The sequence below is a fragment of the Chloroflexota bacterium genome (assembly GCA_016219275.1).
Classification (GTDB): Bacteria; Chloroflexota; Anaerolineae; order UBA4142; family UBA4142; genus JACRBM01.
The window spans coordinates 1-115,343 of record JACRBM010000058.1; the positions used below are offsets into that span (position 1 = coordinate 1).

The following is a 115,343-nucleotide window of genomic DNA, read 5'->3' on the forward strand; positions in this document are numbered from 1 at the left end:
ACGGGTGCGCACGCATCGCCGTCGGTTTCGGATGCACACACGCTCCGTCAAACAATCCAACGCTCAACTCAAGGATTTGGTGCGTCGTTGGAAAATGCTCCCGGCGGACAACGCGCCCAAGTGAGTTTTGCGGTATTGCGTTTTTTCCCTTTTTCATTTCTGTGTCTGCCACGCTGCGCCCCCATTATTTTTTGGCGCGCGCGATTTTCTCGCCCTTTGGCTGAGTAAATGGAACCTTTTGTCTCATTTATTTACCTTTTCTTGCAGATACAATCAACATCATAGGACGCCTAAGTTCGTTTTTCATACGTGCATCTTCTTCGAGCATTTTCTTGGTTGGTTGGGGTTCAACAACTCCTGTTATTTTAAAACCTTTTTGTATCAGTGTATTAAGGTAAGTCGTTAGTGTCCTGTGATATTTTAGAACTTTTTCTCCAAGGAAGATAGCTTCTCGCTTTCCTTCATTAAAATAATTATCGACAGGGAAATGCAGAATTTCTCCGTTTGCATTGTAATACCAGTCCTGGGTACCGTAGGATGTAAAGATGGGATGCTCAACTGAAAACACAAACTCGCCACCTTTTGCGAGCCAATTGAAAACATTTTGAATTATCTTTTCACAAGATTCTAAATAGTGAAATGCAAGAGAGCTGATAACTACATCAAAAGAAGCTTTAGGGAATTGTGCATCGTCAATAGATTGACAGATATACCTAATCTTTTTGGAGGTCTTATCTTTCGCAACCGCTAACATTTTCTCCGAGATATCAATACCAATAACTGATGCTGCACCGTGTTCTATCGCATATTGACAGTGCCAACCAAAACCACAACCTAAATCAAGAACGCGCTTTCTCTTGAAATTAGGCAACATCTTTTCGAGTGTCTTCCATTCACCCGCGCCTTCAAGACCCATAACCGACCGCTTCATTTGGCTGTATTTTTCGAAAAACGTTTTATCGTTGTATATGTTCTGTTTCATATGCTTGTATTTTATCTAAAACTTTTGGCGAGATGTGCCGCCGCTGTTCAAACGAGATGTCACAAAACACTATCTTCCCGCATGGGTGCGGGAAGCATGCCAATTTGGGTGGTTTCCCGCACTCCGGGTGCGGGTATCCAGACTTTCAACTGTCCACGTCCCACTGCTCACCACTCACTGCCCACTATGTCTTCTGCAACCCAGCCCTGCGTCCGCTGATGATCCACACGCTCACAACCACAACCACCGCCATCCCAATCACCGACACGGTGAACGCGGTTGCGCCGCCCCAATTGAAATCGTTCACGAGTTGGAAAATCGTAATCGTCGCGACGGTTGTGCCGGGTGTGAACAGGAAAATGATCACCGAGAGCGTCGTCACCGCGCGCACGAACGCGGTCACAAAGCCGGTTAACAGCGAACTGCCGAGCAGCGGAAATAAAATGTCGCGAAAACCGCGCAGCGTGCTCGCGCCCAAACTCGTCGCGGCTTCGTCGAGCGAGCGATCAATCTGTTGCAAGCCCGCGACCGCCGCTTGAAAACCAACCGGGATGTTCCAAAAAATCATCGAGATCATAATCAGCGTGCCGCGATCCAACCAATCGAGCCAGCGATAGTTGAACGCAGTCGCGTAGCCGATGCCAAAGAAAATTCCTGGGACTGCCGCCGGCATGATCGCGATGAAATCCACGATGCGCCGACCGGGCCACTCGTGCCGCTGAACGAGAAAGCCGAGCACCATCGCGTACAACGCGCACACACTCGCGGCGATGCCGCCGTAAACAAACGTGTTGCGGAGCGAGAGCGAGTTCGCACCCAGGTACGCAAAGTGCTTCGTCGTGAACGTCCAATTCGCCGGGAACGCCTCGACGAGCGCGCTGACGAGGAGTACGCCGTACACCATCAAGACAAGTCCAGCGAGGATTAAGCACGCGACAAAGCAAGCCATGTTGAGCACGCGCGGTACTGGCGGATGCGGAATCGAAGAGGACTTGCCGCTGATCGTAACGAACGATTGCCGACCTTCCAAACGCAACTTGGTGAGGTACATCGAGAGCGCAATCAAAAGGAGAATTGTGCTCACGACTGCCGCGCCGACGACATCGCCAAAACCGGAGATGAGTCCGTACGCTTGCGTCGGCAAAACGGTGAATCGTCCGGCGATGAGCGCGGGGTTGCCGAAATCTTCGAGGATGTAAATCGCGGTCGTCAAAATCGCGGCGGCGAGACCAGGGCGCGCCATCGGCAGCGTGATCGTGCGAAACACGTCCCAGTAACTTGCACCGAGATTGCGCGCGGCTTGCTCCATTCGCGCGTCACTGCGCGCAAGCACATCGGCGATGAGTTGGTACGCGAACGGAAAGAACGCAATCGTTTGCACGCCCCACAAGCCACCCAGACCCAGGATGTTCGGTGTCTGTCCAAAGACGTAATACGAAATAATGCCGCGCGGACCGAAGAGCAAAATGTAACTCGCCGCGACGACGAACGGCGGCGAGAGCAAAGGCAAGATGCCGATGAGTCGAAAGAACGGCTTCCACGGCATCTTGCTGTACACCATCGCGTACGCGTAGATGAAACCGAGTGTGACCGCGGTCGTCGTCGAGAGGAGCATCGTGAGGAACGAATTCTGAAGCGGAATGAGCCACATGCCTTCGCTCAGAAATTCAACGTACCCTTTGAAACCGGGGACGAGGACGACTTGAACTTGCGGGTAGATGATGAACAGCAACATCAACCCGACGAGGACGCTCAATGTAACGACGACCGATGGCTCACGCAGGATGCTACGCATAAAGCTCTGTTTGTTAGTTGAATCGTTGAATCGTTGGTTCGTTGAAAAGTTGGTTTGTAACCAAACCATCCAACTATGTAACGATCCAACCAATCAACGATTCAACGATTTAACGATCTAGACTCCAACCGTCGCTTGCCACTTTTTCAGCAGACGGTCTTTGTTGTCGGTTGCCCATTGACGATCGTACTGCACGAGTTTCACTTTGTCGAGCGTTGGCGCACCGGGCGCAGGCGGGACATCCGTACGCACCGAGCCGCGGTTCGAAAGTTTCACGTTGAGTTCGCCGGCTTCTTTCGTCAACACCCAGTCCACGAACGCTTTCGCGGCGGTTGTGTTCGGTCCACCCTTGACGATGCTCACGCCGCCCACTTCAAAGCCAGTGTTTTCCGGCACGACGAGGTCAATCGGATTGCCTTGCGATTTCGCGGTGAGGATGTCGTGCGCCCAATTCACCGCGCCGACGAATTGCCCTTGTCCGACGAGTTGAATCGCTTGCGGTGAAGTGCCGGTGTATTGTCCAATGTTCGCGTGGAGTTTCTTCATAAACTCCATCGCCTTGTCTTCGTCTTTGTTGAAACGGAAAACCTGGGTCGCGATAAAAATGTAGCCGCCGCCGGTCTTGATCGGATCGGGATAGGCAAGTTTGCCTTTCCATACCGGATCGAGCAAATCATCCCAGGTCGTCGGCTTTTTGACGTTCGCCATTTCTTTGGCGTAGCGATCGGTGTTGTAGAGGAAACTGAAAACGCCGATATACCAACCCGTCCACAGTCCGCTTGCTTCTTTGAATTGCGCGTCGAGCGCGGCGGCGTTCGGCGATTTGTACGCTTCGAGCAAACCTTCTTTGCCAAGTGGGTCGTGAAACTCGCTGGACCCGCCGACAAAGACGTCGCATTTGGGGGAATTCTTTTCGGTGCGAATGCGCGTTTGCAGTTCGCCCGCCGCGGCAAGGGGCAACAATTCAACCGTGACGCCGGGGTACGCGGCTTGGAACGCTTTGACGAATTCGTTGTTCGTCGTTTCGTTCAGCGCGGAGTACACGGAGAGTTTGCCGGTCGGTTTCGACATCGCCGCCGGTTGGGCAGGGGTCGTGCACGCTTCAAGCAATCCGCCGGTTGCCGTGAGCGCGATGCCTGCGCCGAGCACGCGCAGAAACTCGCGGCGATTCATCGTCGGTGACCATTTCTTTTCGTCCATCATCATTCCTCCTCCTCGAGAATCATGGATAGCCGATTCGAAATTACCGATGCAAGATTATTTTATTTCCAGTCCTCCTTTCTGTTCGCATCAAACCAAGTATAGCACAAATTCCGGAAAAAAGAATCGCCCGCCATTTTGTGAATCGAATGACCAAGCGATTGTAAATCGAGTGTTCAGTATTCAGTATTCAGCGAACCCAAACTGAATACTGAATACTGTTTACTGAAAACTGAAACTTACGGCTTGACCGTGATCTTGCCGTGGAAGCGTTCGCCCGATGCGGCAATCGCTTCGACCGTCTTGGGCAAATCGTAACGTGCGGTGATCATCTGCGTCATGTCGAGTCGTCCCGATGCCATCATGCGAATGACACTAGGGAAGACCGCGTCGCCGCTGTGCCCTTGCGCGCCGTACACTTGACCGCGTCGCACTTGCAACGTTTCGAGATACATCGGCACGCGCTCTGCCGCGCGACCAATCTGTACGATCTTGCCGTTGATCGCGAGCGCCTTTTCCATTTCGGGAATCGTCTTTGTCGGTGCACCCGCGGCTTCGACGCAAAAGTCTACGCCTTCGCCCTTGGTCAGCTCCATCAAAACCTGGGACGGCACAACCTCGCGCGGATCGTACGCGTAATCCGCGCCGAGTTTCTTGGCGATCTCGCGGCGATTCGGCGAGACCTCGAACGCGACGACCAAGCCCGCGCCGGATGCGCGGCACAACGCGATGGACGCGAGACCGATCGGACCCGCGCCGAAAACTGCCGTGAATGAACCGGGTGCGAAACCGCCCGCGCGCGGGAAGATGCCGTTGTACGCGACGCTCGTCGGCTCGACGACCGAGCCGGCTTCGAACGCTTTTTCCTTCGAGCCGTAGCGGTCTGCAATCGCGTCCAACTTCCAGCAGTATTTCGCGCCGATGGAAAGATACTCTGCGAACGCGCCGGGAATCGTAAAGCCGATCTCTTCCAAGTTCTCGCAGTGATTCGGAAAACCATTGCGGCACGGTGTGCAGTAACCGCACCAGATCATTTCTTCCGCCGTCACCATGTCGCCGACCTTGAGACTCTTGACATTCTTGCCGACCTCGACGACTTCGCCGGAAAATTCGTGACCGGTCGTCGTCGGGAATTTGGTCAACCCAGGATAGAGAATGTAATCGTCCTTGTCGTGTTCGTAGAAATGGATGTCGGAGCCGCAAACGCCGCAGGCTTTGATCTTGAGCAGCACGTCATCCGGACCCGGCGTCGGGTCGGGAACGGTCTGCACTTCTAGTTTGGGATGCCGCCAAATGCTTGAACCGGTCACGGCTTTACCGGTTTGCTTTTCCCAGTCCGAGACCTTATAGTCCGGACGGGGTTCCCACTTGGCATCTAGCACTAACGCTTTCATTCTTCACCTCTCTGAATTTGCGATTTGCGATTTTTCCAACCGCAAATCAAGAATCGAAAATCGAAAATCATATCGCGCGCGTAGATTCGCGCACGATCAACTCGACGGCAAGTTTGATGTTCTCGACCGGCGCGCCGCTCAGCAATTGCATGAGCATCTGCATCGCTTTGCCGCCGAGTTCGTCTTTCGGTTGACAGATCGTCGTCAGCGGCGGATCGGTGTACGCGGCGAGCGCAATGTCGTCGTAGCCGACGAGCGACACCTCGCGCGGCACCGCGACGCCGGCGCGTTTGAGCGCGCGCAACGCGCCTAGCGCGGTCATATCGTTGTAACAAAAAATCGCGGTTGGTTTGAGATCGAGCAAGCGCGTCACTTGTTCGCCGCTTTCGACGCGCCCCGTCCCCGTGAGCGTAAGCGCCGGATCGAACGCGATTTTTGCGCGGGTGAGCGCGCGGCGATAGCCCTTCAAGCGTTCGCGATGCGAAAGCCGATCCGGCGGACCGCCCAGGTACGCGATGACACGATGCCCTCGCGCGATCAAATGCTGGGTTGCCAACTCGCCGCCGAGCATGTCGTCTACGGCAATCGAGTGAATCGCATGTCCGCCCTCGGCGTTCTGGTTGTTGATGAGCACGATGGGCGCGCCGATTTCTTCGAGGAGCGGTTGATACTGCCCACCCATCCGCGACGAGGCAACGATCACGCCATCCACGCGCCACTCGCGCAATGCTTTGACGAGACTGACCTCCCGCGTTGGCTCATCGTGCGACGTGCCCAAAAACACGCGATATTCTTGCTCGAGCGCCACGCGTTCGATGCCGCGCACCACGTCGGCGATGAACGGATCGGCGATGGAGGTGACGACGACCCCGATCGCGCGCGTTTGTTGTGTGACCAAGCCACGCGCAATCGCGTTAGGGGCGTAACCGCGTTTTTGCGCGATGCGGTGGATCCGCGCGCGGGTGCGTTCGGCGATGAGCGGACTGTCCGCCAGCGCGCGCGACACGGTCGAGTGCGAAACGCCGGCGGACTTGGCGATGTCCTTGATCGAAACGCGCATGAGGGACTCCTTTTTATGCACACGTGTGCATTGATATTCTATCAAAAACGGGTTGGGCTGTCAATTTGTCATCCCGCCGCGCAAGATGGAATCTTGCGTTACACGCGTTTGACTTTTTTATTCGCGCGGATATACTTTGTCCGTAAGTGACATCGCCCTGATCTCGTCGAGGTCAGGGCACTCTTTTGACGGCGGGACGATGCAGGTCTTGGTGGTGAGCGATCACGTCAGCGGCTATTTGCACACGCGCGCGGTCACGGAATACGCGCGCGGCGTGGATTTGATCTTGTCGTGCGGCGATCTCCCCGCCGATTATCTCGAATACATCACGACCATGCTCAACGTGCCGCTGTATTACGTGATGGGCAATCACGGCGGCGCGGGCGGGGACCGCACGTTTCCCGAAGGCGGCGAAAACCTGGACGGTCGCGTCGTCGAGTACAAAGGATTGTTGCTCGCGGGACTCGAAGGTTCGATGCGCTACAACGACCGACCGCAATTTCAATACACCGACAATGAAATGCGCGCCAAGGTCGCGTTGCTGACGCCGGCGCTCGTGATGAATCGCGCGCGGTACGGACGCTACCTCGACGTGCTAGTCACGCACGCGCCGCCGTTTGGCATTCACGACGCGAGCGATCTGCCGCATCGCGGTTTCAAGGCGTTCGGATGGTTGATTGAACACTACCAGCCGCGTTATGTGTTGCATGGTCACAAGCACGTGTACGACACGCGCGAGGAAACGATCACCCAGCGCGGCGCGACGACGATCATCAACACGTACGGCTATCGCCTGCTTGTCATCGAACCGCTCAAGACCCGCGCGGCGAGATGAGTTTTGGGTAGCAACTCTGGCGTCATTTCGAGGAGCGCAGTTCCCTGGCACTTGCCGATGGTATGTCAATAACTCGATGCCTTGCATCGAATCAAGGACATGCCATTGCCGCCAGGACAAGTGTGCGACGAGAAATCTCATTCCGCGTGAGGAAAAAATTTCTCCCTTCGGTCGAAATGACAATGGGCTGAGTAGAGACAATTCTGGACTGGATCAATGAGAAATTTGTTTTCGCCTCAAACCGAATCGGATTTCAACCGCGCGCGTATGAAAGCGTTCTGGAACGAATTGCTCGCGATGATCGCGCGGCGTCCCAACGAAATGCTCTCGTTCGAGCAAGTCAAGCGCACCGTCAAAACGTTCGGCGAAAGTTTTCGCGGCGTGCAAACCGTGTCCGTCGCCAAAATCGTCGGCAGCGCGACGTTGCGGTACAACGATTTCGACCGCGCGTTTCTGCCAACGCAAAACACAACCAAGTCGCGCTGGCGGCGCGTGGACGAAGCGTACTACAATGACGTGGATTTGCCGCCGGTGCAGTTGTATCAGGTCGGCGAAGTGTACTTTGTGCGCGATGGACATCATCGTATCAGCGTCGCGCGCGAACGCGGTCAAGAATTCATCGAAGCCGAAGTGATCGAAGTGAAAACGCGCGTGCCGCTGACACCCGACTTGACCGCGCGCGATTTGGAAATCGTCGGCGAGTACGAACACTTTATCGAAAAGACGCAGCTCGATAAATTACGCCCCGGACAAAAAATCGTTTTCTCGGAACCCGGCGGGTACGCGCGCTTGATCGAACACATCGCGGTGCATCGTTATTTTCTCGGCGTGGAAGCGCAACACAAGATCAAATGGCAAGACGCCGTCACGAGTTGGTACGATCATTTGTACACGCCGGTCATTCAAATCATTCGCGAACACAAAATCCTGCAAGATTTTCCGCATCGCACCGAAGCGGATTTGTACTTGTGGGTGATGGATCACCATTACTTTTTGCACGAACAAGGCGAAGACGTAGATTTCGAACAAGCCGCGGTGGATTTAGCGGAACGCTACAGCGAACGCGTGGACAAGAAATTGTTGCGCGGCGTGCGCCAAGCCGTGCTTGAATTGTTGGAAGGTACCGACGATTTGCAACCGGTCGAAGGCACGATGGCAAGCGAACCACAACATCCGAACAAGGAGACGAACGATGCAGAATCATCATGAACGCGTGATCGCCGTCTTTGGCGGCTCACGCCCGGCAAGGCACACGCCCGAGTATACCGAAGCGTATACCGTCGGCAAGTTGCTCGCGCGCGCCGGGTTCGTCGTGTTGAACGGCGGCTTCGCGGGGACGATGGAGGCATCGGCGCGCGGCGCACGCGAAAATGGCGGTCGCACGATTGGCGTGATCTCCGGTGAATTTTCCTGGCTCACGCCGAATCCATTTCTCGACGAAGTTGTGATGCGCGACGATTTGTTCGCGCGCATTCGCGAGATGCACACGCGCGCGGACGGGTTTGTCGTGCTCAAGGGCAGTATGGGCACGCTCGCCGAACTTGCAATTGTGTGGAATCTGGCTAAGATAAACGGCGACGCGTCCAAGCCGATTGTGTTGTTGGGCGAGTGGTGGAATTCGATCCTGGGTTCGTGGCGCGAGCATCTCGCCGTGACCGAAGAGGAAACCAAGTTGTTGCAAGTCGTTGCGCGACCTGAGCAAGCGATAGAACAAATAACGCGCGTGTTGCGCCAGGAACATGCGCCTTCGCCGCGCGCCCCCTCTTCTGCAACCTGACACTGGAACGGGAGAGGGGGAACAGACGAATGAATACGCGTTCCCTTGCCGCGTCGCGCAGCGACTCTCCCGAATGACCGTCGTGTTCGGTCAATCGCATATTGTCGAGTTGCCCGTCGCGCTGCGGCGGGCGTTTTCTTTCCCTCAGTTCCTTTCTTACCTTCAGTTCCCTTTGGACTTTCGGGAACGGAGGGAAAGAAGGGAAATAAAGGAACTCGAAATTTGGAGTTTTCACCATGCGAATGACTAAACAATTCAGCCAGACCTTGCGCGACACACCATCCGAGGCGGAGGTCGCGAGCCATCAATTGCTTTTGCGCGCGGGCTATGTTCGACAACTCGGCGCGGGTATTTTCAGCGCGTTGCCATTCGCGCGCCGGTCGCTCACCAAAATCGAAAACATTATGCGCGATGAAATCAACGCGATGGGCGGTCAAGAGCTGACGATGCCGGTGATTCATCCCGCTGATTTGTGGAAAGAGACCGGGCGCTGGTACGCGATTGGCGACGAGATGGGGCGCTTTACCGACCGCGGCGGACGCGAGATGGCGCTCGCGATGACGCACGAAGAAGTCGTCGCCGATCTCGCACGCAAAGAGATTCGCTCGTACAAACAATTGCCCCAACTCATCTACCACATTCAAACGAAATGGCGCGACGACCCGCGCCCGCGCGCGGGGCTGATTCGCGTGCGCGAGTTTACGATGCTCGACTCGTACTCGCTCGATGCGGACGACGCTGGGTTGGACGCGCAGTACCGCGCGCACTATCAAGCGTACTTTAACATTTTCAATCGCTGTGCGCTCGACGCGATTGCAGTCAAAGCCGATGTCGGAATGATGGGTGGATCGCTGTCGCACGAGTACATGTATCTCACACCGATTGGCGAGGACACGTTGATGTTGTGCGACGCGTGCGGCTCTACCGCGAATCGCCAGGTCGCGCGTTTTCACAAACCGCCCGCCGCGTCCGAAGCATCGTTGCCGCTCGAAAAAATCGCGACGCCGGATTGCAAAACGATTGACGCGCTCGCGCAACTGCTCAATATTCCAAAATCGAAAACCGCCAAAGCCGTGTTCTTGCTGGCGACAATCACGGAACAAGATCACGATGTCGAAAAATTTGTGTTCGCGGTTGTGCGCGGCGATATGGACGTGAACGAAACGAAACTCGCGAACGCGGTGCGAGCCAAAGATTTGCGTCCCGCGCGCGAAGACGAAATCCGCGCGACCGGCGCGACGCCGGGGTACGCCTCGCCCATTGGTTTACGCGATGTCATCGTCATCGTGGACGACGCGATTCCTGGGTCGCCGAATCTCGTCGCCGGCGCGAACGACGCGGGCTATCACTTGCTCAACACGAATGTTCCGCGCGATTACGCGGCGAACCTCGTCACCGATATCGCGATTGCGAACGAGGGCGACGCGTGTCCGAATTGCGGCAACGCGTTGCGCGCCGCGCGCGGCGTCGAAGTCGGCAACATTTTCAAACTCGGCACACGTTACACGGAGGTGCTCGGCGCGCGTTATCTCGCGGCAGACAAACAACTCAAGCCGATTTGGATGGGCTCGTACGGTATCGGCAGCGGGCGCTTGCTCGCGTGCATCGCGGAAGAACATCACGACGAGTACGGCTTGTGCTTGCCGATCACCGTCGCGCCGTATCAAGTTCATCTCGTCGCGCTCGGCAATGTCACCGCGCAAACCGAATCGGTGTACGCGCAACTGCGCGATGCCGGCATCGAGGTCTTGTTCGACGACCGCGACGCGACGCCCGGCGTCAAGTTCAACGACGCGGATTTGATTGGCGTGCCCTTGCGTGTTACAATCAGCGAGCGTTCGCTGAAACAGAACAGCGCCGAGTTCAAGCGACGTACAAGCAAGGATCGCGTCAGCGTTCCGCTCGACGAAACCGTTGCACGCGTGCGCGCAGAAATCGCGGCGATGTTCGACGAGATTCGCGCGCGCGTCGTACCAGTCGCATTCAAAGATTAATCTCACCACCGAGACACGGAGAGCACAGAGTTGTTTATTTTTTATCCGCGTCCTCTGTGTCTCTGTGGTGTAAAATTATTTTCGAGGAGATATAACGTGGCAGACAAACTCACACCCCGCAGCCAGGATTTTTCCGAGTGGTACAATCAACTGGTTTTACGCGCGGAACTCGCGGATTACGGTCCGTCGCGCGGCTCGATGATCGTGCGCCCGTACGGATACGCGCTGTGGGAAAACATTCAACAGACGCTTGATCGCGGTTTCAAAAAGAACAGCGTTCGCAACGCATACTTTCCGCTCTTTATTCCGGAATCGTTCATTCACAAAGAAGCCGAGCACGTCGAAGGATTCGCGCCGCACCTCGCAGTTGTAACGATGGCGGGCGGACAAGAACTCGAAGAGAAACTCATCGTGCGTCCAACTTCGGAAACGATTGTCAACGACTCGGTGAAAAAGTGGGTGCGCTCGTACCGCGATTTGCCGATTCTGTTGAACTTGTGGAACAGCGTTGTGCGCTGGGAAATGCGGACAAAATTATTTTTGCGAACTTCGGAATTTCTCTGGCAGGAAGGGCACACTTCGCACGCGACGTTTGAAGAAGCGGACGAATTCGCGCTCAAGATGCTCGGCGTCTATCGCGATCTGGCGGAAAACTACGCCGCGCTCGCGCCGATTCCCGGTCGCAAAAGTGAATCGGAAAAATTTGCGGGCGCGCACACGACCTTCACGCTCGAAGCGATGATGGGCGATACGCGCGCGTTGCAATCCTGCACGTCGCACAACTTGGGCGACAATTTCGCGCGCGGGTTTGGTATCCAGTACCTCGCGCCGGACAATTCGCTCAAGTACGTGTGGCAGACCTCGTTCGGCTTGTCCACGCGCTTTATTGGCGCGATCATCATGACGCACGGCGACGATCAAGGTCTCGTGATGCCGCCGCGCATCGCGCCAACCCAGGTTGTCATCGTGCCGATTTGGCGCAAGGACGAGGAGAAAGCGCGCGTGTTGCAAGTCGCGAACAATCTGTGCGCCGCGCTCGGCGATTGCCGCGTCGAGGTGGACGCGCGCGAAGGCATGACGCCGGGGTTCAAGTTCAACGAGTGGGAACTGCGCGGCGTGCCGCTTCGCATCGAGGTCGGACCGAAAGACATTGAGAAGAATCAAGTCGTGTTTGCGCGGCGCGACACGGGCGAAAAATCGTTCGTGCCGCAAAACGAACTCGTCGCGCGCGTCGGCGCAATGCTCGAAACGATTCAAGCAAACCTGCATGACCGCGCGATAAAATTCCGCGCGGCGAATACGTTCCGCGTGGATACCTGGGATGAGTTCAAATCGCGCACGGCAGGCGAAGGCGGCGCTGGGTTCATGTTGGCGCACTGGTGTGGACAAGCCGCGTGCGAAAAACAAATCCAGGAAGAAACCAAAGCGACGATTCGGTGTATTCCGTTCGACCGCGAAAAAGAAGCCGGCAAATGTGTTCGTTGCGGCAACGCGTCCGATGGTCGCGTGGTGTTCGCTAAATCGTATTAACTGGTAGGGGCGGGGTAACCCCGCCCCTACGAATTTGGAGCCGCCCATAACGCGTTGACGCAAAAATGGTGAACACGTTGGGAGAATTCGCGAATCAAAAAGCGCGGAATGAAAATTCTGCGGCGGTCGGCGGTCGGTTGTCGGCGGTCGCAGCGGTGAGGAGAGTACGATGCCGATAGAGTCAAATCGTCGCGGTGATGCCGCGCCGGACATCTACTATCGCGAAAAAGAGTCCGCGATCTACGATCTGGAGTACGCGTGGAAAACGGACGACGTGGAATTCTGGCAGACGATGGCGCGCGAGTACGCGACGGATGGGCGCGCACTCGAACTTGCGTGTGGCACACTGCGGATCGCGTTGCCGCTTGCCGAGTCCGGCATGCGCGTGACCGGCGTGGACATTTCGCCGTTCATGCTCGAACACGCGCGCAAAAAACTCGGGCGGTTTGCGCCGGACATTCAGACGCGGATCACCTTGCACGAAGGCGATATGCGCGCGGTGCGGCTCGGCGAGCGATTCAATTTTGTTTATCTTCCGTTCAACACGTTTCTCGTTTTGCTCACCACGCAAGATCAGCTCGCGCTGTTCGAAACAGTGCGCGCACATCTCGCGCCGGGCGGCGTGTTCGTGTTCGATATTTTCATGCCCGACATCAACCGGCTCAAGGTCGAGCACAACCCCGCGTGGTCGCTCGAAGTGGATCAGACCATCAAGGACATTGGTTTTCGTTTCCAGCGCGATCATGCGCGCGAGTTGGATCCGCTTCGCCAGACGATGGTCATTCATTTTCGGATGCGCGAGTTCAAAGACAATGTGCTGCTGCGCGAGTGGTTGAGCGATCTCCACATCGCGTACATTTTTCCGCGCGAACTGGAGCATCTCATCGCGCGCGCGGGGTTCGAGATCGTTCATTTCTGGGGCGATTACGCGCGACACGATTTCTATTCGCTCACGGATCCGCAAAAGCAAATCGTCGTGGCGCGTGCGATGCGCTAGGACGAGGCATGGCGCGCGCCGGCGCTTTCGCTGCTCACGCTGCGCTTACTTTGACTCGCGTACACGCGTGATGTATAATTCCAATAAAGGGAACGAAAGAGACGGTTATGGCAAACGATACCAAACCCAATTCACCAACTATCAGTGTGATCGCACGCGTGCGCGGTGTTCTGCACGGTCCGGTGCTCGTTGGCGTGATTGCCGCCTTGATCGCGATTGCGCTTTCAGTGTTCGGAATGATTCGCAATGCCGATCCCGAACTCAACCTGCGCTCGCTGCTCCTCGTCGTCGTGCTCGCCGGCGGCAGTTGGGGATTGATCGCGTGGGCGATTGCGACTGCCGCGGTCGAAGCCGGCAAGGACTAGTCATCTAGTCGCATCGTCAAATGGTCGAGTAGTCTGGTAGTCTATCCAACGACGCGACCATGCGCCCATTCGACCATGCGACAAGGCAACGAGGTCAACATGCAAGCCGTTGTGATGGCAGGTGGCGAAGGTTCGCGCCTGCGTCCATTGACGCTTCACCGCCCCAAACCGATGGTGCCCCTGGTCAATCGTCCTGTGATGGGGCACATCATCGAATTGCTCAAATGGCACAAGATCACCGACATTGTGGCGACGCTCCAGTATCGCGCGGACGACATTCGCGATTATTTTGGCGACGGTTCGCATCTCGGCGCGACGATCAATTACTCGGTCGAGACGCATCCGCTCGGCACGGCTGGCTCGGTGAAACTCGCGGAAAAATTTCTGACGCGCGACGAGCCGTTTATCATCATCAGCGGTGATGCGGTGACCGATATCAACCTTGGTGAGATTGTCGCGTTTCACAAACGTATGGGCGCGGCGGCGACGCTCACGCTGTACCACGTTCCGAATCCACTCGAGTACGGCGTCATCATGGTGGACGCGAACGGACGCATCGAACGCTTTCTCGAAAAACCGTCGTGGGGCGATGTGATTTCGGACACGGTCAACACCGGCATTTACGTGATTTCGCCCGACGTGCTCGACGAGATCGAGCCGGGCACGCCGTGCGATTTCGGCAGAGACGTGTTTCCGCTCTTGATGAAAAAAGGCGCGCCGCTGTACGGTTACATCGCGGACGGGTATTGGTGTGACATCGGCACCATTGCCGAGTACGCGCGCGCGACCGGCGATTTACTGAGCGGCAAAGTAAAACTGGGCGAAACCGGCAAACACATCGGCGGCGGCATTTACATCGAGGACGATGTGCAGATCGCGCCGGACGCGCAACTGTTCGGACCGATTTTCCTGGGTGAAGGGACGCGGATCAAGGGCGGCGTCGTGATTCACGGTCCGACCGCGATTCGCCCGTACACCGTGGTGGACAATCGCTCGCATATCGAACGCAGTATCATTTGGCGCAACACGTACATTGGCGAAGGCGTGGAATTGCGAGGCGCGATGATCGGTCGGCAGTGCAGTTTGAAATCGCGCGCGGTTGTGTTTGAAGGCGCGGTGATCGGCGATGAGTGTACGATTGGCGAAGGCGCGGTCGTGCATCCCAACGTCAAACTGTGGCCCAACAAACAGGTCGAAGCCGGCGCGACGGTGAAATCTTCGATCATTTGGGGCGCGCAAGCGCGTCGGTCGTTGTTCGGACGATACGGCGTGACCGGGTTGGTGAATGTGGACATTACGCCGGAATTCGCCGCGCGTCTCTCCGCTGCATTTGGCGCGACCTTGCCCAAAGGCGCGCGCGTCATCATCAATCGCGATATGAATCGCGGCGCGCGCATGGTCAAACGCGCGATGGTGAGCGGTCTGCCCTCCGCCGGCATCACCGTGCAAGACGTGGATTCCGTCCCGATCCCGGTCGCGCGCTATTACACGGCGGTCACCGGCGCGGCGGGCGGCGTGCACGTGCGCGTCTCGCCGTACGATCAGCGCACCGTGGATATTCGCTTTCTCGAAAAAGATGGACAGAACCTCAACAAGACCACGGAACGCAGTATCGAAAACATTTTCTTCCGCGAAGATTTTCGCCGGGTTGCCTTCGACGAATTGGGTATTATCGAAGAGATCAACGGCGCGGCGGAAAGTCGTTACATCGAGGACGCGCTGCAAGTGGTTGAGGCGGACGTGATTCGTGACGCGCATTTTACGCTCGTCGTGGATTATGCGAACGCGCCGACCTCGCTCGTGTTGCCGGCGATTTTGAACGAACTGGGTTGCACGGTCATCGCGATCAACGAACGCGTGGAAGAATCCAAGATGTCCGTTTCGTCCGAGGAGTTCCAGCGCGGCATTGACCAACTCACTTCGATCACGTCGGCGATGAAAGCCGACCTGGGTGTGCGGCTCGATGTGGCGGGCGAACGCGTGTGGATGGTGGACGGCGCGGGGCGCAAACTTTCCGGCACGACGACCGCGGCGGCATTTATGGAACTGACTCTGCGGACGCAACCCGGCGCGGTTGCCGTGATGGCGAACCAACCGATGATCTTCGAGCAGATCGCGGAACGGCACGGCGCGCACGTGCGGCGCGTCAAGATTGATCCGCAAGCGATGATGTCCGCCGCCGCGTCGAACGACTTGGTGCTGGCGTTGAGCGGCGCGGGCGAATTCATCGTCCCCGCGTTCCATCGCTTGGTGGACGCGATGTTTCCGGTCGTCAAGTTGCTCGAATACCTCGCCGCGCAAAAAACGACGCTTGCCGATGTGGTCAACGCGCTGCCGCCGTACCACGTGGTCGTAAAACGCGTCGCGTGCCCCTGGGATCAAAAAGGCACGTTGATGCGGATGTTGAGCGAGCAGTACAAAGATCGCATCACCGATCAAGTGGACGGTTTGCGGATTCAATTGGATGAACGCGAGTGGGCGTTGGTCGTGCCCGAAGCGGACGCGCCGATGTTTTACATTTTCGCCGAAGGCACCTCGGACGAAAACGCGGCGATGCTCGTAGATCGGTACGTGCGCGTGGTCGAGGGCTTGCGCGGATAATGCACCCCACTGTTGACTTGTTCTTTTTCGAGTTACCCTCTTACACCGCGCTTGTGATGCTGGGTTGCGCGGCAGGGTTGATCACGGCGTACCTTTACCTGCGTTGGCGTCGCGTTGCCGGACGACGCCGGTTCCTCGATGCTGCGCTCGTCGTGTTCGTTGCCGCGTGGCTCGGCGGGCGCGCGTATCATGTCGCGTTGAACTGGGACTATTACGCGGCGCGACCGGATGAAATCGCGCAGTTCGGTCTGGGCGGGCTGGCGCTGCGCGGCGCGTTCATCGCCGGCGCGCTGGCGCTCGTCGCGTATGCGCGCGTGCGGGGTGTCTCGTTCACCTCTTTCGCCGATGCGAGCGCGCTCGGCTTGTGTAGCGGTCAAGCCATTGGTTGGTACGGCGCGCTCGTCCATGGCGCGAATTACGGCGTCGTCAGCGAGAATCGTTTTGCGCTCGATCTGGCAGATTTGTATGGCTTGATCCAACCGCGTTTTCCATTGCAACATATTGAAATCGTTTTGTTTATCACTCTGTTTATTGGACTGTTGATGTTGGCGTCGCGCAAACCGCGCGCGGGCGTGTTGTGCGTCGTTTATCTACTCGGCGCGTCCAGCGCGCAATTCATCCTGGGTTTTCAACGCGGCGACGCGACCGTGCGCCTGGGCGCATGGCGCGTGGATCAACTGGTGGATGTGGGGTTGATCCTCCTTGCGCTCGTGCTCGGCGCGCGTCAAACTCTCACAACTCGTTCGGAACTCATCGCTCATGTCGAAACACACTGACCCATTACCTGATCTTTGTCTCGCGCCGCCGTCATCGCTCGCGACCGTGTGCGAAGCGTTGCGCGCTGAATCCATCATCGCGGTGGATACGGAATCGGACAGTTTGTTCTCGTACTTTGAGAAAACCTGTCTCTTGCAATTTTCTACGCGCGCGCGCGATTACATCGTAGACCCGCTTGGCGTTCATGCCGCGCCGCTCGCGGCGGTGTTTGCCGACCCCGGCATCGAAAAAGTTTTCCACGCCGCCGAGTACGACATCTTTTGCATGAAACGCGATTACCAGTTTGAATTCGTCCATCTCTTCGACACGATGATCGCGGCGCGCATTCTCGGTTGGAAAAATGTCGGGCTGGGCACGATCTTGCAAGACCGCTTTGGCATCGCGCTGAACAAAAAAATGCAACGCGCCGATTGGGGGCATCGTCCGTTGACGCAAGAGCACCTGGACTACGCGCGCGAGGATACGCACTATTTGCTAGCGCTGCGCGATATCCAAATCGTCGAGCTAGAAAAACTAGAACGCCTCGAAGAAGCGCGCGAGGAATTTGAGCGTTTAGCGCGCGTCGAGCCGACGCCGCGCCGCTTCGACCCCGACGGCTACTGGAACATCAACGGCGCGCGCGATCTCGATCCGGTGGGCTTGGGGATTCTACGGGAGTTATATCGCTGGCGCGACGGGGAAGCGCGACGCCAGGATCGTCCCGCCTTCAAAATCGCGGGCGATCATACGCTGATGCGGCTGGCGACGGATCGCCCCAGTTCGGTGCGCGCGCTCGCGCACATCGGCGGTCTGACCAATTACACCGTGCATCGCTACGGCGACGCGTTGCTCGAAGCGTTGGAACGCGGACGCCATTCGCCGCAAACCGCGCCTCCGCGCCCGCACGCGCGCCGCGATGGACAACTCGATCCGGCGGCGCGCAATCGGTTGGGTCGGCTGAAGGAATGGCGCAAAGAACGCGCGGCGGAACGCGGCGTCGAGACCGATGTGATCGCGCCGAACGACGCGCTCATCGCGATTGCGCTCAAGAATCCGCGCACGCTCGACGCGTTGATCGAAGTGAGCGGGCTGGGCGCGTGGAAAGCGAACGCGTATGGCGAGGATTTGTTCGACGCGTTGCGGGGGAAAAAGAAAAAGTAGGGACGTTCGATTGAACGTCCCTACCCTCGCTCACTTGTTGATGTGCATCGGCATGATAACATGCGTAAAGTCATCGCGTCCGACGGCGCGGATGACGCCAGGACTGGATGAGCCAGCCGTTTCTAACGCGACTTGCGCCGAATGCAGCACGCCCAGCACATCGCTCAAATAGCGCGCGTTGAACGCGATCTCGACCGCGTCGCCGTCCACTTGCGCGTCAATCTCGCCGAGGTTGTCGCCGGATTCCGCGCTCGTCGCGGTGATGGTCATTTTGCCGACGCCCCCGTCGGTGCCCGACGCGATTTGCAAGCGGATCGTATTCATCGCCTCGCGCGCGAACACCGACGATGCTTTGACCGCGCTTTGCCATTCCGCCGTCGAGACCGTAGTGCGTGTCGTGGATTTGTCGGGAATGATCCGCGTGAAATCGGGAAAGACTCCTTCGACGAGTTGCGACACGATCTCGATGTTCGTGAGATGAAAGAGCGCCTGCGATTGATTTTCCGTCACTGCGATGACGATCGGTTCGTCTTGATCGCCGCTGACGCGTCCCACTTCTTGCAGAGCTTTTGCCGGGACGATCACGCTGACGGGCTGTTCGACCGGTTTGCTCAACGCGGCGGAGCGCACCGATAAACGAAAGCCATCTGCCGCGGCGAAGGTCGCGCGATCGTTTTCAAATTTGGTGAGGACGCCGGTCAACACCGGGCGCGATTCGTCGGTGGCGGCGGCGAACGTGACCTGCTCGATCATTTCGCGCAGCGTGTCGGGTTCGAGTTCGATCTTTTTGCCATCGCCAATGGTGGGGATGATGGGGAACTCGGCGGCGTCAATGCCCTTGATGTTCGCATCGTAGCGCGCGCACTTGATATGTAACGTTTGCGTCCGCACGTTGAGCGACATATCCACCCGTTCGCCCGGGAGCGAATTGACGAAATCAATCAGCGTGCGCGCAGGCACCGTGGTCGCGCCATCTTCTTCGACCTTTGCGCCGATCCAGCAGGATACCGCCAGTTCCAAATTCGTCGCCGCGATTTTTAGCCGTCCCTGATCGGTCGCGAGCAACACGTTGCCGAGCACGGGCAGCGTCGAACGCGACGCGACGGCGCGACTGACGACCGAAAGACCTTTGGCAAGATTTTCTTGCAAGCACGAGACCTTCATTGATGGACCTCCGTGAAAATGTGCGGCACTAGTATACTACAAATGACACGCGGATGCAACGAGGATGAACCCAACGACCACACGCGCGCGAAAAAATCTGGGTGATGCCGGCGAACGCCTCGCCGCGCGGTTTCTCGAACAGCGCGGTTACGCGATTCTCGCGCGCAACTATCGTACGCGCGCCGGCGAGATTGACCTCATCGCGCAGGACGCCGGCGGACTCGCGTTCGTCGAAGTCCGTACGCGCCGCGGCGACGCGATGGGCGCGCCGGAAGAATCGCTGACGCCGCGCAAACGCGCGCACTTGCTCGCGACCGCGCAAGCATTTCTCGCGAGTCACGTCGAGCACGCCGACTGCGCGTGGCGGATTGATCTCGTCGCGATCGAGTTGGATCGCGTCGGGCGCATCGCGCGGATGAATCTGATTCAAGGCGCGGTCGAGGAATGACCTCGATGGCACGCTCGACACCTCTCATTGCCATCCTGGGTCCGACGGCGGTGGGCAAAACCGCGTTGGCGGTGAACCTTGCGCGTGAATGGCGCGGCGAAATCGTTTCCGCTGATTCGCGCCAAGTGTATCGTCGGATGGACATCGGCACCGCCAAGCCAATGCACGCCGAGCGCGGCGGCGTGCCGCACCACTTGATTGATGTGGTCAATCCGGACGAAGCGTTTTCGCTCGCCGAGTACCAACATCGCGCGTACGAGACGATTGCCGCGATTCACGCGCGCGGCAACGTGCCGCTCTTCGTTGGTGGCAGCGGGTTGTACGTGCGCGCGGTGCTCGAAGGGTTGACGATTCCACGCGTCGCGCCGAATCACGCGCGCCGCGCCGAACTGGAACAAACGGACGCGCACGCGTTGTACGCGCGGCTACAACAACTTGATGCGTTGGCGGCGGAACGGATTGATCCGCGCAACAAACGGCGCGTGATTCGCGCGATTGAAGTGTGCGAAGCGGGGGGCAAACCGGTCAGCGCGTTGCAATCGCGCGCCGCGCCGGATTATCGCGTGCTGCGCATCGGCTTGACGATGCCGCGCGAGCAATTGTACGAACGCATCAACGCGCGCGTGGACGCGATGTTGAACGCGGGGCTGGTCGAAGAAGTGCGCGGGTTGATCGCGCAGGGATACTCGGTGGACTTGCCGGCGATGAGCGGTCTGGGTTATCGGCAGATCGCGCTGTACATCAATGGCGCGGCGCCGCTCGCGGAAGCCGTGCGCTTACTCAAACGCGATACGCGGCGGTTCGTGCATCATCAGTACAGTTGGTTTCGCCTCGACGATGAACGCATTCATTGGTTCGACGTCTCGTCGCCGCGCGACACGGAGATTCACAGTCTCGTCGCGCAACATCTGCGCGCGTGTGAAACTGCGGAAACGTAGTACAAGTTTCCAACTTCCAATCGCAAATTGGAAATTTGTGCCACGTTTTTTTGAGGAGTATGATGTCGAGTACGACATTTGATCGCAAGCGAATCTTGATTCTTGCCGGCGGCGCGGGATGCGTGTTGGCATTCCTGGCAGTGCTGGTGATCGGGGGAGGATTTTTTGCGTGGAACGCTATTTTCGTCGCGGCGACGCCGACCGCGCGCGCGGTAGCGATATCCACGCCGACGCGTGTGGCAATCGTTGCGACCACACCTACCGCGCTCCCCACGCGCACGCCCATCGTCGAGTATCAAATTTATGCGAGCAAGGTCGCGTTCTTTTCGGTGCAATATCCGCGCGGTTGGACGGTGAACGATCAAGAGCAAGCCAAAGCGATGGTCACGTTCACTGCGCCCGATCGCTCGGCGCAACAAAGCGTGTCGTTTGGCGCGGCAGGTTCGCAGACTGCGGAGCAAGCGCTCAATGTGTTTCTCACCGATCGGTTTCGCGCGCAAGCGCCGGATGTGCGCGTGCTTTCGCAACGCGCCGCGTCCGACGGCAGCGCGCTCGCGGACATTGAGTACACGAGCGCCGACCTGGGTGGGCGCGTGCGCGGCGTGTTGCGCGTCGTCGTCGTGTCCGGCGGTTTTTACTACGCGGTGCTCTTTAGCGCCAAAGGCGATCAGTTAGATCGCGCGACCGCGGAAAAATTCGTGGATGGGTTGAGTATCGGGAAATAGAGGGCAGAGCATGTCCGTTGACCCGCAAATGATTCAACGCGCGATTGCCGGCATGTACGACGAATTGTCCGCGCGCTATGAACGCGTCGTCGCGCCGGTCTATCGCCCGATGGCGAAACGATTGGTGCAGTTGATTGACTTGCGCCCCGGTTGGGTCGCGCTTGATGCCGGCGCCGGAACGGGGTTGGTCGCGTTGCTCGCCGCGCCGCGCGTCGGCAAGACCGGCAGAATCATCGGCGTGGACGCGTCGGAGCAGATGCTCGCGTTCGCGCGCGTACACGCCGCGCAGTTCGGTTTTTCGCAGTGTGAGTTTCGGATTGGCGATCTCAATGCGCTCGATCTGCCGGAGGCGTCGTGCGACGCGGTGTTGTCACAATTCGCGTTGCATTACACCGATCCCGCGCGCAGTCTCGCCGAATTCTATCGCGTGCTCAAGCCGGACGGCATCCTCGCGCTGCAAATCTGGGCGATGGATTCGTCTGCGCCGCACAAGACGATGTACGACGTGCTGACGCCGTATCGTGCGAAAGAAGAAACGGACGTGTTGGCGCACTTGCGCGCGCAATCCACGCGCGCGTATTTGTTTCGTCAAACGTTTGGGGCGGTAGATCAAATCACGCGCGCGGTTGAATTGGCGGGGTTTGAAAATGTAGACGCGCGCCAGGAACACTATCCGGCGCGCGTGGCTGATCGCGAGGCGTTTCTGGAGTTTGCGGATGCTTCGCCGTTATTGCACGCGGAGATCGCGGCTTTGCCGGCGGACGTGCGGACGCGTTATCTCGACGCGGCGCGCGTGGCGCTTGAACGTTTTCAAGCGGCGAGCGGTTTCGCGTGGACGTTCCACACGCTTGCGCTCATCGCGCGCAAGTAAGCTTAGTTGGGCCAGGCGCTCGTGACCTGACTGAATAAATTACCTACTTGCCCACCAAAGACCGTGACCAGAATGACCAGCACAATAATGACGAGCAATAAAATCAAGGCGTACTCAACTAATCCTTGTCCGCATTCTATTCCCCCCCGATCCATACGCGTTCCTCCCGAGCCGGTCAGTCTTCGCTGACCGCACCGCCCCAGACACGATTTGGAAAAAAAGTTTGTCGTGTTTATAATACTCTTTGTGAAAGCGTTCGTCAATCGAACAAGAGTACTCATGGGCTATCGTGACCGCTGGGTCTACGCACTATTGGCGGCAAGCGCCTTTGCGTTGTATTTTCGCACGATGTCGCCGACCGTGCTGGATGGCGATAGCGGCGAATACCAGCACATGGCGTACTACCTGGGCGTGCCGCATTCAACCGGCTATCCGCTGTATATTCTCCTCGCTAAACTTTTCACTTGGCTCCCGGTTGGCGACGTCGCGTATCGCGTCAACCTGTTTTCGGTTGTCGCCGCCGCGCTCGTTCCCCCCGTCGTCTACGCGATCGCGCGCCGGCTGATTCGTCAACGCGTCCCGGCATTGCTTGCCGCGTTCGCGTTGATCGTCACGCCTTCGCTGTGGGGCGCGGCGGCGCAAGCCGAAGTGTACGCGTTGCATTTGCTGATCGGCGCGCTCGCGCTGTTCTGTGCGTTGCGGTGGTATCAAGACGGCGCGCCGCGCGATTTTTACGCGCTTGCACTAACGTGCGGATTCGGCTTGACACACCATCGCGTCTTTGTGTTTCTTGCGCCCGCGCTCGCGCTGATAGTGTGGTTCAATCGCGCGCGCGTCACGCGCGCGATGTTTGGACGTGGCGCGTTGCTCGTTCTGTTGCCGCTCATCTTGTACGCGTACATTCCGATTCGCGCGAATCAGTTGATCGCGCAACAAAGCCCGGTGAACTGGGATTTGTACCCGCGCGAAGACGCGATGGTCAAGGGTACCGTGAGCGCGTACTATAACAACACGCTGTACGGATTTTTCAACCTCGTCACCGGTTTCGACAATCGCAACAAACTTGGCTTCAAGTCGCCGCTCGACGAAGCCGACCGGCTCAATCTCGCGACGACGTTGTTGCTCGATCAGTTCACGCTTGTCGGCATTGTGATCGCCGCGCTCGGTGCATGGCAATCGTTCAAACGGAATCGCCGCGAATTTCTGTTTCTGCTCGTTGCCGGTGCGGGCGTTGGTTTCATCGCGATATATTTGCGTGGAACATCCACGGTTTACTATTTTTCGCTCGCGTATCTAGTGGTGGCATTGTGGATTGGTTTTGGCGCGGATGCGATAATCCGGTTCGCCGCGCGCGTGCCGATCAAACATTTCACGCGCGCGCCCGCGCTCGCGCTATCGCTCGTGCCGTTGACGGTTCTCGTTCTGCATTTCTCCGAAATGGACCAGAGTCAGTACTATCTCGCGCGCGACAACGCGCAAGCCGTGTTGCGCGACAACCTCGCGCCGAACGCAGTCGTCATCGCGCCCTGGGAAGTGTCCGAGCCGATGCGCTATTATCAGTTTGTCGAAAACCAGCGTCCCGATTTGCTCGTCGTCAACATCAGCCCCATCTGGCCCCAGTTCGAGCGCCTCATGAAGCGCGCGCGCGAGTTGAATCGTCCGTTTTATTTTGTCGAGTTCAATCCCGAACTGCGCTCCACGCCCGGACCGCGTTCCGTCCAAGCCGTGCCGCTGCCGCTGTTGAACGCGCCGCAACCGCGTTACGCGTTGCACGACGCGCGCATCGTTCCCGAAGTGGACATCCTGGGTTACGATCTCGATCCCGATCCGCCACAGCCGGGCAAGCCGACGCGCGTCCTGGTTTACTATCGCGCGAATGCACGGATGTATCCGATGTACTCGTCGCTATTGGGCGTGAATGATCTCACCGGCAAACCCTGGAGCGATTACCCTGGTTTTCCCGCGTCGTTCTATTTTCCGACGTATCGCTGGCAAGCCGGCGATTATTATCGCGACGCGTTCACGGTGAATTTGCCGGCGGACGCGCCCGCCGGTTTGTACAATCTCGATTTGTATTGGTACGTGTACGATCTCGACACGCGCAAGCCGGATTACAACCGCGAGTCGCGCGTCGCGCTCGGCGAAATTCGCGTTGGCGATTTCACCACGGCGAACATATCCCACGCGAATATCATGCGCGTGGGTCCGGCGATTGCATTCCTGGGTTGGAGCAGCGCGCCCGCGACAAACTCGAACACGCTCGACCTCGCGCGCGGACAATCGCTCGCGCTCGATCTGTACTGGCGCGCGGTTCGCGAGCCAAACGAAGCGTACACCGTGTTCGTCCATCTTGTCGACGCGAACGGACGCGTAGTCGCGGACGCGGACGCGCCGCCGCTGAGCGGCTTGTATCCGACGAATCGTTGGCGCACGGGCGAGCCACTCCGCGACCGGCACACGCTCAAAATTCCGGCGGACCTTGCGCCAGGCAATTACACGATTGCGATTGGCATGTATCTTCCCGCGACCGGCGCGCGGTTGCCAATAGGTATAACGAACGTCGCCGACAGTCTTGGATTGACCCAGGTCGTCGTCCGATGACGCGCCGCGTGTGGTTCGCGTTCCTCGCGTTCGTCCCGCTTCCCGCCGCGTGGTTTCTTTTGCAAGACGGTTACTTTCAATCGTCCGATGGAATGATTCACCTCTATCGGTTGTTCGAACTTGACCGCGCACTTCACCAGAGCATTTTGTTTCCGCGTTGGTTTCCACTTTCGGGTTATGGCTATGGCTTGCCCGTGTTCAATTACTATCCGCCATTGGCGTACTATCTCGCAGAATTGTTTCACTTGCTGGGCGCAGGTTACATCGGTGCGATCAAATTGCTGATCGTGCTCTGTTTTTTCCTCGCTGCTTTCTCCATGTTCTTGTTCGCGCGCGATCTGCTGGGCGACGCGCCCGCATTCATCGCCGCAATCGCGTTTGCGTACTTGCCCTATGTGCTCTCGGATGCGTACGTGCGCGGCAATTTTCCGGAACTGCTCGCGCTGTCGCTCATCCCGCTCGCGCTCTACGCGTTCCGCCGCGTGTTCCAGTCCGGCGCGATGCGCGACGCGATCCTAGCCGCGCTCGCGTTTGCCGCCATTGTGCTCGCGCATCACTTGACCGCGATGCAGTTCGCCGCGCTGTTGCTCGCATACCTGGGCTGGTTGTTTCTCTTCGCGCGACGAACGACCACCGACCGCCGACCACTGACCGCGCTTGTCGCGATTCTCGCCGGTCTCGCGCTCAGTGCGTTCTACTGGCTCCCCGCGCTCGCTGAGTTGAATCTCGTGCTCGTCGGACCTGGGTCACTCCCGCGTTTTCTCGTCAGCCGCCTCGTTACGCTCGCGGATTTTTTCGCGCCATCGCTCGCGTACGAGTACGTACCGCAAACCGAGGTGCTCAAACACAGCGCCGGTTTTCCGCAAACCATTCTTGCCTTGCTTTCGCTTCTCTTGTTGATCGCCATCCGCCATTCGCCATCCGCTATCCGCAATTCGCATCACATTTTTTTCCTCCTCCTCCTCCTCGCCTCCCTCGCGATGACGCTTGATTTTTCCGCGCCGCTGTGGTATGCCATTCCCGCGTTGCGCTTTATGCAATTCCCGTGGCGATTTCAGATTCTTGCTGGGATTAGCATCGCGTTCCTGATTGGCGTGTGGGCGAACTGGCTCGCGCGATTTCGCATCGCGCGCGTCGCGTACCCCTTTGCGATTCTCGCGCTCGTCGCGTTGAGTCTCGCGAATTTGCCGGTGCGCGCATTTCCACTGACCGACGCACAAGTGGATTTGACGCGCGCCAACGATTCGGATTACGTCATCGCGCAGATGGGCTGGGGCTGGACGCGCGAGTTTGTGCCGAGCACGGTGAGCGACATCGAAAATGTTTACACGCCGATGGCAAAATCGAACGTTGCCACGCGCGAGTGGCGCACGTTGCCAACGATTGTGGTTACACAAGACGATTCGCAGACGCACGCCTTCCGCATTGCGACATCCGAACCGTTCGAGTTGTCGCTTGCCGCATTTTACTTTCCACGCTGGCAGGCGTATATTGACGACATGCCCGCGCCGACTTTTCCACGCGGTGGACTCGGCATAGCCACGATCAATGTGCCGCCGGGCGATCACGCGGTCACATTTCGTTTCGAGAACACGCTTCTGCGCGATGTGGCGAGCGGCGTAACATTGATCGCGCTTGGCGCGGGCTTGACCTGGTTGCTGATTACGCGACGACGCGTCGCGCTCGCGCTGCTCGTGTGCATCGTTTCGCTCGGCGCGGTGTGGGCATGGCATTCGCGCGACGATGCGCCCCGTCAAGCGCCGGTTGCGGTTGCCGCGAATCTCGATAACCAGGCGATGCTCGTCGGATACACGCGCGAACGCGCGCGCGACACGCTAACCGTCACGCTCCATTGGTTCGCGCTGAACGAGATGAATCACGATTACACCAGTTTCGTTCATCTGCTCGACGCAAGCGGGGCGGTGATCGCGCAACACGACGGCGTACCAAACCAGGGTCTCACGCCGACGACGCGTTGGCTTGCCGGCGAAATCATCGCCGACCGGCATAACATTGCGCTGGACGGCATCGCGCCGGGCGAGTATCGGCTCGCGGCGGGAATGTACCTCGCGCAGGAGAATGGTTTTCAACCGGTCGGACGAGCGATTGACCTGGGACACATCAGCATATCACGTTGAGTTTTTTTATAGTGCAGCACCGTGACCGATGATTCGAGAATATTACCGCAGAAGCGTAGAGTGCGCAGAGAGCGCAGAGAAAACGCAGATTGGAAAACTCTGTGTTCAGCGTGCTCCGCGTCTCGGCGGTACAAATTTCGTGAGCTTGCGAGTTTAGTTTGATCAAGATGTTGCGCTTTCGCAATTGGATACCTTTTCTGCTCATCGCGTCCTTCGCGATTTTTTCGCGCGTGTACGCGATAGATCGGATTCCGCCCGGCTTGTTCGGCGACGAAGCGGTGGAAGGACTCGACGCGCTCGACGTGATGGCGGGCAATTTCTTCATCTGGTTTCACGCGCACCTGGGGCGCGAGCCGATCTACGTGTACCTCACCGCGCTCTCCTACCAGCTCTTTGGCGTCACCGCACTCGCAACGCGCTTGCCCGCGCTGATCGCCGGATTGCTTACGCTGCCTGCCGCGTTCTTATTCACCCGCGAGTGGGCGAGCGCGATTTTCTCGCGCGAGCGCGCAACGCGGCTGGCATGGCTTGCGACCGCGCTCGTCGCGATTTCGTTCTGGCACATCGAGATGACGCGCAACGCGCATCGCGACACGCTCTTGCCGCTCGTCGAGGCGCTGGGCTACTGGCTGTTGTGGCGCGCGTTTCGCACGCGCGACTGGAAGCCGTTCGCCGCGTCTGGCGCGATCCTGGGTCTCGCGGTATACACGTACTCGCCCGGGCGATTCGTCGGCGTGTTCGTCGCGCTCTTCGTCGCGGTCGAGTTCATCATTGCGCGTGTGTCCGCCAACCGCCGACCACCGGCGACAGACGATTACACCCGGTCAGCAGTCGGCGGTCGGCGGTCGGTCATCGGTATCTTCGTCGCGGGAATCGCGGCGCTCGTCGTTATGCTTCCGCTCGCGATCTATTTCGCGCAGAATCCGGCGCAATTCGTGCGACGCTTCGACAGCACGTCGGTTTTCGATCAAGGTGCGCCTGTGCTCGCGTTGGCGACGAGTGTCGTCGGTAACCTCGCGCAATTCGTCATTCCCGGCGCGGGCTATCAGAGCTGGCACTATAATTTGCCCGGCAAACCGGTTTTCGATTTGCTCCTCGCACCCTGGTTTCTCGCGGGACTTGTCCTCGCGGTTGCGCGCGCGCGGCAATCCCAGTATCGTTTTTTGCTCTTGTGGTTCGTGGTGATGCTCGCGCCCGCGTTTCTCACCGACGATATGATTCCGAAAGGCGTGCGCGTCCTGGGTGTCGCGCCCGGCGTGTTCATTATTCCCGCGCTCGCGATGGATTGGCTGTGGGAACGCGCGCTCGACCGATCGTTGCTTGGCGCGATTCAGACCAAGAATCAAGCGCGTTTCAATCGGATGGAACCGGTGTCGCCGCAACCGTTCGCCATCGTCATCGTGTTCGCGCTCATCGCGATCTCGTTCGTCGGCAGTGCGGCGTGGACGGCGTACGATTATTTTGTCGCGTGGGCGAACGCGGAACCCGTGCCGCTCAGGTTCGACGCGGACTATGCCGAGTTGGCGCAATTCGTTTTGCGCGCGCCCACCGATCAACCGATTTACATTTCGGCGGAAACGTATCGCCACCCGACTTACATGCTTCTCGGCAGGCACATCTCCACGTCGAACTATTTGCAGCGTGCGACGCGCATCCGCGAATTCGACGCGCGCACGTTGCTCGTCACGCGCGCGCACGATGCGAACGCGCTCTACGTGATCGTGCGCGAAAACAAACCGCCGTTCGATTGGCTCACGCGCGTCGCGTCCCAGGTCGAGTCGGTGAGTGAAGGTACATACCTTGCGGCGTATCGCTATGGAAATTTCGGATCGCCGCCGCGCGCGCTCGACATCGCGTTCAATCCGTTTTTGAAACTGACGGGCGTCGCACGGTTCGACGACGAGCCGGCCGGCATCGTGTTGTACTGGCAAGTCACCGCGCTGCCGGATAATCGCGATGACATTCAAACAACGCTCACGCTCGCCGACACGAACGGCAAAACTCTCGCGCAAAAGAATCAGCGTTTCGGCTATCCGCCGCTCGAATGGCAAATCGGCGACGTGATTGCCGAATGGTACGAGTTTGAATCGCTCGACAACGCAACCCAGTTTTCACTCGAAATGACACGCGGCAAATCCAAATGGCAATCGCCTCTCCTTTCCGCAAAATGAATCACACATCACGCAACACGCAATACGCAACACGCAATACGCAACACGCACTTGTCCTTGTGTGTTATCTCGCGCTTGCACTCGTGATGACGTACCCACTCGTCACGCAGTTTGGCGATCACGTGCCCGGCACGACGACTTGGTCTATGGACGAGTACGGTTACGTGTGGAACAACTGGTGGTTCAAGCACGCGGTTTTCGATCGCGCGCAGAATCCATTCGAAACGAATTTCATTCTCTATCCGATTGGCGCGTCGCTCGTGCTCTATGCGTTCACGCTGTTGCACGTTCTAGTCGGCTTGCCAATTCAATTCGCGTTCGGCTTGATTCCGGCGAGCAACGCGGAATTGTTGTTCTCGTTCGTCGTCGGCGGCTATGGAATGTTTTTGCTCTCACGCTATTTGCTTCGCACGACACGAATTACGAATTACCAATTACCAATTTCGCACTACGCCGCGTTCATCGCCGGCGCGCTCTTTGCGTTCTCCTCGAATCGTTTTGTCTACGCGTCGCTGGGACATTACAATGTCGTCGCGACCGAGTGGATTCCGTTCTACATTTTGTTTCTCATCAAGACGGTGCGCGAGCCGCGTTGGAAAAATGCGTGGCTTGCCGGACTGTTCGCCGCGTTCGCGCTGTACGTCGAGACGACGACCGGCGTGTTGATGCTCTTGTTCACGTTGCTGTATCTGTTGGTCGCGGGGCGCGCCGCGTGGCAACGCGCCACGCTCGCGCGGCTCGCCGTGCTCGGCGCGACGGCGACGGTGTTGTTCGCGCCCTTGCTTGTTCCGACGATCAACGAAATCGTGAACAGTACGTACGCCTTGCCCGGCTGGGGGCACGCGGAAAAATTGCTCGTTGACTTACTCGGCTTTTTTTCGCCGACGAGTTTGCATCCATTGAATCGCGGCTGGGTGCAGGAACTCGATCACGTGCGGCAGGGCAACGCGCGATTCGTGGACGTAAACACCGCGTTCCTGGGTTACGCGACGCTCGCGCTCGCGCTCGTCGCGGCGCTGCGTTTCTGGAAAACGTTGCGCGTGTGGGCGATCAGCGCGCTTGCGTTTGCGATCCTGAGTCTCGGTCCGCTGTTGAACATCGCCGGTCAATCGCGTTTCAATTTCGACGGGTTGGACGTGACGTTCCCGATGCCGTTCTTGTTGTTGCACTATATTCCGATCATCAAAGAAAATCGCGTGCCGAATCGGTTTAGCATTCTCGTCATGCTCTCGCTTGCGATCCTCGTCGCGTTCGCCGTCGCGTGGATTCTTGCACGAGTTTCAAGTTCCAAGTTTCAGGTTACTCGATGGCGTCTGTTGGCTGTTCGCTGTTTACTGTTGACTGTCCTACTGTTCGAGCACTCCGCTATCCCGCTCCCGCTCACCGATGCGCGCGTGCCGGAAGTGTACGCGCAGATCGCGCGCGAGCCGGGCGATTTTGCCGTGCTCACTCTGCCGCTCGGGTGGCGCAACTCGTTCGGACAACTTGGCGCGGAGGACGCGCGCGTGCAGTACTATCAAAACGCGCATCGCAAATTTATTTTCCCGGCGAACATCCAGCGCAATCCGCCGTACTTGTTCGAGTACTTTGATCGCGCGCCGATTTTTCACTCGCTCACCGAGATCGAATTCTATCGCGAGGTGTTGCCCGAAACGCGCGCGCGCGATAAGGCGATTGCGCCGGCATTGATGGCGTTCTTCGACGTGCGGTACGTGGTGATTCACCCGGCGATTCCGGGGCGTCCGCCGTACAGCGACACGCGCGGCGCGGTCGTCGAATACATCGAGAATGTGTTGCCGCTCGGCGAAAAAATCTTCGAGCGCGATGGTGTGCTCGCGTATCGCGTGAAGCAAGCCGCGTTGCCGGCGCGCCAAGAGATTCGCTTTGGCGCGGATGCCGCGCAGCTCTATCAAGCCGAGGGCTGGGATCGCGATGAAGTGCTCGCGGGCGAGCCGGCGAATTGGGCAACTCAGCGTCAAGCGCGCGTGGTGTTTCCCTTGCGCGAGGTGAGCGATTATCAGTTGACCGTGCGCGCATTGCCGTTCGCGACCGCGCAAACGATGGAACTCGTCATTAACGATCAGCCGATTCAAAAGTTTGGAATGAGAACGGGCTGGGAGAATTATACGGTCACACTTCCCGCGCGTGCGTTGCATTCCGGCGTCAACACACTCGCCTTGCGTTTTGCGAATCTCGCGCGACCGCGCGACGTGACGCCGCCGAATTTCGCGATAGGCGCGACCGGCGTGACGAGTCCGGTCGAGATCGTCGCGCGCGCGGAAGAACGCGCGTCCATCCGCGTGAATGGCAAAGAAATCGCGCCGCAGAAAACCGGCTATAACGTCGTCGTGCTTGATCCGCGCACCGGCGCGGTGGACGACGCGCGCGCGTTTGACACGATCAACGACCGCGTTGGCTCGCGCGCGTTCACCGATTTCATCGCGCAGATTCCGAACGGGCAGATCGTCGCGGTTGTGTCGCAGGACGCGGTTGCCGCGAACCTGGGTGATCGCGCCGCGGCGGCGTTTCAGTTGATCGGCGGGCAGGTGGACATTCGCGCGAATCCCACGCGCACGCACGCGCTCATCGGCGTGAAAGGCGCGCCGCCCGGTTCCGCGCTCGAACAATCGCAAGACGGTGCGTCGTTCGTTTCCGTCGGACGCAATCCAGACACGCGCACACTTGCCGCGGCGGTGAGCGTGATGGTGATTGAGAAGAAATGAAATTCGTAATTCGTAATTCGGAATTCACAATTCACAATTCAAATTACAAATTACAAATTACGCTTGCTCTCGCGTTCGCCGCGTTTGTACTCTATCTTCGCACGCTTGCGCCGGATGTGTTGGACGCGGACAGCGGTGAGTTTCAGTTTGCCGCGTGGAATTTTGGTTTTGTGCACCCGACCGGCTACCCGCTCTTTTTGATTTTGGGCGGCGCGTTCCAACATCTCGTCCCGCTGGGCAATCCCGCGTTTCGCCTCAATCTGTTCAACGCGATTCTCGCCGCGTTGACGATTGGCGTGCTTTACCTGGCGATGTACGCGATCACGAAGCAACGCGTTGCGTCGGTCATCGCCGCCGCGTCGTTCGCCGTGACGCGCACGTTTTGGTACGACGCGAGCGCGGTCGAGGTGTACGCACTGAACGCGTTGTTCATCACAATTCTCGTTTGCATCGCGTTGCAATGTCAAGCCAAACTCTCCGCACGCAAATTCGCTTTCTTCTGTTTCACCTTCGGACTCGCGCTCACGCACCATCGTTCGATGCTCTTGTGGATTCCGGCATTCGCGTTGTTCTTTGCCATTGTCGCGGATCAGTTCCGCATCCCAACGAAAAATCTCGTCCGACCGGCGCTACGCTTTGGAGTGTATTTCCTGGTTCCCTTTTTGCTCTATTTGTACATTCCGCTGCGCGCACCGGCATCGCCGTACGCGACGCTTGCGCTTGCGCCTGGACGTGATCTCGTCTTGTTCGACAACTCGTTCAGCGGATTCGTCAACTATTTCCTGGGTCGCACGTTTCAAGGCGAGTTGCGCTGGGATGCGACGAGCATCGTGCGCCTTGCCGCGTTGCCGCAATTATTTCTCGATCAGTTCGGCGCGCTCGGCGTCGCGTTGGGCATCCTGGGATTTATCGCGCTGTTGGCGCGTCGCGCGTGGGCGCTTGTTGCGTTGACGTTGACCGCGTTCGCCGCGACGATTTTATTCGCGTCGTTCTATCACATCGGCGACATCGCGCACTATTACATTCCGGCGTACCTCGTGTGGACGATTTGGTTCGGTGCCGGACTCGCCGTCATCCCAGATTTAATTTCACGCACACTTGCACCGCACGCAAATGCAGGTGTCACGCATCCCGCATCCCGCATCCCGCAATACGCAATATACTTCGCGTACCTTCTCGCCGCCGCCTGCCTCCTCTACCAACTCACGCTCAACCTGCCGCTCGCCGACCGAAGCCGCGAAACGCAACCGCGCGAACAATGGACGCGCCTGGTCGCCGCGCCGATTCCGGCGAACGCGATTTTGATTTCGAACGACCGCGATGAAATGATGCCGCTCTGGTACATGCAATACGTAGAAGGCGCGCGGCGCGATGTGCTCGGACTGTTTCCGCTAATCACGCCCGACCGCGCGAACATCGCGCAGTTGACCGACAGCGTGCTCGACGCGAACCGTCCGATCTATTTCATCAAGCCGATGCCGGGAATGGAAATCAAGTACGATTTGCAGAGATTTGATTATTCACTCGTCCAAGTTCTCGGCGCGGCAAATCACACACCGCGAGTCGCAAGCAACGCGGTGATCGGCGAGCGCGTGCGTGTGCTCGGTTACGATCTCGCGCGCGAGGGGAACATGTTGCGCGTCACGCTGTACTTGCAATCGCGCGTGAAACTCGCGAGTAATTACACGGCGTTCGCGCAATTGGACGGCTCACGCGGCGGCAAGATCGCGCAAGGCAACGATCATCAAGTCGGCGGCGAATTTTATCCGAGTTCGATGTGGGCGGTCGGCGAAATTCTGCGCGACGCACACACGATCGAGTTGCCGCCCGACGCGATGCCCGGCACCTATCGTTTGTTCGTCGGCATGTATCGCCAACCGGATTTCGATCCACTCGGCGATCCCGTCGAAGTCGGCTGGGTGGATTTGCAGTAGAAACGGCATGACCTCACCCTGCCCTCCCCTTTGCAAGGGGAGGGTTAGGGAGGGGTGATTTCAAGTGAGTGTTTGATGTCCGCCCCTATCGTAGCCACAAAAAAAATCATCGAAGGAATTTTTGATCGCGCGGCGGTGCAGTACGATCACACCGGTCCGCGCGTGTTCGAACAACTCGGCGCGCGGCTCGTCGAGTTGATGCCGCTCGCGCCCGGCGCGCAAGTCCTCGATGTTGCGACGGGACGCGGCGCGGTGCTCGTCCCAGCCGCGCAACGCGTCGGCGCGACCGGGCATGTCGTCGGGATTGACTTGGCGCAAGGGATGCTCGACGCGACCGCGCGCGACATCGCGCGACACAACGTCGAACTGCGAAAGATGGATGCCGAGCAACTCGAATTTGCGGACGCGTCGTTCGACGCGGTCACCTGCGCGTTCGCGCTTTTTTTCTTTCCCGCGATGGATGTGGCTTTGCGCGAAATGATTCGCGTGTGCAGGTCCCGCGGATGCTTGGGCGTTTCGTTGTTCGGCGACTCGCCCGCGCCGTTTCGTCCCGCGTGGAGCATTCTCGCCGAACAGATTCAGGCGTATGGCGTCGCGATGCGAATGCCGCAATGCGTCGTCTACAATTCGGAGATCGTGCGCGGGTTGTTGACCGAGGCGGGCTGGACGCGCGTCGAAATGGCAAGCGAGACGCACGAATTCGTTTACGCGACCGAAGAAGATTGGTGGCAGTTTCAATTCACGCTTGGAACGCGCGCCGCGCTCGAGCAATTGGACGACGCAACGCGCGTGCGTTTTCGCGACGAGTATCTCGCAAAACTACGACCGCTGTATCGCGCTGACGGATTGCATTTGCCGGTGTCGGTGATTTACGCGCGCGCGTTCAAGTGAAAAACCTTGCGAAGGCGCGGAGCGTAAACCTTCGCAAGGTTGGTTATGGAATTGACAATCTCGACAAGGCGCGTTAATATGTTGCAAGAGAATGGTGATCGCGCGACCTGTCTTGCTTCCGCATCCCATTCCGCTTCCCCTCACATCGTGACGCAGGCGATGGTTGCGCGACATCATCCATTTATTTCCAAAGGAGGAAAAATGGCGGTAGGTGGTTTTGCAAATCGGATCGCGCACGTGGACTTGACGGCAGGCAAGGTCGAGTTCAAACCCATTCCGGAAGAATGGGCACGCAAGTACGTCGGCGCACGTGGCTTGGGTGTCAAGTACGTGTTAGAGAATGGTCCCCAGGTGGACCCTCTCAGCCCCGACAACATCCTCTGCTTTTTGAATGGTCCCCTCACCGGCACCGAAGCCAACATGAGCGGTCGTCTCGCGGTCGTCACCAAATCCCCACTCACCGGCACGGTAACCGATAGCCATCACGGCGGTTGGTCTGCCGCGCGTCTGCGCTGGGCGGGCTTGGACGGCTTAGTCTTCAAAGGCAAAGCGAGCAAACCTGTGTACGCGTACATCCACGACGGTCAAGTCGAGGTCCTTGACGCCGCGCCAGTCTGGGGCAAGGGTGTGCACGATACAGTCAAGTTCTTCCAGAACAAGTACGGTGAGAAAGATTTGTCCGTTATCGCGATCGGGCAGGGCGGCGAAAAACTCTCGCGCTTTGCGTGCTGGATCAATGAGAATGATCGCGCGAGCGGACGCGGCGGCACAGGTTGCGTCGGCGGCAGCAAGAACTTGAAAGCGGTCGTCATCAAGCAGGAAAAGAATATTCCGCGCGCCCAGAATCAACCGCTGTGGCAAGAGGCGCACAAAAAGATGCTCGCGGAAATCATGGACGAACGCGTCGTGACCGCGCCGCGCAAAGGCGGCTTGTCGGTGTACGGCACGAACGTTTTGATGAACCTCACCAACCCCATCGGCGCGATGCCGACGCGCAATTCGCAGACGACGTACTTTGGCGGACACGAAAAGATCAGCGGCGAGTACGTCAAGCAGAACATTCTCGTCGAAGATCCAACGTGCCACGCGTGCCCGGTCGCGTGCAAGAAGGAAGTCGAAGTCAAGAGCGGACCGTACAAAGGTTTGCGGATGGAAAGCGTCGAGTACGAATCGGCATGGGCGTTCGGCGCGAATTGCGGCAACGACAACGTCGAGAGTGTCGCCAAGTTGATTGACCAGTGCAACGATTACGGCTTCGACACGATCGAAATGGGCAACGTGCTCTCGGCGTTTCAAGAAGCCACGCAGAACGGTTACATCCAGGGCGATGAAGTTCTCCAATTTGGCGATTGGGTCGCGATGGTCGAAACAGTTGACAAGGTTGCCCAGCGCCAAGGCATTGGCAATTTGTTGGCGGAAGGGACGCTGCGCGCGGCGGAACAATGGGGACATCCGGAAATCGCGATGGTGTGCAAAGGTCAAGCGATTCCGGCGTACGATCCGCGCGGCATCAAGGGCATGGGCATCGGATACGCGACGAGCAATCGCGGCGCGTGCCACCTGCGCGGTTACACACCCGCGGCGGAAGTCGTCGGCAACGTGCTGGGTCCCGCATCCGTCGCCGATCCGCTCGCGTGGAAGGGCAAGGGCGAGATGGCGGTGATCTTCCAAAACGTGCACGCCGTCACCGATTGTCTCGACGTATGCAAGTTCGGCACGTTCGCGATTTCATTGGCGTCGTATGCCGCGGTGTACACGGCGTACACCGGCATCGAGACGACCGGCGATGATCTGGTCAAGGCGGGCGAGCGCGTTTACAATCTCGAACGCTATTACAACAACCTTGCCGGTTTGGGCGCTGGTTCCGACCAACTCCCCGAGCGCTTTACCAAAGAACCTTCGACGATGAAAGGTTCCAAGGGGCAAGTGTGCGAGCTAGATTTGATGCTCGACGAGTACTACAAAGCGCGCGGTTGGGTCAACGGCGTAGTGCCGGAAACCAAGTTGAAGGAACTGGGAATTCTGTAAGCACGAAGAATGGGGCGACTGCCTGCGCGGTCGCCCCATTAACGTTTGGGACCAGGTAGCGCGCAATTTTTTCGCGCGTTTTTGTCTAGTCGCGTAGACTGGCGAGGAAGCAGACGATGATTCGGTCCACCTCAGATTTCATCGCGTACTTGGCGAGCATCCGTAAACGCACGCTCAACTACGCGCGGCTTGTGCCGGCGGCTCGCCTCGACTGGTCGCCGCAGGCGGGCGAGTTCACCTGCGCGGATATTTTGCGTCACATTGCTGCGGGCGAAAGGATGTTTGTTGGCGTCGTGACGCAGAACCGGTGGAAGTACGACGGACATCGCGGCGAGCAGAAAAGTGTGGAAGAACTCATCGCGTATCTCGAGCATATTCACGGCGAAGCGATGGAGGCGTTGCGCGCGCTGCCCGATGGGGAACTCGATCAAATGCGCGCGCCGCTGGAGGGCAACGCGCAGGTGAAAGCCTGGCGTTGGCTTATGGCAATGACCGAACACGAGATCCATCATCGCAGTCAGTTGGCAATGTATTTATTATTGATGGGCATTACCCCGCCGCACATCTATGGCTTGGGTGTGGAAGATTTACTTGCCAGGGCGACAGAGTGAAGGCGCGGAACAGAGCAGAGCAAGTTACCAATTTGCCTCACGCGTCGGATGTCCCTGCGAAGCGGAAGCAGACAGAAACTGGTTCAACCAATGGTTAAGGAAAAAATACCTATCCAAAATTGACACCTGCTAAAGAGACGATATAATCAAATTGTAGAGCACTCTGCGAAGGACTTGGGTTTTCCAAACACGCGCCGAGTTCGATTGTGCGCGTGTCTTTTTAGTTTCGTCGAAATAAATTCCTCCGTCGGAGTAGTACCCTTCCAAGCGCGACAGAGTTTTGAAATTCGCGCCCAACCCCGAAAGAATTCGGCTGGCAAACGCATCAACCCAATTAGGTTCCCGGCTGTTTTGAAGAATGGACAGGTCCGGATCGGTAAAGCGCCGTGCGCGTGACCGCGTATCGCGCCATCCACTCCGTTCATGATGAGGGCATTAATGCAACAGGGCACGCCAGAAAATAATGGCGAGCGAATCACGGCGCTTCCGGTAGTCTCATCGCGCGACGCGCTCTATCGCGATGTGTTCGATGCCGCGCCGTTCGGCTATGTCCTGACCAACCTGGCTGGGATCATCCAGGAGACGAATCGCGCCGCGGCATTGATGCTGGGTGTGCGTCAAGACGCATTGACGGGTAAACCGCTGGTGGATTTCGTCGCGGAGGAGGGGACCGAACGTCTAACGTTTAACGCATGTTTGGCGCGGTTACAAGCCGGGCAAACCAACGAAGCGTGGGCGGTACGGTTGCGGTCTGCCGAGGGCGGGTCGTTCTACGCGGCGGCGAATGTGTCCACGTTGCCCGACGCGCGCGCGACCGATGGAACGCCAAGGTTGTGCTGGGTTCTGCGCGACATTACGCGACCCAAACGAACCGAGGGTATGCTGTGGCAAAGCGAGCAACAACTGCGCGGCATCTTCGAGAACTCGGCGGATGGAATTAGTTTGGTGGACGCGCGCGGCGAGGTCGTCGAGTGGAACCACAGCATGGAACGCATCACTGGATTGACGCGCGAAAATGTTCTCGGCAGGTTCTACGGCGACGTCGCCGCCCAGTTGATCGCCGATCCTGAGCTAGCGGAACGCACCCGCGCGCGCAAGCGCACCCGGTTGACGGATCCCTCGCCCTGGCAGAGCAAAACGGTCGAAGTCGAAATTCGCCGATCGGATCGTACGCGTTGTGTCGTCCAACAAACCGTGTTCCCGATCCATACGGAAGACGGTCCGATGTTCGGCAGTATCGTGCGCGATGTGACCGAGCGCCGGGAAATGGAAAATACGCTCCGTCGCGCGAACGAGCAGTTGGATGCGCGGGTGCAAGAGCGCACCATCGCGCTGACGCAAGCCGTCCAGCGGTTACAAGACGAAATCGCGCATCGCCGCGCGATGGAATCGTCGTTACGCGATCGGGTGCGGATCGAAAAGATCATCAGCGCGATCTCGAATCGCTTTGTCACCTTGGCGACGGATCAGGTCGAGCGCGAAATCCACGCGGCGTTGCGGCTCGTCGGCGAGTTCAGCGGCGTAGACCGCGCGCACGTCTCGTTATTGTCCGATACGGGCACCGTGTTTGCCGAGTCCTACGAATGGTGCGCGGAGGGAATCGAAGCGCACGCCGTGGACGCGTTGCGCGTCTCGCCCGAACTGGTCGCGCTCTGTCTGCAAGCGATGCGGCAGGACGCGAAAATACACGTTCCGCGCGTGGCGGATATGTCAGACCTGCCCGGCGAAGCGGGCGACCTCTTGCGTCAGCGCGGCGTGCAATCGTTCATCCTGGTGCCGATGCTCCATCAAGGCAAGTTGATCGGCGTGCTCGGTTTCGACGCGGTGCGCGCGGAAAAAACCTGGCTCGCCGAAGACATCACCTTGCTCCAAGTGGTCGCGGAGATTTTTGCGAACGCGCTCGAACACCACCGCGCCGAACGCGTGCTCCGGGAAAGCGAGAGCCGGCAAGCCGTCATCTTGAATACGGTGCCGGTGATTCTCTACGCGTTCCGCATGAACGACGGCGTGTCTACGATGACCTGGATCAGCCCGAACGCGAAACAGATCACCGGCTTTCCTCCCAACCGTTTCGTGGACGATCCCCGGTTTTGGTTCGCGCGGATCCACCCGGACGATCAAGCCCAGGTTATGGAACAATTGCGCGACCTGGCTTTTGTGTCCCGGTCGGTCGAATATCGCTGGCAATGCGCGGATGGTTCGTATCACTGGTTCCTCGACCGGGTGGATGGAGTGACCCAGGACAATGCCACCGAATACGTCGGCACGTGGCTGGACATCACCAAGCGCAAACGCGCCGAAGAAGCGGAACACGCGCAACGCGTCCTCGCCGAAGTCTTGCGCGATACCGCCGAGTCGTTCAGCAACATGCTCGACGCCGACCAGGTGCTCACCAGTTTGCTCGCCAATGTCGAGCGCATCGTGCCGTGCGACGGCGCGAACGTGATGTTGGTAAAGGACGGTCTGCTGCGCGTGATGGCGTGGCACGGGTACGCGGACTTGCCAAAGCCGAACCTGGAACAGGGACTACTTGATCTGGAAATGCTGCCGAGTTTGCAAAAGATGTTTGCAAACGGTCAGCCCCAGCTCGTCCCCGACACCGCCACCGACGAGCATTGGGTCACGTGGACGGGGATGTCCTGGATTCGTTCGTACATCGGGATGCCGATTCGCGCGCTCAGCAAGACAATCGGGTTTTTGAATGTGGATAGCGCGACGCCGCACTTTTTCAATCCGACGCACGTCGAACGCTTGAAAGCGATCACGGGTCAGGCGTCGGTCGCGCTTTCCAACGCGCACTTGTTCGCGGAAACGCGCCAAAAAGCGGATCGCCTCCGCGTGCTGTCCCAGCGATTGGTCGAAGCGCAAGAGATCGAGCGCGCGCGCATCGCGCGTGAACTGCACGACGAGATCGGACAAATTCTGACCGCGTTGATGGTAGATTTGCACTATGTCGAGCGACATGCCCAGGAACCGGATTCGATTCGGGCGCGCGCGGCGGACGCCAAACGACTGACGAACAACGCGTTGGAAGGTTTGCATCAACTCGTCGTGGATTTGCATCCGACGAGTTTGGAGTACCGCGGTCTAGTGCCCGCGCTGCGCCAGTACATTGACGGCTTTGTCCAGCAGTTCCAGGTGCCCGTCGAATTCGACGATATGGGTTTGGGGGATGTGCGTCTGCCCGATGAAGTTGAAACCGCGTTGTATCGCATCGTCCAGGAGGCGCTGACGAACGTCGCGCGCCACGCGCACGCGCAGAGCGCCCAGGTTCTGTTCACGCAACGCGAAGGTTGGTTGAGTCTGCTCATTTGGGACGATGGGGTCGGCTTCGATCCGAACGGTCCGGCGTTGAGCAATCGGCTGGGCTTGGTCGGCATGCGCGAACGCGCGGAAATGCTCGGCGGACGATTCTCGGTGGAGAGCGATACCGGTATCGGCACAACATTACGCGTGGAGGTTCCTTATGTCCGTGCGAATTCTAATCGTTGACGATCACGCGGTGGTGCGCGCGGGATTGCGCGTGTTGCTCGGCGCGGAACCGGATTTTCAGCTGGTGGGCGAAGCTGCCGACGGGCAAGCGGCGTTGCGTTTGGCGGATGAACTAGCGCCCGATGTGGTTCTGCTCGATATGAACATGCCGCGCTTGAACGGCATCGAGACCACGAAACAGATCACGCAAAAACTGCCGCACGCGCGCGTGCTGATCCTGACGCTCCACGCGGACATTAGTTATTTGCGTCAAGCGATGGAGAGCGGCGCGGCTGGCTATATTCTCAAATCCGCCATCGAACCGCAGATCATCCACGCGATCCGCGCGGTGGTTAAAGGCGAAATGTTCATTGACCCGGCGATGACGATGACGGTCGTGCGCAGTCTTGAATCGGCGGACGCGTCCAAGAAAAGCGCAGCGGACAATCTGTCCGCGCGCGAAACGGAAATCTTGAGTCTGGTTGCGCGCGGACATACGAATCGCGAGATCGCGGAAAAAATGCACCTCAGCATTCGCACGGTCGAAGGGCATCGCTCCAGCATCTTCGCCAAACTGGGTTTATCCACGCCGATTCAAATCGTGCGGTACGCGATGCAACACGGTTTGCTCGAAGAATGCTAGTGCAGTTTGACAGACGCCGCTGGGAACGCTCCGGCGAGCGTTCCCTACGCCGATTGCATCAATCTCCCGCTGGGCACCGCCCAGCCGGGAGATTTTTGTTGTTTCGCGATGTCCGCGAGGCACACGGGCGATTTCGCACCGAGAATTTTCCAGTGGTTGAGGGCGTTGCGTAATCGGTGATAATTTCGTGATGGCGCAGATGTATATTAGACATCGTCGGGAATAAGACCTCTCTCGCCCAGCCGCCAAGAACGCCAAGTTTTTTCAAGATGATTCTTTGCGTGCTTTGCGTCTTGGCAAGAGGTAAAAGTTGTTTCCGATAAAGTCTATTCTGGTTGAACTTTGAGCCGTGCATAATTTGCCAGTGTCAGGTTAGCCGCACACTTGGCTCCGCGCACGCTTCGCGGCACGCGGAACATTTCTTTGTAGCCGTTCAGCCCATTCTGTCACACCTACACTCCCGAAGGGGTATGGTGCAAGTGTTACGAGGGCGGTTTTCGCGTGCTGAGCGAAGCCGAAGCAAGCAATCCCCAAAATATGGTCTGCCCGGCAAATTGCCCGGGGATTGCTCACTTGTCCTGGCGGGAACGCAAGCGCCAGGGTCGTCGCAAACAACGCTCCTCCATTAGACTTCGCAATGACACCATTCCCCGCGTGCACCGATTGCGGACACTACGCGCGTAGTCCCCGTTACGCGACTACGCTATTTTACCGTAGGAACTCGGTACTAGATACGTAATTATCCGCTTCACAGAATGGCTCATTCGAGAGTAAAGTGCTAGTGTTTGCCGGGTGATTGGCAACGCGCGATTTGAACGCGCCGATCTTGGATTCGCGAGGTACTTTTGGTGGAAATGCGTTTGGAGCAAAATGACGCGTCAGAGGATTGGCGTTATGTCGTGACCTTTGACTTGGATCAACAAACGTATGCGGTGCCCATCGAATCCGTCGTCAAGATCAGCGAAATCACCGCGCTGACACCCGCGTCCGGCGCGGACAGTAGTATCGCAGGGATGATCGAGATCGCGGGACGACAAATCCCGGCGGTCAATCTGCGCCGACAGAATGGTTCGGCGGAGAATCGAATTGATCCGCACACGCCGGTGCTCACCGTTCAGATCGGCGAGGTGGTTGTGGCGATGATCGTAGACAAAATCGCCGGCGTGTGGCGATTGCCGGCGACCCAGGTCGAGCGCTCGGCGAAGATGTTACCGGGAACGATGATGAACACGCCGCGTGGCAACGCCTTGTTGTTGAGTCTAGCATCCTTGTTCACCGCGGACCAGATCAACGTGCTGGCGCAGTGCGCGCCCGCGCTGCCCGGCGAAGAGCGTCCTAATTAGCGATACCTGTTTTGCCGATGTTCGATCAGCCACTGAGCGCACGGAGAGATAATAATCCGAAACGTTGAACAACACCTTCGCCAAAATCATAAATTGATCCGCGAATAACGCGAATCACGCGAATAAAAAAATTAGCGAAGATTCGCGAGATTCGCGGATGAAGGAATAAATTGGCGATGGTATTGCTGAACCGCCGTGGTTGAAATGTAGCGGCGCTGATTCTAGCCCCGCGCGGTGATAACGCCAGCGCTTTCGATTCGACGATTCGGGCAGGCGAACGATGCTTGCCGGAACGGCGGAGCGCGCCCAGAGTTCAGATCATTATGACAATTCTCTCCTGGACAAAAAACGACGACGCGAATTGGACGTTGATCATTCGCGCGCAACGCAATTGGCTCGATTTGCGGCTCGGCGAATTGTGGAGTTATCGCGATCTCGTGATGCTCTTCGTCTGGCGCGATTTTGTCTCGGTGTACAAGCAGACGATCCTGGGTCCGGTATGGTATCTCATCCAGCCGCTGTTGACGACGCTGACGTTCACCGTGATCTTTGGCAACATCGCGCGCTTGCCGACGGACGGCTTGCCGCAATTTCTGTTCTACATGTCTGGCACCGTCATTTGGAATTATTTCGCCGACGGCTTGACGAAAACCTCGAACACGTTTGTCAACAATTCGAATCTTTTTGGCAAGGTCTATTTTCCCCGGCTTGCCGTGCCGGTCTCGATTCTGATCTCGAACCTGGTCACGTTCGCGATTCAACTCGCGCTGTTCATTGGCTTCATGGTCTATTTTGGATTGTCGGGCGTAGCGATTCGTCCGAACGTCTGGATTGCGCTCGCGCCGATCCTGGTCTTGATGATGGCAGGGTTGGGACTCGGTTTTGGGATCATCGTCTCGTCGCTCACGACGCGTTATCGCGATCTGCGCTTCCTCGTGACGTTCGGCGTGCAACTGTTGATGTACGCGACGCCGGTCATTTACCCGGTCTCATCCATCCCCGAACAATTCCGCTGGCTCATCCTGGCAAATCCATTGACGCCGATCATCGAGGGCTTTCGATTCGCGTTCCTGGGCGCGGGCGCGTTCGACGCGGGGCAACTGCTGTACAGTTTCGGCTTTACGGTCGCGGTTTTGCTGATCGGGGTTTTGCTGTTCAACCAGGTCGAGCGGACGTTTATGGATACGGTGTAGGGGAGAGTTGGATAGTGCGATAGTGGGGAGTAGTAGCAAGAAACCCGTGTTCCACAAACCCCGGAAGCGAATTGGAGCGGGAGTGTCGTTAGCAGATTTGAACTGGTGGGGCGGATCGAATAGCAAGGATGTAAGAAGGATGTAAGAAGGATGAAGGTAGGATGCCCGAGGGATGCTTAATGCGGCAAGATAAAACAAGATGACAATAAAATTAGCCATTGAGGGCGGCAAGCCCGTCCGCGAAAAAATGTTATTGTTCGGCGCGCCAAATTTCGGCGACGAAGAGATCGCCGAGATAGTGGACACGATCAAGTCGGGCTGGGTCGGCACTGGACCCAAGACAAAAAGATTTGAAGAAGAATTTGCGACGTACGTCGGCGCGAAATACGCGGTCGCGCTCAATTCCTGCACGGCGGGTTTGCATCTCTCGCTTGTTGTGCTGGGCATCGGTCGCGGCGACGAGGTAATCGTTCCATCGCTGACGTTCGGCGCGACGGCAAACGTCGTTGAACACGTTGGCGCGCGCCCGGTGCTCGTTGACATTGACCCGGTATCGTTGTGCATCGCGCCGCGCGAAATCGAGAAGGCGATCACGCCGCGCACAAAAGCGATTATCCCAGTCCACTACGGCGGGATGCCATGCGCGATGAATGAAATCCGCGCGATTGCTGCCGCGCACAACATCACCGTCATTGAGGATGCAGCGCATGCGATTGGCGCGAAATACCAGGGCAAGAAAATCGGCGCGATCAGCCCGCTCACCAATTTCAGTTTTTACGCGAACAAGAATCTTTCGACCGTTGAAGGCGGGATGGTGACGACGGATGATCCCGCGCTCGAAGGAAAATTGCGCGTGTATCACTTGCACGGACTGAGCCGTGACGCGTGGAAGCGCTATCATACGAAAGAGTTTTCGGTCAGCGAGGTTGTCGTGCCGGGCTACAAGTACAACATGACGGACTTGCAGGCGTCGCTCGGCTTGCATCAACTCCGCAAGCAGGAGCAGTTCATCGCGCGGCGCGAAGAGATTGCGGCGTTCTACGACGAGGCGTTTAGCGAACTCGATGGCATGGTGCGAACCCAGCCGCGCCCGCATGACGGCGCAAGCCGCCACGTCTTGCACTTGTACGTGTTGATGCTCAACCTCGCGCGGTTGAAAGCAGATCGCAACCATGTGATTAGCGCATTGCTCGCGGAAAATATCGGCGCGGCGATGCACTTTATGCCTTTGCACATGCACCCGTACTATCGCGACACGTATGGCTATCAGCCAAACGATTTCCCAGTGTCGCGTTACGTAGGCGAATCGGTCTTGTCGCTTCCGCTCGTGCCGCAGATGTCGCGGCGGGACGCGCAAGATGTGGTGGACGCGGTGGAGAAGGTTTTGGGGGCATACAGAAATTAAATGGGATGCAAACAAGCGCAAATTGTTTTTGTCCGCGTTCATCCGCGCGCGAAGCGATCCGCGTCCCACTCTATTGAATCATGACAACAGTTATCTCCGTTGAAAACCTCAGCAAATATTACAACCTCGGCACCATCGGCACCGGCACGCTCTCGCATGACCTGAACCGCTGGTGGGCGCGAATGTGCGGCAAGCCAGACCCGTTGCTCAAGATCGGACAGCAAGATCACGGCAACCGCAACGGCGAGGCGATTTGGGCGTTGCGCGATGTGAGTTTCGAGGTCAAGCAAGGTGAGGTGCTTGGTATCATTGGACGCAACGGCGCAGGCAAAAGCACACTGCTGAAAATCTTGTCGCGCGTGACAGCGCCAACTTCAGGAGAGGTCAAGGTCAAGGGGCGCATTGCAAGTTTGCTTGAAGTCGGCACCGGGTTTCATCCCGAACTGACCGGGCGCGAGAACATTTTTCTGAACGGCGCGATCCTGGGAATGAGCAAGCGCGAAGTTTCACGAAAGTTTGACGAGATTGTGGCGTTCGCCGAAGTGGAAAAATTTATTGACACGCCGGTGAAACGTTATTCAAGCGGGATGTACGTGCGCTTGGCATTTGCAGTTGCCGCGCACTTGGAGCCGGAGATTTTGTTGGTGGATGAAGTGCTGGCGGTAGGCGATGCCGCGTTTCAGAAAAAGTGCCTAGGCAAGATGGGTGATGTGGCGAAGGAGGGGCGGACGGTGTTGTTTGTGAGCCATAGTATGGGCTCCGTTATGAGTTTGTCGAAGAAGGGAATGTTGTTGGACCAAGGGAAGATTAAGATCTTTGGTGACATTGATGCTGTAGTTGATGCCTATTCCGGTGAAGCGACTCGGGATACTTTTGTTGAAGGGCGAAAAGTGGACACGCTTGCTTATATCGAGTCAGTTCGTTTTGTTGGGTCAAGGACAATTCGATCAGGACAAATTCTTACAATCGAAGTTTGCGTTTTTTCCAATTCTCTCAAGGCGCTAAACATTAGTTTGGACTGGCGGATAAAAGATAGCCGAGGTGCGCCACTTATCGGAGGTATTCCTCATGTTCAATTTGGACAGACTAATGCTTTGGCTTTCGGGCTCAACCGATTTTTGATCAAGATTGGTCCGCTTCCGTTAGCAGAAGGAGATTACAAACTAAGTTTTGATGTTGATTTACCTTGGGCAGAGTATTTGGATCGTCTTGAGGACTGTTTAGAATTCTCAATCAGCAGTTGCGTGCTCGGGGCCGCTGGACAGTCCTTCAAGAATTCTTGGGGGCATGGGAGTTTGATCGTTCCTTTTCAGATCGACCGCTCAATGGGAATGAGAGCAGAACCAAATGAATGAATCGCAATATGCCGAGTTTGGGAAGGGGCGATTTGATACAGTTAGTGGAAGCAAGTTGGCGCAAATCAAGGATGACGCAGGAAAGTCTATTCTCGACGTGGGATGCGGTCCTGGCGCATATCTGAAAGAACTTGCAATCCTCGGCTATGAGATTGCGGGAGTGGACAGGAATAAATTGTTTATCGAACAGGCGCTTCATGTTACAGACAAAGTCTACCTGGTTGATCTAGATACGGAAGCACTATCGAGGTTCAGTGATGCAAGTTTTGATACTGTCTTGATATTGGACGTCCTCGAACATATCCAAGACGACGCCAGATTGCTTCAAGAAGCAAAAAGGGTCTGTCGCCGAAACGTAATTCTTACAGTGCCAGCACGAATACCTAATGGTATGTCCGAAATGCATTTCGTGTTTAGTTCTTATTTGGACCCATCGCATCTGCGTTACTATTCATTCTCAGACATGGTCAACATTATGGACAAGGTAGCTTTCGACCACTACAACATCAAGTCGGTGATGCGTTTTGATCCTATTCTATATCGGATATTTCCTGGCTATCTTCGTATTGCGCTCGCTCTAATCAATAGGGTGCTCTTGAAAATATCTGACCCTAGGTTGCTCACTTCTATATGGTATGCTGTGGGATGGAAATCCTAGCATTGATGAAGCCTCAAAAGTTTGATTATTCTATTTGCATGGATATGGAGTTCGATGATTGCTCGATTTTCAAATCTTTGGTTTAGGTTTCAGCAGTCGTTGACCACGTGGTATTATGCTCAACAGCTCGGTATATCCAAGAAGAGCGTAATTATCGGTGGGGCCTGCGTTATTCACGGTGGGGGTAATTTCGTTGTGGGTAAAAATGTTGCCATTCGCTCGACTCCGCGTTTGCCAGTTGAATTGTATTGCTCGAGCGGTGCGGCATTGACGCTTGCCGATGGTTGTTTCCTAAACCAGGGTGTTCATATCGCATGTTGCAAAGAAATTTATATCGGAGAGCAGTGTTTGATCGCCGATCAGGCATTGATTATGGACAGCGATTTTCACGGCGTGGTGATGTGCTTCCGCAGTCTACTCCGGTTCGTATTGAGCGTGGTGCATGGATCGGCGCACGAGCGATTATTCTCAAAGGCGTAACGATTGGTGAAGGTGCGGTCGTGGGTGCAGGCGCGGTAGTCACACATTCTGTACCACCTAGGTCGCTTGCCGTTGGTAATCCAGCGCAAATAGTACGGCAGTGGTAGTATGAGAATTGTCTACGTTGCGCCCTTCCTGGGGGTGCCGCCGGACAATGGGGGCGCAATTCGCGCCTATAACCTCGTTCGTTATCTAGCACAGAGTCATCAAGTCACTGTAGTGACTTGGGCTTCCGATCAACAAGAGGCGTTGTCTGTATGGGCTAGCAAATATCTCGATCGCCTAATAATATTGCCCTCTCTGCGCCGAGATTCTTCTTCCCAAGATAGGGCTACCACATTGCGGCGTATGTTGGCTTTTCCATCTGAATCGTTTCGGCATTTTCCAAGCAAGCTACTAGTGTCAGCAGTTGAGCAGGAGTTCCAAAGAGAGACACAACCAGACATTATCATTTTTGATACGCTCTACACCGGGCAGGCGATTCGTTTGCGTCGGTGGCTTGTGCCGACAATACTTTCGCTTTACGATGTTGAATCAAACTACTCACACCAAATGTACGCTAAATCGGGTTGGCGACCGTACAAATTTGTTTACGGACTCGAATGGCTCAAGACATGGCTCTATGAGCGACAGATTGTACGTTCATTTCAAACCATAGCGGTTGTATCGCCGCAAGATGCGGTGGCGATTCAGAAAATGCATCCTGCCGCGCAAGTGCTATATGTGCCCAACGGAGTTGACACACACATAAGGGTTCCGCTTTCCGAAATGTGCGGTGATGCAATTCTTTTTGTCGGCAACTTTGACTATGCGCCGAATGTAGAAGGGCTATGGTACTTTTACGAGGAGATTTGGCAGAAAATCAGAGCACACGTTGACGCGCGGTTTCTTCTAGTAGGTCGTAATCCACCGCGTCAGTTTTTCGAAATATCACAAAGTGATCCATCGGTAGAGATAGCTGCGAATGTACCTGACGTGCGCCCCTATTATGCACAGGCGCGTGTGTGTGTAGTGCCGCTTCAAAGCGGCGAAGGGACGAGATTGAAAATACTCGAAGCATTCAATCTAGGGATTCCAGTTGTTTCAACTTCAATAGGTTGTGAGGGATTGGATGTGGTGGATGGCGAGTCCTTGATGATCGCTAATGATTCCGATACCTTTGCTCGCAATGTCATCGGATTATTCCAAAATCGCACTCAGGCGGAAGCAATGGTTGCGAAAGCGCGGATGCTGGTCGAGAATCGCTACGACTGGAATACTATCGGGTGTAATTACCAAGCGGAGTTGGAACGGTTGGTGAACTGACCGCAAATGAAAGTTTTGTTAGTCGTTTCGAGTTATCTACCCAACCTCGGTGGCTTGCAAAGAGTTACATCGAATCTCGTCCACGAATTACAACAGCGTGGTCACTCAATCACAGTACTAACCCAGCGTTACCCACGCACGCTCCCGACCGTAGAAGAAATAGATGGCGTGTGTGTGCGGCGATCACTTTTCCTCACGCCCCGTTTGCGCGATTTGCAGAAAAGACGACTGGATTTATTTCTCGCGAGTCTCTTCTATTTTCCAACGACATTGATGCCCTTGATCTGGCGCATTGCGTGCGACAAGCCGAAGGCGGTGAACCTACATTTTGTTGGCGCTCCAGCATTATTCTTGGTCATCGCGCATGCATTGCTCCATTTTCGATTCGTCGTCTCTTTGCATGGTGATGATGTGGAAGGGCTAGCTCGCGGAACTTGGTTTGACCGTTGGGTATTCCGCACCACGCTGCGAAAAGCAGATGCGGTGACGGCTTGCTCACGCTATTTGCTTGATAAGGCAATCGCGGTCGAGCCTAACATAGCGAGCAAAGCGCGCGTGGCTTATAACGGTATGCAAATCGAGAATACGCTGTCGGCTGCAGGCGGCGATGACATCTTTGCGGCTGGGCGCATGGTGCCTAAAAAAGGGTTCGACGTTTTACTGCGCGCAATTGCTCAATGTCGGAACGAAAAACAAACCGTTTGCTTGAATCTTGTTGGTGATGGAGCAGAGCGATGTGCGCTAGAATCACTTGCGTATGAATTGGGATTGGCAGATAACGTGACGTTTCTCGGTGGCAAGGATCACGCATCGGTTGTGCTTGCGATGCGAGCAAGTCGGTGTGTCGTCGTGCCTTCGCGCGAAGAGCCGTTCGGCTTGGTTGCGCTTGAAGCGATGGCGGCAGGCAAACCTGTGATTGCGACGCGCGTAGGTGGATTGCCCGAAGTGTTGGACGGAGCAGATGCGATCCTGGTTAAGCCAGACGACCCCGATGCACTCGCCCAAGCCATTCGCCAAATATCAGATCGCTTGGAGAGCGAGCCTCAGTTCGGAGTACGCAACCGTGAGGTCGCCGCGCGATTTTCTGTTGAGCGAATGACTGACATGTATCTTGCGACGTATACGTAGAATTGAATGTTATGCGTGTCGCTTGTATCCATCCCTTTCTCTTTCGTCTCCCGCGTGGTATCGAGCGATACACTTTTAATTTGGCAAACACCTTGACACGGCGCGACATCCAAGTTGATCTGCTCACTTGGCGCTGGCAAACGCCAATACGGATTAATGGGCTTGATTCGCGTGTGCGGGTATCCGAGTTTCCTACCTCGCGCTATTACGCGGCACAAGCAATTGTTCCGTTTTATGTTTGGGATTTGCTAACACACAGGTATGATTTTGTCTGGATTTTCTTTGCCGGGTTCGGTGAAGTGGAAGCATTGACTTTGGTTCGGCAGCAAAAGTTTGGGATTGTTTTCCATTATCCATACTCCCAGGTACCTCACCGCTATCGTGAGTTTCAACGGTTTGGGTTGGCGCAACGCGCTGAAAAAATAGTGTCAGTCAGCCGTTTTGTTGCCGAAGGTGTGCGCGAAGCATTGGGGCGGGACAGTGTAGTGATTCATCACGGTGTGGATGCAGAACGCTTTGCGCCCAATCTGAAAATGCGAAAACAAGTTCGGCAATCATTGAATTTGCCGCCAGATGAAAATTTGCTCGTTACCGCGGCAGCGTTGGAAGAACGTAAGGGTGTGCAATGGGTGATTCGCGCAATACCGCATGTTCTGCGCGAGTTCCCCTTGACAACCTACCTTGTATTGGGTGATGGAGCATACCGCGCGGAGTTAGAGCTACTAGCGCGCGAATTGGGTGTGTCGGAACGCGTGCGTTTTCTCGGAGTACAGTCGGAGGTTGCCCCGTTCTTTCAAGCAGCCGATCTTTCCCTGATTTTGTCGCGCGGAGAAGCGTCGTCGCTGACCGCGCTCGAATCATTAGGATGCGGTACGCCGGTGATTGCGGCACAACGCCCCCCGTTCGACGAATTGCTTAGTCCAGAGTATGGTTTGATGGTGAATGAAGAAGACAATCGCCAAGTCGCAGCGATGATTGCTAGCTTGTTGAACGATCCGACGCGGCGGCAGAAGATGGGCGGGGCAGGGCGCGCGCGGATTCTGACTGATTTTACCTGGGAGCGAGTAGGCGAGCAATATCTACAATTGATGGCACCGGGGTAAACACAAATGAGTTTGTATCCACTTAATCGCCAGCATTTATATATCGCAATTGGAATTGGGCTAGTTGCATTATCTGTTCGATTCGCTATTGTCGCGTTTTACCCCGCATCATCTTTGGCGGGCGGTGATCCGGTTGCCTTTTGGAGTTTTGCGCAGGGTATCGCTTCGGGGCAAGGATTCCACTCGACTGTCGAACCTTGGTTGGCAGATCGTCCGCCACTCTATTCGTATTTCGTGGCGGGAGTCGTTTTGGTATTTGGAGAAAACCGCTTGATGGTCTTTGTTTTGCAAGCCATCATCGGAGCGATAGCAGCGTCTTGCTTTTACCTTGTCACTGTGCGAATTATGGGAACATGGCGTGGTTATTTTGCTGGAATCTTGTTCGCGCTTTTTCCCCACTTTTTGCTTTTTACGAAACAAATTCTGACAGAGACGATCTATATTCCTTTGATTGTATTTCTCTTGGCATCCTTGATCTTGCCTAACTCGTTCCGTTCACTTTTCGTCTGGTTAAGCGCCGGTATTCTGATTGGATTGCTTGCGCTTGTTCGTCGCGAGGCGATGCTTCCCGTACTAGTCATATTCGTTTGCGTCGCCTGGTTGCGCTTGGGTGTAGATCGCCAGCGATTTACAATTGCCATGCTGGTTACGGTCTTGATAGCTGGCTTGACCGTATTGCCCTGGCTCATACGTAACCAGATTGTTTTGGGTTCTCCTGTGCTCAGTAGCAGTAGCGGATACAATTTTCTTGTAGGTAATAATCCGAACGCACATGGTTCCTATACGCCGGTTCCTTCTAATTGGGCGAGCGAGTTTATCGGTTTGGGTGAATTGGAACGTGATCGCAAGGCATGGGAGTTGTCTACCGGTTGGATCAGAAACAGTCCAATTGCCTTTCTTCAATTATTGCCTGCGAAGGTAGGTGCACTCTGGGGACCAGCGTACAACCCGGTGCTTGACGGGAGCGACCTTATCTTAATCCCGTTCTACATGCTCGGATTCATTCGCTTGTTCAAACATCGCGCGGGGTGGCGAATAGTTGTCTCAATTGCCGTGCCGCTCATTCTCTGCAATCTATTGATCGGTTTGGTTTTTGTCGGTGGTTGGCGTTACCGATTGGCTATCTATCCTGGGCTTTTGATGTTAGCCGCGTATGGAATACCTGAGCGATGGCTTGCCGAAGCCAAATTGGTCTTGTCCGCGTTTGTTGGCGTTCGGCGATCAGCCAAGATTGCCTGATGGGGTATTCTCCCTTGTGGTCGTGGCTTGCGCGTCGTCGCCTTCGCATCTTGATGTACCACAGTATCTCCGATGCCCCGCGCGACCGCTGGGCGGTTTGTCCCGAAATGTTTGCGGCGCAGATGCAGTATCTATCCGAATCGCGGTACCATGTCATTCCATTGGCAGAAGCGGTTCGTTTGTTACGGACGAACGGCGATTTACACCGCAAGATTGTGCTGACCTTCGATGATGGCTTGCGCGATTTTCTCACGAACGCCGCGCCGATTCTACGCAATCACAATTACCCCGCAACGCTTTTTATCGTGACGGGCTACTCGGGAAAAACGGCGCAGTGGAGTTCGGTGGACAAGACACAGCGTCTGTTGTCGGCGGATGAATTGTGCGCAATCAAGGCTATGGGTTTTGTGCTGGGTAGCCATACCGTGACGCATCCCGATCTCACTTCGCTTGATGACACGGGTTTGGAGCGTGAACTGTTTGAATCGCGCGACCAAATCGCATCCTTCGGTGAAACCTTTATCCCGTTTGCGTATCCCGGTGGCGCATTTACACGTCGTGAGCGTGATGCCGTTGAACGCGCGGGGTATGATTGTGCAGTGATCGTTGGTGGGCGATGGGGCAACGGTTCTGAAACGGATTGCTATTTGCTTAGACGCGAACCAATGATGGCATCGGATACGTTAAGTTGGTTCACCAGGCGTGTGTGTGGGTTTTACGAATGGTATTATCTTTGGGCGCAAGTGCGGGGAATCCAAACGCGATGACGACTTGTTCGGTCTTGATCTGTACTTATAATCGCCCAGAGATGTTGGCGCGATGTCTGACCGCGTTGATTGAACGTACGGATGAAAAGCCTGACCAAATTGTTGTGGTGAATGGCGGCGACAGGCGTTCTGATATTGTTGTGGAAAATTATATAGGTAAACAGGGCGCACAAGTAGAACTAGTAAAGGCGGAAAACAAAAATCTTGCCGCCAATCGAAATGTTGGATTGCCATACTGCATAGGTGACATCATTGCCATGACTGATGATGATGCCGAAGTATTTCCTGACTGGGTGACTCGAATAAAGCAAGTTCATTGTGAACATCCTGAAGCAGGGGCTGTGGGCGGACCGGTAATTGGAGTAAATTCAGAATCAATTATTGGACGCATTTCGGACCGTGTGACTTTTTCTTCTTCTCCGAAGGCAAGCATAGTTCGCACATTACCTGGTGTGAATGTATCATACAAAAAGAAAGTGATCGCATTAGTTGGGCTGCAAGATGAAATGTTTTATCTCAATTGTGGTGAAGATGTGGATTACAATTGGCGCGTCAAAAAACTTGGATACGAGGTCTATTATGACCCTACGATCCGTGTCTTTCACCAGCACCGCGCAACTCTGAAAGCATTCCTCAGACAACATTACAACTATGGACGCTCCTATTATCTGGTGCGTAACAAATGGCCCGAAATGTATTGCGTCTATCCGCACAAGCTTCAGCGTCCCAAGGATTTTCTCAAGGCAATCAATTTTGTTGTGGCAATGTTCTACGAGCCATTTCAGTACGCGGTGAAGATGGAGCGCGTGGCGGATAAGGTGTTGGCGATGCCAGTTCTTTTGCTCAATGGTCTAGGTTGGCGCGGGGGAATGATAAGACAAAAACTGAGTACTCGAAAGGTTGAGCAAGCAAACTAATGATGAAGAAACGATTTACCGAAGAGGTCGAAACCTATACTGTTCTTATTTTGCAACTGGACGAATACAAAGGATCGGCGCGTAATCTTCCTAATGGATTTGAGATACTCTCTTTTGAAAAACATGATTTGGTACGAGCGCAAGAAAAAAGAATTCTCCAGGAACTCTTTGATGACTGGGCGATCCCTTATTGCGGCAAGTTGCGTGGCTGGCGCGTGGACTCGCCGGTTTTTGTGGTGCAGGGCAATCGCCTAGTCGGTGGGGTGTATCTTTGTGTCGGCAATGAGTTTGATGAGGACTCGCAACAGGGTCAGTTGCATTATGCCTTTATGGATCCCGCTTTCCGTGGGCAAGGTATTTACAGCGTGATTTTTGGCGGGGCGGTGAAGTGCGCTCGGGTGTGGGGATTGCGAACGCTGTACCTCAATTCCGATAGATATATGCTACCAGAAGTTTATCTGCGCTGGGGTGCTAAACCCTACAAGGTGATCTCAAAAACATCGCGTTGGTCTCAGAATCGAATTTTGAGGCCGGTTCGCCCATACCTGCGAGCGTTAGGGCGTCAACTTCGTCTAGTGGCACAGTGGATCAAACCACCCTGTGCATGAGTGTTGAATTTGCGACCGCAACGTAAATGAGAAATGAATGTCTTCTTTGATTGATTCTCTTCGCCCTACGGCATGGTCGAGATTTTTGCTCGTTGGTTTTGCTTTGATCATTGCTGTTATGCTTGGTGCCCTGGTGGCGATCTGGGGTATAGGTACGCGCGAGTTAGTTATCTTTACCTTGGTCGTGCTTACCGTAATTGTTGTCGCAATTCCCAGTGACCGTATCTTGCGTTTGGGATTTGCGCTCTGGATATTCACTTTTGGGTTTGGTTGGCGGACAATATACCTCGCCCCTAATTTAACGATTCATCCTTCTGAGGTCCTTGCTGTTCTCTTGTTCTTTGCGATTGCCCTTCAGTCTCTTGTCTACCACCAGAAGGTGGATTTTTCTATCCCACCGGTCATGTTGCTCCTTGTCGCATGGAGTGTTATCGGAATTGTCGTTGGGGTGATGCGGGGTAATCCGATAGATGTCGTGCTCCACGAGTTCAAGATCTTTTTTGTTGCGATCCCGTCTTATTATGTGGTCAAGCATCTCATTGCCAGCCGTCGCGATTGGGAGCGTGCTATCCTTTTAAGCATCCTGGTGGCTGTGTATATCAGCGGCTTAGGGTTGATGGACGTGTTCGCCCCAGACTTGACTAAACGTCTTCAAGGTGAATCCGTAGAGACGATTCGCACTACCATCACTGGGTTTGATCGCGCGGGTTTCCTTTTCTACGGGCATGTCGCAGCGGGACTTGTCGTGTTTACTTTCTTCGGTGTGACTGTGCGTCAGTTGGTGGCGGTGCGCTCTAATGGATGGATACGATTGATTTGGGGGAGCGCCCTGATGGCTGATCTTTTCGCAATGTATCTTAGCGGGTTTCGCGGGTTGTGGTACGCTATGGTTGTTTTCCTTATAGCGTATGCCTTTGTTCAAAAACGTTCGTGGGTTTTATTGGTGCTTGCCGCATTGGCGATTCCTTTTCTTCCCTCTGCGTTTATGCAGCGGTTTGAATCTCTTTATAACCTGCAATATGCGGATTCCAGTCAGTTCAAGCGAATTGATCGTGTGACCGCGGCTTTCGATCTGCTGAAAGAGAATCCCCTTTTAGGTGTAGGATGGGGTGGAAGTGGCTATGTCCACAGTGACCTGATTCAGATTGGCGCAAACCTGGGTATCTTGGGGCTAGGACTGTTTTCGTTGTGGATAGTGCATCTCATCTGGCGAATGTTCCAATTGACCCGCCAGTCTGGGTGGATTGGAGAATCTGCGAGTGGGTTGTTTGCGACATTTTGTGGGTTAGCCGTAATTTTCGCCGGAGAAGGAGTGATTGTATGGGCGCAGTTGACAGTGCCGATATGGTTCTTGTTTGCGATGGGCTACAAGTTGGATGAATTGGCGCGCAGTTCTGTCACGCCGAATTTTGGTGGTACCCTTGTTGCGAAACAGGTAAATCTTTGAGCGAGATTCCCGTGTCGCTTTCCGTCTTGCTTCCAACATACAACAATGAAGCGATCATCCGCAATTGCCTCGAATCGGTGAGATGGGCAGACGAAATCCTGGTTGTAGATTCTTTCAGCACGGACCGCACGTTGGAAATCTGTCGTGAGTACGGCGCACGCATCATTCAACACGAGTACCTTCAATCGGCGAAACAAAAAAATTGGGCGATTCCGCAATGCGCGCACGAATGGGTCTTGCAAGTGGATACCGACGAGCAATTTGAAGAAGGAGCGCAGGCAGAGATTCACCAGGTCATTGCGAATGTCAAGCCGGATGTCCATGCTTTTCAGTTTCCGCGCAAGAATTTTATCATGGGGCAATGGCTTCAAATTTCAAATCTGTATCCTGACTATCAGATTCGGTTGTTTCGGCGTGACATAGGACGATTTGAAGACAAAGAAGTGCATGCCCATGTCCAAGTGCCAGGACGAGTTGGGATGTTGCGGTGCCACATCCTTCATTTTGGTATGCCGACCATTAGTAAGCAATTGGGAAACATTGATCGTTATAGTCGCTACCAAGCGGACGAACTCAAAAAGCGCGGCAAACGATTTCACTGGTATCATTTGCTCTTGCGTCCTTTCGCCGTGTGTGTGTACTACTATGTGTGGAAGCGGGGTTTTATCGCCGGGAACCGCGGCTTGCTGATCGCGGCGATCAACATGACGTTTGACTTTTATGCTCACGCCAAGTTGTGGGAGTTGGAACAACCAAAGGATTCCATCCGATGAGTAATCGGCAAAAACTTTCGGTTCTACTGCCCACCTTTAATAACCAAGACCTAATCCGGGATTGCCTTGAATCGGTCATGTGGGCGGATGAAATCTTGGTCGTAGATTCGTTTAGCACGGACCGCACGCTCGACATCTGTCGTGAGTACGACGCGCGGATTATTCAGCACGAGTATATTCAATCCGCAAAACAAAAAAATTGGGCGATCCCGCAATGCGCGCACGAATGGGTCTTGCAGGTGGATACCGACGAGCGATTTGAGCTGGGATTGCGCGAGGAAATCGAATCCATTTTGGTTGATCCGTCGCCCGGTGTGGATGGCTATCGCATACCGTTTAAGCATCACATCCTTGACCAGTGGGTGAGTGTGGCGGGGTTATATCCCGAATATCATTTGCGCTTGTTTCGGCGCAATGTCGCGCGCTTCGAGGACAAAGAAGTGCATGCTCATATCCAAGTGCCAGGACGAGTTGAGACGTTGCGCGGTCATATTCTCCACTTTGGAATGCCGACGATCAGCAAACAACTCGGCAACATTGACCGCTATAGCCGCTACCAAGCTGATGAAATGAAAAAGCGCGACAAACGGTTTCGCTGGCATCACTTGGTGGTGCGTCCTTTCACTGTGTTTGCGTATTACTATGTGTGGAAACGTGGCTTTTCGGCTGGTTATCGGGGCGTGCTGATCGCGGCAATCAATACGACCTTTGATTTTTTCGCGCACGCCAAGTTATGGGAACTCGAAACGATGGGTTTGGACGCCAGCCCCAAGTGAGAGAAATTGCTTTGGTCGAAGTAACGTCGCAGATGAGTGGCGTCGAATTTAGCACCTTGTATCTGGCACAGTCTCTTGACCGAACGCGTTGGATGCCGCTGGTCATTTGCCCCGAAGAGGGTGATCTCCCCAATCGCTGCCGCGCAGTGGGGATTCCGGTTTCGATTGTTCCACGCACTCACTTTTTCTCTACCGGTTTGCGTCTTGGCGGTCACGTCGTCCCCAATCCGTTTGCGGTGATGTTGAATGGTATCGCGGTGATGGTTAGCGCATTGCATCTGACTCGGTTTCTCTATTCCCGTCGCCCGGCACTGATTGTGACGAAAGGATTGCTTGCTCATTTCTACGGTGGCTTGGCGGCGCGTTGGGCAAAAATTCCCTGTGTCTGGCACGTACAAGATCGGATCTCGGACCACGCGGGTCCTTTGTTTCCCTGGATATCAAGTCTTGGTGCGCGCTGGTTGGCGCGCGCAAGTATTGCCGACGCCGATAGCATCGCACGGCAACTTGGCGCATTTGTTCCTTCAGATCGAATCACTGTGATTTGGAATGGGGTGGATACTTGCGAGTTCTCGCCATCTGTTGACGGTTCGCGCGTTCGCGCAGAATGGCAAGCCAGTGCGGATGATCTATTAATTGGCGTGATCGGTCGTTTGGTTTTTTGGAAGGGTCAACATATTTTAATTCGCGCGTTTGCACGGATTGCTGAACAGTTTCCGCAAGTGCGTGTGGTCATTGTTGGGTCACCGCTCTTTGATACCGATGTCTATGCCGAGCATCTGAAAACAGAAACGCGGCAGTTGGGCTTGGATCATCGCGTCATTTTTGCCGGCTTTCGACCGGATTTGCCGCAGGTATTGGCGGCGCTCGACCTGGTCGTGCATACGGCATTGGAAAAAGATTCTAGCCCGCTCGCGGTTGTCTCTGCGATGGCTGCCGGCAAGCCGATTGTCTGCACGCGCGTGGATGGGACCGAAGAATTGTTTGACGAGGGTGTAGATGGATTCCTGGTTCCGCCGGGAGATGTAGATGCGCTTGCGGAGAAGCTGGTGATTCTGTTGCAAGACAAAGAATCACGACGGCGTTTGGGGCAGGCGGCGCGCGCAAAAGCCGAACGTGAATTGAGCATTGAGCAATTCACGCACAAGTGCGAACAAGTTTTCGCCCACGCGCTTGCCAATCAGAAATCGAAAATCCTTGCCCTGAGCAAAGTCGAAGGGTGAAATCAAAGATTCTCTTTGTTCACAATCACCCCGCCAAGTTCGTGCAGATGGACCTCACGCTCTTGCGCGAACGCTATCAAATGCGCGAGTGGTATCAGAAAACACGCATGGTCAATTTGTCGGCTCTGACAACGGCGATAATGCAGAGCGATCTTGTCTTTGGCTGGTTCGCGAGTTGGCACACATTTTTTCCAATGTTGATTGCGCGTGCTCTCAGGCATCCTTCCGTGTTAGTGGTGGGCGGGTACGATACGGCGAATCTACCAGAGATCGGATACGGCAGTCAGCGCGGCGGTTTCAAACGGTGGGTGTCGCGTCAAACAATGCAGTGGGCAACGCGGGTGGTTGCCTTCAGCGAATTCAGTCGTCAGGAGACGATCCAGAACGCCGGTATTGCACCTAACAAGGTGACTCGGGCATATATAGGCGTTGAAGATCGAAAGTGCCCGTTCCGGCAAAAAGAGCAAATGGTCATCACGGCAGGCAACGTAGATCGCAGCAATCTGCAACGGAAGGGTTTGAAATCGTTCGTTCGTACAGCATCCCATTTCCCGGATATTCCTTTTGCCTTGGTTGGCGCGTGGCGAGATGACACGATTGATTATCTGCGATCCATCGCTTCGCCGAATGTCCAGTTCACGGGCTGGGTTAGCGCCCAGGCATTGGATGATTATTTTTCGCGCGCGCGCGTGTACGTTCAGACGTCGCGCCACGAAGGATTCGGGCTTGCGGTTGCGGAAGCGATGTTGCGTGAATGTGTGCCGGTGGTGACACGTGCCGGATCATTGCCCGAGGTCGTTGGCGATACAGGCGTTTATCTCGATTCGACAGAGCCAGCGGCAGTGGCACAGGGTATTCGCCAAGCGTTGGCGGATGACGACACATTAGGCAAGCGTGGTCGCGAACGCATCTTGCGTGAATTTCCGTTAGAACGTCGGCGTGCTCAACTGTTTGCGCTTGTGGACAACCTGATCGCTAATTGAGAATTATGGTTGATTCGCCTACATCACAATCCATTGTCCGCGATTCTCAAGTCACTGTCATCCTCCCCATCCGCAACGAAGCGCGCTACATCGCGCGCACTCTCGAATCACTCCTCACACAAGATTATTCCCAAGAGAAAATTGAGATTCTTGTTGTGGACGGAATGTCTGGTGACGGCACGCGCCAGATCGTAACCGAGTTTGAACAACGCGATTCGCGTATCCGTCTGTTAGATAATTCGCAACAGATCGTTCCCGCGGCGATGAATAAAGGGATTCGTGCGGCGCGCGGCACGATTGTCATTCGGGTTGATGGGCATACCGTGATTGCCCAGGACTATGTGCGGCGATGTGTTGTGCAACTGGCAACAACTGGCGCAGACAACGTTGGCGGTCCGATGCGCGCGGAGAGCGATACGTGGATTGGCAACGCGATTGTGCTGGCGACGAGTTCGCCGTTTGGCGTGGGTGGTGCGCGTTTCCATTATGCGGAAACACCGGGCTGGGTGGACACGGTTTACATGGGCGCGTACCGCCGCGAGGTCTTTGACCGCATCGGTCTCTTTGACGAAGAACTCGTTCGCAACCAGGACGACGAACTCAACTTTCGCCTGATTCAAGCCGGCGGCAAAATCTGGCTCGACCCTCAAATTCGCTCGACGTATTACTCGCGTTCGACCTTGCGCGGTTTGTGGAAGCAGTATTTCGAATATGGCTTTTGGAAAGTGCGCGTGATTCAAAAGCATCGTCGCCCCGCATCGTGGCGGCATCTCGTGCCAGCGACGTTTGTGCTCGCGCTATTCGTTTCAACACTTGCCAGCATCTTCGTCCAATCGCCGATTCCATTTCCCGCCGTTGCGTGTCCTTACGTCTTGGCGTCGCTTTTTATCTCGCTAACGATTGCCGCGCGCGAAGGATGGCGGTACGCGCCGATTCTACCGCTCGCCTTTGCGACGATGCACGTGGCTTATGGCGTGGGGTTTCTCGCTGGCATAGCGCGGTTTGGTTTTGCCAAACGCTCTCCCTCTGTTTCGCAACGCCAATGGATGACGTAGCGCGTCTCAAAGTCGAATACGCCCGCCGCGCGCACGATCCGCGTTATCGCGATTGGTACTCGCCGTTCAATCCCGCGAACATTTTTATCACACAAGAACGCGACCGCGCCATCGCGCAAATGCTTGCTCACCACATTCGCGGCGAATGGGATGTTTGCCGCGTTCTCGATGTCGGATGCGGGCGCGGGAATGAACTGTTCAAGTTCCTGGGCTATGGCGCGGCGGCGCAAAATTTGTTCGGCGTGGATTTGTTGGGCGAGCGGGTGCGCGAGGCGCGCGACAAGTATCGCATCCTGCAATTTGCGTGCGGCAACGCGGCGACTCTGCCTTATCCCGACGGCGCGTTCGACCTGGTTTTTCAATTCACCGTGTTCACTTCGATCTTGGACGACGACTTGCGCCGCCGAATCGCTTCCGAGATGTTGCGCGTGTTGCGACCAAACGGCGTGATCTTGTGGTACGACTATCGTTTGAATCCCACGAATCCGCAAACGCGCGGCATCGAGAAAGCGGAAATCAAAACGTTATTCCCAAATTGCGACTATCACTTTCGCCGCGTCACGCTCGCACCGCCGCTCGCGCGTTTCATCGCCCCACGTTCCTGGTTCGCTTGTGAGTTGTTGAATCAATTGTTTTTCTTGAGAACGCATTGGTTAGCTGTCATTTCTAAAAGACTGAATTGGACGCGGACTAACGGGGATGGACGCGGATAGAAATCAAAAAATCTAAAATCCAAAATCCAAATTCTAAATTCACCTATGGATCAAACCCAAACTTTTCCAAGCGTACGTTTTCCTCAAACGCCTATTTTCGATTGGTCGCGCGCGCGGCTCGACCGATTCGCTAAACGCGCCTTCGACATCGTCGCTGCGCTGGTTGGCTTGGTCGCGCTCTCCCCATTCTTGCTTCTCGTCGTCGTGCTCATCAGGCGCGAGGGCGCGGGTCCGGTCTTGTATCGCGGACAACGCGCGGGGAAGGACGACAAGAACTTTGGCATCCTCAAATTCCGCACGATGCGCGAAACGCCGGACGCGCATCGCGGTCCGCGTGTCACCGCGCAGGACGATCCGCGCATCACGCCGCTGGGTCGCTGGCTGCGCGATACGAAACTGAACGAACTGCCGCAATTGTGGAACGTGCTGGTCGGCGAGATGAGTCTCGTCGGTCCGCGCCCCGAAGACCCGGAGATCGTCGCTGGCTGGGATGAGGACGTGCGCGGGGAAGTGCTCTCGGTGCGACCGGGGATCACGAGTCCGGCGTCGGTGCAGTATCGCAACGAGGAATCGCTCTTGCATGCCGGCTCGGTGATGGAAACGTACCTGGGATCCATCCTGCCGAGCAAACTGCGGCTCGATCAACTCTACGTCCGTCATCGCACGTTCATGGTTGATTTGGATGTGCTCTTTTGGACGGCGATGGTGTTGCTGCCGCAGTGGCGCACCTTCGCGCCGCCGGAAGAATTGCTGATCTTTGGACCGTTGCGCCGGCTCGTCCGTCGCTACCTGAATTGGTTCGTCGTAGACGCACTCATCACGCTCGCCGCGATCGCGTTGGCAGGCGCGATCGAGCGTTCCCAGGGTCCGCTCGACCTAGGTTTGTGGAAAGCGTCCGTGATCGCGTTCGGGTTTTCGCTGTTGTTCGGCGCGACGAGCGCACTGCTCGGCATGTATCGGGTCGCGTGGTCGCAGGCGAGCGACACGGAATCGCTGGGTCTGGTCATGGCGGCAGCTTTGGCGTGCGGGTGCGCGCTCGCGCTCAATCAGTTCACCGGCGATCCATTGCTCTTGCCGCCGAGCATGATCGTGGTCGGCTCGACGCTTGCGCTCATCGGCTCGGTGGCGCTGCGTTATCGCGGTCGTTTGGTGGATCGCGTCTGGGCGCGCGGGGCGCGCGGGAATGCCAGCACGCGTTTGGCGCGCGAACGCGTGTTGATCGTCGGCAGCGGTTACGCGGGACAGTTTATGACCTGGTTGCTCAGTCACGGACCCAGCGCGGACGCGTTCCACGTCGTCGGTTTCGCGGACGACGACCTCTACAAGCAAGGCATTCGGATTAACGGCGTCACCGTCCTGGGTCGGCGCGGCGATATTCCACGGTTGGTCGCCAAGCACGACATTGGCATCATCGTGTTTGCGATTCACAACGTCAAACCGCTCGAACGAATGCGCTTGCTCGATATTTGCGCGAGCGCCAAGGCGCGCGTGGTGATGGCGCCGGACATTATGGGCGCATTGAACGAGGTTCGTACAACCAGCGTCGAGTTTCGGAACGCCTCCTTCAAGTCGCCCGATGCGTCGCGCGAGTTGGATCCGTGCCAGGTATGTCTAATGCGCGGCGAGAAGAACGGGCGCAATTCCTGGGTCGAGCGGCGACCACATGATGATTGAATGGGAAAGAAAGATTATTGGACGCAGACAAACGCAGATTTTTATTTTTGTCGGCGTTTATCGGCGTTCGTCTGCGTCCCATTAATTAATTTAATTTGTTGGGCTATGGGTGAAAATTGATCGGCGAAAACGGATTTCTGAGAGATCGCCCGGTGCTCGTGACCGGCGCGGGCGGATTCATCGCGAGCCACCTGGTCGAAACGTTAGTGAACCAGGGCGCGCGCGTGCGTGCGTTCGTCCGCTACAACTCGCGCGGCGATCCTGGGTTGCTCGCACTGTTGCCGGCGGACGTATTGAGCCAGGTTGAATTGATCGCCGGCGATCTGCGCGATCTGCCAGCGGTGCAACAAGCGATGCGCGGCGTCACGCACGTTTTTCATCTCGGCGCGTTGATCGCGATTCCGTACTCGTACATCCATCCCGCCGAGGTCGTCGAGACGAACGTGATCGGCACGCTGAACGTGTTGCTCGCCGCGCGTGAAATCCAGGTCGCGCGCGTCGTCCACACTTCGACGAGCGAGGTGTACGGCACCGCGCAACGTGTGCCGATGGACGAGACGCACCCGTTGCAAGGGCAGTCGCCGTACTCGGCGAGCAAGATCGGCGCGGATAAACTCGCCGAAAGTTTTTACTGCGCGTACAATCTGCCGGTCGTAACGGTGCGCCCGTTCAACACGTACGGTCCGCGTCAATCCGCGCGCGCAGTCATTCCGACGATCATCGCGCAGGCGCTGACGCAAGATGTGATTCGCTTGGGCAATCTCGACGCGCGGCGCGACTTGACGTTCGTCACTGACACCGTCGCCGGTTTTCTGCGCGCGGCGCAAATTCCCGGTATCGAAGGCGAAACGTTTAACCTGGGCGCGGGCATGGAAATCGCGATTGGCGATTTGGCTCGGCAGATCATCGCGTTGGTGAACCGACCGGTCGCCATCGCGCAAGACGCGGCGCGACTGCGCCCGGAGAAAAGTGAGGTGCAACGCCTGCTGTCAGACAATCGGCGGGCGCAACAAATCCTGGGTTGGCAACCGCAAGTTGAAATTGGTGATGGTTTGCGAATCACAGTGAATTGGATCGCGGAGCATCTTTCGTTGTATCGTCCACAGGAATACCAGGTTTGATGTCTAAACAAAAACGATTGGGACGCGGATCAGCGCGGATTTCCGCGGATAATAAAAACATCCGCGTTCACACCTGTACTTGCGTGCGGTGCAAGTGTCCGCGTTTATCCGCGTCCAAAAATGTCTGTTTGGGTTTCTTGGAAAAGAGGAATAGATGAAAGCCGTTGTGTTAGCTGGTGGAAAAGGAACTCGTCTAGCGCCTTATACTAGAATTTTACCAAAACCGATGATGCCCATCGGCGATTTGCCGATCCTGGAAATTCTGTTGCGCCAAATGAAACGCGCCGGCATTGACGAAGCGATTCTCACCGTCGGGCATCTCGCCGAATTGATGCAGGCGTTTTTTCAAGACGGCGAACGTTTTGGTCTGCCGATTCGTTACAGTTACGAAGATCAACCGCTCGGCACGGCGGGTCCGCTCGCGTGTGTGGCGGGACTTGACGACACGTTCCTCGTGACGAACGGCGACGTGCTGACGAACTTAGATTTGCGCGCCTTGATCGAATTTCATCGCGCCGAAGGCGGTTGCGCGACGATTGCGATGCACCAACGCAAGGTCAAGATTGATCTCGGCGTGATTCAGCGGAACGGCGGGAACGACATTATCGGCTACATCGAAAAACCGACGTACGAGTTTCACGTGAGCATGGGCATTTATGTTTTCGAGCCGCGCGTCCTCAAGCACATTCCGCTCGGCGAGTATTTCGATTTTCCCGAATTGGTGCTGCGCTTGCTCGAACAGAAAGAGCGCGTCGTCGGCTATCCCTTCGATGGTTACTGGCAAGACCTGGGTCGCACCGACGATTACGAGCAAGCGGTCCAAGAATTCGAAACGCTCAAGCCGCAAATTTTGGGTGAGGGATAACCTCACTCCCCTCCTCGCCTTCGGCACCTCTCCCCCCTCTCCCAATTGAACTTCATCGGGAGAGGGGGAAGGGGACGGGGGTAGGGGGTGAGGCAGGAGCAACAATGAACTGGCGTGTGCCACTCGCAGACCTGGATTACGGCGCGGAAGAAGAACGCGCCGCGCTCGATGTATTGCAAAGCCGCTGGCTCACGATGGGCGCGGTGACCCAGCAATTCGAACAAGAATTCGCCGCGTTCGTCGGCGTCAAGCACGCGCTCGCCGTTTCGAACGCGACGGTCGCGCTACACCTCGCGTGTCTCGCGCTCGGCATCGGGCGCGGCGATGAAGTGATCGCGCCCGCGCTCACCTTCGTCGCGACGACGAACGCCGTGTTGTACACTGGCGCGGACGTGCGTTTCGCGGAGATTCTCGGCGCGCACGATTTGAACATTGCGCCGGCGGAGATCGAAAAGCAGATCACGCCGCGCACGCGCGCGATCATCGTCGTGCATTACGGCGGGTATCCCTGCCAGATGGATGCCATCGCGAAAATTGCGTCCCGAAATAATCTGGCTATAATCGAGGACGCCGCGCACGCCCCCGGCGCGTCGTTGAACGGCAAGGTGTTGGGCGCGTGGGGCGACGTGGGCTGTTTCAGTTTCTTCTCGAATAAAAACCTCTCGACCGGCGAAGGCGGCATGTTGGTGACGAACCGCGATGACGTGGCGGACTGCGTACGTCTGCGGCGTTCGCACGGCATGACGTCGCTGACCTGGGATCGGCACCAGGGACACGCGTACACGTACGACGTGGTTGACCTGGGATACAATTATCGCATTGACGAAATTCACTCCGCGCTCGGACTGGCGCAATTACGAAAACTGCGCGACGGCAACGCGCGGCGCAAAGCGATCACGGAAAAATATTGGGAATGCTTGAGCGACTCGACGCTCGCGTTGCCTTTCCGTGAAACGCCGAGCCAATCCTCTCACCATCTTTTTCCGATTCTCTTGCCAGAGCGGAGCGACCGTACGCGTTTCATGGATGCGCTGCGCGCGGCGCAAGTTCAATCGAGCATTCACTATCCGCCGATTCATCAATTCAGCTACTATCGTAAACGCTATCCCGATATTGCGCTACCGACGACCGAGTCCGTTGCCGCGCGCCAGGTCACGTTGCCGCTCTATCCGACGATGAGCGACGCCCAGGTCGAACAGGTCATCTCCGCCACGCGCGCCGCGTTGCGCGCGGCGAGTCGGTAGCGCGGGCAGCCTGCCCGCACTAGAAAAAGAGTACTTGAGGTCAACTTGGAACTGAGACAATATTTCGCATTATTCCGTAAATGGGCATGGTTGCTCGTTCTACTCAGCGCGCTCGCCGCCGGGTCGAGCTATGTGTACAGTTTGCAAATCCGTCCGATCTATCGCGCGGAGACGACGGTGCTCGTGGGGCAGACCGTGCAAAATCAGAATCCCTACATTGATGCCGTCCAATCCGCGACGAATTTTGCAGGCGCGTATGCTTTGCTCGCGACCCAACCAACGGTCTTGCAAGCCACGGCGGAAGCGATCCAATGGTCGCAACCCTGGCAGAATCTGTACTTTAAGGTTTCCGCCAAAGCCGGGGGCAGTCAGCTGATCCAAATCAGCGCGACCGACCCCGATCCCCAGCAAGCCAAAATCATCGCGGATGAAGTTGCGCGTCAACTCATCGCCAAGGGACCGATCAGCGCGCAGCAGAAGCAATCGGAGGACCAGCGCGAGTTTGTGACCGCGCAACTCACGCAGATCAAAGCCCAGGTCGAAAGCGCGCAGAAAACGTTGACCAATCTGACGAGCCAAGCCGCGCTCGAGAACGATCCGGTCAAACTCAACGAACTCAACGCGCGCAGCGCCGCGTTACAATCCAAGATCGCAGATTGGCAACGGAACTATGCCTCGCTCTCCCAGTTGTTGCTCACCGGCGCGAACTTGTTTGTGACGGTGCTCGCGCCGGCGCAAGAACCGAAAATGCCGATCAGTCCCAACATTCCACAGAACGTCCTCTTTGCGATGATCGCCGGCGCGGTGCTTGCCGGCGGCGTCGCGTTTCTCCTCGAATATCTCGACGATACGGTCAAGGACGCGGACGACGCGCAACGCGTGATGGGCGTTTCGATGCTCGGCGCGATCATGCGGATCGCCGGCGTCCACCAGCCCGCCGATAATTTGGTGACGTTCAAGCATCCGCGCTCGCCGATCTCGGAAGCGTACCGCGTCTTGCGTACCAACTTGCGTTTCAGCGGGATCGAAAATCCGACCGGCGCGCTCGTCGTCACGAGCGCGAATCCCGGCGAAGGCAAGACGACGACCGCTGCGAACCTCGCGGTGACGATGGCGCAAGCCGGACGGCGCGTGGTTTTACTCGATACCGATTTGCGCCGACCGATGGTACACAAGTTGTTCGGTTTTTCGAACGAGGTCGGGTTGAGCAGTCTGTTCCTGGACGACGCGCCGGCGCTCGACCGCGTGATGCACCCGACCGCGATTGCGACTCTGCGCGTGATTACGAGCGGTCCGTTGCCGCCGAACCCCGCCGAGATGTTGGACTCGGCAGCGATGAAACAGATTCTTCACGATGTGCGCGCACAATCGGATATGGTCATCCTCGATTCGCCGCCGGCGCTCGCCGTCGCCGACGCGAGCATTCTCGGCGCGCAATGCTCCGGCGCGGTGATGGTGATTGATGCCGGGCGCACGCGCAGCGACGTTTCGCGGCGCGCGTTGCAAACGCTCAAACAGACCGGCGTCAAAGTGTTCGGCGTCGTGCTGAACAAACTCAGCACGCGGCGCGCGGGAGGGTATGCCTCCTACTATTATTATTCGTCCAAAGACAAAGAAACCACAACGGTCGTGTCGCCGTCTCCGACAGAGCCGGTTCCGAGCGCGCCGCCCGAATAAGGTTCTGTAACCAGCAAGTTCTTTCATCCGCGAATCACTCGAATTTACGCGAACAAAGAACCCTGTATCGCAAAACTCGTTTTGCGGTATCGCATAGCAGATCAGCGCAGATGAGCATGATTCGCGGATCATTTTTACGAGTCAGGAAATAGTGTGGATCGTCTGACCAGTCGTTTGCCTTTTTTAGAAATTGGTTTGTGGATTCTGGGTATCGCCGTTGCCGTAATTATTTTCATAGCATTCGCGCCGGGCTTTGTCGCCGTGTTCGCCGGTTCAGCCACGCCAACACCGACCCCCTTGCCCAAAGCGACCGCCACGCCGCGCGCAACCTGGACGGCAGTCCCGACGTGGACGGGTATTCCTCTGCCGCCGCCGGTGACCGCGCGCACGCCGTTGCCGGTTCCCACGCCGCCGGCGAACGCAAAGGAATTCTCGTTTAACGCGGATCCTAAACGATCCGGTTGGCTTACGAACAAGGAAACCGGCATTCATTGGGGCGACCGCAACCTGCACGCCGGCGTCTATCGCGAGCAGGTTTTCCAGACCTTGTTGTACTTTGACGTATCGAACGTTGTCCCCGGTTCGAAAATCCTCTACGCGCAGGTCGAACTCGTTGGATTGAATCGCACTAACCTGGGCGCGCCGGGCGATTGGACGTTGCGCCTGTTGCCCGCCGATCTCCTCGCGAATTGGACGCAACGTCCCAGCAAAGATTTCCGCGATGCCAGTCCCCAAGCGGACATCGGTAGCGCGCTCAAACCGGAAGACCTTGCCGAAGATCGCGTGAACCAATTTATCTTTGCGCCCGCGCAATTGGCGCGTCTCGAAGAAATGGCGACGAACACCGGTCTCGTCGCGTTTCGTCTGGATGGTCCCGCCGGCGCAAGCGAAAGTTTATTCACCTGGGATGCTGGCGACCGCGATCCCAAGATCGGCGTGCATCCGATGTTGCGGCTGATCGTCGTGCCCGATCAATATATTTACATCACGCAGACGCCCACGCCGCAAAACGTGTTGACCGCCGCCGCCATCGTCGCGACGGCGACGGAATTTACGCAACGCTTTGGGACGCCCACGCCGTTTCCGCGCAAGTACGCGACGATGCTGCCCTTGCTGCCGATCACGCCGGTCCCGACGCCGGCGAACGCGGAGACTGCGACCGCGCGTGTGATGTACGCGACCGCGGTCGCGATGACGACCGGCACTCTGACGCCGACGCCGTTGCACTGGGTCACGACGACGCCGGTGCCGCTCGTCATCCCGGCGCAAAACCTCTCGCCGACTCCCATGCCGACGCGCACGCCGACGCCCTTGCCGATTCCACAATCGGCGAAGCGAACGATCCCGGCAGACTTGTACAACAAGATCATATTCCAACGCGGTCCGCGCTATGCGCCGACGATTTGGGTGATGGACCCCGATGGCAAGAACCTGGGTCTGGTCACGGATCTCGCAGTGTACGAAACGGTCGCCGCGCGCGACACGATTTCACCCGACGGTATATTCGCGCTGTTCAACGCGACCGACCCGAATCGTCCCGACACGCTGCAGATTTTGCGTTCCGATTTGCGTTTGCCGCTTGCGCCGCCGACGACGATGACCGCGTTGCGCGCCGGCATCGCGTTCGCGCCGGCGTGGTCGCCGGATGGAACCAAGATCGCGTACGCGAGCACGGAAACCGGGCGTCACGAAATTTGGATTCTCGATGCGAACACGCGCGTGACCAAGCAAATTACGTTCAGCACCGACTGGTTCTGGAATCAGTTTCCTTCCTGGTCGCCGGACGGCAAGCAGATTGTTTTTTCATCGGATCGCGGACACAACGGCGCGTTTACCGAAATCTGGGTGATGAACGCGGACGGCACGCGCGCGCGCAAACTCGGCGATGACGTGCAGGACGCGTGGGGTCCGGTGTGGATCAAGTCGAAGCAATAAGCGATGAGCGAATGGCGAATAGCAAATGGCGAATGGCGGATGGCGAACAACTCTGAGCGTGTGTTGACGCAATTGATTCGCGCCGCGTTTCCGTTTGACGGTGACGCGATTGGAATGCCTCAGGTTAACGCGGACGAGTGGATCGCCATCGCGCAGACTGCGCAACAACACAATCTTGCGCCATTGTTCTACGCGGCACTCTGGCGCTATGACGGCGCGCCCGAACCGCCAGGCGCGCTCGTCGAATCGTTGCAGACGGCGTATCATCAAACGAAAATCGCGAACTGGGTCGCGTTCCGTGAGGTCGGCGAGTTGCTCGCCATCTTCGAGCGCGAAAAAATCCCGGCGGTGTTGCTCAAAGGCGCGGCGCTCGCGAACACGCTGTACCCCAACATCGCGATGCGTCCGATGGGCGATATGGACATTTTGATTCACCGCGACGACGCGCCGCGCGTGAGCGACATTTTGACTGCGCGCGGTTTTACGACGACGTTAGAGCCAACCGAAAATTTCTACACGCGCTTTTCATACGACCAGGCGTTCGAGCGCGTTGGCAAATATCCGCTGATGATCGAAATGCACTGGCATCTCTTCAACCTGCCGTACTATCGCGAGCGAATCGCGATCGAGTGGTTTTGGCAACGCACGCTGCCGATGCGCGTGAACGATCAACCCGCGCGCGTGTTCGCGCCCGAAGCGCAGATCATTCACCTTGCCGCGCACGCGGTTTTGCATCACCAGGGACACGGCTTACTCGCGGCGTACGACTTGGCGTTGGTGCTCGCGCGTTATCGCGAGCAGATCAACTGGGACGATGTGATCGAGTCCGCGCGCGCGTTTGGCTTGAGCCGCATCGTGCAGTCCAATCTCGCGCGCGTGGGAGATACCTGGGGTGTGTCCGTGCCGAACGAGGTGCGCGCGCGATTGGCGCGCTCCGCCAGCGTGCGCGAACGTATCTTGTTCGCGATCAACACCGCGCCGCGCGTCGAGGCGCGCGATGTGTGGGATGGAATGAATCTGCCGAGCGGCAAATCGAGATGGCTGTACTTTTGGCACACCTTCTTTCCCAGCCGCGAATACATGCGGCAACGGTACGCCATCACCGACGCGCGCACATTGCCGTTGCATTATCTGCGGCGACTCGGCAGAGGCGCGGGCATGTTTGCCCAGTCCGCGGCGGCGATGGCGGGGAATGTGGTGAAGGTGTTGGGACGGACGTAATACCGCTAAACTTGTTTCCTTTCGTGCGGCGAAACAATTGACCAGGAGAATAACTTTGAAAGACACGGCGCTAAAATCACCGCGTTACATTATCAATCCCGATGTCGTTCTGCGCGAAGAAGATGAGGACGGTGGTCTGCTGTTCAATCCGGATACCAACCAAATTCGCGTGCTCAATCACACCGGCTTGTTCGTCTGGAAATTGTGCGACGGCGCGCACGACGCGCCGACCATCGCGAACGCGTTTTGCGATGTGTACGAGGACGTGCCGGAAGATCAGGTTGGCGCGCAAGTCAAGGTATTTATTGACGAGATGGTCGCGAACGGATTTATCGGCGTTGCGGAAGAACCATCTGCCTAGAAAATCAAACTGTGAGCAACTCGCCAACCTTGCCTCCCCCGCGTAATATGAATATCGCGCTCACGGGTCGTTGCAATCTGCGTTGCCAGTACTGTTTCTACGCGGACGAAATGACCGCGCTGCGCGATCTGCCGACCGAACGCTGGCTCGCGTTCTTCGCGGAACTGGGGCGCTTGAAAATCATGGACGTGACGCTCACCGGCGGCGAAGCGTTTACGCGTCCCGACCTATTCGATTTGATTGACGGCATCATTGCGAACCGAATGCGCTATAGCATCTTGAGCAACGGCACACTGATTGACGAAACGATGGCGGCGAAGTTCGAGATCGGGAAACGCCGCCGGCGATTGAATTACATCCAGGTCTCGATGGATGGTTCATGCGCGGAGATTCACGACCAGAGTCGCCCGAACAGTTTCGCGCGTGCGGTGCGCGGTTTGCGTTTGCTCAAACAAGCCGGCTTGCCAATTACGGTACGCACGACGATCAACCGGCACAATCTCCACGATTTGGAAAACATCGCGTGCCTGCTACTCGACGACATCGGCTTGGCGTCGTTCAGCACGAACGAGGCAATGCCGATTGGCGCAGGGTGCGAGAACCAGGGCGACGTGTCGCTCACGTCGCGCGAAAAAGCGGAAGCGATGGAGATCATCGCGCGCTTGCTCGAACGCTACCCCGGTCGTCTCACCGCGAACGCGGGACCGCAAGCCAAGCGCAAGGCATACGCGGAGATGGAACACGCGCGGCGCACCGGCGAGAAATCCGCCGGGTGGACGATGGGCTACTTGACCGCGTGTGGCTGCATCTTTTCCAATATGGATATTTTGCACGACGGCACGATCGTTCCGTGCCACATGTTGTCCGGCTTGACGCTGGGCAACATCGCGACCGATTCGCTCGAAGCGATTTGGCAAACGCATCCGACGTTGCGCGCATTACGCGAACGTCGCGCGATCCCGATGCAGCAGGTTGCCGGTTGCGCGAGTTGCGAGTGGGCGTCGTACTGCAACGGAAGTTGCCCCGGCTTGGCGTACCAATTGACCGGCGATTTCAACCGCGCGAATCCCGAAGATTGCTATCGCCATTTTTTGATAGAGACCACGTAACGCAAATTGGAAATTTGCGCCACAATATGGAGATGACGTAGGGCAAATTTCCAATTTGCCGCACAATACGGAGACAAACCTAGTGACCACAACTTGCGATCCAATAACCCCCGCGCAAACCATCGCGCCGATACAACTCGATTTGCCCGAAGGCGTCCCGCCGCTCACCTCATTGTACGTGTATGCCGCCGGTTCGTGCAACCTGGCTTGCCGGCATTGTTGGATCGTGCCCAAGTTTCAACCGGACGGCGACGGCGGTCCATACGTCAAACTGGAATACGTCGAGAAAGCGATCCGCGAGGGCAAACCGCTGGGCTTGCGCTCGATCAAATTAACCGGCGGCGAACCGATGTTGCACCCGCAATTCCGTGAACTTGTTTCTTTGATTAACGATGCCGGATTGGATATCGTCATCGAGACGAACGGAACGTTGGTGGATGATACGCTTGCGAAATTCCTGAAAGAAAAATCCCGCGTCTGTTTTATCTCTGTCAGTCTGGACGGCGTCAAGCCGGAAACGCACGATGCGTTGCGGAGTGTGCCAGGAAGTTACGACCGTGCGGTTGCCGGGATCAAGAACCTGGTCGCAGTGGGATTTCGCCCGCAAGTGATTTGTACGCTGCACAGGGGCAACGTCTCTGAGATGGCGGAGGTTGTGTCGCTCGCGGAAAAACTGGGGTGTGGCTCGGTCAAATTCAACCATGTTCAGCAGACTGGTCGCGGCGAAAGATTCTGCGATGACCAGGGTTTGGATGTTGTGGAGATTATCCAACTGTATCGCCGCATCGAAGATGAGATCGCGCCGCAAAGCCGAGTGCCGATTCATTTTGATATTCCCTTTGCATTCTTCCCGATTCGTAAACTGCTCAACGATGCGCTTGGCAGATGCACGGTCAAGAATATCCTCGGAATGTTGGCGACTGGCGAACTAGCGTTGTGTGGAATTGGCACGACAATCCCGGAATTGATTTATGGTCATGCCGAGACGAATGACTTGTATGAGGTGTGGTGTACTAGCCCTGGGCTTGTGCGTCTGCGCGAGCAAATTCCGTTGCGGTTGGAAGGAATCTGCGCGCAATGTCTTCATCGCGATATATGTCAGGGCGAGTGTGTGGCGAATAATTTTCACGTTGCTGGAAAGTTGAATGCTCCGTACTATTTTTGTGATCGCGCGAATGACCTGGGATTATTCCCACCGCCCAGAAACAAACAGCCGGTTGTGGCTGTGTGTGGATAACCAATGTCGCTGATCACCAAGCCCGGTATTATCGTGTCGCGCACCCAAAGACGAAGTAGACTGGGACGCGATTGATAAGGCAATGGCAAAGTAATGCGCGATGGAACACTCACCTGCTATTATCGCGGCGACAGCATGCGCGGCACATTTCGCCTCGGTGACCGCTTGCTCATCGCGCCAATGTCGCTTGGCGAGATTCGTCTTGGCGATGTTGTCGTCTTTCGCGCGACAAACCAGCGCGACGCGGCGGACGAAATCGTGCATCGCGTTGTCGCCATCACGTCTGCGGGCTTGGTAACACAAGGCGACAACAATCCTTGTTGCGACGCGTTCCCGGTAACCGCCGACAACTTGATCGGGCGTGTGACGCGCGCCGAACGCGATGGCAAGACGCGTTCGGTGCGCGGTGGGCGAATCGCGCTCGCGCGGGTCTGGCTCGCGCGTGCCAGGCGTCACGTTCGGCGAGACGCGTGGCAACTGATCACGTGGTCTGGGTATCGCGTCTATCGCTGGTTGCGCGATACGCGCATCGTTGCGCGCCTCTGGCACCCCGCGATCACGCAACTCACACTGACGACCGAGCAAGGACGCGTGGTCAAGTACGTGCTGCATGGGCGCACCATCGCCCGTTGGTGGCAACATACCAATCGCTTTGAGTGTGACAAACCGTACGATCTCATCCTCTCTCGACCCGATCCATCCGGTCGCAGAGTGTAGGGGCATCCTTCGACCAAGGTATTGCGCCTCTACTCAGAACGGAAGTGCATGTGAAAAAGAAAAATGGGCGACCGGTCTACGAGCCGCCACGCGCGCGCGATTTATCTACTCCCACCGCGAGCGGACTCGGTCCGCTGGGGATGTGCCTTGACGGCAGTACGCCGGCGGTAGAAACGTGTACCAACGGTTTTTTCCCGGCGCAAGACCCTTCGTTGTGTAGTCCAGCCGGCGCGGCGCCGCGCTGGGCGGGTTGCGCGAACGGCTCGATTCCATTCGCAGTGTGCTCGAACGGTTCAGCAGTGCCACGCGGCGGTTAGTTGCGACGCGCATTGATCCAATCCACTTTGTCCCATCGAGTTTAATTGTTCACCCAAACGCATCAAATCGCCGGCGTCACGTTTCACACTCAAGCCGAAACGACATTTCCCTTTCAAGACGCGTTCGCGCCTTTTCAAACGAACGCGCGCGCCAGTGATGTGCGTTGCCGGGCGCAGGTCGTTTCGCTCGACGCGTCGGCGATGCTCCCACTGACCTTGCCACCCGCTCGCCGCATCTCGCGCGACGTGGTTTTCTCGCGCGAAGAGTGGACCACCCCGCTCTTGCGTTCGCCGCTTGTGCAACACCGCTTGTGGGCGTCGCTCAATCAGCCAGAGCACAACCGCGTCGAGTTGCGCGACTGGGCAGTGACGCTGTTCGATTTCGCGCGGCGCGAAGTGGCATTATTCCACACGCTGGAGCATGACGAATTTCTCGCGCAGTGTTACGTGGGTCCCAGTTTGTTCGCGCCCTTTTTGCCGACGTTCGACGCGATGATGCTGCACAGTTCCGCCGTCGTCGTCGGTCAAGTCGCCGCGCTATTCTTTGCGCCGGACGAAGGCGGCAAGACGACGGTCGCGCGCACCGCGCCGCGCGCGGCGATTTTGTGCGACGATCAAAATATCATTCGCCAAACCGGCAACGCATTTGTTGTTCACAGCACGCCCTGGGGTTTGTATCACGATGGTCCGCGCGCCGCGCCGTTGGGCGGTATGTTCTTCTTGGAAAAGGCGGATCGCTTTGAACTGATTCCGCTGAAACGCACGGAGGCGATGGCGCACATTTGGAACGAGCACGCGAGTTTTCTCGCCGTGTTGCCCAAGCATCTGCGCGTGCGCGCGTTCGATCTCGTGTGCGAGGCGTGTCGCGCGGTTCCGACGTATCGAATGCGTTTCCCCAAAGATGGTGTGGATTGGCGCGCGATTGGCGCGGTGATGGAGAGGACCGCATCGAACGTGACAAGTCGTATCTCAGGAGAGACGTGACCACCTGGCTTGCCTATCTCAGACAAGGACTCGCGCGCACGTCGCCGGCGGACCGGCTCGCCGGGCGCGGGGGTTACGCCGGTGCAAAAGCGAATCTCAAGAATCTACAACCGTTCGTCGCGCGGCACTGGCGGCAAGGCGCGCTCGGCGCGCTCCTCATCCTTTTCAATGCGCTTCTCGCGTTTCCCGATCCGCTCATCTATCGTTTTCTGATTGACGATGTGATCCTGGGTCGGCAATTGAACTTGCTCGTCATCGCGCTCGGTCTGCTCGCCGTCATCAAGGTATTCGCGATGGCGTCCGGCACGTTACAGCAATTCTTCTTTACGCGCTTTGAACAGCAAGTGCTCCTCGACATTCAGCGCGATCTGCTCGACCGCACGCTGCGTTTCCCCAAATCGTTCTTTGACGACAAAGAGGTCGGCTATTTGATGTCGCGCTTGCTCTCGGACGTGCAGGGCTTGCGCTGGTTCTTTTCTAGCACGCTCGTCTATATCGTGACGAACGTTCTGCGTTTCATCGGCGGCGTCGCGTTCCTGTTTTATCTCGAATGGAAACTCGCGCTCGTCACCTTGATCGTACTCCCCGCGCTCGTATTTGCCGTGCGCTATTTCTCCGCCAAGCTGCGCGTCCTGAGTCACGCCAGCATGGAGCGGCAGGCGAACGTCACGCGCACAATGCAAGAATCGCTCTCCGCGACCGCGCTCATCAAAGCGTTCGCGTCCGAAAAGCGCACCGTCGCGCAGGTGATGGAGCAACTGAATGCCGCGCGGCAAATCGCGATGGAACAGATGACGGTCGGCACGCTCGCGAACCTCGCCATCGGTATTCTGCCGGACGCCGCGCGCGCGGTCGTGCTGATCGCCGGCGCGGTCTGGGTCATTCAGGGCGAATGGACGCTCGGCTCGCTCCTCGCGTTTCAAGCGTACCTGGGTTACGTGTACGGTCCCGCGCTTTTCCTCGCCTCCGCGAATCTGCAATTGCAAAACGCGCTCGCCGCGCTCGAACGCGTTTCGACCTTGTTCGACATCGTGCCGGAAGAAAACCTGGGTGTAGGCAAACGCGTCGCACGCTTGCGCGGCGAGATCGAATTCAGGAATGTGTCGTTCGCGTACAACGGCAGTGAGCCGGTCATCGAGGAAGTGTCGTTTTGCGCGCAACCCGGCGAACGCATCGCAATTGTCGGACCGAGCGGCGTCGGCAAGACAACGCTGTTGAGTTTGCTTCTGCGATTCTACAAACCGACGCGCGGCGAGATTTGCTTCGATGGCATCCCCGCTTCCGAGTACGCGCTTGGTTCTCTGCGCGAGCGCATCGGGTACGTCGCGCAGAGCACGGTGTTGCTTGCGGGCACGATGATGGAGAATTTGCGGTACGGCAATCCCGAAGCGAGCGAGCACCAAGTGATGCGCGCCGCGCAGATCGCCGGCATCCACGCGTTCATCGCCGATCTGCCGCACGGCTATCAATCCCAGGTCGGCGAGCGCGGCGTGAATTTATCGGAAGGACAGAAACAGCGGCTCGCCATCGCGCGCGCGCTGATCAAAGACCCGGACATTTTGATCTTGGACGAGCCGACCGCCGCGCTCGACGGCTTGATCGAGCGATCCATCTTCGACGCGTTGCCGGAATTCGTGCGCGGGAAAACCTTGTTCGTCGTCGCGCACCGGCTCGCGACGATTCAAAACGCCGATCGCATTTTGTTGTTGAATGAAAAACGTTTGGTCGCGTCCGGCACGCATCGCGAATTGAGCGCGCACAGCGAGTTCTATCGCGCGCTCGTCGCGACCCAGCAATTCACCAACCCGGCAATCGCGCCGGTCTCGTAACGTATTTCGAGAACGTCCAGTTCTGATCTCAACGAGGGAGCGTATTCAGCATGGAACTGTTCAACCGCGAATCAAAAGAACTCCATCTGCCCGAGGGCGCGGATCCAGCCGCGTTGGTGTATCACCATGCGCCGGATCCAATGTTCCTCTTCCGAGTGGGTTCCGATGGAGATTATCGTTGCATTTCGGCAAACCGCGCGTATTTGAATCGGATGGGTTTGTCGGAAGCGGAGGTGGTCGGCAAACGCATTGAAGAAGTACTGCCCGAATCGGAGGTCTCCTTCACCGTGGCGAAATATCGGCAAGTGAGCCAAGCCCGCCAACCGATTCGGTTTGAGAGCGGCGCGCGCGGGGCGTCGGTCGCGCAAACGACGCTCGCGCCGATTCTCGATGCGGCGGGGCATTGCGTTTACTTGCTGGGCATTGATCGCGATATTACCGAATTCAAACGCGCCGAAATCGCCGAACGCGAACGCCGGATTTTCGCGGAAACGTTACGCGGCATTACCGCGATGGTCAATGGCACACTCGATCTGGATCAAGTGTTAGAGCAGATCTTGATCAACGTTGGGCGGGTTGTGCCACATGACGCCGCGAATATCTTGTTGTTGGATGCGGACGGTTCGCTGCGTCTCGCGCGTGGTCGCGGGTACGAATCCTTCGGCGGGCGGGGCGATATGCAAGGTGCGCGGATCGAGCAGATGCCGTTGTTGAAACGAATGATCGAAACCCAGTGTCCGGTCGCGATTCTGGATGTGTGCGCGTGCGACGCCTGGAACGCGGATTTGCCCGGGACGGAATGGATTCGCGCGTATGCCGGTGCGCCGCTGCGGATGAACGGACGCGTGATCGGCTTTCTCAATCTCGACAGCGCGACGACCGCGCGTTTCACGCCCGTGGACGCGGAACGCTTGCAATCCTTCGCGGACCAAATCACGGTCGCGATTGAGAATGCGCGTTTGCACGCGCAGGTGCGCGAATTGGCAATCGTGGACGAACTAACCGGCTTGTACAATCGGCGCGGCTTGTTCCAATTCGGCGAGTACGAAGTGCATCGGGCGGTGCGCAACAAACGTCCGTTGTCGGTGATCTTGTTGGACATTGATCGCTTTAAGAACGTGAACGATACGTATGGACATTCCGCCGGCGACGTGGTGCTGCGCGATCTCGCGGAGTGTTGCCGCGAGGGCATCCGGGGGATTGACATTGTGGCGCGCTATGGCGGCGAAGAGTTCGTCGTGCTTTTGCCGGAAACGGACGTGAGTTCCGCCAAAAAAGTTGCCGAACGTTTGCGTTGCTCGATTCAAGAGACGCTCTTCATTGTCGGTTCGGCGGAGCGGGGGGATAGTGTTCGCATCACGGTGAGTTTGGGTGTCGTTGGGATGCATCCGGCGGTCCAGAAATTGGCTGCCTTGATCGAATGCGCGGATCACGCGCAGTATCGCGCCAAGAATAGCGGCGGCAACGCCGTGGTGGCGGTCTGAATTTGGAATTTGGAACTTGCAACTTCCAACCTCTAAACTCTATCCATGGTGAAATGATCGTTCTGACCAACCGCATCTCGCGCAGCGCCAGGTTTCTGCAACGCCGGCGATGGCTCATCTTGATGCTGGTCGCGCCCTTTTTATTTTTCCCCTCCCCTGATATCGCGCTCGCGCTTGTCATCGTGCCGGGGCTGTGGATTATTTTTTGGTTGGCGGGCGAGCAACCGTTTGCGCGCACACCGCTGAATCCGGCGCTGCTTGTGCTTTGCCTGATGATGCTGGTCAGTCTCGGCGTGACGTACGATGTAGGTGTGAGTCTGCCGAAAATTGCCGGCTTGATCCTGGGTATCGGCGTGTTCGATGGTTTTGCCAGTTATGCAAAGAGTCCGCGCGGTTGGTGGCTGTGCTTCCTGGTGTTCTTGCTCGCGGGACTGGGTGTCGCGGTGATCGGTTTGCTGGGCACGCAGTGGGCGATCAAGTTCGATGCGCTCGTGCCTTTCACTTATCGCTTTGAGCCGCGCATCGTCGGTCTGCCCGGCGCGGAAAAGGGCATTAGCCCGAACGAAGTTGCCGGCGCGCTGTTGTGGGTGATCCCGTCCTGGTTCGCATTCTGGTTGATCGGGTTGACGCAACTGAAACACCAAACCCCTGTGCCGCGCCGATGGCTTGCGCCGATCAACTTGCTGATCGGTGAAGCCCTGTTGTTTGTCGTTTTAGTTTTCCTGTTGTGCCAATCGCGGAGTGCGTATCTAGCCCTTGCCGTCGCGACCGTCTTGTTGGTTCTGTGGTTGGTTCGGCATCGTTCGCGATTGTTCGCGGGCATTTTGATCGCCATCGGAATCCTGCTCGTGACCTTCGCGTGGCGCTACGAAACCGACCCGTTGTTGCGCGAGGCGCTTGGCTCGTTCAGCATCGGCGGCGCATCGGTCTCGCTCGATACGTTCAACGGTCGCGCGGTCGTGTGGTCGCGCGCACGGATGGGCATCGAGAAATATCCGCTCACGGGCATGGGGATGAATACGTTTCGTTACCTCGTGAATACGCTTGAGCCGGACGATCCAATTTACGTCGGGCGCGATATCGCGCACGCGCACAACGAGTATTTCCAAGCCGCGCTCGACCTGGGAATTCCTGGGTTGCTCGCACTGGTCGGAATCTACGCAATCGCGTTTTGGATGTTGCGCCAAGTGTGGCGTCAAGCGACGTGGAAATCTGCCGGCGCGCCAGACTCCACTTGGTTGACGCCGCGCGTCACCCAGGTGCTCGTCCTGGGATTGGGACTTGGCTTGTTCGCGCACCTGCTGTACGGATTGACCGAGGCAGTCGCGTTGGGCGCTAAACCGGGCATCTTGTTTTGGATGCTCCTCGGGTTGGTGGCGGGGTTGTATCAGCAAGAAGAAATCGGCTCGCGGGTTTTGGCGAATAAAAACCATCCGCGTCCTGAATTACCAGGTTAAAGAATGTGCCTGCGATGCCAAATGTGATCGAACTTGATATTGCCGGAATTCGCGTCGCGCTTGATATCGCGGATGCGGCGATGCGCGTCAAGGTGCGCGAACGCTACGCGGCGTTTATCGTCGCCGAGGGACGACCGCAAGTTCGCGTGCGCGTGGAGGTCGTCGCCGAGGCACGATTTGTGCCGGCGCGTCCAGGACCTTGGGTCATCGAAACTGCGCTCGCGGGCAATCGCCTGACCTATCGTTCGTACTTTGATGCCGGGTGGGTAGACCTTGACGGCGGCGAGGGCGCGGTCAAGATCGCGCCGCACGCCGATGTCGAAAACTTTTTGCGCGTGCTGTACGCGCATCTCTGTTTGCGCGCAGGCGGACTGTTGCTGCACGCGGCGGGCGTGGTCAGAGATCAGGCGGGCTATGTGTTCTTCGGCGAGTCCGGCAGCGGCAAGACCACCACCGCGCGGTTATCGCTCGACCTGGGATGCGCGGTGTTGAGCGACGACCTGGTTATCCTCAAAAAAGACGGCGACTCGTTTCGTGTGTTCGGGGTGCCTTTTCGCGGTGAGATGATGGAAGCGCCCCGGACGAATCTTTCCGCGCATCTGGCGGGACTGTATGCGCTCGCCAAGGACACGCGCCATTACCTCGCGCCGGTCGTTTCATCGCGCGGCGTGTCCCGGCTCGCAGCGTGTGTGCCCTTTGTGATGAGCCAGCCGGCTAATGCCGGACGCGTAATGAAAATTTGCGCAGACTTGGTCGCGCATGTCCCAGTCCGCGAGTTACACTTTAGCCGCGATGACGGCTTTTGGAAGGTGATTGATGAACTTGACTAGTTATCCCGTGCCGCATTCCCAGGTTGCCGCGCAGATCGTGGATGATGAGGCGGTGATCGTTTTGGCGGATGCCGGTGAAGTGACCGTGTTGAACCCGGTGGGTACGCGCGTATGGGAATTGATAGACGGCGCGCACACGGTTCAGCAGATGGTGAACGTGATTGCGGATGAATTTGAAGTGACGCCCGAACAAGCGCGAGAAGATGTGGAAGAGTTTTTGGAAACGTTAGCGCAAAACAAGATGGTAGTGTTTGATGACACACCACGTCACCCAAGTTGAGTAGGATTGGGAGCGTGGGGCATATCATTTGTTTGGCTTGGAATGGTTGAATTCATTGAATTATGTTGAGAGGCAACTATGGCAAAACCAATTCGTTTTTCCCTAATTGTAGTTGTGTGGTTAGCTGGGTTGTTGCTGTTGACGCCAAAAAGCGCTTTGGCAGCAACCTGTAATTGGACTGGAAATGTTGATAGCACTTGGGCGACCATTGGAAATTGGGATTGTGGTCAAGTGCCGGTGTCCGGCGATATTGCGGTGATTGGTCCCGCAATTAACAGCCCTTTGGTAAGCACAAGTACCACGGTTGGAACTATTATTATCAACAGTGGCGGTATATTGACGTACAGCGCCGGCAGCGGAGTATCCTTTTCAATAACTACGTTTACAATCAATGATGGAGGTAAGTTTATTCATAACCGCGCAACAACTGTTCCTATCACTGGGAGCAATAGGACCTTCAGTTCCGGAAGCACAGTCGAGATACAGGACTGGGCAACAACTACATCCTCGGCGTTACCCACGTTTGGCAATGTCATCATCAACTCGGCTAGCACGATTCAATTCGCTGGGTACTTGAGTGTCGTGAATGGAACGTTGACAAAACAAAACACAGGTGAATTGCGACTGGGAACCACGCATGCTGTGAGTGTCACCATCGGTGGTAATTTCGATCTTCAAGGTGGGACGGGAACGATTCAGAGCGGCAACACCTCAAATACCGCTACAATGTCTCTGAACGGGAATGTTTCGATTGCGAGTGGGGCGACTCTTCAACGAGGAAGTTCCGCAAGCGGTTTGTGGAGTCTTGATGTCAAAGGCAATTGGATCAACAACGGCGGTACCTTCACTGCCGGCACAAGCACTGTCGGCTTCAACGGTACCTCCGCGCAAACGATTAGCGGCACAACCACCTTCAACAATCTCACGATCAACAATGGAACCGGGGGCAGTACGACACTCGCCGCCGATGCTACCGTCAACGGAACATTGACGCTGACCACAGACCTTCAGACTGCTTCGTCCAACAACCTCACCCTGGGCAGTAGTGCGACCTGTTCAGGCAACGGCGATGTGTTGGGCAATGTGAAACGCACTAGCATCAGCGCCGGCTCGACCTATTGCTTTGGCAATCCGAACGTGTCCATCAATTTTGCCAGTGGAACGTTCGCGTCGCCCAGCATCGTGATGTCGCTGGTCAAACCCAAACCGGCGAATGCCGATTTCTCGAATGCGGTCAATCGTCTGTATTCCATCAATGCGAACGGCGTTGATAGTTTCACCGCGACGTTGCGCTTGCACTATCTCGATGCGGAACTCAACGGCAACACGGAAGGCGCGACGCTGGCGCTCTGGAAATTCGTGGGTTCAAACACGTGGACCAAATTCGACAACACCAACAACAACACGACGAATAACTGGGTGGAGCATAATGCCATCACTGGTTTTTCGTCCTGGGTCTTGTCGAATAATGCGCCGGCATCGCCCACCCCCATTACGATCGCGAGCATGGAAGTGGAATCCGGCGGACCCGACCTGACGCACGCGACGGTAGCCATCGGCGCGCTTGGCATTCTCGCGTTCGGCGCGATCATCTTTGCGCGAAACTAGGAATAGGCGCGTTGGCGCGGGAACGCAAGCGCCAAGGTAGCGCGGCGCGAAAACGGCGTTAGACGCTTCGCGCGCCTATTCCTTTTCAAGCAATTACGGAATTTGAGAATCGAACTTGCAAGACAAAACATCATTTGGTCGGCGAAAGTTTTTTCGCTTGCCTTGATATTCCAGGGTGATTTTTTCAGTCCAACATTCGTGAACGAGAATCTTTAAGGAGATTATCATGCTTCGACCCTATTCAGATCGGCTACGCACGCGTCTAGTTCGCTCCCTAGTTTTTGCCACGTTCTTGCTCGTACTCGGTATCCTCTTACTTGCTCTGCCCACAGCAGAACCCGTGTTCGCGGCAAGCGTAGGGATTGATCAGTGCGCCAATGGTGTTGCGGGTACCAATCCCCAGAGTTGTTCTTGGACAACCGGTATCGTCGGCAACTCCAATTCGTCGTACATCGAAGGTATGGCAAGCCCGCAGCGGTTTCTCTTGTCCAACTTGTACAGCGGTTCCGCCGGCAGTCAATGCAACAACACCACAAGGGTTTGTAACTTGACCTTTTCCGCGAGTTGGACTGATGGAACGAAACATGGCTACGACATGCTTGTTTCGTGGGACCAAGCCGTCGTGATCAATAAGCAGATCGCCGGCGTTTCCAATTTCTATCTAAATCCATGCGCCGGTTACAACCCCGGCGATACGGCTACCTGTACGGATGTTTATACGACGAACCAAAACATCTATAACGTTCCCTTGCCGGATGATTCATTTGTAAGCGGATCGTTTCAGGTGGATGGAAGCACGCAATCGCGCATTAACGCGTTCGAAGGATTGTATGGTGACCGTCAACTTCGCATCTATGCCAACCAACCGATTACCAGCGCGGTCATGCTCCTATCCCATTGCACGAATAATCTTTCTTCCTGCGGCATTGCCAACGGCTCAGATACCTCTGGGCAGACCGTGATCTCATACACGTTGATCTATACGACGAATGCAACCGATGCACTTGTGACCTTCGCGGGTCATTTTGCGTTGAGTGGTAACCCGCGCATCAATCCGCTGACATGGGGTTATTCGAACGGCTCTGGCGCGATCGGTGGCGCATCCTGGCATGTGAAGGACCCAAAACTCAACTATACGGGTGGTAGTCAGGATAATCAGGCGCAATTGTTCGAGGGAAGCGCGTATCCGATTGACAGTGGTACCCGCGCCGGCGGCGGCACGGTGACGAGCGGAGCAATTACCGACACGGTGTGGATGACGAATACAGCCGCGGGCGCATCTGACATTGTTGGCAATGTTCATTTCTATGTCTGCGCGGATACCATCGTTCCGTTTTCGCCTCCACTATCCTCCACGCTTCCGTATGGATGTCTCACGACAACAAGTGGTGCGGGCTATACGGTAACCGACATTGGCACCAAGACCTTGAACGTTGTCAACGCGGGAAATAAAAAGAATAGTTCGGTAACATCGGCGGTTTATACACCGACATTCGCCGGACGTTATTGCTTCTTGACGGTGTTCACTCCAACGGATGCAATTCCTTACAACTATAACGTCATGTCCGACACGAACAGCACAAGCGAGTGTTTTGAGTATAACAATCCTACGCCACTTGGCGTGTACTCATTGAGCGCGAGCAGTGGCACGGATTGGACGATGATGGTCGTCGCCTTTGGGTTGCTCGGCATCGTTGTGAGCGTTGGCGTTCTGAAGTTTGGCTGGCGTCGCAACTAGCGCGAGAATCAAACCAGGTTGAGCGACTCGACAATGCTACCGTCCACGCCCGTTGATAATAGGCTGCCCGATCTCGTAGACGCCCCGTCTCAGAATAACCCCTACGCGCGGATTCTTGCCAAAATGGCGAAACAACATCGCCTTGTTGCCGTGCATTGGGAATTAACTTATCGGTGTAACGAGACCTGCGCGCACTGTTACCTCGAAGCATCCCCACCGCTTGGCGCAATACCAGGCGAATTGACGACTGTTCAAGCCAAGCAAGTCGTTGACCAAATTGCCGGGATCGGCGCGTTGCAAATGACCTTTTCCGGCGGCGAGATCTTGGTGCGACGCGATTTTTTCGAGATCGCCGAGTACGCGCGCCGCAAGCGTTTGGCAATTCGTCTGATGACGAACGGCATCCTGATCAATCCCCGGCTCGCCGATTGCATCGCGGCTTTGCATCCAACCGGCGTCGAACTCTCGTTATATGGCGCGGATGCCGCGACGCACGACGCGATCACGCAACGTCCGCGCTCGTTTGAACTGACCCTCCGCGCGTTTCGTCTTTTGCGCGAACGCGGTGTCCATACCGTGATGAAAACACCGCTGATGCGCGAAAACGTCCGGCAATTGCCTGCGCTGCGCGCGCTTGCGGCAAATGTGGGTGCGACGTTTTATTACGATCCAACTATCACAGCAAAAGATAACGGGGACACGAGTCCGGTAAAGCATCGGCTGACGTACGACGACCTGGTGTCGTTGCTACGCGCGGAAATCAACGCCGATGATTTTGCGCTTGCTCCGCTGCGGGATGATACGCAAAATCCTTGCGCGATCGGTTCGAGCAGTCTGGTCATTGATCCCTACGGCGCGGTTTTTCCGTGTCTCCAAACGCGCATTCCGGCTGGTAATTTGCGCGATCAATCTTTGAAAGAAATCTGGGATGGCGCGCTAGTCTTCCGGGAACTCGGCGCGCTGACCTGGTCGGAATTGCCAATTTGCCGGACATGCGAACTGAACCGACTTTGCACGCGTTGTCATGGCATGGCGCGTGAGGCAAACGGCGATCTTCATGCGCCGTCCACGATCCATTGTCGTGATGCTTTAGCGCGGCGTCAGGTATTGGTTGAGAAAAAAATCCTACCCTTGGATTTTCCAATTCCGGCGCATCTCCAAGATTATCTATTCGATGTCGCGCGTCATGCCGACTTTTCCTGATTCGATGTATAGATCTTCTGACGATTCAATCGCGGCGCGTCCCATCGAGATTAAGGTTTGCTCTTGGAAGGCGCTCACGTTCAGACATTGCATACAACGTCTCTACGTGAGCCATGATCCTAAATCGTTAACAGCACATCTAAAGTTACGACGATAATATAGCAAGGAGACATTTCATGAATGAGATGAACAAGGCGCACGACAAACCAATTTCCAAAAAGAAACCTTACACCAAACCGCGTATGGTGTACAAACAAAAACTTGAAGCACGCGCGTCGGCATGTACTCCAATCGGTGTTGGTTACGGTAAAGCCACAACCGGCGGACCCTTTCAACCTGGCTATCAATGCCAAAATCTCTTCAGTTGACCAACTCTCGCCAGTCGGACGCGTCGAAATAGATTGCGTATGACCACGGGAACGAACCCATCGCGCAACCAGCGCGATCGCTAAAGGGGTTGTGAGATTCTTGCTATCGGCTCGCTTGAGCGCGGCATTTTTGATTCTCGTCGCCATTCTCGCGTTGGCGTATGCGATTCACGAATACCTGGCATCCAATCGTCCAAAGAACCCCCTCCCATCTTTCGTTATTCTCCGATGGTCAACGCGGCATGAAGTCAATACGTTGGGCTATGTCATCTATCGCGCGGAAAGCGCCACCGGTCCTTTTACGCAAATCAATCGTGAGCTTGTGCTTGCCGCCAACGATCCATATCTCGGCGGAACGTACACGTTTACCGACACTGAAACGATTGCCGGCGTGACTTATTATTATCAACTCGAAGATGTGGACTTGAATGGTGAACACACGCGGCAAGACCCGATTGCCGTTATCGCGCACGGGGCTAGCCCGACCATTTTTGGACATCCACTCCCCGAAATGATTCCGCTCATCGCGTTTTTGATCGCCGCCGTACTCTTGTTGCTTGGGACCACGTTATGGATCACACGCGGAAAATAATGTTCCAGAAACGGAGAAAGGAATGTAATACCAAAACCTGGATTGCCACCGCGTTCATTGGACTGGTTGGACTGGTTTCTCTCGTCTTATTGACAACTCAATCCACCTCGGCTCAAACCGAGATGAAGGATGGTTTGCGTCTCATTAAATCGGACACAAACAGCGTCGTCTTCGAGTTGTCGGTTCCAACTTATCAACTCGCGCGGCGAACCTTCAATGGCAATGCGTTCGACGCGCTGTCCGCGCCGGGAACACAGTCGAGTATGGATGTGCCGGGCAATCCCCAATTGCCGGTTCGCGGCGTCTTGATCGCGATTCCTCAGGGCGCGGACATTTCGGTCCGAGTGCTTTCGCAAGAGGCGGTCGAAATACCAGGTCGCTTGAACCTGTCGCCGATTCCAATGCCGCGCGTAGATCGCAAAGGATATGATACCAAGAGTTATAATTTCGTCGGTGAGGACTATCTACCCAACCGCCAATCCTATGCGCGAAACAGTTTCGAGCCGGCGTCCGTAGCGCAGGTTGGCTCGACCGGTTTTCTGCGGAGCCAGCGTTGGGCGCAAATCACCTTGTTCCCGTTTCAGTACAATGCCGCGCAGCAGCGCGTGCGTTGGTTCAAGCGAATGACGGTCGAAGTTCAATTTACTTTTCCGCATGGGCAGACGCGCCAAGCCCTGGGCGAATCGCGCGATGAAGGTGTCTTTGAACGCGTTCTGAAAAATCAATTCTTGAATTATTCCGCCGCGCGATCTTGGCGAATGCCGCGAACGCCAATCGTTCAGTCAAAACGCGCGAGCGTCGCGTCGGGCGATTTCAAAATCGCGGTCAATCAGAACGGGATCTATCGTTTGACTTTTGCCGCGCTCACAGCGGCTGGCGTACCAGCGTCAGTTGATCCGCGCACCTTCAAGATAAAAAAGAATGACACGGAAATTCCGATCCAGGTCGCCAACGAATCTGCCGGCGTTTTCAATTCGAGCGTCTATATTGATTTCTATGGACTTGGATTGAACACGGTCTATACGGACACGAATATTTATTGGTTGTCCTACGGCGGTTCGAACGGCGCGCGCATGTCCACCCGCGATGCAACTCCCACCGCGTCGCCGCCGGCGACCAACACATTTCGAGATCGCTTGCGCATCGAAGAAAATCATTTTTACGTGGGCGACCGACCGCACGGCAACGGTGATCACTGGTACTGGAATGTCGTGACGACCTATCCGGTCGCGAATCAATTTTTCATCCAATCGCCCTCCACGTACACGTTCACATTGACCGATGCAAGCAATACCGGCGCAGCCACATTGCGGAGTAACGTCTTTGGCGCGGCGGGGAATGTGAATGATGCAGTTCCGCATCACGAGCAAATCTACATCAATGGCATCCTGATCAAGGATGACCTCTGGACGGGCGACATTTCACGTCAAACGGAAACGATGTTCACTCAATCCTGGCTGATTTCCGGCACGAATTCGATTTCGCTCACATTGCCGAACGATACCGGCTTGGGATACGACACGGTTTTCACGAATTGGTTTGAGCTGGACTATGACCATCAGTACGCCGCGCGCAATAATTATCTAGCGTTTGCGTCGGATGTGACTGGCACGGTTCAGCTCACGGTCACGAATTTTGCCGCCAGCAATGTGTCGCTCTACGATGTAACCAATCCTGGCACGGTCATCCGCCTGATGAATTTCTCGGTGAGCAATCTCGGAAGCAATTATGCGCTCGCGTTTTCCGACAACCTGGGATCGCCCGCTCAATACGTTGCGCTAACTGACCACGCCGTAAAATCACCCTTGAGCATCACGCGCGATGCTTCCACATCCGATTTGAGAAACACCATGAACGGCGCGGATGAAATCATCATTGCGTCGGATGATTTCTACAGCGCCACCGCGCCGCTCGCGGCGTTGCGTTCCGCGCAAGGATTGCGCGTCTTGCGCGTCAACATGTCGGACGTGTACGATGAATTCAGCGACGGGGTGTTCGATCCGACGGCGATCCGCGCTTTTCTCCGTTACGCGTACGCAAATTGGCAAGCGCCCGCGCCGGCATACGTTCTCCTCGTCGGTGATGGTACGATGAATTATCGCAACGATCAACCCAACAATCTTGGACCAGGGTTTACCTCTGTCGCTTATGAAGCAAACTATGTTCCACCTTACCTCGATGCAGTGGATCGGTTCATCAATGAGACCGCAACCGATAACCGTTTCGTGAACCTGGTCGGCGATGATCTCACGCCCGACATGGCGATTGGGCGGCTACCCGTGCGGAGCGCGGCAGAAGCGCGCGCGGTGATCAGCAAGATCATCGCGTTGGAACAATCACCGCCGCCCGGCGATTGGCACACGACGATTGGCTTTGTCACCGACAATTATTATACGTCGAGTGGCGGTACGGATTTAGCCGGAAATTTTTATGCCACCGCGGATGGCATCCTTGCCAGTTTCATTCCGGCAACCTATACCGTGACGCGGGCGTATTATGACCCCGCGCCTAGTCCGCCAAACCCAGGTTATGCCTGGCACTATACATCGGTTGACGCTGCACGCGCCGCGATCGCGACGACATTGAACGCGGGTGGACGATTCATCAATTATTTTGGTCACGGTTCGCAGTTCCAATGGGCAGGCGAAAACCTGTTTGGAAATTCCGGCTCAACGCTGAACCTGTTTGACACGATCAACAATGGCGGACGAACACCCATCATGCTTGAATTGACCTGCAAAACCGGGATGTTTCATCTTGCCGGCGTGACCACCCTGGCGGAAAGTTTTATCCGCGCGGACGGGCAAGGCGCGGTGGCGGTTTGGTCCTCGACCGGCTTGGGTGTCAACGATGGACACGATGTGCTTACCCAGGGTTTCTATGCGGCGATTTTTAACGGATCGGTGGAGACGATTGGTTTAGCGATCAATTCGAGCAAGACGAGTTTGGTGGCGATGGGCGGGCATTCCGATTTGGTGGACGAGTTCACTCTCTTCGGCGACCCAGCGAGCGCCGCGTTGGCGTTTACTCCCAGGTTAAAATTTTATTTTCCGTTGATCTCGCGTTGAACCGAGTTGCGAACATGAGACTTTTGTATCATAAGTCAATTCTAGCTGGTCCGCGCGCCTGGAGTCGCGCGTTTACCTTGGGCATTACATTGTTGCTGACCGTGCTCGTCATGCAGAATCCGCCGGGCGTATTCGCCGATGTGACGATTGCATCCTTCGCTGCCCAGGGCGGCGCGGGGCAAATCAAACTTGTCTGGACAACGTCATCCGAGCGCAAGAATTGGGGCTTTAACGTCGAGCGTTCGACCGATCAAAAAAATTGGCTGCATGTCGGGTCGAATCCAAGTACGAAAAGCCAATCGCCGTGCATTCAAAATGTGATGGGCGCATCGTATGAATTAACAGACGCGGGTCTGACCGCCGGCGTCCAGTACTATTATCGTTTGCAAACGTACGGTCAACCTTGCGGCGATACAAGCGCCTATTACGAACAAATCGTTTCGGCGGTGGTGAATGGACCTACGGCGACGCCGACGGCGAGCATCGCATCACCCGCCGCAACCGCGACCACGCCTGGGATCGCAACACCAATCCCCAGCGCGACCGGGTTGCCTTTGCCAACCGTCACCCCAAGTCGCACGCCGGCAAACCCGATAGCCACATCAAGCAAAACACCCGCCAGACTTGCGGTTGCGCCAAGCCGAGCCACTCCAACGCCGGCGAATCAAAATGCGATGATACCATTCTCGCCGTCCGTTCAGCCATCGCCGGTGGTCGAGGCGCGCTTGGCGTCGCGCGAAGACCCTGCCGATAGCGAAGACCTGACCACACCGCCCGCGACGCAATCGAGGATGCTGGACTGGCGCGCTTTAGTTCGCGGCGGAGTCATTGGCGTGGCAGGGCTGCTCGGATTCGCGTCGTTTGTTTGTGGCGCGCTGGCATTTTTCTTGTTCGTCCGCCCGCATCTTTGGCGATGATTTTCCCCGCACGAATTTTTCTCCTCGCAACCTGGGTCTTTCTGCTGACGGCTTGCGCGTACTCTCCCGCGTCCATTTCTTCACCGCGTTACAAACTTTTCGTTTCGGAAGATGGTTTTCATCGCGTCTCCGGCGCGGCATTGCAAAGCGCCGGCGTAGATGTCGAAAAGATGGACGCGACAACCTTGCAACTTTATCGCGGCGACCGCGAGGTGGCGATTCGCGTACAGGGCGAAGGAAAGAACCTCGCGCTCGATTTCTATGGGCAAGCCAGCAATTCGCCGTACTCCGCGTACAACGTGTACTGGCTAACCTGGGGCGCGCAATCGGGCAAACGGATGCGCGAGATTGACTTGGCGGAATCCACCTCAGCACCGAGAACCATGTTCGATGCTTCGATTCGCCTCGCGCCCGCGCGTGTGTACGCGCCCCAGGTTGGCGCGACGAATTCGTCCTGGTTTTGGCAATTGCTCAATGCGCCGATGACGACGACGATTCCGATCACCTTGCCGGGGGCGATGCCGGACCAAGCGCGTTTGCGTGTGAGCGTTCAGGGCAACAGCGACGATGCGGGCAAGCCCAATCATCATCTGCGCGTATTTTTCAACGATATACCTGTCGCGGACGAAACATGGAGCGGACGGGCAAGCCATTCCTTCGCAGTAACGATTCCCGCTACGGTTGTGCGCGAGGGCGCGAACACGGTGCGCCTGGTCGCGCCCGGCGACACGCGCGCGATTGCGGATGTGGTTTTGCTCAGTTCGATTGAGATGTCGTACACGCGCCGCCTGATCGCTCAAAACGATGCCCTGGAATTCGGCGCAAGCCAGGGAACGCATCGCGTCGAAGGATTCAACGGCGAGGCGATTGAACTTTACGACATCACGGACCCCGGTGAACCGCGCCGCGTCGCGAACGCTCACGTCGCGTCGGGCGCGCTCACTTTCGTTAGTGGAGATTCTGCGTCGCGCCGATGGCTCGCATTGAGTTCATCCGCGCCGCGATTTGCGCCGCACATCGCCCCGATGCCGCCGACAAATTTGCGTGCAATCGAAAACCAGGCGGATTACGTTATCATCACGCACGCTGCGCGCGATTTTGTGAACGCGTTGCAACCACTCGTGGAATGGCGCGCCAAGCGTGGATTGAGAGTGCGCGTCGTGACGACGAATGAAATCTACGATGAATTCAATTATGGCGCAGAGTCGCCAAATGTGCTGCGCGCGTTTCTCGATTTCACACAACGCGAATGGTCCAAGCCCGCGCCGCGTTTTGTGCTGTTGGTCGGCAAAGCGAGTTACGATTATCGCGATGTTCTCAACGCGCCGAACAAGAATCTTTTGCCGACCTTTCTCGTGGATACGCTCAACTCGGAAAAAAACGCGAGCGATAATCAATTCGCCGCGACAAGCCAGGAAGACATTCGCCCAGCGTTTGCGATTGGACGCATTCCCGCCAAGACGCCCGACCAGGTTGCGCGCGTTGTGAGCAAGATCATTGCCTACGAATCCGGCGCACGCACGACAGATTGGCGCGCGCGCGCGATTTTTGTCGCGGACGACAAAGCGCCCGATTTTACGCTCATGTCCGACGCGCTCGCCGCGCGTTTGCCGGCGGGAATGCAAACGCGGAAAATCTATCTCGCAGGGCGAAGCGGCGACGTGAAAAGCGCGCGTGCGGATTTGATCGCGCAATGGAATGCCGGCGCGTCTCTGGTAACGTATGTCGGGCATGGCTCGGTTGACTTGTGGGCAACGGGTCCGCTATTCGGACCGATGTATCTCGGCGAAATCAGAAACGGCGAGCGACTGCCGATCCTTTTCACGCCGACATGCTTGGACGGATTTTTCTATCATCCGCTCAAGGATTCGCTCGCCGAGGAATTATTGTTCAAATCGGACGGTGGAATTATCGCGGGGATTGTGCCGACCGGGATTTCATTTTCGAGCGCGCAGAGCGAATTGATGCACGCGCTCTTTGGCGAATTGTTCGAGCGAGCCGCGCCGACACTGGGCGAGGGACTCACGCGGGCAAAGCAAAAACTCGATGCGGATTCGCCCGCGGTGCGCGAGGTGATCGAGACATTTGTCTTGCTGGGCGATCCCGCGCTCGCGTGGCGCGTGGGAGACTAGCGCGCGCGATACATCATGCCCCAACTGGTCAAGGTGTTGCCTGAGAAATCCAGCAGCGGTGCGTGACATTCGGATTGTCCACCGGTCAATAACGGGTCGCTCGTGTCTACACGCGGCGCGAACCACGCATACCGCGTAACCATCGCGTCGTTATCCAATTCGGCGATCAATTTCTGCGCGTCATTCATCGCGTCGGCTTGCGTCACTCCGAAGCACGCGCGATTATCCGGCACGGGGAACGCAAATTCGGTGATCCAAATCTCGGCGACGCCAAATTCAGTCGCGCGCGCCTTGTACCAATTGATCACTGCCTTGGCGTCGTTGTACGAGAATCCGTACCAATGCGCCGCCAATGCATTAAAGCGCGGGGGCGTCCGATATGCCGCGATGTAAGCATTCCGAAATTCGATCAGCCAATTCAAATGTGCTTGCGATGGAACCGGCGCGACCAGTTTTTTGTTTGGGAACTGCGCTTCGATCTCACGCCAAAGTGGAACGGCTTGCGCGGGCGTCAAGCATGCCTGGTCGGGACACAGGTCGGGTTCGTTGAATCCGAGAATCCACTGCGAGTTGCCGCCGACCTGTTTGGTCTGCGCCCATTGGCTCGCGTCGCGGATCATCGGGATGCTCTCGAGCGCCGCGTTGCAAATTTTTGGATTCATGCCCCAGTCGTACACCCACTTGGCGCGGACTGCTTGTGCGTCTTCACAGTACTGATACGTCCATGCCAACCCTTTCTTTTGCGATACGGCTGGCAAACTGATGTTTGTCATCGGCAGAAAAGATTTGTAAACGGTCTGTTTCGCCGCGTCCGCGCGTGCGATGATTGGTTTCGGCGGGACGGCATCGGCGTGAGTGGACAGTGCGGTCAATAACATGGCGAGAGTCAATAGCGCAAACGCCAAGCAGAATTTCGCATAACTTTTCCAGCGTGACGGTTCTGCTTGGTCGGCAGATTGTTCCCGTGTCTCGTCAATCATCCCCAACCTCTCCAGTGCTCAGCGCGGTTTGCACGTCCGCGTAGATTTGTGCGCCAACAAAAAATCCGCTCCGAGTAACCGAAGCGGAATGGCAGAGGCGCGCGCGACGATTGGGATGCCCGCAAAAAAAATTGCCAGACCGATGAAATTGGTCTGGCAAATACACCGCGCGCCAATCAGGGTCTCTTCGGTAACTCGGCGACCATGGTCGTTTGACTTTAGGCCCGTAGCTTTGCGTCTCCGGCTTTCGCCGGATTTGCCATTATCGGAGAATGGTTCTTAACGTTCGACCAGAGTCTACTCTATTTCATCGTTAGCCACAATGGGACTTTATTCCTGGGAAATAGTTTTCGTCACAAAAACCTCTCGCATCCATCGCTGGCGAGAGGTTTGGTTTTTCACGCGGCGCCGATGCTGGGTCGCATCAGAATCACTTCGTCGCCCTCGCGAATCGGCGCGCGCAAGCCGCCGAGCAATTTCGCGGCGCGCCCGTTGATCAGGACGCCGGAGCGAAACACGAATTGATCGTGCGTGTCCAGCACGATGTCACGCACAGCATACTGCGCAAAGAGCGCGTTCAAAAGTTCGCCCAGCGATTCGCCCTCGAACGCGAACGACGTGTGATAGACGCGCACGCGTTCCCAAATCAACCCGGTGAACTTGACGCTTACGTGTGTCATCGGTCTCTTGAAAACTACATCAGCACGAATGGACGAACCAGGACAACCTCGTCGCCGTTGTGAATCGGGATCGCCAGGTCGCCCATCGTCTCGGAGAATTTTCCATTCACGATGACACGCGACCAGGGAATGATCTTGTCGTGCTCATCGAGTAGGAGATCGCGCACACGATGTTGGACGAAGAACGCGTTTAGCAAGTCGCCCAGATTGCGTCCCTCGAAGGCAAACCCCATTTGATATGTGTTCACCCGCGACCACACTTCGCCGGTGAATTTGAGCGTGACTTGAGTCATCGTCAACTCCGTTTTCTAGTTCGACGAGCGTCGTCACTCGTCAATGGCGGCACGCTTCGCCGCGCAACAACTTTGTACCAAACGCGTAGAAATCCATGCCGCGTCTTTTTGATAATCCCGCGCATAGCGGGTATAATCACACTATACGTTTCGTTTCGGATTATAGCATAAACCGAAATGACATGAAAGGGTATCCATGAGTACGACACAAACATATTGGGGACACGTGGACGAACAGGGGCGGGTGGTGCTGCCGCCGGAATTCGCGGCGCAGTACGGCTTGACGCCCGGCGCGCGCTTTCGCGTGGACCCGCAAACAAATTCGCTGCGCATGCACCGTCCGATCACGCATCTCAACCGGGTGTACGTCGAGCCAACGAGCCGGTGCAATATCGTCTGCCGCACGTGCATGCGGAACACCTGGGAAGAAGAGATGGGGACCATGACGCGTGCGACCTTCGAGCGCGTGCTCGACGGACTGCGCGAAATCGGCACCCGCCCGACGGTGATGTTTGCCGGCATCGGCGAGCCGCTCGGACATTTTTACATCGCCGAGATGGTGCGCCGCGTCAAAGAGATTGGTTGTCGCGTCGAAATCACGACGAACGGCACGATGCTCAACGAAAAAATGTCACGCGCGTTGATTGACGCCGGACTAGATGCATTGTGGGTTTCGCTCGACGGCGCGTCGCCGGAGAGTTACGAGGATGTGCGGCTGGGTGCGGAACTGCCGAACGTCATTCACAATCTGGCGCGCTTTCGAGAAATGCGGAAAGGATTCTATCACCCCAAGCCGGAAATCGGCGTCGCGTTTGTCGCGATGAAAAACAACATCGCCGATTTGCCGCGCGTCCTTGAACTGGGTCGCTCGCTCGGCGCGACGCTTTTTTCGGTGAGCAACGTGTTGCCATATACCCAAGAGATGCGCCAAGAAGTGTTGTACGAGCGCACGCTCAAGGATGTCGCGTACATTTCATCCGAGTGGATTCCAAAACTGAGTCTGCCCAAGATGGACATTAACGACGATACGCGCGATGCGTTCTTTGCCGCGCTCAAGAGCGGGATGAGCGTGACGTACGCCGGCAACAGTTTTAGCGGCGCGAACGATGCGTGTGTGTTCATCGAGAACGGCGCGACGACGATTGGTTGGGACGGCGGCGTGAGTCCGTGTCCGCCGCTGTTGCACAATCACACCGTGTTCACACGCAACCGCGAACGCAACTTGCGGCGGCACATTCTCGGCAACATCAATGAACGTTCGCTTGCTGATTTGTGGAACGACGAACAGTACTTGGCGTACCGTGAACGCGTGCACCGTTTCGCGTTTCCGCCGTGCAGTTTCTGCGGCGGGTGCGACCTGCTCGATTCGAACCAGGAAGATTGTCTGGGCACACCCGCGCCGGTGTGTGGGGGTTGTCTCTGGGCGCAAGGTGTGATTCAGTGTCCGTAGGGTGGGGAGAAGCGCGGAGAATTTTTCCTTCGCGCTTGAATCGGGTGACAAATGTGACGCGCAAATCGAGAACGTTGAAAGAATCTACGCTCAAGGTAGATGAGATCATCAACGCGGATTGTCTTGCAATGTTGCCGATGATGCCTGATGATTTCGTGGACCTAACACTTTTTTCACCGCCGTACGATGGCATTCGTGACTATAAAAACAACTGGACGTTCGATTATCAACGGCTCGGCAAAGAGTTGTATCGAGTAACCAAAGATGGTGGAGTATGCGTTGTGGTTGTTGGCGATGGGACGAAAGATTTTGCCAAGTCAATGACCACGTTTCGTCTCGCGGTGAATTGGGTTGACGATGCCGGCTGGAGGTTGTTCGAGACGTGCATCTACAGACGCGATGGCAACCCGGGTGCGTGGTGGACGCAACGCTTCCGTGTGGATCACGAATACATCCTGATGTTTTTCAAAGGCAAACGCCCGGCGACCTTTGAAAAAGAACATCTGATGATTCCCAGCAAACACGCCGGCAAGATCTATTCGGGTACGGATCGGTTGACAAACGGTGGTTTTAAGAAAATTGAACCCAAAGCAGTTAACCCGTTGAAATGTCGCGGTACGGTTTGGCAATACGCGACAAGCAATACTGAAGGCAACAGACTCAAACTCCAACATCCCGCGACGTTTCCCGACAAACTGGCTGAGGATTTGATCCTCTGTTTTTCCAAGCCAGAGCAAATCGTGCTCGATCCGATGTGTGGAAGCGGCACAACGTGTGCGATGGCGTTGCGGAACAATCGCCGGTACATTGGATTTGACATATCGGAAGAGTACTGTCACATTGCGAATCAGCGCATCACACTTGAGACGCGCGAAAAAGCTAGCCGCTTGTTTTGATGCAGGGGAACAGCGATGACAGCATTGTCTTATCGCCGCGATGCGCGAATCGCGCAATTCGCGCTTGCCCGCATTCCAAAATCATGGGACGGCAAAAAATGCGTGCTTCAGCTGAAAGCCGCGAATTTCAACTGGCGTCAAATGGAATGGTGGGCGTTTTACTTTGAACTGCTTTGCCAACGCAACCTCGGTGCCGAGTTTACGATGCCCGGCGACTGATTTGGCAAAGCGCCAACCGCATGCTTTGATGCCAAGCGCACAATTAACTGGGATATCAAAGCCAAAGCGATCAAATCTGATGACCAGCGTTCGATTCTCAACGATACTGCCGCGATGGACGCCAGTATTCAAAAGTACGGCGCGCACGGATTGATTGTCGCATTGTGCGATGTAGAGTACAACGACGCTGGGTGCGTTGCATCAACATCGCATTTCTGATACAATGCTTGCAGGGAGAAAAAAGCGACTGCCTACAATAACGGATGCTAGTCGAAAAGCCTATGAACCAGGAAGATGTTCACATTATTCAACGCTGTTTGGCTGGAGATGAGAAAGCGTGGCACACGTTTGTCGAACGTTATGCGCGACTGGTGTATTCGATTCCGATCCGCAGCGGGCTTTCGACCGATGACGCCGACGATGTCTTCCAAAACGTGTTCAGCATTGCATTCCGTCATCTCGCGCAATTGCGTCAACCCGGCACGGTTGCGGCATGGCTCATCACCATCACGCACCGCGAGACCTTGCGCGCACTCAAACAATACCATCGTCAAGATACGCTTGACGATGACATTGAGGATTCTGCGGCTCCACCGCCGGATCAATTAGAACTGTGGGAGCGCCAGCACATCGTGCGTGAAGCGCTCCGCAAGACCGGATCCCCCTGCCGCGAACTTCTTACCGCCTTATTCCTCGAATCACCCAAACCTAGTTACGATAAACTTGCCATACGGCTCAAAATGCCGATTGGTAGTTTGGGTCCTACCCGCGCGCGCTGTTTTAAAAAATTCGAAGCTCTGGTGATAGCAATGGGGTTTGATTACATTGCGCGGTGATTAGATTTACACCGCTTTTGCCCGCTGACCCATAAGCCGAAGATCAGATGAGTACCCATCCAGTTTCCTACGAAACCCTGATCGCATTTGCCGCCGATGAGCTAACCGGCGGTGAGCGGGATAGACTTGCGACGCATGTACCGTACTGCGCCGAATGTGCCCCTATTGTCAACCGCTTTCGATTGATCCGGGCGGCTACCCGAACCGACAAGTCGCCGATTCCTCCACACGCGACGGTCGCGCGAGCTCAAGCCATCTTTTCTGACCATCGTGCCAGTTTGCAATCGGAGCCTTCCTTATCGAGCGCTAGCGCGCCGATCAACGAACACCCAGTGCTTGATGAAGAGTTGATCGCCTTTGCGGTCGGCGAATTGACTGACGCGGAACAGCAAAGGATTGCGGCGCATTTACGTCAGTGTGACAGTTGCGCCACCGAAATCAGACGCATTACACAGATACGTTCTATTTTGGAATCGGATGACACGCGCGAGCCATCACCCCAAGTGATCCGACGCGCTCAAGCCATCCTCGCTCAACAAAAGCGGACCCAACTAACGCGTCGAATCGAAACCGGTTTGGACCGGCTCTTCCAAATGAGCCGGCTCTCTCCGGCTTCTGCTTTGCTCCTCTTGCTCGTGGCTAATCTTCTCGTTTTTGCCGGCTTGGGCATCGGGTTGACTCAGAATGCCGCGCCGGGAGATTTCCTGTATCCGATCAAAAGCGGCGTCGAAAATCTTCAAATTACGATGTCAGTGAGCGATGCCGATAAGCTAAAACTATATTTAGATTTAGCCGGCGTGCGCGTAGAGGAAATTCGAACCCAAGTAAGTTCGCACCAGTTTGCCAAGATTCCGGATACAGCGGTTGCCTATCAAGACCACGTACAACAATCGTCGGATTCCTTGTTGGTTGTCTTTGGCAAAAACGTCAGTCAAGCAAAGACGATCGCACAATTGATGCAGACCAGACTCGATCAATATGTAGATGCTTTGACGACGTTGAGCAATGATGTGCCCGATGAAACTAAACCGGCTTTATTGCGAGCCATCGAAGTTTCCGGCGCGGCGATTTCCGTTGCGCTTCGGATTATCAGTACACCGGTGATCGCCCCGACACCCCGCGTGAACCCAACGCCAACCAGGGTAAATACCGTAACTCCAAGTTCAACCCCGCGACCGGCTCCGTCAAATACACGGGTCATTCCACTTCCACCCGACTCGCCAACTGTGCCATCTAGTCAACGCAAACCACCTTCGGCGACAACCGTGCGCCCGCCACCCGACAGCAGTTCACGACTCCCAACTAGTACATCTGCGCTGGACGCGGAACGATGCCCAGCCCCGGTTCAACCCAGGTCATCGGGTATCATTACCAAGTCGGCGTTGGCAAGCGCAGTGCGTGAGCCGGATGGCGAACCGATCAATCCAAAAGACGAATTCAGACCAACCGACAAAATCTACACGGTGTTGGGGATCGTGAATGCCCCGTCGAACACCAGATTCAAAGCAATCTGGTGCGTGACCGATGTTGGTCAAGCCATGCCGGCGAATGCCAAACTAGGACAAGCGGATCTTGTCTCATCGAGTACGCGCAACATCGAATTTACTCTCGCTCTGTCGCGAGGGTTCCCAGTTGGAAGATATCGCGTACAAATCTATGTCAACGATGTTCTCGACACGGTGAAAAATTTCAGCGTGAGATAAATCTTGAATGATTGACACGATCCGTCCGCGTGTCGCTTCGTACCGCGACACCATCATCCACTTTCTCCGCGACCTCGTCGCGATTCCGAGTTTCGACAGCAACATTCGTGAGGTTGCCGCGCGCGTCGAACGCGAATTGCGCGCGCTCGGCTTTCGCGATATTCACTACGCGCCGTACGGCGACATCGTTGCAAAAATCGGCGATGGCAAACGTATCCTACTGTACGATTCGCACCTCGACACGGTCGGCGTGGGCGACGAACGCGAGTGGAAACACGGCGCATTCAGCGGCGCAATCGAAAACGGAATGATGTACGGGCGCGGCACGGTGGACGAAAAAGGTTCGACGCCGCCGATGATTTACGGCTTGAAAATCGCGCACGACCTGGGGCTGCTCGACGGATTCACTGCGTACTATTTCGGTTCGATTGAGGAATGGTGCGAGGGTTTGTCCGCGCAAGTGTTTGTCGAGGAAGAACACATCCATCCCGACTTCGTCGTCATTGGCGAACCGACGAACAATCGCGTGGTGCGTGGACACAAGGGGCGCGTCGAATTGCGTGTGACCGCGCGCGGCAAGAGCGCGCACGGTGCGTCGCATTGGCTTGGCGACAACGCGCTCTATAAAATGACCGGCGTGCTGCGCGCGATTCCCGAACTCGACGCGCGATTGGCGGACGATCCATTCCTGGGTCGCGGCTCGATTGTCGCGACGCACATTGACGTGTGCGCTGGTTCGCTCAACGTCGTGCCGGATCGTTGCTCGATTGTGCTGGATCGTCGCTTGACGGTTGGCGAGACCGCCGAGCAAGCATTCGCGCAGGTGCGCGCATTATTGCCGTCATCCGATTTCGACGTGGAATTTTTGCGGTACACACAACCGAGTTACAACGGTTATGTGCGCGAGCACGAACAAATTTTCCTAACGTGGCTGTTCGAGGAATCGCATCCGCTCATCCACGCGGCAATCGAAACGTCGCGCGCGTTGGGCTGGGATACGACAACCGGCAAGTGGAACTTTTCGACGAACGGCGCGTACTGGGCAGGCGTCGCGCAAATTCCGTCGGTCGGTTTCGGTCCCGGCGAAGAAAGTGGCGTGCATATCGTGGACGAACATATTCGCGTGGACGATGTGGTGCGCGCGACGGAGTGGTACGCGTTATTGCCACAAATGATTGGACGCAGATGAACGCGGATTTTTTCTTATCCGCGAAAATCCGCGTTCATCCGCGTCCCAAATATTTATCGTCATCATACACTTGTCTCGAAACTGACACGCGATTGACACACAATCGCGTTATCATTTGAGCGATGAGCAGAATTCTTGTGGTGGACGACGAGCCATCCATCGTGGATGTGCTGATGTACAATCTGATCAAAGCCGGTCATCAACCCATTGTGGCTCGCGACGGCGAGCAGGCGTTGAAACTCGCGCGCGCCGAACATCCCGACCTGGTGATTCTCGATCTGATGCTACCTGGGATGGATGGACTGGAAGTATGCCGCGCGCTCCGCAAAGAGGGCGATCTGCCGATCATCATGCTCACCGCCAAGGACGAAGAGATTGATCGCGTCGTCGGCTTGGAGATCGGCGCGGACGATTACGTCGTCAAGCCGTTCAGCGTGCGCGAGTTGATGGCGCGCGTCAAAACGATCTTGCGCCGCGCGCAACCCAAATCCGCCGAAACCGCGCTCGTGTTGCAAGCCGGCGATTTGCGATTGGATGTGGCGCGTCACCAGGTTGCTTGGCGCGGTGCGCCGTTCGACGTGACCGCGATTCAATTCGAGGTACTGCGCGTACTGATGGCAAACCCAGGTCGTGTGTTCTCACGCGAAGAATTGCTCAACCAGGTCTGGGGCTATGATTATTACGGCGACACGCGCACGGTGGACTCGGCGATCAAACGCTTGCGCGCGCGCCTGCGCGAGGTCGCGGCGGAATGCGAATTGATCGTCACGGTCCGCGACGCCGGCTACAAATTGAGCGACGATGTTTAATCGTTTGACCACGCGGCTTGTCCTAAGTCATTTGTTGGTGATTGCGATTGCAATGACCTTGCTTAGTTTCGTTTTGTTCTCGCTCGTGCAAGGTTATTTCGTCCAGGCATTGCAACAGAGTCTCACCAACCAGGCGCGTTTGACCGCGCAAGCGCTGCTATCCACGAGTGCGGCGAATGTTTCCCCCGTAATCCAGTCCCCGGCGCAGAACGCGCTCCAGCAACAAACGAGCCAGGTCAATGTCCAAGTCCAGAACACCGCGCCGAATTCATTGGACAACGTCGCAATTCGTTTGAGCGCCGAGTTGGACACGCGCGTGCGCGTGGTGGATGCGCGCGGGGTCGTCCAAGCCGATAGCGCCAACGTCGAGCGCGGACGCGATCTCAGCAACGACGTGCTGGTTGCCGCCGCGCTGAACGGACAAGAACAGTCGCGCGTGCAAGACGATTGGATTTTTGTCGCGGTACCGCTGCGCCGCGATGGACGCAGCATCGGCGCGGTGTACCTGGGACAGCCGATGCGCGATGTGGCATCGGTGCTCGCGGATTTGCGCGCGCGGTTGTTCATCTCCGCGATGGTGTCGCTCGTGCTGTCCGCGTTGGTCGGCGCGATTTTGGCGCGCGCGATTGCGCAACCAGTGCGCCAACTCACGCGCGCGGCGCATCAACTCGCGCCAGGTAATTTCGATTACCCGCTCGACGCGCGCGCGTCCGATGAATTGGGTGAACTCGCGCGCGAGTTTCGCTCGATGAGCGGCGATCTTGCGCGCACGCTCCAAGCGCGCACCGATCTGGTCGGCAACGTCAGCCACGAACTTCGCACGCCGCTCACCGCGATCAAGGGCTTGGTCGAGACTCTACGCGATGGTGCGGTGGACGATCTTGCCGCGCGCGACAAGTTTCTCGCGTCCATCGAAGGCGAAACAGATCGTTTGATTCGACTCGTCAACGATTTGCTTATCCTCTCGCGTGCCGATTCGCAAGCCCTGACCTTGCGCCGCGAATCGTTCGATCTCACCGCTTTGGCGCGCGATTGCGCGGACGAATTCGCCGCGCCGCGCGTCGCGATTGTCGTGGAAGGTTCGCCGACCCAGGTTCACGCCGACCCGGATCGCATTCGCCAGGTGCTCGTCAATCTGCTCGACAATGCGATTCGCTATTCGCCGCCGGACGAAACGGTGCGCGTGAATGTCGCATCGGCATCGGGCAACGTCACCGTATCGGTGCACGATCGCGGACCGGGTATTTCCATCGCCGAGCAAGCGCGCGTGTTCGAGCGATTTTATCGCGCCGATAAATCGCGCGCGCGCGATCCCCAGGATTCGGCGGGCGCGGGGTTGGGGCTTGCCATCGCGCAAACGCTCATTGTCGCGCACGGCGGTCGCATCGCACTCGAAAGCCGCGAAGGACAAGGCACGACTGTACGTTTCTCCTTGCCTGCCGCGTAATCGTCCTCAAACTTTTCCTCCTTTGCCACACGATTGACACATTCCTCTGTTAGTCTTGTAGTCGGATAGTCCAATCGTGGCTATGCGATTAACAGATTAACGGAGGAAAAAATGCGAAAAAGTGTTTTGCTTGTGGCGATTCTGTTCACTGGTATTCTCGCGTTGCTAGGCACGCCGTCTCTCCGCGCGGAAAATCGCGCCGCGCCTGCTCTAGCCGCGCGTCCGATCACGACAACGGGTGACGCGGAAATCAAAGTTGCCCCCGATGAAGTAATTTTGATCCTGGGTGTGGAGACCTGGGACAAGAACATCCAGATCGCGAAAAAACAGAATGACGACCGCGTCAAGAGAATTACCGCGCTGACCAAGGATTTTGGAATTGACCCCAAGCATGTCCAAACGGATCAGATCAACGTCGAGCCGCGCTATCGCAACGGCTATTACACCGACGCGGATTTCATCGGCTACTTTATCCGCAAGACGGTCGTCATCACGTTGAAAGACGTTTCCAAATTCGAGGATGTGTTCACGGGCGCGTTGGGCGCGGGTGCAACGCACGTGCAAGGCGTCCAGTTTCGCACGACCGAACTCCGCAAGTATCGCGATCAGGCGCGCGCGCTGGCGATTCAAGCGGCGCGGGAAAAAGCGCGCGCGTTGGCGAGCGAACTAGGACGCAAAATCGGGGAACCGCAATCTATTCAAGAGAACCAATCGAGTTGGTGGTCGTCGTACAGCGCGCGGTGGGGTGGGGCGATGTCGCAGAACGTCGTTCAGAATGTTGGCGGCGGCGGCGCCTTCAGCGAAGAAGGCACCTTCGCGCCTGGACAAATCTCGATCAGTGCGCGCGTGACCGTGACGTTTGACCTCGAATAAGTGGGAGGGCGAAATGAAGAAAACTTTGCTTGGCATCGTTGTGTTTCTTCTGACTTGTTTCGGTTGCGCCTCTATGCCGATAGCCCCAACTATCGCGCCCACCGCGACGCCAACAATCAAACCGGACCTCAACTTGATCGCGCGCGACTATCCCAGGGTGGACGGCTCGACTTCGACCAAGCCGTTGCATATCGTGATCGCATGCAAGGCGTTCGGTCTGCGCTGTGTCTGGCAAGAACCGATTTTTTCGGAGCGCACCATCGCGCCTGATTTGAAAGAAAGCTTGCGCGCCGAGGCAAACAAACTATTCGAGGCGACCCAGCATACCGGAACGAACCCGGCGTACATGAATCTCATCAACGGCAAAACCGATCTGATCCTGGTCGCGCGCGCGCCATCGGAAGATGAGTTGAACGCGGCAAAACAAAACCGCGTCGAGTTGGACGCGCGCCCGTTCGCACTCGATGCGTTCGTGTTCCTGGTCAACGTGAAAAATCCGGTGGACAATCTCACCATCACGAACGTGCGTGATGTTTACACGGGCAAGATCACGGACTGGGCGACTCTGGGCGGTAAGGGAACGATCAAAGCGTACCAGCGCGACCGCAACTCGGGTAGCCAGGAATTGATGGATGCTTTGGTGATGCGAGGCACGCCGATGATTCAAGCACCTGATATGATCATCGAAACGATGATGGGCGCGGTCAATGCCATCGGCAGAGATCCACAGGGTGTCGGCTACTCGGTTTACTATTACGCGACATTCATGCTCCCGGACAAGAATGTGAAACTCGTCGGCGTGAACGGAATCAAGCCGACCTCGGAGAACATTGCGACGCGCGCGTATCCGTTGACCGCGCCGGTGTATGTGGTCACACGGAAAAACTTGCCGGGAAACAGTTCCGCCGCGCAGTTGCGCGATTGGCTCTTGACTGCCGAAGGCAAAGCGGCAATCGCGGAGAGCGGGTACGTGCCGTTCGAGTCCCCGTAAGTCGGCGACTCGATCGGATTGTTCAAGCAAAACGAGCGTGCAACTGCGCGCTCGTTTTTGCATTGTTCTGAATTGTGCTAGAATGAGCCAGTAATTCAAGATGCTTTGGCTGGAGGAATCGAATGCGAATCGCGCTGATCTCCGACATTCACGCAAACTTTATTGCTCTGCAAACTGTCCTTGCTCACATCGAGCGCGACCATGTCAACCAAATCGTTTGCCTCGGCGATGTCGCGGCGAATGGACCGCAACCCGTGCCGGTCATTCGCCGCGTACGCGAGCTGGGTTGTCCGGTCGTGTGTGGCAATACCGACGAGTGGTTTCTCGTGCCGCAAACGTACGATCCCAATTCCGAAAAAGAACGGCGCTTGATGGCGATGCTCGAATGGGAGATGCAACAATTTTCGTCCGCCGACCTTGAGTTCATGCGCGCGTTCCAGCCGCGCGTCAACATTCAACTTGAGGGCAACCAGACCTTGCTTTGTTTTCACGGCTCGCCGCAATCGAACACGGATCTCATTCTCGCGACGACGCCGGAGAATGAATTACAATCACGCTTGGGCGATTATCGCGCAACGGTGTTGGCGGGCGGACACACGCATCAGCAAATGTTGCGACGATTTCGCGATGCACTCGTCATCAATCCGGGGAGCGTCGGAATGCCGATGGAGCGTGACGCCCTGGGACAGTTGCGCCGTCCACCGTGGAGCGAGTACGCGATTCTGGATTCGCGCGACCAGAACATCGCGATTGAATTTCATCGCGTGCCACTCGATGTCAATGCCGTCGTGCGCGCGGCGCGTGAGAGCGGGATGCCGCACGGCGAGTTGTGGGCAGGCGAGTGGTTGGTGTAAATGTGATATAATTGGCGCAACGATAAACGAGGTGCAAAATGGTTCTTGAACTATCAACCCAATCACCCTTTCCAGATCACATCGTCAAGGATATTGTGAAGGCGGCTTTGAAAAGCGAAGCCGTGATGGCGCGTTTGCGATACGAACAGTTTGCCAAAGAGTGTCAATCTTTTGAACAACGATTTCAGATGACGACCGATCAGTTTCTGGCGGAATTCGACGCGGGCAAGCTGGGTGATGCTGAGGAGTACTTTGATTGGTTTGCCGCGGCGCGCGGGCGGGCGGTGTGGATGCAAAAAGCCCAAGTACTGATTGAGGTCGCGGCGTGAATGCGCAGGAATACTATCGTCAATTGCTCGTGCTCATCGGACCCGTTTCGGCGATTGTCTCTTCGGATGTTTCATACCGCGAGATTGACGAGAATGAGTGTTACATCAAAGCCGTACTGAAATTTGTTCAGGGACACGTATTGCATCTTGCAGAGTATGTTGTCATCGTGAACGATCAAGTTGTACGAACCAAATACCGCTATCAACTTTTGGATGCGGGAAACAAGTCTATTGCGCGATGGGACAATGCGCCTCATCATAAAGACGTTGCGACCTTTCCCCATCATCGCCATGACTCGATGGACAAAGCGCATCCCTCGCGCGAGATGTCTCCGGCAGATGCGATTGCCGAGTCGTTGGCTTTGATTGAGCCACCGCTGTAACTCGAAGCATATTGTCGCATTTCCCTTTTTGACTTCTTTTCCATTTTCTGTATAATTCAAGTTGTCAGACGACTGTCGTCTGGCAGATTTGGAAACGGTTATGGTGCGTCGAAACATTTCCCTCGCTCGCCAGGTCGTGCAAGAAATCCTCGCCGGCATTCACGCCGGCAAACTCGCGCGCGACAATGGTGGGTTGCCTTCTGAAACCGAACTTAGCCAACGGTTCGGCGTGAGTCGCGCGACGATTCGTGAAGCCCTTTCCCAGATCGAACAACGCGGCGTGGTCGTGCGCCGCCACGGGGTAGGGACGTTCGTCGCGCCGATGTTGCCGCGCATTGACGCGGGGCTCGAAGAACTCGAAAGTCTGGAAACGCTCGCGCGGCGCATCGGTTTGGCGACCCAGATGGGCGAGCCAGTGATCGAAGAACGCGAGCCGACGCCGACCGAAGCCGAATGCTTGCAATTGTCCGAGCGCGTCGCGGTGATTTCGGTCGCGCGCGTGATTTTGACCGGCGCGCGTCCGATTGCGTATCTCGTGGACGTGGTGCCGACCACCGTCCTGCAACGGCAAGACCTCGATAAAAATTTTCGCGGCTCGGTGCTCGACCTTTTATTGCGCCGCCGCGATTTGCATCTGAGCCACTCGCGCACGGACATCCTGATTGAATCGGCTGACAAGACGATTGCGCGCAAGTTGAAAATCAAAGCCGGCGAGCCGCTTCACAAACTCGACGCGCAGCTGTGCACGCACGACGGGCGCGTCGTGGATTATTCGATCAGTTATTTCGTTCCAGGTTATTTTTCGTTCCACGTGATTCGGCGCGTGGGCGCACCGAACAGCGCGCACTAGATGCAAATGAGGACAACGATGAAAGTCTTCCTCTCCTCCACCTACATTGACTTGATCGAACATCGCAAAGCCGCGCACGATGCATTGGAACGCATTGGGCAAGAAGTCGGGCGCATGGAAATTTTTGGCGCGCGGACAGAAGAAGCAACCAGCGTTGCGCTTGACCAACTGGGAAAATGCGACCTCGTCATTGGCATTTATGCCTATCGTTACGGATTTATTCCCGAAGGTGCGGATGTTTCGATCACAGAGCAGGAATACCTTCACGCCAAAAGCAAAGGCAAACGTGTTTTGTGTTTTGTGGTGGACGAGAACGAACCTTGGCCGCCGAAGATGATGGAAAAAGACGCGGCAAAAATTAAAAAGTTGGATGAGTTCAAAGCAAAAATTTTAAAAGAAAAAGTTGTTGACTTTTTCACCTCTCCCGCTGACCTGGGAATGAAAATTGCCACATCCGTTCATAACTATCTTGACGAACTCAAACCAATCACCAATCACCAATCACCAATTACTCCACCTCGCGGCAACACCCTCCCACCCGAGGGCTTCTTCATTGGTCGCGTCAAAGAACTCGACATCATCAAATCCGCCCTCTCCCTCGAATCCCGCACCTGGGGCGCACTCATTGACGGACCTGGCGGCATCGGCAAGACCGCCCTCGCCATCAAAGCCGCGCACGACGCGCCAGCGGAACTCTTCGAGCGCAAAATCTTCATCACCGCCAAAGTGCGCGAACTGACTGCCGAAGGCGAAGCAAAACTGACCGACTTCACCCGCCCGACCTACCTCGCCATGCTGGACGAACTGGGCAAGGAATTGGGCGCAGACGGACTCGAAAAACTCGCGCCCGATGAGCGCCCCAACACATTGCGCCTCGCGCTGGCGGGCAAAAAGGCGCTGATCATCTTCGACAATTTGGAAACCCTGCCCGAAGAAGAGCGCACGCGCCTGTTCCAATTCCTCTCGCGCCTGCCCGAAGGGAACAAAGCCATCGTCACCTCCCGCCGCCGCACCGACGTGGATGCGCGCATCGTGCGCCTCGACCGCCTCGCCCGCGACGAAGCCCTGCAACTCATCGCCGAACTCGCCGCCAAATATCCGCGCCTCGCCCGCGCCTCCCAAAAAGAGCGCGAAGACCTGTACGAGATCACGCAGGGCAACCCGCTCTTCATCCGCTGGATCGCGGGGCAGTTGGGGCGTGATGGCTCGCAGTGCCGCACCATCGCCGAAGCCTGCGCCTTCATTGACAAAGCCCCCAAAGGCAACGACCCGCTCGAATACATCTTCGGCGACCTGCTGAAGACCTTTAGCCCCGACGAGACTCAAGTCCTCGCCGCGCTGACGTATTTCAGCCTGCCTGCCAAACTCAAGTGGATCGCGGACATGACCGACCTGCCCAACCGCGCAGCCGAGACCGCGCTGGAAGACCTGACCGACCGCTCCATCCTGACCTCTGACCTGTCCGCCCAAACCTATTTTTTACCCCCGCTGACAGCGAAATTCATCCGCACACGCCGCCCCGAAGCCGTCACCCAAACAGGCGACGCTCTCACCGACCGCGCCTACGCCCTCGCCATGCAATACGGTGGCGATAGCGAAGACTATGAAAAATTCCCCATGCTGGACGCCGAATGGGAATTCATCTCCGCCGCCCTGACGCGCCTGCTGACAGGCGACAACTCCCGCCTGCAAAGGGTGTGCAATCAACTCATGTTCTTTCTCAACTTCATGGGCAAATGGGATGAGCGCATCTGGCTTTCCGAACAAGCCGAAGCACGCGCCATCGCAACAGATGACAAAGAAAATGCAGGCGCAAACGCATACTATGCGGGAACAACCTACCAACGCCGCAACCAACCCGCCGAAGTGCTGGCGTGCGCCGCCCGCGCCGCTATACACTGGCAGGACAGCATCCCGCGCAAAAAAGCGATTGTCATCCAATTGCGCGGAATCGGTCACGAACTGAACAAAGACTATCCCGCCGCCATCACCGCCTACCGTGAAGCGCTGGAAATTGACCGCTCCATCTCCCCCGAAAGCGACGATGTCGCCATTGCCCTGAACCATCTGGCAGAAGCGGAACACGCCAACAAAGACTACCCCACCGCCGAGCGCGACTACCGCGAAGCCGTGCAAATTTACAAGAGAAACAGATTTGATGAAGGTATTGCTGACGCCACAGGCAGCCTAGCAGCACTCGCCCTCGACCGCGAGCAGTGGACAGAAGCCGAATCCCTCGCCCGCGAAGCCCTCGCGCTGGCAGAAAAAATCGGGCGGCAGGAGTTGATTGCCAACAATTGTCACCGCCTCACCAAAGCCCTGCTCAAACAAAACCGCAATTTTGATGAGGCATTATCCCTCTCCCGCCGCGCCGTCGAGATTTTCACGCGCCTGCGCTCGCCAAGTTTGCAATCAGCGCAGGAAACGCTGGCGGAGATCGAGAAGGCAAGGATGAACGCTTCGCGTGAAGGATGAACGCTTCGCGTGAAATATGTCATTTCGAGCGAAGCGAGAAATCTCCGACTTGCGTTCACAGGGTGAGATTTCTCGCTTCGCTCGAAATGACAATTGAAATAAACCACAAACCCAAAGGAGGATTTTACCATGCGTAGTTTTGCCGGACGCGACATTTTGTCGCTCAAGGAATTTGAACGGAACGAGTTTTTCCACGTCTTTGACGTCGCGCAAAAGATGGAAGTGATCGCGCGCGGGCGCAAGAACGTGGACATGCTCAAAGAGAAAACGCTCGTCACCGCGTTCTATCAACCCAGCACGCGCACGCGCCTCGCGCACGAAGCCGCGATGCACCGCCTCGGCGGGCACGTGACCGGTTTCTCGGACGCGAAAATGACGCGCGCGGGCGACTGGTATCAAGAGTCCATCAAGGACACGGTCAAGATGTTGGAATTTTACGGCGACGTGATCGTGATGCGCCATTTCCAAAAAGGCGCGCCGCATGAAGCCGCGAAATGGTCGAGCGTGCCGATCATCAACGGCGGCGATGGCTGGGGCGAACACCCGACCCAGATTCTTACCGATCTCTACACCGTGCTCCGCGAAAAGGGTCGCATTGACGGTTTACGCTGGCTCGCTGTCGGCGACATGCGGATGCGCACGATGCACTCGCTCGGTTACGCGCTCTCGCAATTCGATTGCCCCATCACGTTCGTTTCGCCGGGCGCAAACGACCTCTTCCCCAACTCGCCCGATATGCGGATGCCGGAAGAGTACAAAGCCGATTTCAAACAGTACGGACTCAACTTTACCGAAGCCGAGCATGTCGAGCAAGCGATTGCGGACGCGGATGTGATTTTGGTCGAGCCAGTAATTCAACCGGATTACACGCAGGCGCGCCAGGAAGCGAGCAAGGACAAGTCGCTGACGCCGGCGAATTACAAGATCACGCGCGAATTGTTGATGGGCAAAGCCAAGAGCGATGCGATTCTGCTCCATTCGCTTCCGCGCATGGACGAGATTCCACTCGATGTGGACATTACGCGCTGGTCGCGTTATTGGCAAGAAGCGTTCAATGGCGTGGTGATGCGCATGACGTTGATCGCGATGGTTTTGGGAGCAGTCGAATAGTCACGTAGTCGAATAGTCGGATAGTCTCACAGTGGAGGCTGGAATGGCGAAGATCGAGCGATTCGAGGATCTCAAGGCATGGCAAAAGGCGCGCGAACTTGCGAACACGATTTATGATCTGACCGAACACACGACGTTCGCCAAGGATTTCAAATTGCGAAACCAGATTCAGGGCGCGGCAGGATCCGTCATGCACAACATCGCAGAAGGATTCGATTCAGGTTCCGATCCAGAGTTCATTCGTTTCCTGAAAATTGCGCGACGCTCCGCAAGTGAAACGCAATCGGAATTATATCTTGCGCTAGACCGCAAGTACATCACCCAAGATGAAAGACTAGCGGCACACGACCTGGCATCTGAAGCCAAGAAACTCATCAACGGCATGATCGCGTACTTGCGCGGCAGCAAATCACGCGACTGACGACTATTCGACTAACGACTACCCGACTATCAGACTACAAGACAAGGAGACTATCACATGCAAACATTCTTACACGGTCGCGATTTGATCGGCGACCTGGATTTCTCGAAAGAAGAAGTCGAAACCGTATTGGAGGTTGCGTTCGATCTGAAACGCAAACGCGCGTTGAACGAACCGCATCCGATTTTACGCGACAAGGTACTCGCGATGCTGTTCTTTTTCTCCAGCACGCGCACGCGCGGCTCGTTCGAAGCGGGCATGGCGCAACTCGGCGGTCACGCCGCGTTCATTGACTCGGAGACGACGCAGATTTCGCACGGCGACACGGCGAAGGAAATCGGCGAAATTTTCGGTCGCTATTTCGACGGCATCGCGATTCGCCAATGCGATTGGAAATTCGGCAACCAGTACATCAACGAAGTCGCCAAGTATTCGCGTTCGCCCATTCTCAACATGCAGTGCGACATCTATCACCCGTTCCAATGCCTCGCCGACTTGATGACGATCATGGAAAAGAAGGGACGCGATCTGCGGAGAAAACGGATCGTCGTTTCGTGGGCGTATGCCGCGTCGTACCTCAAACCGATCTCGGTGCCGCAATCGCTGATCCTGCAAATGCCGCGCTTTGGCATGGATGTCACGCTTGCGTATCCGCCGGAATTCAAACTGATGCCTGACATCGTTGGGCAGGCGCAAGAGCAAGCGAAAAAATTCGGCACGGCGTTCGACATCGTGGACGACAAGAATGGCATGGAGAAAGCGTTCAAGGACGCGGACATTATCTACGCCAAATCCTGGGGTCCCTTGTTGACAACGGACGACAAGACCGAAGGCAAAAAGATGCAGGACTCGTACAAGCACTGGATCACCGACGAAGCCAAGATGAAGTTAGCCAAGCCCGACGCGATTTACATGCACCCGCTGCCTGCCGACCGCAACATCGAAGTGACCGATGGCGTGATTGATGGACCGAACTCGGTCGTGTACGACGAAGCCGAAAATCGCTTGCACGCGCAAAAAGCGGTAATGGCTCTGACGATGAGTTAGATAGTGCAATAGTGCGATAGTTGAAACTCTGAATTGGCGACTATCGCACTATTGAACTATTGCACTCGGAAGGAATTCAAATGCCCACAAAAAAGAAAATTACAAAACCCATCGCGAAGAAAACCGTCAAGAAGACAAAACGTAAACTGGCGGTCATCGCGATTGGCGGTAACTCGCTGATCAAAGACGCGGCGCATCAATCGGTCGAAGACCAGGAATCGGCGTTGCGCGAGACCGCGCACCACATCGCCGATATGGTCGAGCAGGGCTGGGACATTGCGATTGGTCACGGCAACGGTCCCCAGGTCGGTTTCATCTTGCGCCGATCCGAGATCGCGGCGAAGGTCGAAGGGATGCACGAAGTCCCGCTCGACGTGTGCGGCGCAGACTCGCAAGGTGCCATCGGTTACGAATTGCAACAAGCGTTGCAAAACGAGTTGTACCATCGCGGGATCAAGAAACGCGTCGCGACGATCATCACCCAGGTTTTGGTGAACCAGGAGGATCCCGCGTTCAAGAATCCATCCAAGCCCATCGGCAGTTTTATGGATCAAGCCGAAGCCATGCGCCGCAAAAACGAAATGGGCTGGAGTGTCGTCGAAGATGCGGGACGCGGTTGGCGGCGCGTTGTGCCCTCGCCACAGCCAGCAGAAATCGTCGAGCAAACGACCATCGAAGCCGTGCTCAATCAAGGTATCATCGCGATCACGGTCGGCGGCGGCGGCATCCCGGTGATTGACGTTGGTGACGGCGAATATCGCGGCACCGCAGCGGTGATTGACAAGGATTTCGCATCGAGTTTGCTCGCGCGCGAAATCAAAGCGGATATGTTCTTGATCGCGACCGCGGTCGAAAAAGTGGCGATCAACTTTGGCAAGCCGAATCAGCAATGGCTCGACAAGCTGACGCTCGCCGAAGCGAAGCAGTATCTCGCCGACGGCACGCACTTTGCCAAAGGTTCGATGGCGCCCAAGATGCAAGCGATCATTTGGTTCCTCGAAGCCGGCGGCAAGCATGCGATCATCACGAATCCGGAAAATATCGGGCGCGCGTTGCGCGGTGAAACGGGAACGCACATAGTGCGATAGTGCGATGGTTCGATAGTGCGATAGTTGATGCGCGAACATTCAACTATCGCACTAACACACTATTGCACGATCGGACTGGGAGGTGACATGCCCCAATACCAGGTCTTTCTCGAAACTTCTGCCGAAGCGATTGAAGAGGGTGGCTATCTCGCGCATGTTCCCGCGTTGATTGGTTGT

The 115,343-nt window shown here is 56.4% G+C and carries 99 protein-coding genes and 1 riboswitch (1 of these 100 running past the window's edge); of the genes, 90 read left to right on the forward strand and 9 right to left on the reverse strand.

Annotation, left to right across the window (positions count from 1 at the left end; genetic code table 11):
- Positions 1 to 247: 247 nt before the first annotated feature.
- From HY868_15715 to HY868_15735, 5 genes are all read right to left on the reverse strand, one after another.
- A complete protein-coding gene (locus tag HY868_15715; GenBank protein ID MBI5303582.1) occupies positions 248 to 982 on the reverse strand; it encodes a class I SAM-dependent methyltransferase in 735 nt (244 codons plus the stop codon).
- Between the two features lie 184 nt (positions 983 to 1,166).
- Positions 1,167 to 2,777, reverse strand: coding sequence for an iron ABC transporter permease (locus HY868_15720; GenBank protein MBI5303583.1), 1,611 nt, complete (start codon positions 2,775 to 2,777; stop codon positions 1,167 to 1,169).
- Between the two features lie 117 nt (positions 2,778 to 2,894).
- The gene (locus tag HY868_15725; GenBank protein ID MBI5303584.1) at positions 2,895 to 3,977 is read right to left on the reverse strand and encodes an ABC transporter substrate-binding protein; all 1,083 of its coding nucleotides are present in this window, start codon (positions 3,975 to 3,977) and stop codon (positions 2,895 to 2,897) included.
- Between the two features lie 239 nt (positions 3,978 to 4,216).
- On the reverse strand, positions 4,217 to 5,371 hold the full coding sequence (locus HY868_15730; protein MBI5303585.1) for an alcohol dehydrogenase catalytic domain-containing protein: 1,155 nt from the start codon (positions 5,369 to 5,371) through the stop codon (positions 4,217 to 4,219).
- Positions 5,372 to 5,438: 67 nt separating this feature from the next.
- Positions 5,439 to 6,431 carry a LacI family DNA-binding transcriptional regulator gene (locus tag HY868_15735; protein ID MBI5303586.1) on the reverse strand — a complete coding sequence of 331 codons (993 nt, stop codon included), beginning with the start codon at positions 6,429 to 6,431 and terminating at the stop codon, positions 5,439 to 5,441.
- A gap of 199 nt (positions 6,432 to 6,630) precedes the next feature.
- Here HY868_15735 and HY868_15740 point away from each other — a divergent pair, with 199 nt between their 5' ends.
- From HY868_15740 to HY868_15785, 10 genes are all read left to right on the forward strand, one after another.
- Positions 6,631 to 7,266, forward strand: coding sequence for a metallophosphoesterase family protein (locus HY868_15740; protein ID MBI5303587.1), 636 nt, complete (start codon positions 6,631 to 6,633; stop codon positions 7,264 to 7,266).
- A 216-nt stretch (positions 7,267 to 7,482) separates the two neighbouring features.
- Positions 7,483 to 8,475, forward strand: a complete 993-nt coding sequence (locus tag HY868_15745) for a hypothetical protein (GenBank protein MBI5303588.1) — start codon at positions 7,483 to 7,485, stop codon at positions 8,473 to 8,475.
- Positions 8,459 to 9,043, forward strand: a complete 585-nt coding sequence (locus HY868_15750) for an LOG family protein (GenBank protein MBI5303589.1) — start codon at positions 8,459 to 8,461, stop codon at positions 9,041 to 9,043. The genes HY868_15745 and HY868_15750 overlap by 17 nt, the downstream gene beginning before the upstream one ends.
- Before the next feature lie 236 nt (positions 9,044 to 9,279).
- A complete protein-coding gene (locus tag HY868_15755; GenBank protein ID MBI5303590.1) occupies positions 9,280 to 11,037 on the forward strand; it encodes a proline--tRNA ligase in 1,758 nt (585 codons plus the stop codon).
- Between the two features lie 96 nt (positions 11,038 to 11,133).
- On the forward strand, positions 11,134 to 12,567 hold the full coding sequence (locus tag HY868_15760; GenBank protein ID MBI5303591.1) for a proline--tRNA ligase: 1,434 nt from the start codon (positions 11,134 to 11,136) through the stop codon (positions 12,565 to 12,567).
- A gap of 169 nt (positions 12,568 to 12,736) precedes the next feature.
- Positions 12,737 to 13,564 (forward strand): class I SAM-dependent methyltransferase, encoded by an 828-nt coding sequence (locus HY868_15765; GenBank protein ID MBI5303592.1) that lies wholly within the window; start codon positions 12,737 to 12,739, stop codon positions 13,562 to 13,564.
- A gap of 107 nt (positions 13,565 to 13,671) precedes the next feature.
- Positions 13,672 to 13,929, forward strand: a complete 258-nt coding sequence (locus HY868_15770) for a hypothetical protein (protein ID MBI5303593.1) — start codon at positions 13,672 to 13,674, stop codon at positions 13,927 to 13,929.
- 99 nt (positions 13,930 to 14,028) lie between these two features.
- The gene (locus HY868_15775; protein MBI5303594.1) at positions 14,029 to 16,530 is read left to right on the forward strand and encodes an NTP transferase domain-containing protein; all 2,502 of its coding nucleotides are present in this window, start codon (positions 14,029 to 14,031) and stop codon (positions 16,528 to 16,530) included.
- Positions 16,530 to 17,306, forward strand: a complete 777-nt coding sequence (locus tag HY868_15780; GenBank protein ID MBI5303595.1) for a prolipoprotein diacylglyceryl transferase — start codon at positions 16,530 to 16,532, stop codon at positions 17,304 to 17,306. The genes HY868_15775 and HY868_15780 overlap by 1 nt, the downstream gene beginning before the upstream one ends.
- Positions 17,290 to 18,447: an HRDC domain-containing protein gene (locus tag HY868_15785; GenBank protein MBI5303596.1), complete on the forward strand. Its 1,158-nt coding sequence runs from the start codon at positions 17,290 to 17,292 to the stop codon at positions 18,445 to 18,447. The genes HY868_15780 and HY868_15785 overlap by 17 nt, the downstream gene beginning before the upstream one ends.
- Before the next feature lie 30 nt (positions 18,448 to 18,477).
- Here HY868_15785 and dnaN read toward each other — a convergent pair whose 3' ends face one another.
- A complete protein-coding gene (gene dnaN / locus HY868_15790) occupies positions 18,478 to 19,611 on the reverse strand; it encodes a DNA polymerase III subunit beta (protein MBI5303597.1) in 1,134 nt (377 codons plus the stop codon).
- Positions 19,612 to 19,675: 64 nt separating this feature from the next.
- Here dnaN and HY868_15795 point away from each other — a divergent pair, with 64 nt between their 5' ends.
- The 60 genes from HY868_15795 (at position 19,676) to HY868_16090 (ending at position 94,243) form a co-directional block, all read left to right on the forward strand.
- Positions 19,676 to 20,059, forward strand: coding sequence for a YraN family protein (locus HY868_15795; GenBank protein ID MBI5303598.1), 384 nt, complete (start codon positions 19,676 to 19,678; stop codon positions 20,057 to 20,059).
- A gap of 5 nt (positions 20,060 to 20,064) precedes the next feature.
- The gene (gene miaA, locus HY868_15800) at positions 20,065 to 20,997 is read left to right on the forward strand and encodes a tRNA (adenosine(37)-N6)-dimethylallyltransferase MiaA (GenBank protein MBI5303599.1); all 933 of its coding nucleotides are present in this window, start codon (positions 20,065 to 20,067) and stop codon (positions 20,995 to 20,997) included.
- A 62-nt stretch (positions 20,998 to 21,059) separates the two neighbouring features.
- Positions 21,060 to 21,722 (forward strand): hypothetical protein, encoded by a 663-nt coding sequence (locus HY868_15805; protein ID MBI5303600.1) that lies wholly within the window; start codon positions 21,060 to 21,062, stop codon positions 21,720 to 21,722.
- Between the two features lie 10 nt (positions 21,723 to 21,732).
- The gene (locus HY868_15810; protein MBI5303601.1) at positions 21,733 to 22,593 is read left to right on the forward strand and encodes a methyltransferase domain-containing protein; all 861 of its coding nucleotides are present in this window, start codon (positions 21,733 to 21,735) and stop codon (positions 22,591 to 22,593) included.
- 279 nt (positions 22,594 to 22,872) lie between these two features.
- Complete coding sequence (locus HY868_15815; protein ID MBI5303602.1) at positions 22,873 to 25,194, forward strand: DUF2723 domain-containing protein; 2,322 nt, start codon at positions 22,873 to 22,875, stop codon at positions 25,192 to 25,194.
- Positions 25,191 to 27,332 (forward strand): glycosyltransferase family 39 protein, encoded by a 2,142-nt coding sequence (locus HY868_15820; protein ID MBI5303603.1) that lies wholly within the window; start codon positions 25,191 to 25,193, stop codon positions 27,330 to 27,332. Before HY868_15815 ends, HY868_15820 begins: the two co-directional genes overlap by 4 nt.
- 158 nt (positions 27,333 to 27,490) lie before the next feature.
- Positions 27,491 to 29,503 (forward strand): glycosyltransferase family 39 protein, encoded by a 2,013-nt coding sequence (locus HY868_15825; protein ID MBI5303604.1) that lies wholly within the window; start codon positions 27,491 to 27,493, stop codon positions 29,501 to 29,503.
- Entirely contained in the window at positions 29,473 to 32,226 is a 2,754-nt protein-coding gene (locus HY868_15830) for a hypothetical protein (protein ID MBI5303605.1), read from the forward strand. Before HY868_15825 ends, HY868_15830 begins: the two co-directional genes overlap by 31 nt.
- Positions 32,223 to 34,160, forward strand: a complete 1,938-nt coding sequence (locus HY868_15835) for a DUF2723 domain-containing protein (GenBank protein ID MBI5303606.1) — start codon at positions 32,223 to 32,225, stop codon at positions 34,158 to 34,160. The genes HY868_15830 and HY868_15835 overlap by 4 nt, the downstream gene beginning before the upstream one ends.
- A gap of 75 nt (positions 34,161 to 34,235) precedes the next feature.
- Entirely contained in the window at positions 34,236 to 35,051 is an 816-nt protein-coding gene (locus tag HY868_15840; GenBank protein ID MBI5303607.1) for a methyltransferase domain-containing protein, read from the forward strand.
- A 201-nt stretch (positions 35,052 to 35,252) separates the two neighbouring features.
- A complete protein-coding gene (locus tag HY868_15845) occupies positions 35,253 to 37,079 on the forward strand; it encodes an aldehyde ferredoxin oxidoreductase family protein (GenBank protein ID MBI5303608.1) in 1,827 nt (608 codons plus the stop codon).
- Between the two features lie 116 nt (positions 37,080 to 37,195).
- On the forward strand, positions 37,196 to 37,690 hold the full coding sequence (locus tag HY868_15850) for a DinB family protein (GenBank protein MBI5303609.1): 495 nt from the start codon (positions 37,196 to 37,198) through the stop codon (positions 37,688 to 37,690).
- Between the two features lie 438 nt (positions 37,691 to 38,128).
- Positions 38,129 to 41,182 (forward strand): PAS domain S-box protein, encoded by a 3,054-nt coding sequence (locus HY868_15855; protein MBI5303610.1) that lies wholly within the window; start codon positions 38,129 to 38,131, stop codon positions 41,180 to 41,182.
- Positions 41,157 to 41,804, forward strand: coding sequence for a response regulator transcription factor (locus tag HY868_15860; GenBank protein MBI5303611.1), 648 nt, complete (start codon positions 41,157 to 41,159; stop codon positions 41,802 to 41,804). Before HY868_15855 ends, HY868_15860 begins: the two co-directional genes overlap by 26 nt.
- Before the next feature lie 860 nt (positions 41,805 to 42,664).
- On the forward strand, positions 42,665 to 43,147 hold the full coding sequence (locus tag HY868_15865) for a CheW domain-containing protein (protein ID MBI5303612.1): 483 nt from the start codon (positions 42,665 to 42,667) through the stop codon (positions 43,145 to 43,147).
- A 323-nt stretch (positions 43,148 to 43,470) separates the two neighbouring features.
- Positions 43,471 to 44,340 (forward strand): ABC transporter permease, encoded by an 870-nt coding sequence (locus HY868_15870; protein ID MBI5303613.1) that lies wholly within the window; start codon positions 43,471 to 43,473, stop codon positions 44,338 to 44,340.
- A gap of 247 nt (positions 44,341 to 44,587) precedes the next feature.
- A complete protein-coding gene (locus HY868_15875) occupies positions 44,588 to 45,745 on the forward strand; it encodes a DegT/DnrJ/EryC1/StrS family aminotransferase (GenBank protein ID MBI5303614.1) in 1,158 nt (385 codons plus the stop codon).
- Between the two features lie 80 nt (positions 45,746 to 45,825).
- A complete protein-coding gene (locus tag HY868_15880) occupies positions 45,826 to 47,100 on the forward strand; it encodes an ATP-binding cassette domain-containing protein (protein MBI5303615.1) in 1,275 nt (424 codons plus the stop codon).
- Complete coding sequence (locus HY868_15885) at positions 47,093 to 47,758, forward strand: class I SAM-dependent methyltransferase (GenBank protein MBI5303616.1); 666 nt, start codon at positions 47,093 to 47,095, stop codon at positions 47,756 to 47,758. The genes HY868_15880 and HY868_15885 overlap by 8 nt, the downstream gene beginning before the upstream one ends.
- Before the next feature lie 314 nt (positions 47,759 to 48,072).
- On the forward strand, positions 48,073 to 48,345 hold the full coding sequence (locus HY868_15890; GenBank protein ID MBI5303617.1) for a hypothetical protein: 273 nt from the start codon (positions 48,073 to 48,075) through the stop codon (positions 48,343 to 48,345).
- A 1-nt stretch (position 48,346) separates the two neighbouring features.
- On the forward strand, positions 48,347 to 49,543 hold the full coding sequence (locus tag HY868_15895; protein MBI5303618.1) for a glycosyltransferase: 1,197 nt from the start codon (positions 48,347 to 48,349) through the stop codon (positions 49,541 to 49,543).
- A 6-nt stretch (positions 49,544 to 49,549) separates the two neighbouring features.
- The gene (locus HY868_15900) at positions 49,550 to 50,671 is read left to right on the forward strand and encodes a glycosyltransferase family 4 protein (protein MBI5303619.1); all 1,122 of its coding nucleotides are present in this window, start codon (positions 49,550 to 49,552) and stop codon (positions 50,669 to 50,671) included.
- A gap of 11 nt (positions 50,672 to 50,682) precedes the next feature.
- Complete coding sequence (locus tag HY868_15905; GenBank protein ID MBI5303620.1) at positions 50,683 to 51,774, forward strand: glycosyltransferase family 4 protein; 1,092 nt, start codon at positions 50,683 to 50,685, stop codon at positions 51,772 to 51,774.
- A 6-nt stretch (positions 51,775 to 51,780) separates the two neighbouring features.
- The gene (locus HY868_15910; GenBank protein MBI5303621.1) at positions 51,781 to 53,013 is read left to right on the forward strand and encodes a glycosyltransferase family 39 protein; all 1,233 of its coding nucleotides are present in this window, start codon (positions 51,781 to 51,783) and stop codon (positions 53,011 to 53,013) included.
- Entirely contained in the window at positions 53,013 to 53,780 is a 768-nt protein-coding gene (locus tag HY868_15915) for a polysaccharide deacetylase family protein (GenBank protein ID MBI5303622.1), read from the forward strand. The genes HY868_15910 and HY868_15915 overlap by 1 nt, the downstream gene beginning before the upstream one ends.
- Positions 53,735 to 54,697 carry a glycosyltransferase gene (locus tag HY868_15920; protein MBI5303623.1) on the forward strand — a complete coding sequence of 321 codons (963 nt, stop codon included), beginning with the start codon at positions 53,735 to 53,737 and terminating at the stop codon, positions 54,695 to 54,697. Before HY868_15915 ends, HY868_15920 begins: the two co-directional genes overlap by 46 nt.
- A gap of 2 nt (positions 54,698 to 54,699) precedes the next feature.
- Positions 54,700 to 55,305, forward strand: coding sequence for a hypothetical protein (locus HY868_15925; GenBank protein ID MBI5303624.1), 606 nt, complete (start codon positions 54,700 to 54,702; stop codon positions 55,303 to 55,305).
- A 37-nt stretch (positions 55,306 to 55,342) separates the two neighbouring features.
- Positions 55,343 to 56,752, forward strand: coding sequence for an O-antigen ligase family protein (locus HY868_15930; protein ID MBI5303625.1), 1,410 nt, complete (start codon positions 55,343 to 55,345; stop codon positions 56,750 to 56,752).
- A complete protein-coding gene (locus HY868_15935) occupies positions 56,749 to 57,525 on the forward strand; it encodes a glycosyltransferase family 2 protein (GenBank protein MBI5303626.1) in 777 nt (258 codons plus the stop codon). Before HY868_15930 ends, HY868_15935 begins: the two co-directional genes overlap by 4 nt.
- Complete coding sequence (locus HY868_15940; GenBank protein MBI5303627.1) at positions 57,522 to 58,301, forward strand: glycosyltransferase family 2 protein; 780 nt, start codon at positions 57,522 to 57,524, stop codon at positions 58,299 to 58,301. Before HY868_15935 ends, HY868_15940 begins: the two co-directional genes overlap by 4 nt.
- Entirely contained in the window at positions 58,298 to 59,524 is a 1,227-nt protein-coding gene (locus HY868_15945; GenBank protein ID MBI5303628.1) for a glycosyltransferase family 4 protein, read from the forward strand. The genes HY868_15940 and HY868_15945 overlap by 4 nt, the downstream gene beginning before the upstream one ends.
- On the forward strand, positions 59,521 to 60,507 hold the full coding sequence (locus HY868_15950; protein MBI5303629.1) for a glycosyltransferase family 4 protein: 987 nt from the start codon (positions 59,521 to 59,523) through the stop codon (positions 60,505 to 60,507). Before HY868_15945 ends, HY868_15950 begins: the two co-directional genes overlap by 4 nt.
- Positions 60,508 to 60,512: 5 nt before the next feature.
- Complete coding sequence (locus HY868_15955) at positions 60,513 to 61,562, forward strand: glycosyltransferase family 2 protein (GenBank protein MBI5303630.1); 1,050 nt, start codon at positions 60,513 to 60,515, stop codon at positions 61,560 to 61,562.
- Positions 61,550 to 62,275, forward strand: a complete 726-nt coding sequence (locus HY868_15960; GenBank protein MBI5303631.1) for a class I SAM-dependent methyltransferase — start codon at positions 61,550 to 61,552, stop codon at positions 62,273 to 62,275. Before HY868_15955 ends, HY868_15960 begins: the two co-directional genes overlap by 13 nt.
- A gap of 45 nt (positions 62,276 to 62,320) precedes the next feature.
- Positions 62,321 to 63,949: a sugar transferase gene (locus HY868_15965; protein ID MBI5303632.1), complete on the forward strand. Its 1,629-nt coding sequence runs from the start codon at positions 62,321 to 62,323 to the stop codon at positions 63,947 to 63,949.
- Between the two features lie 137 nt (positions 63,950 to 64,086).
- Positions 64,087 to 65,070 carry a GDP-mannose 4,6-dehydratase gene (locus HY868_15970; GenBank protein ID MBI5303633.1) on the forward strand — a complete coding sequence of 328 codons (984 nt, stop codon included), beginning with the start codon at positions 64,087 to 64,089 and terminating at the stop codon, positions 65,068 to 65,070.
- Positions 65,071 to 65,224: 154 nt separating this feature from the next.
- Positions 65,225 to 65,935, forward strand: coding sequence for an NTP transferase domain-containing protein (locus HY868_15975; protein MBI5303634.1), 711 nt, complete (start codon positions 65,225 to 65,227; stop codon positions 65,933 to 65,935).
- Between the two features lie 104 nt (positions 65,936 to 66,039).
- On the forward strand, positions 66,040 to 67,179 hold the full coding sequence (locus tag HY868_15980; protein ID MBI5303635.1) for a DegT/DnrJ/EryC1/StrS family aminotransferase: 1,140 nt from the start codon (positions 66,040 to 66,042) through the stop codon (positions 67,177 to 67,179).
- A 45-nt stretch (positions 67,180 to 67,224) separates the two neighbouring features.
- Complete coding sequence (locus HY868_15985) at positions 67,225 to 68,856, forward strand: polysaccharide biosynthesis tyrosine autokinase (protein MBI5303636.1); 1,632 nt, start codon at positions 67,225 to 67,227, stop codon at positions 68,854 to 68,856.
- 153 nt (positions 68,857 to 69,009) lie between these two features.
- Complete coding sequence (locus tag HY868_15990) at positions 69,010 to 70,791, forward strand: PD40 domain-containing protein (protein ID MBI5303637.1); 1,782 nt, start codon at positions 69,010 to 69,012, stop codon at positions 70,789 to 70,791.
- 39 nt (positions 70,792 to 70,830) lie between these two features.
- Positions 70,831 to 72,012 carry a nucleotidyltransferase family protein gene (locus HY868_15995; protein ID MBI5303638.1) on the forward strand — a complete coding sequence of 394 codons (1,182 nt, stop codon included), beginning with the start codon at positions 70,831 to 70,833 and terminating at the stop codon, positions 72,010 to 72,012.
- 55 nt (positions 72,013 to 72,067) lie between these two features.
- Positions 72,068 to 72,373, forward strand: a complete 306-nt coding sequence (locus HY868_16000) for a PqqD family peptide modification chaperone (protein MBI5303639.1) — start codon at positions 72,068 to 72,070, stop codon at positions 72,371 to 72,373.
- Positions 72,374 to 72,384: 11 nt separating this feature from the next.
- On the forward strand, positions 72,385 to 73,482 hold the full coding sequence (gene scmE, locus HY868_16005; GenBank protein MBI5303640.1) for a SynChlorMet cassette radical SAM/SPASM protein ScmE: 1,098 nt from the start codon (positions 72,385 to 72,387) through the stop codon (positions 73,480 to 73,482).
- 82 nt (positions 73,483 to 73,564) lie between these two features.
- The gene (locus HY868_16010) at positions 73,565 to 74,719 is read left to right on the forward strand and encodes a radical SAM protein (GenBank protein MBI5303641.1); all 1,155 of its coding nucleotides are present in this window, start codon (positions 73,565 to 73,567) and stop codon (positions 74,717 to 74,719) included.
- Between the two features lie 93 nt (positions 74,720 to 74,812).
- Complete coding sequence (locus tag HY868_16015) at positions 74,813 to 75,436, forward strand: signal peptidase I (GenBank protein ID MBI5303642.1); 624 nt, start codon at positions 74,813 to 74,815, stop codon at positions 75,434 to 75,436.
- 50 nt (positions 75,437 to 75,486) lie between these two features.
- Positions 75,487 to 75,753 carry a hypothetical protein gene (locus tag HY868_16020; GenBank protein MBI5303643.1) on the forward strand — a complete coding sequence of 89 codons (267 nt, stop codon included), beginning with the start codon at positions 75,487 to 75,489 and terminating at the stop codon, positions 75,751 to 75,753.
- A 45-nt stretch (positions 75,754 to 75,798) separates the two neighbouring features.
- Positions 75,799 to 76,737, forward strand: a complete 939-nt coding sequence (locus tag HY868_16025) for a hypothetical protein (GenBank protein MBI5303644.1) — start codon at positions 75,799 to 75,801, stop codon at positions 76,735 to 76,737.
- A complete protein-coding gene (locus HY868_16030; GenBank protein ID MBI5303645.1) occupies positions 76,734 to 78,566 on the forward strand; it encodes an ABC transporter ATP-binding protein in 1,833 nt (610 codons plus the stop codon). The genes HY868_16025 and HY868_16030 overlap by 4 nt, the downstream gene beginning before the upstream one ends.
- Before the next feature lie 50 nt (positions 78,567 to 78,616).
- The gene (locus HY868_16035; protein MBI5303646.1) at positions 78,617 to 80,050 is read left to right on the forward strand and encodes a diguanylate cyclase; all 1,434 of its coding nucleotides are present in this window, start codon (positions 78,617 to 78,619) and stop codon (positions 80,048 to 80,050) included.
- Between the two features lie 53 nt (positions 80,051 to 80,103).
- Positions 80,104 to 81,507 (forward strand): O-antigen ligase family protein, encoded by a 1,404-nt coding sequence (locus HY868_16040; protein ID MBI5303647.1) that lies wholly within the window; start codon positions 80,104 to 80,106, stop codon positions 81,505 to 81,507.
- Positions 81,508 to 81,521: 14 nt separating this feature from the next.
- Entirely contained in the window at positions 81,522 to 82,337 is an 816-nt protein-coding gene (locus HY868_16045) for a hypothetical protein (protein MBI5303648.1), read from the forward strand.
- Entirely contained in the window at positions 82,324 to 82,617 is a 294-nt protein-coding gene (locus HY868_16050) for a PqqD family protein (GenBank protein MBI5303649.1), read from the forward strand. Before HY868_16045 ends, HY868_16050 begins: the two co-directional genes overlap by 14 nt.
- 795 nt (positions 82,618 to 83,412) lie before the next feature.
- A complete protein-coding gene (locus tag HY868_16055) occupies positions 83,413 to 84,225 on the forward strand; it encodes a hypothetical protein (GenBank protein MBI5303650.1) in 813 nt (270 codons plus the stop codon).
- Positions 84,226 to 84,451: 226 nt separating this feature from the next.
- A complete protein-coding gene (locus HY868_16060; GenBank protein ID MBI5303651.1) occupies positions 84,452 to 85,963 on the forward strand; it encodes a hypothetical protein in 1,512 nt (503 codons plus the stop codon).
- Positions 85,964 to 86,086: 123 nt separating this feature from the next.
- Positions 86,087 to 87,166, forward strand: a complete 1,080-nt coding sequence (locus HY868_16065; protein MBI5303652.1) for a radical SAM protein — start codon at positions 86,087 to 86,089, stop codon at positions 87,164 to 87,166.
- Positions 87,167 to 87,342: 176 nt separating this feature from the next.
- A complete protein-coding gene (locus HY868_16070) occupies positions 87,343 to 87,534 on the forward strand; it encodes a hypothetical protein (protein MBI5303653.1) in 192 nt (63 codons plus the stop codon).
- Positions 87,535 to 87,625: 91 nt separating this feature from the next.
- On the forward strand, positions 87,626 to 88,126 hold the full coding sequence (locus HY868_16075; GenBank protein ID MBI5303654.1) for a hypothetical protein: 501 nt from the start codon (positions 87,626 to 87,628) through the stop codon (positions 88,124 to 88,126).
- Positions 88,127 to 88,260: 134 nt separating this feature from the next.
- The gene (locus HY868_16080) at positions 88,261 to 91,194 is read left to right on the forward strand and encodes a hypothetical protein (protein MBI5303655.1); all 2,934 of its coding nucleotides are present in this window, start codon (positions 88,261 to 88,263) and stop codon (positions 91,192 to 91,194) included.
- Positions 91,195 to 91,271: 77 nt separating this feature from the next.
- Positions 91,272 to 92,111 (forward strand): hypothetical protein, encoded by an 840-nt coding sequence (locus HY868_16085; GenBank protein MBI5303656.1) that lies wholly within the window; start codon positions 91,272 to 91,274, stop codon positions 92,109 to 92,111.
- Entirely contained in the window at positions 92,108 to 94,243 is a 2,136-nt protein-coding gene (locus HY868_16090; GenBank protein MBI5303657.1) for a hypothetical protein, read from the forward strand. The genes HY868_16085 and HY868_16090 overlap by 4 nt, the downstream gene beginning before the upstream one ends.
- On the opposite strand, the gene HY868_16095 is transcribed toward HY868_16090, so the two are convergent.
- The 3 genes from HY868_16095 to HY868_16105 all read right to left on the reverse strand — a co-directional run bounded on the left by HY868_16095 (position 94,240) and on the right by HY868_16105 (position 96,196).
- Positions 94,240 to 95,223 (reverse strand): hypothetical protein, encoded by a 984-nt coding sequence (locus HY868_16095; protein ID MBI5303658.1) that lies wholly within the window; start codon positions 95,221 to 95,223, stop codon positions 94,240 to 94,242. The genes HY868_16090 and HY868_16095 overlap by 4 nt on opposite strands.
- Before the next feature lie 186 nt (positions 95,224 to 95,409).
- Positions 95,410 to 95,494: riboswitch (cyclic di-GMP riboswitch) on the reverse strand.
- 127 nt (positions 95,495 to 95,621) lie between these two features.
- The gene (locus HY868_16100; protein MBI5303659.1) at positions 95,622 to 95,903 is read right to left on the reverse strand and encodes a MoaD/ThiS family protein; all 282 of its coding nucleotides are present in this window, start codon (positions 95,901 to 95,903) and stop codon (positions 95,622 to 95,624) included.
- 14 nt (positions 95,904 to 95,917) lie between these two features.
- On the reverse strand, positions 95,918 to 96,196 hold the full coding sequence (locus HY868_16105; GenBank protein ID MBI5303660.1) for a hypothetical protein: 279 nt from the start codon (positions 96,194 to 96,196) through the stop codon (positions 95,918 to 95,920).
- Between the two features lie 196 nt (positions 96,197 to 96,392).
- On the opposite strand from HY868_16105, the gene HY868_16110 reads away from it, so the two are divergent.
- From HY868_16110 to HY868_16205, 20 genes are all read left to right on the forward strand, one after another.
- Positions 96,393 to 97,646 (forward strand): SPASM domain-containing protein, encoded by a 1,254-nt coding sequence (locus HY868_16110; protein ID MBI5303661.1) that lies wholly within the window; start codon positions 96,393 to 96,395, stop codon positions 97,644 to 97,646.
- 128 nt (positions 97,647 to 97,774) lie between these two features.
- Positions 97,775 to 98,542: a site-specific DNA-methyltransferase gene (locus HY868_16115; GenBank protein MBI5303662.1), complete on the forward strand. Its 768-nt coding sequence runs from the start codon at positions 97,775 to 97,777 to the stop codon at positions 98,540 to 98,542.
- A 15-nt stretch (positions 98,543 to 98,557) separates the two neighbouring features.
- On the forward strand, positions 98,558 to 98,761 hold the full coding sequence (locus tag HY868_16120) for a hypothetical protein (GenBank protein ID MBI5303663.1): 204 nt from the start codon (positions 98,558 to 98,560) through the stop codon (positions 98,759 to 98,761).
- A gap of 281 nt (positions 98,762 to 99,042) precedes the next feature.
- On the forward strand, positions 99,043 to 99,597 hold the full coding sequence (locus HY868_16125) for a sigma-70 family RNA polymerase sigma factor (GenBank protein ID MBI5303664.1): 555 nt from the start codon (positions 99,043 to 99,045) through the stop codon (positions 99,595 to 99,597).
- A gap of 47 nt (positions 99,598 to 99,644) precedes the next feature.
- Positions 99,645 to 101,300, forward strand: coding sequence for a zf-HC2 domain-containing protein (locus HY868_16130; protein MBI5303665.1), 1,656 nt, complete (start codon positions 99,645 to 99,647; stop codon positions 101,298 to 101,300).
- Positions 101,301 to 101,307: 7 nt separating this feature from the next.
- Entirely contained in the window at positions 101,308 to 102,489 is a 1,182-nt protein-coding gene (locus HY868_16135; GenBank protein ID MBI5303666.1) for a YgeY family selenium metabolism-linked hydrolase, read from the forward strand.
- Between the two features lie 122 nt (positions 102,490 to 102,611).
- Complete coding sequence (locus tag HY868_16140; protein ID MBI5303667.1) at positions 102,612 to 103,298, forward strand: response regulator transcription factor; 687 nt, start codon at positions 102,612 to 102,614, stop codon at positions 103,296 to 103,298.
- Positions 103,291 to 104,745, forward strand: coding sequence for a HAMP domain-containing protein (locus HY868_16145; GenBank protein MBI5303668.1), 1,455 nt, complete (start codon positions 103,291 to 103,293; stop codon positions 104,743 to 104,745). Before HY868_16140 ends, HY868_16145 begins: the two co-directional genes overlap by 8 nt.
- Positions 104,746 to 104,856: 111 nt before the next feature.
- Entirely contained in the window at positions 104,857 to 105,618 is a 762-nt protein-coding gene (locus tag HY868_16150; protein MBI5303669.1) for an SIMPL domain-containing protein, read from the forward strand.
- A gap of 13 nt (positions 105,619 to 105,631) precedes the next feature.
- On the forward strand, positions 105,632 to 106,609 hold the full coding sequence (locus HY868_16155; protein ID MBI5303670.1) for a substrate-binding domain-containing protein: 978 nt from the start codon (positions 105,632 to 105,634) through the stop codon (positions 106,607 to 106,609).
- Between the two features lie 122 nt (positions 106,610 to 106,731).
- Positions 106,732 to 107,463 carry a metallophosphoesterase family protein gene (locus HY868_16160; GenBank protein MBI5303671.1) on the forward strand — a complete coding sequence of 244 codons (732 nt, stop codon included), beginning with the start codon at positions 106,732 to 106,734 and terminating at the stop codon, positions 107,461 to 107,463.
- Positions 107,464 to 107,501: 38 nt separating this feature from the next.
- Positions 107,502 to 107,792 carry a hypothetical protein gene (locus tag HY868_16165; GenBank protein MBI5303672.1) on the forward strand — a complete coding sequence of 97 codons (291 nt, stop codon included), beginning with the start codon at positions 107,502 to 107,504 and terminating at the stop codon, positions 107,790 to 107,792.
- A complete protein-coding gene (locus tag HY868_16170) occupies positions 107,789 to 108,175 on the forward strand; it encodes a hypothetical protein (protein MBI5303673.1) in 387 nt (128 codons plus the stop codon). Before HY868_16165 ends, HY868_16170 begins: the two co-directional genes overlap by 4 nt.
- Before the next feature lie 100 nt (positions 108,176 to 108,275).
- Entirely contained in the window at positions 108,276 to 109,025 is a 750-nt protein-coding gene (locus HY868_16175; GenBank protein ID MBI5303674.1) for a GntR family transcriptional regulator, read from the forward strand.
- A gap of 18 nt (positions 109,026 to 109,043) precedes the next feature.
- The gene (locus HY868_16180) at positions 109,044 to 111,500 is read left to right on the forward strand and encodes a tetratricopeptide repeat protein (protein ID MBI5303675.1); all 2,457 of its coding nucleotides are present in this window, start codon (positions 109,044 to 109,046) and stop codon (positions 111,498 to 111,500) included.
- Positions 111,501 to 111,629: 129 nt separating this feature from the next.
- Complete coding sequence (pyrB, locus tag HY868_16185; protein MBI5303676.1) at positions 111,630 to 112,610, forward strand: aspartate carbamoyltransferase; 981 nt, start codon at positions 111,630 to 111,632, stop codon at positions 112,608 to 112,610.
- A 43-nt stretch (positions 112,611 to 112,653) separates the two neighbouring features.
- Complete coding sequence (locus tag HY868_16190) at positions 112,654 to 113,031, forward strand: four helix bundle protein (protein MBI5303677.1); 378 nt, start codon at positions 112,654 to 112,656, stop codon at positions 113,029 to 113,031.
- A gap of 57 nt (positions 113,032 to 113,088) precedes the next feature.
- Positions 113,089 to 114,078 carry an ornithine carbamoyltransferase gene (locus HY868_16195; GenBank protein ID MBI5303678.1) on the forward strand — a complete coding sequence of 330 codons (990 nt, stop codon included), beginning with the start codon at positions 113,089 to 113,091 and terminating at the stop codon, positions 114,076 to 114,078.
- 80 nt (positions 114,079 to 114,158) lie between these two features.
- On the forward strand, positions 114,159 to 115,166 hold the full coding sequence (arcC, locus tag HY868_16200; GenBank protein ID MBI5303679.1) for a carbamate kinase: 1,008 nt from the start codon (positions 114,159 to 114,161) through the stop codon (positions 115,164 to 115,166).
- 87 nt (positions 115,167 to 115,253) lie between these two features.
- Positions 115,254 to 115,343, forward strand: partial view of a type II toxin-antitoxin system HicB family antitoxin gene (locus HY868_16205; protein ID MBI5303680.1) — the beginning only. 564 nt of this gene lie beyond the right edge of the window; only the first 90 of its 654 coding nucleotides appear in the window; the start codon lies at positions 115,254 to 115,256; the stop codon falls past the right edge of the window.

Bases quoted from the DNA above. Each gene is read 5' to 3' on its own strand.
- HY868_16135 (MBI5303666.1), top strand. From the start codon at position 101,308: ATGATTGACACGATCCGTCCGCGTGTCGCTTCGTACCGCGACACCATC.
- HY868_15725 (MBI5303584.1), bottom strand. From the start codon at position 3,977: ATGGACGAAAAGAAATGGTCACCGACGATGAATCGCCGCGAGTTTCTG.
- HY868_15830 (MBI5303605.1), top strand. From the start codon at position 29,473: ATGGCAATCGCCTCTCCTTTCCGCAAAATGAATCACACATCACGCAAC.
- miaA (MBI5303599.1), top strand. From the start codon at position 20,065: ATGGCACGCTCGACACCTCTCATTGCCATCCTGGGTCCGACGGCGGTG.
- HY868_15715 (MBI5303582.1), bottom strand. From the start codon at position 982: ATGAAACAGAACATATACAACGATAAAACGTTTTTCGAAAAATACAGC.
- HY868_16140 (MBI5303667.1), top strand. From the start codon at position 102,612: ATGAGCAGAATTCTTGTGGTGGACGACGAGCCATCCATCGTGGATGTG.
- HY868_15900 (MBI5303619.1), top strand. From the start codon at position 49,550: ATGAAAGTTTTGTTAGTCGTTTCGAGTTATCTACCCAACCTCGGTGGC.
- HY868_15955 (MBI5303630.1), top strand. From the start codon at position 60,513: ATGGTTGATTCGCCTACATCACAATCCATTGTCCGCGATTCTCAAGTC.
- HY868_15870 (MBI5303613.1), top strand. From the start codon at position 43,471: ATGACAATTCTCTCCTGGACAAAAAACGACGACGCGAATTGGACGTTG.
- HY868_15840 (MBI5303607.1), top strand. From the start codon at position 34,236: ATGTCCGCCCCTATCGTAGCCACAAAAAAAATCATCGAAGGAATTTTT.
- HY868_15915 (MBI5303622.1), top strand. From the start codon at position 53,013: ATGGGGTATTCTCCCTTGTGGTCGTGGCTTGCGCGTCGTCGCCTTCGC.
- HY868_15925 (MBI5303624.1), top strand. From the start codon at position 54,700: ATGAAGAAACGATTTACCGAAGAGGTCGAAACCTATACTGTTCTTATT.
- HY868_15785 (MBI5303596.1), top strand. From the start codon at position 17,290: ATGTCGAAACACACTGACCCATTACCTGATCTTTGTCTCGCGCCGCCG.
- HY868_16120 (MBI5303663.1), top strand. From the start codon at position 98,558: ATGACAGCATTGTCTTATCGCCGCGATGCGCGAATCGCGCAATTCGCG.
- HY868_16130 (MBI5303665.1), top strand. From the start codon at position 99,645: ATGAGTACCCATCCAGTTTCCTACGAAACCCTGATCGCATTTGCCGCC.
- HY868_15845 (MBI5303608.1), top strand. From the start codon at position 35,253: ATGGCGGTAGGTGGTTTTGCAAATCGGATCGCGCACGTGGACTTGACG.
- HY868_15730 (MBI5303585.1), bottom strand. From the start codon at position 5,371: ATGAAAGCGTTAGTGCTAGATGCCAAGTGGGAACCCCGTCCGGACTAT.
- HY868_15860 (MBI5303611.1), top strand. From the start codon at position 41,157: ATGTCCGTGCGAATTCTAATCGTTGACGATCACGCGGTGGTGCGCGCG.
- HY868_16125 (MBI5303664.1), top strand. From the start codon at position 99,043: ATGAACCAGGAAGATGTTCACATTATTCAACGCTGTTTGGCTGGAGAT.
- HY868_16165 (MBI5303672.1), top strand. From the start codon at position 107,502: ATGGTTCTTGAACTATCAACCCAATCACCCTTTCCAGATCACATCGTC.
- HY868_16110 (MBI5303661.1), top strand. From the start codon at position 96,393: ATGAGTACGACACAAACATATTGGGGACACGTGGACGAACAGGGGCGG.
- HY868_15905 (MBI5303620.1), top strand. From the start codon at position 50,683: ATGCGTGTCGCTTGTATCCATCCCTTTCTCTTTCGTCTCCCGCGTGGT.
- HY868_16060 (MBI5303651.1), top strand. From the start codon at position 84,452: ATGCTTCGACCCTATTCAGATCGGCTACGCACGCGTCTAGTTCGCTCC.
- HY868_16150 (MBI5303669.1), top strand. From the start codon at position 104,857: ATGCGAAAAAGTGTTTTGCTTGTGGCGATTCTGTTCACTGGTATTCTC.
- HY868_16105 (MBI5303660.1), bottom strand. From the start codon at position 96,196: ATGACTCAAGTCACGCTCAAATTCACCGGCGAAGTGTGGTCGCGGGTG.
- HY868_15770 (MBI5303593.1), top strand. From the start codon at position 13,672: ATGGCAAACGATACCAAACCCAATTCACCAACTATCAGTGTGATCGCA.
- HY868_15880 (MBI5303615.1), top strand. From the start codon at position 45,826: ATGACAACAGTTATCTCCGTTGAAAACCTCAGCAAATATTACAACCTC.
- HY868_16195 (MBI5303678.1), top strand. From the start codon at position 113,089: ATGCAAACATTCTTACACGGTCGCGATTTGATCGGCGACCTGGATTTC.
- HY868_15765 (MBI5303592.1), top strand. From the start codon at position 12,737: ATGCCGATAGAGTCAAATCGTCGCGGTGATGCCGCGCCGGACATCTAC.
- HY868_16100 (MBI5303659.1), bottom strand. From the start codon at position 95,903: ATGACACACGTAAGCGTCAAGTTCACCGGGTTGATTTGGGAACGCGTG.
- HY868_16180 (MBI5303675.1), top strand. From the start codon at position 109,044: ATGAAAGTCTTCCTCTCCTCCACCTACATTGACTTGATCGAACATCGC.
- HY868_16090 (MBI5303657.1), top strand. From the start codon at position 92,108: ATGATTTTCCCCGCACGAATTTTTCTCCTCGCAACCTGGGTCTTTCTG.
- HY868_15995 (MBI5303638.1), top strand. From the start codon at position 70,831: ATGGCGAACAACTCTGAGCGTGTGTTGACGCAATTGATTCGCGCCGCG.
- HY868_15805 (MBI5303600.1), top strand. From the start codon at position 21,060: ATGTCGAGTACGACATTTGATCGCAAGCGAATCTTGATTCTTGCCGGC.
- HY868_15745 (MBI5303588.1), top strand. From the start codon at position 7,483: ATGAGAAATTTGTTTTCGCCTCAAACCGAATCGGATTTCAACCGCGCG.
- HY868_16145 (MBI5303668.1), top strand. From the start codon at position 103,291: ATGTTTAATCGTTTGACCACGCGGCTTGTCCTAAGTCATTTGTTGGTG.
- HY868_15755 (MBI5303590.1), top strand. From the start codon at position 9,280: ATGCGAATGACTAAACAATTCAGCCAGACCTTGCGCGACACACCATCC.
- HY868_16065 (MBI5303652.1), top strand. From the start codon at position 86,087: ATGGCGAAACAACATCGCCTTGTTGCCGTGCATTGGGAATTAACTTAT.
- dnaN (MBI5303597.1), bottom strand. From the start codon at position 19,611: ATGAAGGTCTCGTGCTTGCAAGAAAATCTTGCCAAAGGTCTTTCGGTC.
- HY868_15740 (MBI5303587.1), top strand. From the start codon at position 6,631: ATGCAGGTCTTGGTGGTGAGCGATCACGTCAGCGGCTATTTGCACACG.
- HY868_16015 (MBI5303642.1), top strand. From the start codon at position 74,813: ATGCGCGATGGAACACTCACCTGCTATTATCGCGGCGACAGCATGCGC.
- HY868_16190 (MBI5303677.1), top strand. From the start codon at position 112,654: ATGGCGAAGATCGAGCGATTCGAGGATCTCAAGGCATGGCAAAAGGCG.
- HY868_15855 (MBI5303610.1), top strand. From the start codon at position 38,129: ATGCAACAGGGCACGCCAGAAAATAATGGCGAGCGAATCACGGCGCTT.
- HY868_15835 (MBI5303606.1), top strand. From the start codon at position 32,223: ATGAAATTCGTAATTCGTAATTCGGAATTCACAATTCACAATTCAAAT.
- HY868_15920 (MBI5303623.1), top strand. From the start codon at position 53,735: ATGGTATTATCTTTGGGCGCAAGTGCGGGGAATCCAAACGCGATGACG.
- HY868_15960 (MBI5303631.1), top strand. From the start codon at position 61,550: ATGGATGACGTAGCGCGTCTCAAAGTCGAATACGCCCGCCGCGCGCAC.
- HY868_15965 (MBI5303632.1), top strand. From the start codon at position 62,321: ATGGATCAAACCCAAACTTTTCCAAGCGTACGTTTTCCTCAAACGCCT.
- HY868_15885 (MBI5303616.1), top strand. From the start codon at position 47,093: ATGAATGAATCGCAATATGCCGAGTTTGGGAAGGGGCGATTTGATACA.
- HY868_15720 (MBI5303583.1), bottom strand. From the start codon at position 2,777: ATGCGTAGCATCCTGCGTGAGCCATCGGTCGTCGTTACATTGAGCGTC.
- HY868_16155 (MBI5303670.1), top strand. From the start codon at position 105,632: ATGAAGAAAACTTTGCTTGGCATCGTTGTGTTTCTTCTGACTTGTTTC.
- HY868_15780 (MBI5303595.1), top strand. From the start codon at position 16,530: ATGCACCCCACTGTTGACTTGTTCTTTTTCGAGTTACCCTCTTACACC.
- HY868_15795 (MBI5303598.1), top strand. From the start codon at position 19,676: ATGAACCCAACGACCACACGCGCGCGAAAAAATCTGGGTGATGCCGGC.
- HY868_15875 (MBI5303614.1), top strand. From the start codon at position 44,588: ATGTTATTGTTCGGCGCGCCAAATTTCGGCGACGAAGAGATCGCCGAG.
- HY868_16045 (MBI5303648.1), top strand. From the start codon at position 81,522: ATGCCAAATGTGATCGAACTTGATATTGCCGGAATTCGCGTCGCGCTT.
- HY868_16160 (MBI5303671.1), top strand. From the start codon at position 106,732: ATGCGAATCGCGCTGATCTCCGACATTCACGCAAACTTTATTGCTCTG.
- HY868_16095 (MBI5303658.1), bottom strand. From the start codon at position 95,223: ATGATTGACGAGACACGGGAACAATCTGCCGACCAAGCAGAACCGTCA.
- HY868_15930 (MBI5303625.1), top strand. From the start codon at position 55,343: ATGTCTTCTTTGATTGATTCTCTTCGCCCTACGGCATGGTCGAGATTT.
- HY868_15810 (MBI5303601.1), top strand. From the start codon at position 21,733: ATGTCCGTTGACCCGCAAATGATTCAACGCGCGATTGCCGGCATGTAC.
- arcC (MBI5303679.1), top strand. From the start codon at position 114,159: ATGCCCACAAAAAAGAAAATTACAAAACCCATCGCGAAGAAAACCGTC.
- HY868_15750 (MBI5303589.1), top strand. From the start codon at position 8,459: ATGCAGAATCATCATGAACGCGTGATCGCCGTCTTTGGCGGCTCACGC.
- pyrB (MBI5303676.1), top strand. From the start codon at position 111,630: ATGCGTAGTTTTGCCGGACGCGACATTTTGTCGCTCAAGGAATTTGAA.
- HY868_16175 (MBI5303674.1), top strand. From the start codon at position 108,276: ATGGTGCGTCGAAACATTTCCCTCGCTCGCCAGGTCGTGCAAGAAATC.
- HY868_16035 (MBI5303646.1), top strand. From the start codon at position 78,617: ATGGAACTGTTCAACCGCGAATCAAAAGAACTCCATCTGCCCGAGGGC.
- HY868_15735 (MBI5303586.1), bottom strand. From the start codon at position 6,431: ATGCGCGTTTCGATCAAGGACATCGCCAAGTCCGCCGGCGTTTCGCAC.
- HY868_15895 (MBI5303618.1), top strand. From the start codon at position 48,347: ATGAGAATTGTCTACGTTGCGCCCTTCCTGGGGGTGCCGCCGGACAAT.
- HY868_15940 (MBI5303627.1), top strand. From the start codon at position 57,522: ATGAGTAATCGGCAAAAACTTTCGGTTCTACTGCCCACCTTTAATAAC.
- HY868_16040 (MBI5303647.1), top strand. From the start codon at position 80,104: ATGATCGTTCTGACCAACCGCATCTCGCGCAGCGCCAGGTTTCTGCAA.
- HY868_15890 (MBI5303617.1), top strand. From the start codon at position 48,073: ATGTTGCAAAGAAATTTATATCGGAGAGCAGTGTTTGATCGCCGATCA.
- HY868_15980 (MBI5303635.1), top strand. From the start codon at position 66,040: ATGAACTGGCGTGTGCCACTCGCAGACCTGGATTACGGCGCGGAAGAA.
- HY868_15775 (MBI5303594.1), top strand. From the start codon at position 14,029: ATGCAAGCCGTTGTGATGGCAGGTGGCGAAGGTTCGCGCCTGCGTCCA.
- HY868_15975 (MBI5303634.1), top strand. From the start codon at position 65,225: ATGAAAGCCGTTGTGTTAGCTGGTGGAAAAGGAACTCGTCTAGCGCCT.
- HY868_15815 (MBI5303602.1), top strand. From the start codon at position 22,873: ATGGGCTATCGTGACCGCTGGGTCTACGCACTATTGGCGGCAAGCGCC.
- HY868_16115 (MBI5303662.1), top strand. From the start codon at position 97,775: ATGTTGCCGATGATGCCTGATGATTTCGTGGACCTAACACTTTTTTCA.
- HY868_15910 (MBI5303621.1), top strand. From the start codon at position 51,781: ATGAGTTTGTATCCACTTAATCGCCAGCATTTATATATCGCAATTGGA.
- HY868_16050 (MBI5303649.1), top strand. From the start codon at position 82,324: ATGAACTTGACTAGTTATCCCGTGCCGCATTCCCAGGTTGCCGCGCAG.
- HY868_15820 (MBI5303603.1), top strand. From the start codon at position 25,191: ATGACGCGCCGCGTGTGGTTCGCGTTCCTCGCGTTCGTCCCGCTTCCC.
- HY868_16070 (MBI5303653.1), top strand. From the start codon at position 87,343: ATGAATGAGATGAACAAGGCGCACGACAAACCAATTTCCAAAAAGAAA.
- HY868_15850 (MBI5303609.1), top strand. From the start codon at position 37,196: ATGATTCGGTCCACCTCAGATTTCATCGCGTACTTGGCGAGCATCCGT.